Annotated in this window: 99 protein-coding genes (2 of these 99 only partly in view); 35 read left to right on the top strand and 64 right to left on the bottom strand. The window is 63.6% G+C overall.

All coding sequences use genetic code 11. The annotated features are described in order from the left end of the window. From J2Z17_RS19570 to J2Z17_RS19430, 29 genes are all read right to left on the bottom strand, one after another. Window positions 1-928, bottom strand: partial view of a hypothetical protein gene (locus tag J2Z17_RS19570; protein ID WP_209947340.1) — the 5' portion only. The gene continues 95 nt to the left of window position 1, outside the view; the window shows 928 of its 1,023 coding nt (coding positions 1-928); its start codon is at window positions 926-928; its stop codon lies beyond the left edge, outside the window. Window positions 929-931: 3 nt separating this feature from the next. Beyond that, on the bottom strand, window positions 932-1,660 hold the full coding sequence (locus tag J2Z17_RS19565) for a PP2C family protein-serine/threonine phosphatase (protein WP_209947338.1): 729 nt from the start codon (window positions 1,658-1,660) through the stop codon (window positions 932-934). A 4-nt stretch (window positions 1,661-1,664) separates the two neighbouring features. Continuing rightward, window positions 1,665-2,360: a type VI secretion system-associated protein TagF gene (tagF, locus tag J2Z17_RS19560; RefSeq protein ID WP_209947336.1), complete on the bottom strand. Its 696-nt coding sequence runs from the start codon at window positions 2,358-2,360 to the stop codon at window positions 1,665-1,667. Then, on the bottom strand, window positions 2,342-5,938 hold the full coding sequence (gene tssM / locus J2Z17_RS19555; protein WP_209947334.1) for a type VI secretion system membrane subunit TssM: 3,597 nt from the start codon (window positions 5,936-5,938) through the stop codon (window positions 2,342-2,344). The genes tagF and tssM overlap by 19 nt, the downstream gene beginning before the upstream one ends. Before the next feature lie 3 nt (window positions 5,939-5,941). Continuing rightward, window positions 5,942-7,324 carry a type VI secretion system protein TssL, long form gene (gene tssL, locus J2Z17_RS19550; protein ID WP_209947331.1) on the bottom strand — a complete coding sequence of 461 codons (1,383 nt, stop codon included), beginning with the start codon at window positions 7,322-7,324 and terminating at the stop codon, window positions 5,942-5,944. A 25-nt stretch (window positions 7,325-7,349) separates the two neighbouring features. Further along, on the bottom strand, window positions 7,350-8,684 hold the full coding sequence (gene tssK, locus J2Z17_RS19545; protein WP_209947329.1) for a type VI secretion system baseplate subunit TssK: 1,335 nt from the start codon (window positions 8,682-8,684) through the stop codon (window positions 7,350-7,352). A gap of 31 nt (window positions 8,685-8,715) precedes the next feature. Further along, window positions 8,716-9,153 (bottom strand): type VI secretion system lipoprotein TssJ, encoded by a 438-nt coding sequence (gene tssJ / locus J2Z17_RS19540; RefSeq protein WP_209947327.1) that lies wholly within the window; start codon window positions 9,151-9,153, stop codon window positions 8,716-8,718. A 12-nt stretch (window positions 9,154-9,165) separates the two neighbouring features. Then, window positions 9,166-10,791 (bottom strand): type VI secretion system-associated FHA domain protein TagH, encoded by a 1,626-nt coding sequence (gene tagH, locus J2Z17_RS19535; protein ID WP_209947325.1) that lies wholly within the window; start codon window positions 10,789-10,791, stop codon window positions 9,166-9,168. Window positions 10,792-10,796: 5 nt separating this feature from the next. Then, window positions 10,797-11,087, bottom strand: coding sequence for a PAAR domain-containing protein (locus tag J2Z17_RS19530; protein ID WP_209947324.1), 291 nt, complete (start codon window positions 11,085-11,087; stop codon window positions 10,797-10,799). Beyond that, entirely contained in the window at window positions 11,084-11,716 is a 633-nt protein-coding gene (locus J2Z17_RS19525) for a DUF6931 family protein (RefSeq protein ID WP_209947323.1), read from the bottom strand. The genes J2Z17_RS19530 and J2Z17_RS19525 overlap by 4 nt, the downstream gene beginning before the upstream one ends. 11 nt (window positions 11,717-11,727) lie before the next feature. Next, complete coding sequence (locus J2Z17_RS19520; RefSeq protein ID WP_209947322.1) at window positions 11,728-13,854, bottom strand: type VI secretion system Vgr family protein; 2,127 nt, start codon at window positions 13,852-13,854, stop codon at window positions 11,728-11,730. 26 nt (window positions 13,855-13,880) lie between these two features. Continuing rightward, complete coding sequence (locus tag J2Z17_RS19515; RefSeq protein ID WP_209947321.1) at window positions 13,881-14,165, bottom strand: hypothetical protein; 285 nt, start codon at window positions 14,163-14,165, stop codon at window positions 13,881-13,883. Between the two features lie 26 nt (window positions 14,166-14,191). Further along, window positions 14,192-17,968: a type VI secretion system contractile sheath small subunit gene (gene tssB / locus J2Z17_RS25275; RefSeq protein WP_209947320.1), complete on the bottom strand. Its 3,777-nt coding sequence runs from the start codon at window positions 17,966-17,968 to the stop codon at window positions 14,192-14,194. Between the two features lie 263 nt (window positions 17,969-18,231). Further along, window positions 18,232-19,212: a hypothetical protein gene (locus J2Z17_RS19505; protein ID WP_209947319.1), complete on the bottom strand. Its 981-nt coding sequence runs from the start codon at window positions 19,210-19,212 to the stop codon at window positions 18,232-18,234. Between the two features lie 178 nt (window positions 19,213-19,390). Then, window positions 19,391-22,093, bottom strand: coding sequence for a type VI secretion system ATPase TssH (tssH, locus tag J2Z17_RS19500; RefSeq protein WP_209947318.1), 2,703 nt, complete (start codon window positions 22,091-22,093; stop codon window positions 19,391-19,393). Window positions 22,094-22,118: 25 nt separating this feature from the next. After that, window positions 22,119-23,138 carry a type VI secretion system baseplate subunit TssG gene (gene tssG / locus J2Z17_RS19495; RefSeq protein WP_209947317.1) on the bottom strand — a complete coding sequence of 340 codons (1,020 nt, stop codon included), beginning with the start codon at window positions 23,136-23,138 and terminating at the stop codon, window positions 22,119-22,121. Further along, window positions 23,102-24,976 carry a type VI secretion system baseplate subunit TssF gene (tssF, locus tag J2Z17_RS19490; protein ID WP_209947316.1) on the bottom strand — a complete coding sequence of 625 codons (1,875 nt, stop codon included), beginning with the start codon at window positions 24,974-24,976 and terminating at the stop codon, window positions 23,102-23,104. The genes tssG and tssF overlap by 37 nt, the downstream gene beginning before the upstream one ends. 5 nt (window positions 24,977-24,981) lie before the next feature. Continuing rightward, entirely contained in the window at window positions 24,982-25,479 is a 498-nt protein-coding gene (tssE, locus tag J2Z17_RS19485) for a type VI secretion system baseplate subunit TssE (protein ID WP_209947315.1), read from the bottom strand. Continuing rightward, the gene (locus J2Z17_RS19480) at window positions 25,472-26,308 is read right to left on the bottom strand and encodes a type VI secretion system accessory protein TagJ (RefSeq protein ID WP_209947314.1); all 837 of its coding nucleotides are present in this window, start codon (window positions 26,306-26,308) and stop codon (window positions 25,472-25,474) included. The genes tssE and J2Z17_RS19480 overlap by 8 nt, the downstream gene beginning before the upstream one ends. A 77-nt stretch (window positions 26,309-26,385) precedes the next feature. Continuing rightward, window positions 26,386-26,919 (bottom strand): Hcp family type VI secretion system effector, encoded by a 534-nt coding sequence (locus tag J2Z17_RS19475; RefSeq protein ID WP_209947313.1) that lies wholly within the window; start codon window positions 26,917-26,919, stop codon window positions 26,386-26,388. A gap of 78 nt (window positions 26,920-26,997) precedes the next feature. Continuing rightward, window positions 26,998-28,500: a type VI secretion system contractile sheath large subunit gene (tssC, locus tag J2Z17_RS19470; RefSeq protein WP_209947312.1), complete on the bottom strand. Its 1,503-nt coding sequence runs from the start codon at window positions 28,498-28,500 to the stop codon at window positions 26,998-27,000. 3 nt (window positions 28,501-28,503) lie between these two features. Next, complete coding sequence (gene tssB, locus J2Z17_RS19465; RefSeq protein WP_209947311.1) at window positions 28,504-29,022, bottom strand: type VI secretion system contractile sheath small subunit; 519 nt, start codon at window positions 29,020-29,022, stop codon at window positions 28,504-28,506. Window positions 29,023-29,094: 72 nt separating this feature from the next. Next, the gene (tssA, locus tag J2Z17_RS19460) at window positions 29,095-30,144 is read right to left on the bottom strand and encodes a type VI secretion system protein TssA (protein WP_209947310.1); all 1,050 of its coding nucleotides are present in this window, start codon (window positions 30,142-30,144) and stop codon (window positions 29,095-29,097) included. 39 nt (window positions 30,145-30,183) lie between these two features. After that, complete coding sequence (locus tag J2Z17_RS19455) at window positions 30,184-31,545, bottom strand: serine/threonine-protein kinase (RefSeq protein WP_209947309.1); 1,362 nt, start codon at window positions 31,543-31,545, stop codon at window positions 30,184-30,186. Continuing rightward, entirely contained in the window at window positions 31,538-32,410 is an 873-nt protein-coding gene (locus tag J2Z17_RS19450; RefSeq protein ID WP_209947308.1) for a c-type heme family protein, read from the bottom strand. The genes J2Z17_RS19455 and J2Z17_RS19450 overlap by 8 nt, the downstream gene beginning before the upstream one ends. A gap of 69 nt (window positions 32,411-32,479) precedes the next feature. Then, window positions 32,480-33,463 carry a peptidoglycan-binding domain-containing protein gene (locus J2Z17_RS19445; RefSeq protein WP_209947307.1) on the bottom strand — a complete coding sequence of 328 codons (984 nt, stop codon included), beginning with the start codon at window positions 33,461-33,463 and terminating at the stop codon, window positions 32,480-32,482. A 275-nt stretch (window positions 33,464-33,738) separates the two neighbouring features. After that, a complete protein-coding gene (locus J2Z17_RS19440; RefSeq protein WP_209947306.1) occupies window positions 33,739-34,911 on the bottom strand; it encodes a S8 family peptidase in 1,173 nt (390 codons plus the stop codon). Next, window positions 34,908-35,441: a hypothetical protein gene (locus J2Z17_RS19435; RefSeq protein WP_245224214.1), complete on the bottom strand. Its 534-nt coding sequence runs from the start codon at window positions 35,439-35,441 to the stop codon at window positions 34,908-34,910. The genes J2Z17_RS19440 and J2Z17_RS19435 overlap by 4 nt, the downstream gene beginning before the upstream one ends. A 32-nt stretch (window positions 35,442-35,473) precedes the next feature. Beyond that, on the bottom strand, window positions 35,474-36,139 hold the full coding sequence (locus J2Z17_RS19430; protein WP_209947304.1) for an RNA polymerase sigma factor: 666 nt from the start codon (window positions 36,137-36,139) through the stop codon (window positions 35,474-35,476). 1,173 nt (window positions 36,140-37,312) lie between these two features. Between J2Z17_RS19430 and J2Z17_RS19425 the strand changes: the two genes are divergently transcribed. The 3 genes from J2Z17_RS19425 (at window position 37,313) to J2Z17_RS19415 (ending at window position 41,533) form a co-directional block, all read left to right on the top strand. After that, window positions 37,313-37,777, top strand: a complete 465-nt coding sequence (locus J2Z17_RS19425) for a (2Fe-2S)-binding protein (RefSeq protein ID WP_209947303.1) — start codon at window positions 37,313-37,315, stop codon at window positions 37,775-37,777. Window positions 37,778-37,782: 5 nt separating this feature from the next. After that, window positions 37,783-40,041 (top strand): xanthine dehydrogenase family protein molybdopterin-binding subunit, encoded by a 2,259-nt coding sequence (locus tag J2Z17_RS19420; RefSeq protein WP_209947404.1) that lies wholly within the window; start codon window positions 37,783-37,785, stop codon window positions 40,039-40,041. A gap of 154 nt (window positions 40,042-40,195) precedes the next feature. After that, window positions 40,196-41,533, top strand: coding sequence for a c-type cytochrome (locus tag J2Z17_RS19415; RefSeq protein WP_209947302.1), 1,338 nt, complete (start codon window positions 40,196-40,198; stop codon window positions 41,531-41,533). 95 nt (window positions 41,534-41,628) lie between these two features. Here the strand turns inward: J2Z17_RS19415 and J2Z17_RS19410 are convergent, their stop codons facing one another. The 3 genes from J2Z17_RS19410 to J2Z17_RS19400 form a co-directional block, all read right to left on the bottom strand. Continuing rightward, a complete protein-coding gene (locus J2Z17_RS19410) occupies window positions 41,629-42,630 on the bottom strand; it encodes a Gfo/Idh/MocA family protein (protein WP_209947301.1) in 1,002 nt (333 codons plus the stop codon). 157 nt (window positions 42,631-42,787) lie between these two features. Beyond that, window positions 42,788-44,617, bottom strand: coding sequence for an N-acetylglutaminylglutamine synthetase (gene ngg, locus J2Z17_RS19405; RefSeq protein ID WP_209947300.1), 1,830 nt, complete (start codon window positions 44,615-44,617; stop codon window positions 42,788-42,790). A 9-nt stretch (window positions 44,618-44,626) separates the two neighbouring features. Next, entirely contained in the window at window positions 44,627-46,402 is a 1,776-nt protein-coding gene (locus J2Z17_RS19400; RefSeq protein WP_209947299.1) for an N-acetylglutaminylglutamine amidotransferase, read from the bottom strand. Window positions 46,403-46,705: 303 nt separating this feature from the next. Between J2Z17_RS19400 and J2Z17_RS19395 the strand changes: the two genes are divergently transcribed. Together J2Z17_RS19395 and J2Z17_RS19390 are read left to right on the top strand one after the other, a co-directional pair. Continuing rightward, complete coding sequence (locus J2Z17_RS19395) at window positions 46,706-47,407, top strand: flavin reductase family protein (RefSeq protein WP_209947298.1); 702 nt, start codon at window positions 46,706-46,708, stop codon at window positions 47,405-47,407. 57 nt (window positions 47,408-47,464) lie between these two features. Further along, on the top strand, window positions 47,465-48,694 hold the full coding sequence (locus J2Z17_RS19390; RefSeq protein WP_209947297.1) for an amidohydrolase family protein: 1,230 nt from the start codon (window positions 47,465-47,467) through the stop codon (window positions 48,692-48,694). Window positions 48,695-48,718: 24 nt separating this feature from the next. Here J2Z17_RS19390 and J2Z17_RS19385 read toward each other — a convergent pair whose 3' ends face one another. Beyond that, a complete protein-coding gene (locus J2Z17_RS19385) occupies window positions 48,719-48,937 on the bottom strand; it encodes a hypothetical protein (RefSeq protein ID WP_209947296.1) in 219 nt (72 codons plus the stop codon). A 250-nt stretch (window positions 48,938-49,187) separates the two neighbouring features. Here J2Z17_RS19385 and J2Z17_RS19380 point away from each other — a divergent pair, with 250 nt between their 5' ends. Continuing rightward, on the top strand, window positions 49,188-49,958 hold the full coding sequence (locus tag J2Z17_RS19380; protein WP_209947295.1) for an SDR family oxidoreductase: 771 nt from the start codon (window positions 49,188-49,190) through the stop codon (window positions 49,956-49,958). A gap of 57 nt (window positions 49,959-50,015) precedes the next feature. Here the strand turns inward: J2Z17_RS19380 and J2Z17_RS19375 are convergent, their stop codons facing one another. Beyond that, a complete protein-coding gene (locus tag J2Z17_RS19375) occupies window positions 50,016-51,797 on the bottom strand; it encodes an ABC transporter ATP-binding protein (protein WP_245224234.1) in 1,782 nt (593 codons plus the stop codon). Between the two features lie 267 nt (window positions 51,798-52,064). Then, window positions 52,065-52,838: a hypothetical protein gene (locus tag J2Z17_RS19370; RefSeq protein ID WP_209947294.1), complete on the bottom strand. Its 774-nt coding sequence runs from the start codon at window positions 52,836-52,838 to the stop codon at window positions 52,065-52,067. A gap of 300 nt (window positions 52,839-53,138) precedes the next feature. Here J2Z17_RS19370 and J2Z17_RS19365 point away from each other — a divergent pair, with 300 nt between their 5' ends. After that, a complete protein-coding gene (locus J2Z17_RS19365; RefSeq protein WP_209947293.1) occupies window positions 53,139-54,803 on the top strand; it encodes an electron transfer flavoprotein-ubiquinone oxidoreductase in 1,665 nt (554 codons plus the stop codon). A gap of 122 nt (window positions 54,804-54,925) precedes the next feature. Here the strand turns inward: J2Z17_RS19365 and J2Z17_RS19360 are convergent, their stop codons facing one another. Continuing rightward, window positions 54,926-55,999 (bottom strand): heme-binding protein, encoded by a 1,074-nt coding sequence (locus J2Z17_RS19360; RefSeq protein WP_209947292.1) that lies wholly within the window; start codon window positions 55,997-55,999, stop codon window positions 54,926-54,928. A 314-nt stretch (window positions 56,000-56,313) separates the two neighbouring features. Between J2Z17_RS19360 and J2Z17_RS19355 the strand changes: the two genes are divergently transcribed. Then, window positions 56,314-57,417: a branched-chain amino acid aminotransferase gene (locus J2Z17_RS19355; RefSeq protein ID WP_209947291.1), complete on the top strand. Its 1,104-nt coding sequence runs from the start codon at window positions 56,314-56,316 to the stop codon at window positions 57,415-57,417. Between the two features lie 160 nt (window positions 57,418-57,577). Further along, window positions 57,578-58,186: a L,D-transpeptidase gene (locus tag J2Z17_RS19350; protein WP_209947290.1), complete on the top strand. Its 609-nt coding sequence runs from the start codon at window positions 57,578-57,580 to the stop codon at window positions 58,184-58,186. Window positions 58,187-58,261: 75 nt separating this feature from the next. Here the strand turns inward: J2Z17_RS19350 and J2Z17_RS19345 are convergent, their stop codons facing one another. Beyond that, on the bottom strand, window positions 58,262-59,185 hold the full coding sequence (locus J2Z17_RS19345) for a DMT family transporter (RefSeq protein ID WP_209947289.1): 924 nt from the start codon (window positions 59,183-59,185) through the stop codon (window positions 58,262-58,264). A 124-nt stretch (window positions 59,186-59,309) separates the two neighbouring features. Between J2Z17_RS19345 and J2Z17_RS19340 the strand changes: the two genes are divergently transcribed. Next, complete coding sequence (locus J2Z17_RS19340; RefSeq protein WP_209947288.1) at window positions 59,310-59,789, top strand: Lrp/AsnC family transcriptional regulator; 480 nt, start codon at window positions 59,310-59,312, stop codon at window positions 59,787-59,789. A gap of 5 nt (window positions 59,790-59,794) precedes the next feature. Here J2Z17_RS19340 and J2Z17_RS19335 read toward each other — a convergent pair whose 3' ends face one another. Next, window positions 59,795-61,024 carry an MFS transporter gene (locus J2Z17_RS19335; protein ID WP_209947287.1) on the bottom strand — a complete coding sequence of 410 codons (1,230 nt, stop codon included), beginning with the start codon at window positions 61,022-61,024 and terminating at the stop codon, window positions 59,795-59,797. A 261-nt stretch (window positions 61,025-61,285) separates the two neighbouring features. Here J2Z17_RS19335 and J2Z17_RS19330 point away from each other — a divergent pair, with 261 nt between their 5' ends. After that, on the top strand, window positions 61,286-62,239 hold the full coding sequence (locus tag J2Z17_RS19330; RefSeq protein WP_209947286.1) for a diacylglycerol/lipid kinase family protein: 954 nt from the start codon (window positions 61,286-61,288) through the stop codon (window positions 62,237-62,239). 88 nt (window positions 62,240-62,327) lie between these two features. Here the strand turns inward: J2Z17_RS19330 and J2Z17_RS19325 are convergent, their stop codons facing one another. The 4 genes from J2Z17_RS19325 to J2Z17_RS19310 form a co-directional block, all read right to left on the bottom strand. After that, complete coding sequence (locus tag J2Z17_RS19325) at window positions 62,328-63,932, bottom strand: ABC transporter ATP-binding protein (RefSeq protein WP_209947285.1); 1,605 nt, start codon at window positions 63,930-63,932, stop codon at window positions 62,328-62,330. A 3-nt stretch (window positions 63,933-63,935) separates the two neighbouring features. Next, window positions 63,936-65,057 (bottom strand): ABC transporter permease, encoded by a 1,122-nt coding sequence (locus J2Z17_RS19320; protein WP_209947284.1) that lies wholly within the window; start codon window positions 65,055-65,057, stop codon window positions 63,936-63,938. Continuing rightward, window positions 65,050-65,973 carry an oligopeptide ABC transporter permease OppB gene (gene oppB, locus J2Z17_RS19315; RefSeq protein ID WP_209947283.1) on the bottom strand — a complete coding sequence of 308 codons (924 nt, stop codon included), beginning with the start codon at window positions 65,971-65,973 and terminating at the stop codon, window positions 65,050-65,052. Before oppB ends, J2Z17_RS19320 begins: the two co-directional genes overlap by 8 nt. Before the next feature lie 64 nt (window positions 65,974-66,037). Further along, a complete protein-coding gene (locus J2Z17_RS19310; protein ID WP_209947282.1) occupies window positions 66,038-67,633 on the bottom strand; it encodes a peptide ABC transporter substrate-binding protein in 1,596 nt (531 codons plus the stop codon). On the opposite strand from J2Z17_RS19310, the gene J2Z17_RS19305 reads away from it, so the two are divergent. Beyond that, window positions 67,609-67,953, top strand: a complete 345-nt coding sequence (locus J2Z17_RS19305) for a hypothetical protein (RefSeq protein ID WP_209947407.1) — start codon at window positions 67,609-67,611, stop codon at window positions 67,951-67,953. The genes J2Z17_RS19310 and J2Z17_RS19305 overlap by 25 nt on opposite strands. Window positions 67,954-67,980: 27 nt before the next feature. Here J2Z17_RS19305 and J2Z17_RS19300 read toward each other — a convergent pair whose 3' ends face one another. Then, a complete protein-coding gene (locus J2Z17_RS19300; protein ID WP_209947281.1) occupies window positions 67,981-69,234 on the bottom strand; it encodes an ROK family transcriptional regulator in 1,254 nt (417 codons plus the stop codon). Window positions 69,235-69,463: 229 nt separating this feature from the next. On the opposite strand from J2Z17_RS19300, the gene J2Z17_RS19295 reads away from it, so the two are divergent. From J2Z17_RS19295 to J2Z17_RS19280, 4 genes are all read left to right on the top strand, one after another. Further along, complete coding sequence (locus J2Z17_RS19295; protein ID WP_209947280.1) at window positions 69,464-70,489, top strand: sugar ABC transporter substrate-binding protein; 1,026 nt, start codon at window positions 69,464-69,466, stop codon at window positions 70,487-70,489. 101 nt (window positions 70,490-70,590) lie between these two features. Beyond that, a complete protein-coding gene (locus J2Z17_RS19290) occupies window positions 70,591-71,649 on the top strand; it encodes an ABC transporter permease (protein ID WP_209947279.1) in 1,059 nt (352 codons plus the stop codon). Next, complete coding sequence (locus J2Z17_RS19285; protein WP_209947278.1) at window positions 71,646-72,431, top strand: ATP-binding cassette domain-containing protein; 786 nt, start codon at window positions 71,646-71,648, stop codon at window positions 72,429-72,431. The genes J2Z17_RS19290 and J2Z17_RS19285 overlap by 4 nt, the downstream gene beginning before the upstream one ends. Next, window positions 72,428-73,051 (top strand): nucleoside triphosphate hydrolase, encoded by a 624-nt coding sequence (locus J2Z17_RS19280; protein ID WP_209947277.1) that lies wholly within the window; start codon window positions 72,428-72,430, stop codon window positions 73,049-73,051. Before J2Z17_RS19285 ends, J2Z17_RS19280 begins: the two co-directional genes overlap by 4 nt. A 255-nt stretch (window positions 73,052-73,306) precedes the next feature. On the opposite strand, the gene J2Z17_RS19275 is transcribed toward J2Z17_RS19280, so the two are convergent. Further along, complete coding sequence (locus J2Z17_RS19275) at window positions 73,307-74,665, bottom strand: glutamine synthetase family protein (protein ID WP_209947276.1); 1,359 nt, start codon at window positions 74,663-74,665, stop codon at window positions 73,307-73,309. 153 nt (window positions 74,666-74,818) lie between these two features. On the opposite strand from J2Z17_RS19275, the gene J2Z17_RS19270 reads away from it, so the two are divergent. After that, window positions 74,819-76,183: an aspartate aminotransferase family protein gene (locus J2Z17_RS19270; RefSeq protein ID WP_209947275.1), complete on the top strand. Its 1,365-nt coding sequence runs from the start codon at window positions 74,819-74,821 to the stop codon at window positions 76,181-76,183. Between the two features lie 13 nt (window positions 76,184-76,196). Here J2Z17_RS19270 and J2Z17_RS19265 read toward each other — a convergent pair whose 3' ends face one another. The 3 genes from J2Z17_RS19265 to J2Z17_RS19255 form a co-directional block, all read right to left on the bottom strand. Then, window positions 76,197-76,973, bottom strand: coding sequence for an SDR family NAD(P)-dependent oxidoreductase (locus tag J2Z17_RS19265; protein WP_209947274.1), 777 nt, complete (start codon window positions 76,971-76,973; stop codon window positions 76,197-76,199). A 135-nt stretch (window positions 76,974-77,108) separates the two neighbouring features. After that, window positions 77,109-77,405 carry a DUF2218 domain-containing protein gene (locus J2Z17_RS19260; RefSeq protein WP_209947273.1) on the bottom strand — a complete coding sequence of 99 codons (297 nt, stop codon included), beginning with the start codon at window positions 77,403-77,405 and terminating at the stop codon, window positions 77,109-77,111. 2 nt (window positions 77,406-77,407) lie between these two features. After that, window positions 77,408-78,013, bottom strand: a complete 606-nt coding sequence (locus tag J2Z17_RS19255) for a PadR family transcriptional regulator (protein ID WP_209947272.1) — start codon at window positions 78,011-78,013, stop codon at window positions 77,408-77,410. Between the two features lie 158 nt (window positions 78,014-78,171). Between J2Z17_RS19255 and J2Z17_RS19250 the strand changes: the two genes are divergently transcribed. After that, window positions 78,172-78,645, top strand: coding sequence for an OsmC family protein (locus tag J2Z17_RS19250; RefSeq protein WP_209947271.1), 474 nt, complete (start codon window positions 78,172-78,174; stop codon window positions 78,643-78,645). Window positions 78,646-78,674: 29 nt separating this feature from the next. Here the strand turns inward: J2Z17_RS19250 and J2Z17_RS19245 are convergent, their stop codons facing one another. Together J2Z17_RS19245 and J2Z17_RS19240 are read right to left on the bottom strand one after the other, a co-directional pair. Continuing rightward, on the bottom strand, window positions 78,675-80,189 hold the full coding sequence (locus J2Z17_RS19245; RefSeq protein ID WP_209947270.1) for a glycosyltransferase family 39 protein: 1,515 nt from the start codon (window positions 80,187-80,189) through the stop codon (window positions 78,675-78,677). A 1-nt stretch (window position 80,190) separates the two neighbouring features. Continuing rightward, entirely contained in the window at window positions 80,191-81,192 is a 1,002-nt protein-coding gene (locus tag J2Z17_RS19240; protein WP_280923385.1) for a glycosyltransferase family 2 protein, read from the bottom strand. Window positions 81,193-81,279: 87 nt separating this feature from the next. On the opposite strand from J2Z17_RS19240, the gene J2Z17_RS19235 reads away from it, so the two are divergent. Next, on the top strand, window positions 81,280-82,251 hold the full coding sequence (locus tag J2Z17_RS19235) for a lysylphosphatidylglycerol synthase domain-containing protein (RefSeq protein ID WP_209947269.1): 972 nt from the start codon (window positions 81,280-81,282) through the stop codon (window positions 82,249-82,251). A gap of 30 nt (window positions 82,252-82,281) precedes the next feature. On the opposite strand, the gene J2Z17_RS19230 is transcribed toward J2Z17_RS19235, so the two are convergent. After that, complete coding sequence (locus tag J2Z17_RS19230) at window positions 82,282-83,166, bottom strand: LysR family transcriptional regulator (protein ID WP_209947268.1); 885 nt, start codon at window positions 83,164-83,166, stop codon at window positions 82,282-82,284. Between the two features lie 112 nt (window positions 83,167-83,278). Between J2Z17_RS19230 and J2Z17_RS19225 the strand changes: the two genes are divergently transcribed. Next, window positions 83,279-84,382 carry an aldo/keto reductase gene (locus J2Z17_RS19225; protein WP_209947267.1) on the top strand — a complete coding sequence of 368 codons (1,104 nt, stop codon included), beginning with the start codon at window positions 83,279-83,281 and terminating at the stop codon, window positions 84,380-84,382. Window positions 84,383-84,463: 81 nt separating this feature from the next. On the opposite strand, the gene J2Z17_RS19220 is transcribed toward J2Z17_RS19225, so the two are convergent. The 3 genes from J2Z17_RS19220 to J2Z17_RS19210 form a co-directional block, all read right to left on the bottom strand. Further along, window positions 84,464-85,963 (bottom strand): AMP nucleosidase, encoded by a 1,500-nt coding sequence (locus J2Z17_RS19220; RefSeq protein WP_209947266.1) that lies wholly within the window; start codon window positions 85,961-85,963, stop codon window positions 84,464-84,466. Window positions 85,964-86,117: 154 nt separating this feature from the next. Beyond that, complete coding sequence (locus J2Z17_RS19215; protein WP_209947265.1) at window positions 86,118-86,294, bottom strand: hypothetical protein; 177 nt, start codon at window positions 86,292-86,294, stop codon at window positions 86,118-86,120. 41 nt (window positions 86,295-86,335) lie between these two features. Beyond that, window positions 86,336-86,497, bottom strand: a complete 162-nt coding sequence (locus J2Z17_RS19210; RefSeq protein WP_209947264.1) for a hypothetical protein — start codon at window positions 86,495-86,497, stop codon at window positions 86,336-86,338. Between the two features lie 803 nt (window positions 86,498-87,300). Between J2Z17_RS19210 and J2Z17_RS19205 the strand changes: the two genes are divergently transcribed. After that, window positions 87,301-87,456 (top strand): hypothetical protein, encoded by a 156-nt coding sequence (locus tag J2Z17_RS19205; protein ID WP_209947263.1) that lies wholly within the window; start codon window positions 87,301-87,303, stop codon window positions 87,454-87,456. 184 nt (window positions 87,457-87,640) lie between these two features. On the opposite strand, the gene J2Z17_RS19200 is transcribed toward J2Z17_RS19205, so the two are convergent. Both J2Z17_RS19200 and J2Z17_RS19195 read right to left on the bottom strand, forming a co-directional pair. After that, complete coding sequence (locus tag J2Z17_RS19200) at window positions 87,641-88,654, bottom strand: hypothetical protein (protein WP_209947262.1); 1,014 nt, start codon at window positions 88,652-88,654, stop codon at window positions 87,641-87,643. A gap of 37 nt (window positions 88,655-88,691) precedes the next feature. Then, on the bottom strand, window positions 88,692-89,717 hold the full coding sequence (locus J2Z17_RS19195; RefSeq protein ID WP_209947261.1) for a hypothetical protein: 1,026 nt from the start codon (window positions 89,715-89,717) through the stop codon (window positions 88,692-88,694). A 295-nt stretch (window positions 89,718-90,012) separates the two neighbouring features. Here J2Z17_RS19195 and J2Z17_RS19190 point away from each other — a divergent pair, with 295 nt between their 5' ends. Then, entirely contained in the window at window positions 90,013-90,429 is a 417-nt protein-coding gene (locus J2Z17_RS19190; protein ID WP_209947260.1) for a GFA family protein, read from the top strand. Window positions 90,430-90,499: 70 nt separating this feature from the next. Here J2Z17_RS19190 and J2Z17_RS19185 read toward each other — a convergent pair whose 3' ends face one another. Further along, window positions 90,500-91,435 carry a LysR family transcriptional regulator gene (locus J2Z17_RS19185; protein WP_209947397.1) on the bottom strand — a complete coding sequence of 312 codons (936 nt, stop codon included), beginning with the start codon at window positions 91,433-91,435 and terminating at the stop codon, window positions 90,500-90,502. 109 nt (window positions 91,436-91,544) lie between these two features. Here J2Z17_RS19185 and J2Z17_RS19180 point away from each other — a divergent pair, with 109 nt between their 5' ends. From J2Z17_RS19180 to J2Z17_RS19170, 3 genes are read left to right on the top strand one after another with little or no spacing between them, the layout of a single operon-like run. Continuing rightward, window positions 91,545-92,288, top strand: a complete 744-nt coding sequence (locus J2Z17_RS19180) for an SDR family oxidoreductase (RefSeq protein WP_209947259.1) — start codon at window positions 91,545-91,547, stop codon at window positions 92,286-92,288. Between the two features lie 10 nt (window positions 92,289-92,298). Then, window positions 92,299-93,201 carry an SDR family oxidoreductase gene (locus tag J2Z17_RS19175; protein ID WP_209947258.1) on the top strand — a complete coding sequence of 301 codons (903 nt, stop codon included), beginning with the start codon at window positions 92,299-92,301 and terminating at the stop codon, window positions 93,199-93,201. A gap of 24 nt (window positions 93,202-93,225) precedes the next feature. Then, entirely contained in the window at window positions 93,226-93,438 is a 213-nt protein-coding gene (locus J2Z17_RS19170) for a tautomerase family protein (protein ID WP_209947257.1), read from the top strand. 96 nt (window positions 93,439-93,534) lie between these two features. Here J2Z17_RS19170 and J2Z17_RS19165 read toward each other — a convergent pair whose 3' ends face one another. Both J2Z17_RS19165 and J2Z17_RS25550 read right to left on the bottom strand, forming a co-directional pair. After that, window positions 93,535-94,170: a response regulator transcription factor gene (locus J2Z17_RS19165; RefSeq protein ID WP_209947256.1), complete on the bottom strand. Its 636-nt coding sequence runs from the start codon at window positions 94,168-94,170 to the stop codon at window positions 93,535-93,537. Beyond that, window positions 94,167-96,155, bottom strand: a complete 1,989-nt coding sequence (locus J2Z17_RS25550) for a two-component system sensor histidine kinase NtrB (protein ID WP_209947255.1) — start codon at window positions 96,153-96,155, stop codon at window positions 94,167-94,169. Before J2Z17_RS25550 ends, J2Z17_RS19165 begins: the two co-directional genes overlap by 4 nt. 225 nt (window positions 96,156-96,380) lie before the next feature. Here J2Z17_RS25550 and J2Z17_RS19155 point away from each other — a divergent pair, with 225 nt between their 5' ends. The 3 genes from J2Z17_RS19155 to J2Z17_RS19145 all read left to right on the top strand — a co-directional run bounded on the left by J2Z17_RS19155 (window position 96,381) and on the right by J2Z17_RS19145 (window position 99,529). Further along, window positions 96,381-97,400 (top strand): TRAP transporter substrate-binding protein, encoded by a 1,020-nt coding sequence (locus J2Z17_RS19155; protein WP_209947254.1) that lies wholly within the window; start codon window positions 96,381-96,383, stop codon window positions 97,398-97,400. 157 nt (window positions 97,401-97,557) lie between these two features. Next, on the top strand, window positions 97,558-98,199 hold the full coding sequence (locus tag J2Z17_RS19150) for a TRAP transporter small permease (protein ID WP_209947253.1): 642 nt from the start codon (window positions 97,558-97,560) through the stop codon (window positions 98,197-98,199). Window positions 98,200-98,203: 4 nt separating this feature from the next. Continuing rightward, window positions 98,204-99,529, top strand: coding sequence for a TRAP transporter large permease (locus J2Z17_RS19145; protein ID WP_209947252.1), 1,326 nt, complete (start codon window positions 98,204-98,206; stop codon window positions 99,527-99,529). A gap of 87 nt (window positions 99,530-99,616) precedes the next feature. Here J2Z17_RS19145 and J2Z17_RS19140 read toward each other — a convergent pair whose 3' ends face one another. From J2Z17_RS19140 to J2Z17_RS19130, 3 genes are read right to left on the bottom strand one after another with little or no spacing between them, the layout of a single operon-like run. Beyond that, window positions 99,617-100,699, bottom strand: coding sequence for an ABC transporter substrate-binding protein (locus J2Z17_RS19140; protein ID WP_209947251.1), 1,083 nt, complete (start codon window positions 100,697-100,699; stop codon window positions 99,617-99,619). Continuing rightward, window positions 100,696-102,087 (bottom strand): sensor histidine kinase, encoded by a 1,392-nt coding sequence (locus J2Z17_RS19135; protein WP_209947250.1) that lies wholly within the window; start codon window positions 102,085-102,087, stop codon window positions 100,696-100,698. Before J2Z17_RS19135 ends, J2Z17_RS19140 begins: the two co-directional genes overlap by 4 nt. Beyond that, window positions 102,074-102,751: a response regulator transcription factor gene (locus J2Z17_RS19130; RefSeq protein WP_209947249.1), complete on the bottom strand. Its 678-nt coding sequence runs from the start codon at window positions 102,749-102,751 to the stop codon at window positions 102,074-102,076. Before J2Z17_RS19130 ends, J2Z17_RS19135 begins: the two co-directional genes overlap by 14 nt. A 266-nt stretch (window positions 102,752-103,017) precedes the next feature. Here J2Z17_RS19130 and J2Z17_RS19125 point away from each other — a divergent pair, with 266 nt between their 5' ends. The 4 genes from J2Z17_RS19125 to J2Z17_RS19110 all read left to right on the top strand — a co-directional run bounded on the left by J2Z17_RS19125 (window position 103,018) and on the right by J2Z17_RS19110 (window position 106,856). Then, complete coding sequence (locus J2Z17_RS19125) at window positions 103,018-103,992, top strand: Bug family tripartite tricarboxylate transporter substrate binding protein (protein ID WP_209947248.1); 975 nt, start codon at window positions 103,018-103,020, stop codon at window positions 103,990-103,992. A 190-nt stretch (window positions 103,993-104,182) separates the two neighbouring features. Beyond that, the gene (locus J2Z17_RS19120) at window positions 104,183-104,653 is read left to right on the top strand and encodes a tripartite tricarboxylate transporter TctB family protein (RefSeq protein WP_209947247.1); all 471 of its coding nucleotides are present in this window, start codon (window positions 104,183-104,185) and stop codon (window positions 104,651-104,653) included. Window positions 104,654-104,682: 29 nt separating this feature from the next. After that, on the top strand, window positions 104,683-106,200 hold the full coding sequence (locus J2Z17_RS19115) for a tripartite tricarboxylate transporter permease (RefSeq protein WP_209947246.1): 1,518 nt from the start codon (window positions 104,683-104,685) through the stop codon (window positions 106,198-106,200). A 149-nt stretch (window positions 106,201-106,349) separates the two neighbouring features. Continuing rightward, the gene (locus J2Z17_RS19110) at window positions 106,350-106,856 is read left to right on the top strand and encodes a hypothetical protein (RefSeq protein WP_209947245.1); all 507 of its coding nucleotides are present in this window, start codon (window positions 106,350-106,352) and stop codon (window positions 106,854-106,856) included. Window positions 106,857-106,872: 16 nt separating this feature from the next. On the opposite strand, the gene J2Z17_RS19105 is transcribed toward J2Z17_RS19110, so the two are convergent. After that, window positions 106,873-108,138 (bottom strand): AGE family epimerase/isomerase, encoded by a 1,266-nt coding sequence (locus J2Z17_RS19105; protein WP_342454435.1) that lies wholly within the window; start codon window positions 108,136-108,138, stop codon window positions 106,873-106,875. A 167-nt stretch (window positions 108,139-108,305) separates the two neighbouring features. Between J2Z17_RS19105 and metH the strand changes: the two genes are divergently transcribed. Then, complete coding sequence (metH, locus tag J2Z17_RS19100) at window positions 108,306-112,082, top strand: methionine synthase (protein ID WP_209947243.1); 3,777 nt, start codon at window positions 108,306-108,308, stop codon at window positions 112,080-112,082. A gap of 121 nt (window positions 112,083-112,203) precedes the next feature. On the opposite strand, the gene J2Z17_RS19095 is transcribed toward metH, so the two are convergent. Next, window positions 112,204-112,587 carry a DUF7674 family protein gene (locus tag J2Z17_RS19095; protein ID WP_209947242.1) on the bottom strand — a complete coding sequence of 128 codons (384 nt, stop codon included), beginning with the start codon at window positions 112,585-112,587 and terminating at the stop codon, window positions 112,204-112,206. A gap of 268 nt (window positions 112,588-112,855) precedes the next feature. Here J2Z17_RS19095 and J2Z17_RS19090 point away from each other — a divergent pair, with 268 nt between their 5' ends. Both J2Z17_RS19090 and J2Z17_RS19085 read left to right on the top strand, forming a co-directional pair. Next, a complete protein-coding gene (locus J2Z17_RS19090) occupies window positions 112,856-113,410 on the top strand; it encodes an alpha/beta hydrolase (protein ID WP_209947241.1) in 555 nt (184 codons plus the stop codon). A gap of 165 nt (window positions 113,411-113,575) precedes the next feature. Further along, the gene (locus J2Z17_RS19085; protein WP_209947240.1) at window positions 113,576-114,205 is read left to right on the top strand and encodes a LysE family translocator; all 630 of its coding nucleotides are present in this window, start codon (window positions 113,576-113,578) and stop codon (window positions 114,203-114,205) included. Window positions 114,206-114,211: 6 nt separating this feature from the next. On the opposite strand, the gene J2Z17_RS19080 is transcribed toward J2Z17_RS19085, so the two are convergent. Next, window positions 114,212-114,304, bottom strand: partial view of a protein phosphatase 2C domain-containing protein gene (locus J2Z17_RS19080; protein ID WP_209947239.1) — the 3' portion only. It continues 783 nt past the right edge of the window; only the last 93 of its 876 coding nucleotides appear in the window; its start codon lies off the right edge, out of view; it ends in the stop codon at window positions 114,212-114,214.

The following is a 114,304-nucleotide window of genomic DNA, read 5'->3' as shown; positions in this document are numbered from 1 at the left end:
GGGCGATGGCCAGTTTTGGCGGCGAGAAGGTGCTGGCCGCGAAGGCGCTGCTCATCGTGCCGGCAACGCTCTCACCCAACTTGATATCCTCCAGCGGCGGCAGAAGGTCGAGCTTGGCCTTCAGCGCCAGGGCCTGAAGCGGGATCGGGATCGGAAATGTGGACCAGACGCGCATCATCATGCGGATGCGGTCGAGGGTGGTCGGCGACACGCCGTCGGCAAAGGTCTGATGAATGGTCGCGAGCGATTCCAGAACGAGGGCCAGCTTCATCAGCACCGGTATCGGAATGAACAGGCTGGGTGGCGTCAGTTGGGCAAGCCCGTCCAGCCGGTTTTTCAGCGCCGCCACCGAGGTGGGGTCGCCGAGCGGCGGAATGTCCAGGATCGTGTTCAACGCCAGAAGATTCGGCAGCTTTGCGAGCAGCTGGGCCATTTTGAGTTTCGGCAGGGGCAGCTTGAGGTCGAAGCTGTTGATCGTCGGGGCAGGGGGACTGGCGGTAACCAGGAACGGGTCGATGCCGAGTGCCTCCAGATCCAGCAGCAGCCGTGCTATGACGGCGAAATTGATCAGTGGCTGGATCTTCAAATCCAGCAGATCCCTGAATCTCGGCCAGAGAATGGTCTGGATACTTGCGGCCGCCTGCTGCATTTCGAACTCGAGCTGCGGCAGATTGTCGAGGGCGAAGCTGCCCGCCGCCAGATTGAGGGTCATCCCGATTTGCGCCAGCGCGCCGCCGGCGAAATCGAGGTTGGGCAATACGGTCGGGTTGAAACCGGCATCGATCCGCATGTCGAGCCGGCTGTCGGGATCAAGCGCCGGGATGGCCGCTGCAAGCAACAGTTGTGGCGGAGGAGGCGGCGCCACCATGAAGGCGCGGCTGAAGCGGGCATTCGCGACATCGGCGGGAACGGTACAGAAGCAGGGCATGGATCACACGTCCACGACAATGACGGAAATATTGTCCGAGGCTTCACCCGCAAGGGCTACCTGCAACAGGTCATCGGCCACGGTCTCGATCGGGCGCTCGCTCAGCAGCCGATGGAGCACGTCGGCGCCGGCATATCGCGACAGGCCGTCGGAGCAGAGCAGGAAGCGGTCACCCGGCTGGATCGTGCCACGGCGCTTGTCGATCTCGAGGTCGTCGCCGACGCCGACGGCACGGGTGATCTCGTTGGCGCGCGGATGGGTCTCTGCCTCTTCCCAGCTGATATAGCCCTGCTCGACGAGTTCGCCGACCACCGAATGGTCGGTGCTGATCATCTCGATTGCCCCGTCCCGCAAGCGGTAGAGACGGCTGTCGCCCGCCCACAGGCACATGAAATGTTCGTCCGCGAGGACCAGCAGCACGACGGTGGCGCCGATCATGCCGGCGCCCCGCCGGGCGGTTTCGGTGGCGATCTGCAGATGCGCCGCCTGCAGGGCGTTGCGGGCTTCGTGCATCACTTCCGCGGGCTGGAGGTCGGGCGACAGCCTGGCCAGGGCATCGACCACCGCCTGGCTGGCGTAGTCCCCGCCGGCATGTCCGCCCATGCCGTCGGATACGGCCCAGAGGTCGAGTTCGGGACGCACAAGGATCGAATCCTCGTTCATCTTGCGGACCAGGCCGACATGGGTGCAGGCGCTGTGGCGCTTGCGGGCAGTGATGGACGATGGGGTCATCTCTTTACTCTCGATTTTCCTGGGCGTCGGGGCTCCAGAGAGCGGCGTTTGCGTCGAAAAGGGTGCGCGCACCCTCGGATCCACTGGGCATTTGCGGGGTCAGCAGCACGCGGTTGACGCCGTCGAGGGCGGCGACCCAGAGGGTTGCCGGCGCCGCGGCGGCCAGTCCTGCCAGCGCCTGTGCCGGTGTGCCCTCGCCGACCAGGGCCGTCGCCGTGCCCATCCGGGTCATATGCGGCTGGGTGGGGAGGAGCGGCGGCGCGATCTTTGCCAGCGCCCCTTCCAGAAGTGAAAGCGGCGCATCGTCCTCCAGCATTGCCAGCGCCGCTTCCTCGAGTGCGGCAAAGGATGGCTCGACGGCCTGGTAGGCGATCCAGGCAGGCGCATCGACCTCGATCGCGATGCAGAGCGGAAACTGACGGCCGACACGGTCGACGCTCGGCATCATGATGCCGACGGCGGTCCGCGGGCCGCATGTGCCGGCCGAGAGCGCGAAGCGCCAGATCGGCGCTGTCAGGTAACAGTCCCGCCAGCGCTCGCCCTCCGCCTTGCGCCCTGCGACCAGCAGCTCCTGCAGCCACGTGTCCCACGCCCCGATGAAGTGGGGCGAGAGACCCTGGCGGACGAAGTCGCCGACACAGGGCACCTTGCCGTACCAGCCATAGGCGAGGCCGGGTGCCATCATAGCGAACTCGGGCACGAGAAGCTGCCGAGCGCCGAAGCGGTGAACGGGTTCAACGCGGAGCCGGCACGCAGCTGGAAGATGGCGATCCGTCCGCCGAGGTTGAAGATCACCCGGTTGCGGTCCGAGACATTGGTGCGGCGCAGTTCGGCCGTGTCGAGCAGCCGGAACCAGCCCCATGGACCGTCCTTCTGGATGCTGTTCTCGACATCGCCGCGCGGCGGAGAGAAGGCAACCCGCGTGCGCCCGCCCGCCTGGCCAGGCCAGGTCAGCGGCGTGACCTCGGGTGGTCCATGGGCGTAGGTGACGGGCTGGCCCTCGATATCAACGGTCACCTGTTCGACCGAGGGATCGAGTGCCACCGGTGTCACGTCGAAGGTGACCGAGGGCAGGCCGGGCCCGAGAAAGAAGCTGTCGCGGATCTGCGAGGCTTTCTGGAACTGACCGATGACGGCGTCGGATATGCCGATATCGACCCCGTTCACCCGCTTCAGCCGCCATGGATTGGAGGTGGTATCGACGAAGGGGGCGAGGTTCTCGTTGAAGAACTTGTCGATCAGCCCGCTCGGCGCGAAGAGCTTGCCGAAATCCTGCAGCGCGACATCGGACTTGGCCTGACGGCTGAACGGATAGCGACCGTCGATCGCCTGCTTGCAGAAGGGCAGGACCTGCGCCTGCCACTTCGCGTTGAGATCGGCCCGGGCGCCGCCGACGGCAGCCCCCGACGAGCCGGCGACGACCTGCGTCGTCCAGCGCTGCAGCGGGTTGGGCAGCCGCGCGATGCGGGCTTCCAGTTCGCCGACGGCATTGGCCTTCTGTCCGACAATGCCGGCACCGGAGTTCTGGCCGAGCGAGAGGCGGTTGAGTTCGTCGAAGACGTCACCCATGCGCTGGATGAGCTCGTCGAGCCCCGACTGCGCGCCATCGGCCGCATCGGCGAGCTGTTGCAAGGCGGCGAAGCGGTCCTCGACGAACTGGCCGGGGGCGGTCTTGGGCGCACCACCGGCGACATTGGCACCGGAGAAGGCGGAACCCAGCGCCTCGGCGATGGCCCGGCCGTCGGCGTCCAATCGGTCAGTCACCTCATCCTTGGCGAAGTCGGTGGCGGCCGAGGCGGCGCTTCCGGCGACGGCCTTTGCCTGCGGCAATACGGTCAGCTTGGTCTCCGTGGAGACCGCCTTCACGATGTTGCGGATCGGCGAGGTCGGGCCGGATAGGATGTTGATGACCTGGCTTGCCTGGCCCAGGCTCTCCATCGGGATGATGTCGATATCGGCCAGAAGCTGGTCATAGTGGTTGACATAGTCGTTCTCGTAGAGCGCCAGCACGTCCCGGCCGAGCCGGTCGAGTGTTGCCGGCGTCACCTCTTCGGCCCGCGGACCGAGCACCAGGTTTTCCTCCTTGACGCGGTCGGCGACCGTGGCGAGCTGCGGCAGGAAGTAGCTGTGGAAGCCCTTGTAGGTGTAGACGCCTTCGACGCCGGCGCTGAGCGGCTTGCCCGAGGGACGCAGCAGCACGCGCGAGGCGGCGGGACCGCCGGCTTCGGTCACCCGGAATTCGGGCAGGGCGCGGGCCGCCGGCGCCTTGACGATGCTTTGGTAGACCCGTTCGGCAAGCGGCGTTTCGGCCAGCAGCGCCTGGATCTGATCGACCAGCGGGCCGTTCAGCGTGACCCGCCGCATCGGCTGGTTCAGCATTTCGTCGAGATGGCCGAGAAGGTCACTCTGCAACTGGTCCTGACCGGGGAAGGTGAGGGCCCAGTCGACCTGCGCCCATTGCTTGACAGCGGTGGCATCCATCGGTGCCTCCAGGCCGAGCATCAGATAGACCTTGAGAGCCTCGAACAGGAAATCGGGGTTGTTGATATTGGCCTGCATCTGCTCTTCGATGCGAAACAGCATGCGCGGCAGCAGCATGGTGTTGAGCGCGCCGCGATAGGCCTGTGCGGACTCGGTTCCCACGGCATCGCCCTGGTAGAGGCCGAAGGTCAGCTCGACCGGCGGCTCTGGGTCGCTGGCGGCCGGGTTGCCGGGCAGGTCGCGCAGGAGGTTGAGAGCCGGCACGATCGGCGGGAGATTGGCGTCGGCGATCGGGCTGCGCGGGATGTCGTTGGAGACTGTCTTGAACGAGCCGACCTGCGCGCTCGCATTGGAGATGAGGTCGACATTGCCGAGGAAACTGGTCGTCCAGATCGTTGTTGCCGCAGCAAGGCTCAGCACGCCGCAGGCGACCGCACCCCATTTGATCCAGCGATAGCGTTGCTCGACGGCATCGTCGGCCGAGACAAGGCCGGCTTCCGGGAAAATCACGCCGTTCAGCAGGCGGGTCAGGAAGTAGCTGCGTCCCTGGCCGCGGCCGGTGCCGATCGCCTGACGGCCGATGCCGAAGGTGCGGGCCATACCCATCATCAGACGGTCGATCGGGGTGCCTTCCTGAGTGCCGGAGGTGAGGTAGACGCCGCGCAGGAACTGGCTGTCCTCGTAGCGGTTGTCATGGAAGATGTCGCCAAGGAAGCTTTCGGCGACGCCGCGCAGCGAGGCGATCTGCGCGGGGAAACCGGCAATCAGGCTGCGGCGCTGGTAGTCGATCTCGGCCTGCATCCGTTCCAGGCTGCGGTTGGAGAGCTGGGCCAGCAGGGCGTCGAATTCCGCGTTGAAGGCGGCGAGCGGGTTGGCGTCGCGGGAACCCTTCTCGTAAGGCAGGGTGAAGCCCCAGACCTGCTCGCGCTCCTCGGCGCCCAGATTGTCGTAGAATTCCTGGAAGCCGGCGATCAGGTCGGCCTTGGTGAAGAGCACATAGACCGGAAACCGGACACCGAGCCGCTCGCGCAGTTCCTGCAGACGGGTGCGGATGGAGCGGGCATGCGCACGGCGGGTCTGCTCGTCCAGCAGCGACAGGTCCGACAGGCTGATGGCCACCATGGCCCCGTTGACCGGCTGCCGGCGGCGATGCTTCTTCAGCATGTCGAGGAAGCCGGTCCAGGCCTTGGCATCCGCCGTACTGTTGCTGTCCTGGGTCGTGTAGCGGCCGGCGGTATCCAGCAGCACGGCCTCGTTGGTAAACCACCAGTCGCAGTTGCGCGTGCCGCCGACGCCGCCGACGGCGGTCTTGCCCATGTGCTCTGCCAGCGGAAACTGCAGGCCGGAATTGACGATCGCCGTCGTCTTGCCGGATCCCGGCGGTCCGATGATGATGTACCAGGGCAGCTGGTAGAGATAGCGGGAGCCGAAACGGCCGCCGAGCTTGGACTTGCGCAGGAAGGCCAGCGCCTCGGTCATCCGCTTGCGGATTTCGCCGAGTTCGGCTTCCACCGCCTCATCGCCGGTATTGGTGCTGGCGGTGTTCGCCGCCGTGATCGCCTCGGTCATCTGCTTGTCGCGCGAACGGCGGCGCAGCAGCATGACCAGAATGGCGATAGTCGTCAGCGCGGCGATCGCGGCGATGGCGATCAGCCGGTGGCTTTCGCGGTCGAAGGGACGCACATTGCCGATCGCCAGCAGCGGACCGAGAAGCCAGAGCGCTACCGCCAGCATCAGGCTGAACAGGATCAGCACCCCTATGGGGTTCAAGATACGGTTTCGAATGGTGCGGATCATGGCTCAGCCTGCCTTCACTAGAATGACTTCGATGCGGCGGTTCTTGGCGCGCCCCTCGGGCGTGTCGTTGGAGGCGATCGGTTCCTTGTCGGCCCGGCCCTCTGCGGTGATGCGGCTCTTGTCGCTGAGCGAGGCGGAGATGCGGTCCATCACGGATTTCGCCCGGGCCAGCGACAGTGCCAGGTTGGACGGGAAGCGCGCTGTCTGGATCGGGATATTGTCCGAGTGACCGGCAACGATGATGCGCCCGTCCTCGTTGTCGAGCGCCTTGGCAACCCGATCCATGATGTCCTCGAAGCGCGGCTCGAGCTGGTCCGAGGCAGACGGGAACATGCTGTTTCCGGCGATCCGGATGGTCAGCGTGTTGCCAAGGCTGTCGACCGTCACAAGGCCCTCGTCGATCTCCGGCTGGAGGAAGGCGGAGACCGTCTCGACGGTAGACACCTGTTTTGGCGCCGGCGGTGCGGGCGGCGGCGGCGGCGCGGGCCGTGCCAGCTCGATCGGGCCGTTGACGTCGAGCGCCGCGATCTGGCCGCTCAGGCGTTTGGTATCGCCACTGAGGGCAAAGGAGAAGCCGAAGAACAGCAGGCAGATGCCGGCCAGCGCCACGCCGGCAATGATCCATACCGGCGTCCAGACCGACAGCAGCTTGTAGGCGATGCCCGAACCCTTCCAGTGCGGCGAAAGACTGGGATCGACATTGCCGCGATGGGTACGGATCAGGCGGGCCAGGCCGTCCCGGATTTCCAAATGTTTCTCGGATCCGCGCGGCGCCACGCGCAGGCGTCCCTCGAAGCCGAGGCTGAGGCAGACATAGAGGAATTCCAGCAAGTCGAGATTTTGCGACGGCGCCTTTTCAAGCCCGGAAAGCAGATCGAAGAAGCGGTCGCCGCCAAGGGTCTCCTTGTGGAGGGTGCCGACCATGCTGCGCTGCGTCCAGATGCTCTGGCCGCCCCAGGGCGTGTTGAGCACCACATCGTCGATGGTGGCGCAGATCGCATAGCGGGCAGCCCGCACGGTTTGTACCGGAATGCCGGCCTGCTGGGCCGCGTCGCCGAAGGCACGGATCTCGGCGACCACGCTTTCGCGCAGGGCCGCCGGGTCGGAATGCTGTGCCCGGTTGCGAATGCGCGCCACCAGGGAAAACAGCGTCGAAGCGCAGGCATTGAGCGGGTTCATGCCGGTCGCCGCCGAGCCGACCGCCACCACCGGTGCGGCGGCAGCCTGCGCAGCTGCCGATGACGGCGGGGAGGCGGCGGCCTGCGGCTGCATACCAGCTTGCGGCGGTGTCGGCGTTGGGGCCGTGGGACGGCGGCCCGCCGGATTCGGCCGTATGACCGTCTTGTCCGTATCGAACGGTTCGGCAAAGGGATCGTCGCGGTTCATCTGTCGCTCCTAAGCGGGGCCGGGCTCAGCGAATGGCCCAGAGTTCCAGTTCGAGATCAGGGAAATCGCCAGAGACATGCACGGCGAGGCCCCCGGAGGTCGTCATCTGCTTCCAGTACGGACTGGCGCGGTCCAGTTCGAAATAGACGACGCCGGAATGGTAGGGGATCTGCCGCGGCGCCACGGGAAGCGGGCGAAGGGCAATGCCTGGCAGGGCCGAATTGACGAGCTGGCGGATTTCCTCCACCGGGCCGAGCTTGGCCTGGGTCGGAAAGTGACGGCGCACGCTTTCCGGCGGCACGCTGGCCTTGGCGGCCAGCACGAAGGTCGCCGATGTCAGCAGCCGTTTGTCGGTGACCATCGCAACCGACACGCCGTATTTGCGCTGCTCGATCGGGATCGAGACGGCATTCTGCTCCAGCACGGCACTCAGATGCTGGCGCAGGGCGCGAAACACCGGCTGGAAGACATTTGTCAGGTCGTCATGCCGATAGGCCGGGAATTGCGGCGACAATTTTTCCGGCGTCATGAAGGTTGCAAGCTCGCCGGCGAGGCTGACGAGCAGCTGGTAGATGATATGCGGGTGGGCATTCTCGACGGCCAGCAGATGGCGCACCGTCGGCAGCGCCCGGTTGACCGAAATCAGCAGCAGGAAGTCGGAGATTTCCGCCACGCCCTTGGCCGCGCCATTCTGGTTGAGCCGGCCGGCAAGCGCTTCGGCGCGGTGGCTCAGGAGGCCTTCGAGTTCGCGCAGGAAACCGTGTAGCGGCGGTGCAGCGCGGGCATCGGTGCAGGCCGGAATGAAGGCACGGTCGAGCACGATCTCGCGGTCCTGGCGCACTTCGATGATGCGGGCGATTGGAATGACGAGCTGATCGGAGAGGTCGTCGAGATCGAGCGCGAATTGCAGCCGGAGCTTGCCGATCGCCATGCGCACGGCGCGGCCGTCGCGACCCATGGTATCGGTCACTTCGATCTCGGCAGGCCGGAACCGCGCGGCAGACTGCGGTGCGCCGGACATGTCGATCTCGGCCGCGCCCTGGCGACGGATCGGGATCGCCAGGTAGACGACGGTGTTCTTGACGCTTGCAGGCGCGTCCAGCGCGGCAGGGTGATCCTCGGTAAGGGGAATGCGGAAGGTCGCGCCGTCCGGGGTGATCCCGGTGCAGGACTTCACCGCGATCTTGCCGAGTTTGAGGAGTTCGTCGTCGAGCGTCAGCTCGCGAACGCCCCAGGCATAGGGCGCGACACTGGAGGCCACGCCGGCCACCAGCGCCTCGACATAACGATCATGTTGCTGGAGGTGGTGGGGTTGAAGAAACAACCCCTCCTGCCAGACGACCTTGTTTTCCCAGGACACGCTCACATCACTCCTTTTGCCGCACTGCAGTTCATCGGATCGAGACCGACTTGCCCGACACGACCACGCGCACGGTGTTGGCGGTATTGGGCGCCAGCTGGCGGACATCGAGGAACTTGGCGCTGTCGATATCGCGGAAGGCGGCGACGACGCCGATCGCACCCGGTGCTGTCGGGAAGTTGCGGCTGTCGGTCACGGTGCGGCCGGGCGAAAGCTGGAATTCGTCGACGGCGATCAGGTCCGGACCGAGCGTCGCTTCCGGCGTGTTGAAGACCTGGAAGAAGTCCGAGGAGCGGAAGGTGCCGGTGGAGGCAAGGTAGTAGACCTTGATCTTGGCCGGCGCGCCGCCGTTCATGTTGGCGGTACCGGCGATGTCCAGCTTGACGGAGGTCGGGGCAGGGCCCGAAGCCGCGCAACCGGTCAGTGTCAGGGCGCCCAGGGCGGCGAGCATTGCAAGTTTGAAACGCATGGTGTTGTCCTTTCAGAGCTTTTGCAGTTGTTCTTCGTAGGCCCGGGCGAATTCGCGGCCGAAATTCGACTGGAAGTCGTCTTCGGTCTCCTTCGCGATCTGGGCGTACATCTTCTCGTAGGCTTCCCAGTAGCGGGCCTTCTTGCCGCCCAGCAGGCCGCCGAGCGTCGAGCCGGATTCGATCCGGGCCGACAGCTGGTCCGGACCGAGCCGCTTGAGCAGGTTCTTCAGCGCCGCTTCCATGCCGGTCATCATCGCGACCTCGTGCGCGCGGATGTCGGTGAGCGCCTGGGCGGCTGCAGTTTCCGCGTCGAGATAGCCGCGCACGGAGGGCCGGATCATTGCCTCGATCGCCTGTTCCGGGCTGATCGAGAACTTCAGCGGATTGTTGCCGCCGCTGGTGATCATCGTGCGGTTCATCCGCATCTCGCTCTTGATCGAGGCACGGGTCATCAGGATCTCGCGCATGCCGGTGATCATGGCGGCGAAGACACGCCCCATGCGTGCCATGGTCTCCTCCAACTCGGCGGCCGGGACGTCCAGATGGCCGACACCGGCCGCAGCGAAGAAGGCGCGGGCGGCAGCGTCCAGCTGACCGCCCGGCGCAGCGGCAGAGGGCACAGGTGCCACCGGCTGGACCGGAGCAGGGGGCTGTGGGGCAGCTATGATCGGCGCCGGCGCGGGCCGCGCGGGCGCCAAATCCTCGGCCGGTTCCAGCGGATCCAGAGGTTCCAGCGGCTCGAACGGTGCGGGCTGCGCCGGCTGAGGCTGCGGGGCGGCGGCGACAGGCGGAGCCGGGGTGGCGGCAACGGGCTCGGTCGGCATCGGCACGGGATCCGGCGTGGTCGGCTTGAACAGGTCGTCCCAGTCGTCCGGGATTGCCGAGGACTGCACCGAGGGTGCCGAGAAATGATCCTGTGCCGTCGGCGTATGGTCGGAGACGCTGGCGCCGCCGGACGACGCAAGCGGCATGTCGTCGAAGTCGAGGCCGGGTGCCAGCGGCTCTCCTGCAAAGGGATCGGGGGCAAAGGGATCGGCGGCAAAGGCATCGGCGGCGAAGGGATCACCTGCCGAAGGGGCCGCGGCCAGCGGGTCGCCTGCCAGCGGATCTGCGGGAATGCCGGGATTGTTCCAGAGCGCCTGTTCGGTCTGCTGCGTCGAGGCGCCGGGCAGTTCACCGAGGAAATCATCCCAGGGTTCGCCCGGGCCGCTGAGCGGATCGCTGAGCTCCGCCGGGTCGAGCCCGGTCAGCGGACGATCCGGCGAGGCCAGGGTATCTGCAGCCGGCGGCAGCGGTTGGGCGACGCGTGGGTCTGGCGCGCCGGTGTCGATCTCGACGACCAGTTCGAAGGAACCGAGCTGGATCACGTCACCATGATTGAGCGGCGTCGGAATGTTGCCGAGGCGCTCGGCGCCGTAGTTGAGAAACGTGCCGTTGGTGGAAACGTCGACGATGACATAGTCGCCATTGCGTTCCTCGAACACGCAATGGCGCTTGGAAAGCTGGCGGTCCGGGTCGGGCAAAGCGAGATCGTTTTCTTCGCCACGCCCGACCGTCAGGGCACCGTTGACCATCGGAATGACCGTGCGCCCGCCGGGGAGGGTGCCGGAATTCACCATGCGCAAGACAAGGGACATCGCGTTTATCCTCCTACCAGAACCGTGACGCAGCCCATCACGATGGCGCCGCCATGCGAGCAGGTGTCGCCAAGGCGTGCCTGGGGTTTCTTGCCGGTCAGTACTTTGGTCGATCCCTTGGCGATCATGTCCGGGGGCCCGATGCAGGCCGTCATGGCGGTGGCCGCCGCCGCCGGCATCTTGCCGATCAGCACGGTCGGGCAGGGCATCACGATGGGACCGCCGATATGCGGGATGACGCCGGTGATCATCGGGCAGACATGGTTGTCGGCAACACGTGCAGCGGGCAGGGTCATGATCTCGCCTCTTGATCGGAAACAGGAATGGACTGTGAAACAGGGGGGGCGACGTTTCCGCTGCCGCCGCGGGCGATATCGAGCGCCCGGGCCAGAAGCAGAGGGCCACGCGCCGCCACCAGGTCGGAGTCGTGATAGAGCGAGATCAGCGCCATGCCGAACACGGCTCCGCCGACGGCACCGGGAGGCGCATCGTAATCTTCCAGCAAGCCGGGGCCGAGCGTGCCGGCGGCGCAGGAGGCCGCCATGGCGCAGAGCACCGTCTCGTCTTCGTTCTTTGCCTTGTCCAACGCCTCGCGGGCCAGCGTGCGGGTCTCGTTGCCGGGCCTGTGCACCCAGGCCTCTGCAGCCCGCAGCGGCGGCGGCACCGGTGCCCCGTCCGCCAGGATGTCGCGGGCCGAGAGGCAGGCCCACCAAGTCGCTTCGCGCGCCGGCAGCGCATGGGCAAGAAGCTGCAGCATGTCGAGCAGGGCGCCCTTGGCGTCCAGTTCGGTCAGTACTTCGGCCACCGAGGCGCTGGCCGGCGCATCCAGCGGTGTCTGCAGCACGGCATTGCCGGCAGCCAGAAGCCGGACCGTCGGGATGGCCGACAGTTTCCGGAGGTCCGAATATCGGTTGCTCAGGGTCATCGCGGCGCTCCTCAGTTGATCATCGTGAGGGCGCCCTTGGCGATCAGCATGCCCGAGGACGTCAACTGGGTCATACCGCCGCCTTCGAGCTTCAGCATGCCGGCGCCCTTCAGCGAGGCCTGGCCCATGGCTTCCATCTTCAACTGGCCGCCGGCGGTCAGGTTGGCGCCGGCGGAAGCCGCGATGTCGATCTGGGCGGAGGAAATGGTGATCTTGGCCGGCGTCATTTCGATCTTCGAGCCTCCGCAGGTGAGGACGATCCTGGTTCCGGCGGAAATCTCCAGCGCGGCGCCGACATCGATCTTGTAGTCCTTGGCGATGTCGTCGGATTTTCCGGCCTTGACCGACACCTTCTGATCGGCGTCGACGACCAGCAGATCCGAGGCGCCGATGCTCGTGTCACGCGACTTGGCGATCGACAGCTTCTCTTCGCCCTTGGCGACGGTAAAGCTGTGATTGCCCTCCCGGATCGTCTCTGTCTTGTCGCCGTGGATGGTCTGGGTGAAGGTGCCGCCCGACTTGTGCTCGAGGCCGATCGTTACCTCGGCATTGTTCTTGATGATCTGGGTGAAGTCGCGCTCGGACTGCAGGCGGACGAATTCGCCGCCCTTCTTGTCCTCGAACACCAACTCGTTGAAGCCGCCGCCACCCTTGGAACTGTGGGTCTTCAAGCCGCTTTGGGTCTGGTTGCCGGGAAGCCCATAGGGGACCTGTGTCTCGCCGTTATAGACCATGCCGGTGATGATCGGCCGATCCGGGTCGCCGTCCTCGAACTGGACCACGACTTCCTGGCCGATGCGCGGCACGCCCATCATGCCCCAGCCCTTGCCGCTCCAGGGCACGGAAGTGCGGATCCAGCACGAGGAGGTATCGTCGCGGCGGCCGACGCGGTCCCAGTGAAACTGCACCTTCACGCGGCCATACTGGTCGGTCCAAATCTCCTCGCCCGCCTTGCCGACGACCACGGCTGTCTGGACGCCCGGCATCGCCGGACGCGGGGTTATCTGTGGCGCGCGAAAGGCAGCGTCGATCGGCTGGGTCTCGAAAATGCAGCGATAGGTGTCGACGCTGTTGCTGCGGTCGAAAGAAAGCGTCGGGCCAAGTATGGCCTCGACGATTTCGCGCTCGTCGATATCGGCATCGATATGCAGCTGGTGGCGGGCCGAGATGATCAGATATTCCGCGTTCTCGGTCTTTCGCGGATGCTTCTTCATCTTGAACTTGGAGCCGACCGCCATCTGCCGCACATTGGCAACGCCCTGGGAGCGCTGGGCCTGGGCGGCAAATCCCTCGACTTTCACGCGGGCATGGTGTTCGCCCTCGCGGGTGTCTGCGTGACGGCCTGGATATTCGTAGACCTCGTAGGACTTGTAGGCATGCTTGCCCTTGGGCAGCGTCTTGACCGATTTGAGGTCGGATTTCGGCTTCTTGAAATCATAGTCCTGCAGGGTGACCTTGCCGGTCTGGATGCTTTCGCTGCCGCGCCATTCGAAGATGTGGTCTTCGGCTCGGCGAAAATCGGGTTCGCGAAAGAAGAAGTCGATCTCCTTGGCATCCTCGATGTCCTTGTGGGCGCTGGCATCGTCGGCGAGGATCAGCGTTTCCTTGGTCTTCTCGTCGCTGTGGTAATAATAGATGCCTTCCTCTTCCATCAGGCGGGAGATGAAGGCGAAATCGCTTTCGTGGAATTGAACGCAGTAGGTGCGTTTGGGATAGCTGCGCTTGGTGGCGTCCCTGAAGTCGGAGAAGCCGTGCTGGCTGAAGATCTCCTTCATCACGTCGATCACCGACTTGTCCTGGAAGATGCGGCAATTGGTCGTGCGGGTCAGGAACCAGAGCCAGGGCCTGACGCTGGCACGGAAATAGCCACGGCCGGCATGGCAGCCCAGATATTCGGCGGCGACGCAATGGCCCTGAAAATAGCGGATCTTGTCCTTCGGCGCGTCGATTTCCAGGCGAAGGCGTTCGCCCACGATCTTCTCGAGGTCCAGGTCGATGTCAGGCGACATGAATTCGATGGTGGTTTCGGTGATCCGGCTGAGACCCTCTTCGATCTGGGCACGCATCAGGAAGCCCTTCAGCTTGTTGGGCAGTTCCAGCCGGACCTGGCGGCCCTCGAGTACGCTATCGTTTGCCATAGGCAATCCTTTCCATCCGAACGCGCTCAGTCGTCATCGGCGAATTCGACCAGGACCAGTTCGTCATGGCGCTTCAGTCGATCGATGATGGCCGGGTGGACGCCCCATAATGCGCCTTGGGTCTGGCCCTCGGGCAGAACGGCGTTGAGTTCGGCAACGGTCGCGAACTCCAGGCACCGAACCGGCTTCGGGTAGGGCGCCTGGGCAGACAGCATCGCTGTCAGGTAAGGTTCGCCGTCGAGCAGCCAGTAGGACGAGTCCACCCGTGCCAGCAGGATTGCATCTTCCTGGGTCTCATCTTCCATGCTCATCCGGGGCTCCATCTGTTCGTCTTTCATCACAGGCCCTCCAGCAGAGCGGCCAGTTCGGGATCAAGCTCCTCGTCGTCGCCCGATCCATCGCCGGCGTCGTCGTCGAACTGCGAAAGCAGATCGTCGAGGGAGCCGTCGTCGTCGGAGGAGGAGGTGTCGTCGTCGAGGCCGAGAGCGCTCAGATCCAAATCGTCGTCGTCGCCAGCAGAGGCATCGCTGGCTGCGGCGCTGTCCGCCTTCCTGCCGGCAGGGGCCGGCGCGCCGCCGATTGCAACCTCGGTGTTGCCGCCGGCCGCGCCCTGACCGGATGCCTGCGGCCAGGGGCCGGCCAGAAGCCCGGCACCGAGCGCCTGGAACGAACCCTGGCGGACTTCGCTGCGTCCCTTGATCGACAGCACGGGCATGAAGCCGCGGGCAACGACCTCGGCCATGGTGCGGGTGTTCAACAGCCGCTCGGTGCAGGGAAGAGCCACCTGATCGCCATGCGGGTCGATCATGGTGTGCACCGGGATGTCGTCGAGCGTCATGACTTCGCCGAGGCGCATCTTCTTGCCCATGCGGGTGACGGTCGCGGCCATCAGCGTGGCCGACAGGATGACCGGGTTTGCCCAGACCATGCCCTTCAGACCGCTGCGCAGGCTGAACTCCTCGAAGTCGAAGGCATCGGCCGGCTCGGTCTTTTCGCCGTAAGGCAGACGCAGCAGGAAGCGCGGCGCGGCAAGCCCGACATAGGCGGCTTCCGGCAGGGCCCGCAGCGCATCCCAGGCCTTGACCACCAGCGGGTGGCGATCCTGCTTCTTCGTCTCCAGGAACTGGGGTGAGATCGCCGCCAGGAAGGGGGCATTCATCCAGGCGGAGATCTTCGCCATGCGGGCGAGAAGCTCCGCATGGGGTGGTGTTTCCTCGAGCGTATAGAGGGCGAAGACGGCCGAGAGCGGACCTTGTGCGGCATCGAGCCGCGGCTCTTCGGCCAGCATGCGGAAGAGGCCGCTTTCCGACAATTCGTCTTGGGCCGACAGATCAGTGGCCCATTCCTCTGCCGAGACGTCGTAGAGCACGATCTCGAGGCCTGCGCCGGTCTCGATGCGGCGCGCCAGGAATTCCAGGCTGCGCCAGGTGGATTCGACCGCCTGGAAGTCCGGATGATGCAGGATGGTGCGCATGGCGCCCGACAGCGCCTCGTCGATGGCGGCCAGCATGGTGGCCTGGGCCGGATCGGGGGCGGCCTGAACATAGGGGCCGACCAGCCGACCGATCAGTGCGGCGGCCGGGCTTGGCCGTGCCAGCCGTCCCTGCATGTCGCCAATCAGCGTGTGGAACTCGCTGAGCTTGCGATCTGCCGGAACGGTGTTGCCCTTGGAGCGCTTCTGCGAGGCCACGGCGACGTGGGTATGTTCGCCGGCCCAGGCCTGCATCTTGGCGATTGCCGCGGCGTCACCACGCGCGACGCGCTGACGCAGGACCGACAACTCGTCGAAAATCGCGACGTTTTCGTAAAGCGCGTCGGGATGCAGGTCGTCGAGTTCGTCCAGTTTTACTTCGACGCCGGCCCCATCCTCGCCGATCGGCAGGACGAGGGTGGTGGCAAAACGGGCGATGATGGCGTCGATGGTATCGACGTCGAATTTCATCGCCTTGCGGTTGGCAAGCCCATCTCCGATCTCCAGCAAGCCGCGGCTGGCGCGGCCGGAGAAATCGCCGAGCAGCGCGATGCGGAATTTTGCCCGCGGCTGGTCGCGGTCGTCGGGGCGAGGGGTGGCGAGCGTGCCGAAAGGTGTCGTGATCGGCTGTTCGGGCTCTGCGGCCGGTTCATCGGCATCGGAGAGGCCGCTTTCGTCACCATCGAGCCGGACGGAGGCATCATCGTCGGCCAGCAGGCCGTCGAGATCGACACTGTCGCTATCATCGCCAGGCTGTTCCGCGCTGTCGTCTTCGAGCGGGGCATCGTCTTCGGCAGAGAGACTGTCGAGATCGACGGTTGCCGCGTCATCCGTGTCGGCATCGTCAGCCATATCGGCTTCGAGGTCGTCGCCGCCGATCTCGTCGAGCAGAGCATCGAGATCGTCGCCGGAGCCGGCGAGCAATGCATCGAGGTCGGTGTCGTCGGCTTCGGGGGTGCTGTCGTCTTCCTCCGAAGAGGGAGGTGCGTCTTCGTCGGCTGTGTCCCCGTCGGCAAGTTCGACGTCGCCGGCATCGCTGTCGTCGAGGTCGTCACCGCCGATCTCGTCGAGCAGGGCATCGAGATCCTCGTCGGCCTCGCCCAGCAGTGCTTCGAGGTCGGTGTCGTCCTCTTCGGAGGTGCTGTCACCTTCCTCCGAAGAGGGGCGCGCGTCTTCGTCTGCTTCGTCCCCGTCGGAAAATTCAACGTCGCCGGCATCGCTGTCCTCGAGGTCGTCGCCGCCGATCTCGTCGAGCAGGGCATCGAGATCGTCGTCGGACTCCCCCAGCAATGCGTCCAGGTCGGTGTCGTCGGAGGTGCTGTCGTCTTCCTCCGAAGAGGGGCGCGCGTCTTCGTCGGCTGCGTCCCCGTCGGCAAGTTCGGCATCGTCAGCCATATCGGCTTCGAGGTCGTCACCGCCGATATCGTCGAGCAGGGCATCGAGATCGTCGTCGGCCCCGCCCAGCAATGCGTCGAGGTCGGTGTCGTCGTCGGAGGTGCTTCCATCCTCGGTTTGCGCGTCCTCCGCGGCCGGGAGATCGTCTTCGTCATCCGGCGCGCGCGGCTGCGAGTCGGCCATGTTTTGCGAGGCATCCTGGGCCAGAAGAGCGGCAGCGGCGGCAGCTTCAGCTGCGGCCAGACGCTCTGCTGCCAGCCCTTCGGCCGCCTCGGCGGCGGCTATCGCCTGCTCTGCGGCCAGCTGCTCGGCGGCAGCCGTTGCCTTGCGCATCCGGGCCAGCACGTTTTCGCGACCGTCGACCTTTCCGTCCGTCGGCGCCGCCGGGCGGTCGCGTAGCGCACCGAGGATGGCCTGAACGTCGTCGTTGTCCGTGTGGGCGGCATTCGTCTCGACCGGCTGTTCTGCGGAGGCTGCAGCCTCATCCGCCGCTTGGCGCATTGCGGCCAGCGCCGCTGCGGCTTCCTCGGCTTCTGCTGCCTGCTCTGCGGCCAGCTGCTCGGCGGCAGCCGTAGCCTCGCGCATCCGGGCCAGCACGTTTTCGCGATCTTCGTTCGTTTCGTTCGACGCCACCGCCGGGCGATCGCGCAGCGAGCCGAGGATCGCCTGGACATCATCGTCTTCGGCCAGCGGGGCGGCCTGCGGGGCCGCATTGCGCAGGCTTTCCAGCGCCTCGGCACGGTTGTCGCGGGCTGCGTCAGGGTTGGACGGCCGGGCAATGGCTGCCAGAGCGACCGGGTCGGAGATCAGCCTGGAGATCAGATCTTCGGCGCCGGTCTTACCGTCCATATACGTGGTCAGATGGGCAAGCTGGGTGCGGGCCTCCAGCAGCTTGCGCAGCGGCTCGACCTTCCTGGCGATTGCCGCCGGCCCGAAATCCTCCATGCTCTCGAAAGTCAGGTCGACTGACAGGTTGCCGTCGCCGGTCAGCAGGTTGGGGATGCTGAAGGCGGCGCGGGGGCGCATCGCCTTCAGCCGGTCGTCGAAATTGTCGACATCGATCTCCAGGAATTTCCGGTCGGCCACCGAGGGCAAAGGCTCGGCCGAGGCCCCGGAAAGATCGGACATGACCCCCATGACGAACGGCAGCTGGACCGTTTTCTGGGCCCCGTAGACCTCCACATCATATTCGATCTGTACCCGCGGCGCGCGGTTGCGCGCGACGAATTTCTGACCGCTCTTCGACATTCGGAGGCTCCCCAAGCTGGCTACCGGTTAGGCCAGGGCGCGCCCGCCCAAAGCCGTGTTCCTTGGTTAGTGCTTAGAAAGGCGCTGGAGGTTCGCTCCTCTTGCAAAAATATTTGCGAGCGCTTACGCGAAATGAAAAAGCCTTTAAAAACAAAGCGGTCGCTCGCAGGAAGCCGGATATTCTGTTCCGGCACCCGCCCAAAAACATGCTGCAGAGACCTGCGGCGTGATCGCAGGCTCCTGCCGGTCCGCCGCATGCCATGTCAATCTTGCATGTGCTTCATCATGCTGCCCGCAAACTCTCGGGCCATGCCCTGCATGGCGAGGCCCAGGTCCTTGTAGTCGGAGTCGGCCAGGGTGATGCCGGTTTTGTCCTGCACCATTTCCTGCATTTTCTCCCAGGCGTCCGGTTTTTCGGTCGCCATCCGTTCCAGCACGGCGGCATTCGTCTGGTAGACCCGCATCCCCGCATTCTGCTTCACTTGGAGATCGACGATTTTGCCGATCAGTGCATTGGCGGTCCCTTCGAGCTTCGCAAGGCTTTTCGAGACTGCAGGCGACGCCTTTACGTCGCTCTGGCTGGCGAGCTTTTCGATCGACTTCATCACGGCAGCGAGTTCACTCGCCATCCTATGGGCGCTGACGTCCAGTCCCTTGAGCTTTCCGGCATACATCTCGTTGTCGGCGATGATGCTTTCTACCATCCGGCGCAGATTGCTGCCGGCGACATAGCTGACCAGCGTCTGTACCCGCGTACGTTTCTTCGTGTCGTTCTGGTAGCTGCTCCGAAGCTTGGCAATCGATCGGTCGATCCGTGCCTGCAGGGCATCTGCCTGCAGGCTGAGCTTGTGGATCATGGAGCCCATCTTTGCGATGCGCTGGGCGATCGGGAGGAGGGCCTTGGCCAGCGCAAAGCCGTTGATACCGATCGCGCCCACGATCTCTTTGGCCACTTGCAGCCCGTCTTTACCCAGTTCGACCGCAGCCTTGACCTTGTAGCCGCGGTATTCCCGCCGGTTTCTGACGACGTCGTCCCAGGCGCGCTTGGCCGCATCGGCACCATCCGCCGAGAAGTTTGAAAGCATTGTAGCGGCCTGTTTCTCGAAGCGGGCGACGACCCGCTGGCCCTGGCCCTTCTTGCGAAGTACAAGATAGGCCCTGTCGCAATCGCCGAATGCATGCGAGAGAGCCGCGACCAGTTCGTGATATTTGTCCGACGCCGCCTCGGTGACCTTGGCCAGCAAGAGCGGATCGGCATCCAGCGCCTTATACGCATCGGACGAGAGGTCGAGGCAGACGGCGCAGGGCAATCTGCCATGCAGTCTCAACGCCTTTGGATCGGCTTTCCGCTGCACGAGATCTATCAGGTCATGTTCGATCAGTATCGCTTTCGGCATGTCGGCCTACTCCTTACAATCAAGCTTAGTTGAACGCGTATGTGAACTGTCCCTGGTCCACGTCGATGGCGACCCTTACGACCTCGCCGCCTTCCATCATCCGGCGCAGGAATTCGGCCGAGATTTCGGGCAGCATGGTGTTGGTCACGATCGCGTCGATCATCCGGCCGCCGCTTTCGAGCTCCTGGCAGCGTTCGACAATGGTGTCGACGACAGCCTCGGAATAGTCGAACGGCACGCCGTGGGCAGTCGCGACGCGTTTCTTGATCCGGTCCAGCTGCAGCCTGGTGATGGCGGCGATCATCGGCGGGCTGAGCGGATAATAGGGAATGGTTACCAGGCGGCCGAGCAGGGCGGCCGGGAAGACCTTCAGCAGCGGCTCGCGCAGCGCCTTGGCAATACCGTCCGGCTCCGGCATCAGCTCGGGGTCGGCGCAGAGATCCATGATCATTTCCGAGCCGACATTCGAGGTCAGCAGGATCAGCGTGTTCTTGAAGTCGATGACGCGGCCTTCGCCGTCTTCCATCACGCCCTTGTCGAAGACCTGGAAGAAGATTTCGTGCACGTCGGGATGCGCCTTCTCGACCTCGTCGAGCAGCACCACCGAATAGGGCTTCCTGCGCACGGCCTCGGTCAGAACCCCGCCTTCGCCATAGCCGACATAGCCGGGAGGCGCCCCCTTCAGCGAGGAAACTGTATGCGCCTCCTGGTATTCCGACATGTTGATGGTGATCAGGTTCTGCTCGCCGCCATAAAGTGTCTCCGCCAGCGCCAGCGCCGTCTCGGTCTTGCCGACGCCGGAAGTGCCGGCCAGCAGGAAGACCCCTATCGGCTTCGATGGGTTGTCGAGCCCTGCGCGCGAGGTCTGGATGCGCTTGGTGATCATCTCCATCGCGTGATCCTGGCCGATGACCCGCTTCGACAGGTGGTCGGAGAGACCAAGCACGGTGCGGATCTCGTTCTTGACCATCCGCCCAACGGGAATGCCGGTCCAGTCGGCCACCACGGTGGAGATCGCCTGGGCATCGACGATCGGCAGCACCAGCGGGACCTCGCCCTGCAGGTCGCCGAGCTCCGCCTGCTTGCGTCGCAGATCGAGGAGCCTGGCCTGGCGGGCGGCGTCTGCGTCCATGCCTGCCTCGGCCAGCGCAGCGGTCGTGGCGTCGCCGGTGCCGTCTACCGGCTGGCCGTCCTTGCGCAGCTGTTCGCGCAAGTCGAGGATCTGGCCGACCAGTGATTTTTCCAACTCCCAGCGGTCACTCAGGTCGTTCTTGCGTTCGGTCGCTTCCGCCAGTTCCGCGGTGACCCGGGCCCGGCGTTCGGCGACCTCGGTGCCGGCGCTCTCGTCGCGGGCGATGATCTCGAGTTCGGTGTTCAGCGTCTCGATATGGCGCTGGCAATCATCGACGGGGGCAGGGACCGCATGCAGGCTGATCGCCACGCGAGCGCAGGCTGTATCAAGCACGCTGACCGATTTGTCGGGCAATTGCCGGGCTGGAATGTAACGCGCCGAAAGCTTGACCGCCGCCTCCAATGCCTCGTCGAGGATCTGCACCTTGTGATGGCGTTCCAGCATGCCGGCGACGCCGCGCATCATCTGGATCGCGCGGGCTTCGTCGGGTTCGGCGACCTGGACGACCTGGAAGCGGCGCGTCAGGGCCGGGTCTTTCTCGATATGCTTCTTGTACTCGGCCCAGGTGGTGGCGCCGATCGTGCGCAGCGTGCCGCGGGCAAGGGCGGGTTTCAGAAGATTGGCGGCGTCGCCGGTGCCCGCCGCACCGCCGGCGCCGACCAGGGTATGGGTCTCGTCGACAAACATCACGATCGGCACCGGGCTTGCCTGCACCTCCTCGATCACGGTTTTCAGCCGGTTTTCGAACTCGCCCTTCATCGAGGCGCCCGCCTGCAGCAGGCCGACATCGAGCGACAGCAGCCGCGCCTGGCGCAGCGCCGGCGGCACGTCGCCGCGGGCGATCCTGAGGGCAAAGCCCTCGACGACCGCCGTCTTGCCGACGCCGGCCTCGCCGGTCAGGATGGGGTTGTTCTGGCGCCGCCGCATCAGTACGTCGATGACCTGGCGGATTTCCTCGTCGCGTCCGACGATCGGATCGATCTCCCCGAGCCGCGCCTTTTCGGTGAGGTCGGTGCAGAACTGGGCGAGCGCGGCGCCGCCGCCCATCTGCGGCGCCATGGCAGACGAGGCCTCGCCCGGCTGGCCACGGCCGCTGCCGTCCTGCGCCGACAGACCTTCTTCCGGCGAACCGTCGACGATTTCGGCAAAATGCTCCGACAGATCGTCTGCGCCTATCTTGCGGAACTCGGACGAAATTCCGTCCAGCAGATTGCGCAGGCGCGGCGTCTTGACGATTCCGAGGATCAGATGTCCCGTGCGCACCTGATGGGCGGCGAATTGCAACGAGGCATATACCCAGGCGCGCTCGACGGTTTCCTCCAGATGCGGCGACAGATCGGAGATCGCCGTTGCGCCGCGCGGCAGGGCGTCGAGACTGCGCACCATTTCGGCGGCGACCCGCGAAGGTTCCAGTTCGAAGTGGCTGATAATGCGATGCAGGTCGCTGTCCTGACCCTGCAGGATCTGGTGGATCCAGTGCACGAGTTCGACATAGGGATTGCCGCGCATCTTGCAGAAGACGGTGGCACTCTCGATCGACTGGAAGCCCACACGGTTCAGTTTTCCGAACAGGGCAACGCGGCTGATGTCTGACATGGTGTTCTTTCCTGTCCGGTCTGGCTCAGAGCGCGTGTTGCGCGGGAGCCGTGAGATGCAAATTGTCGGCGTCGGTGTCGGATCGCTTGCCGATCCAGGTGGTCAGCCCCAGGGCGCCGGAGGCGCCCAGGACGGTCGGCGGAACCTCGTCCTGTCGCAGGATCAGGTTCGCCTCCCAGTCCAGCGTGTCGCCGACATAGCTGCGGATGATCGCGGCCAGCCGCTTCAGGCTTTCGCCGCCCGGCAGCAGTCGCTTGTATTCTTCGAGCCCGAGCGGGCCGATGCGGATGCGGAACCGCGCCTCGCGGGACCAGACCTTTTCGCCGAGGCTGGCGCTGCCGCCGAGTGTCGCATTGCCCAGCCGCCCACGATCATGCGGTTCGAGATGCAGCCAGCTGCCGATGAAGCTTTCGATCGAAATCTTCGCGCCGAAGAACCGCGTCAGGATGGCCTGCAGGCCCGCCTCGCTGTGCGGCGCAGCGGCCAGAAGGCCGGCGAAATGGCGTCGGGCCAGATCCGGCATGGCGTCGCGGCAGGCGAAGTTCTCGCCCGACACGCCGGCGATCGCATCGAGCTTGGCGCCAAACGGATCATCGTCCGGCCGGTCGAAGGAGGGGGCCGGTTCGCCGGTCGTCCAGGCCCGGTAGAACAGCGACATCATCCGGTGGTGGAACATGTTGGCGAAAGCGACGAGCGTCGGGTCGTGGTGGTTTCGCTGCCGGTCGCGGGCGTATTCGGTGATGTGCAGCGGCAGCGCGCCATGCGGGCCGAACAGGCCGAAGACGCTCTGCGTCAACTGCTGCCGGCCCGTGGTCGGGTGGGGGCCGAAGGCCGAGATCGTCGATGCCGGGAAGGCGAGTTCGGGGTCCTGCGTCAGGCGCACGGCATCCTGCGACGGCCGCCGCGAGCGGCCGAGGCGGGGATGGTCGGCATAGGTGGCCTCGATCAGCCGCAAAGCATGAAATATATGGTGGGAATGCGGGTTCTCCCGGAGCGCCTCGAGGCGGCTCAGATCAGGACCCGTCTCCCGCTCCTGGCCGGCCATCTTGCGATGTCTCCTCGTTGCTGGGAATGGATGACGGTCTCGGTAAAGCTGTTGAGCGTCACATATTTTGCGAAAAAGGCCTCGAGCACGGCGCCCAGCAGGTAGCAGCCGGTGCCCTCGAAATAGCTCTCGTCGAAGCCGATGCGGACCTCCAGCCCGCGCACGGCGGTCGAAAGCACGTCTTCGACCATGCGGCGCACGATCGGACGGGACGAGACCGAGGCGAGGCCCTCCATCTGCTTGGCGAGCGTCAGTTCGCCGGCGGGCGTGTAAAGCCCGATCAGTTCGCGCAGGGCAGCCGCACCCGTGCCCCGGTCGCCGTCCGCGATCGACAGGTAATTGAGGCTCAGATGGCTGACCAGCTGCCAGGCGCGTTCGCCCTCGGCCAGGCTCTGGCGTGGCCGGGTCGGCGCGATGATGGCACGGACTTCCGATATCGGACCACCGTCGGGGAGGGTGAAATCCGTATCCCCGCTGCCGACCGCCGTCAGCATTGGCAGGTCGCGATTTGTGCAGAGCGCGGTGACAGCCAGCTGTTTCAGATTGCCGGGATAGGGGGCCTGGCTGCGGTCGCTGAGCGACAGATAGAGTTCGGAGCCCAGATAGGAGGTTCGCCCGCCCCTCAGCCGCTGGCGCTCGGAGCGCTGCCGCATCCGTCGCTTGACATTGTAGTAGGCGGCGTGCGTCTCCCCGAGCGGTGTGAAGTCCTCGGCGCTGTAGAAGGGGCGGAAGGGAATGTCGTCCGCGCCATCACCGGCGATGCCCACCACGTTTTCCAGCCTGTAGATCTCGTAGTCGAGCGGGGCCATGCGGTCGACGGTCACGTGATGGTCGATCTCGGTACCGGATACAGCCAGCCGGTCGCAACGCTTGTTGAACAGATTGACCGCCGGGACGGCATGCAGGTCGAAGCTGGCCGGCTCGATCGACTTCAGCGCCGGATTGCCCTCCGAGAGCAGGATATAGAGATCGAGATCATTGCCGACCGCGCGGCGGAAGGCCGGCTGCAGGCCACAGAGGTCGATGAAGAAGAAGCGCTGCGGCATGGCGAAATATTCCTGCAGCAGGCGATAGCCGTCGAAGGACTGGCCGGGCACCGGCAGCAGGGCCTCGTCGGCATCGAAGCCGCGGGGCCTGATATCCTTGCCGAGAAACTCGGCCCAGTCTTCGCGCCGGTTCGTCGAGCGACCGGCCAGCCCGACGCCGCGGCTGAGGATCGCCTCATAGAGGCGCCAGGGTTCGGCGCCGGCGCCCGAGAGGAAGAGCGTCAGGCGGTCGAGCGGCAAGTCGCTGATCGCGGTGCCGCCGCTGTGCCTGAGACGCAGGCGCAAGGCTGCCTTGGCGTTGTTGTCCCTGGCAAGCCCTGCCGCGACCAGGTCGCTGCGGCCGTCCACATATTCGACCTCGGAGATTTCGAGCGGCCATAGCGTCGCATCCTGCGAGGTGGTGAACTGGCAGGCGGTCTGCTCGCCTTCAATGACGCGACCGCGCAAGGTCGTGCCGCGCGGCACGACGAAGCCTTCTGCAAGTCCGCCTTGAGCGGTGTCGGGCGCCAGGCGGGCGATCATCATCGATGGAGTCGGCGCGAGGAAGTGCGGGTAGACGATTTCAAGCAGGTTCTGGGTGAAGACCGGATATTGAAGCTCGAGTTCCAGCTGGACGCGGGCGGACAGGAAGGCGAAACCTTCAAGCAGCCGCTCGACATAGGGATCGAGCACTTCGATCTGCTTCATGCCCAGGCGGCCGGCGATTTTCGGATAGGCCTCGGCGAACTCGGCCCCCATCTCGCGGATGTAGCCGAGTTCCTCCTCGTAGTGTTTGAGCAACCGGGTGTCCATGTCTGCTATCCCTGCCTGGTGATGGTGACCTGACCGGACGTCACGTCGAGCGCTGTGCGCAGATAGAGATCGACGGGAACCGGCTCGGCCCAGAGTTCGCCCCGGATTTCCAGCGAGATGATTGCGCGGCTGCCGCTGTCCTGCCGACGCAGGCTGACATCGAGCGTTTCCGGCAGAATGCGCGGTTCGAAGGTCTCGATCGCCAGGCGGATGGCCTGCTGGATCTCAAAGGCCTGGTTGCTTGTATGGGTCAGACCGGAAAGACCGGGAATGCCGTAATTGAGCACGGAGCGCGCGACGTTGGGGCGAAGTTCCAGATCGTGGTCGACCGCGATATTGGCGGTGTTGAGCAGCCAGGCGAGATCGCGCTGGATGATCTCGCGCAGCCGGCCGATATCGATGGCATAGTTCGAGGCCGCTTCCGTCTCATTGCCGGGCGCGTGATCGGTCAGCCGGTCGAGAAGCGAGGGCTGCAGCCGCTCGGCGAGCATCCGGTCAGCCATGATCTGATACCGCAGCTGAGGTGGGCCGGTCGGCGGCGGGCAGGCCGTCGATAGACAGCACACGAAGATCCATCAAGGCGCAGTCGGTCTCGTCGGTTGCCAGCAGACGCTGTCCGAGGCCGGCCGAGACGCGGTCCTCTTCACCGATCCAGTCGGTCTTTCGCGCAAGCTTCAAATCGTTGTCAGGCGCATCTGACGTTCCGGCGTAACGCGTCGGGATCAGCACGACGGCATCGCCGCCATTCGACCAGGTGACCGTAGCCGGCATCCAGACTCGGTCGCGCAGATCTCTTGGCGGCTCGACGACAACGCGGCTGATGGCGCTGAACGGGGCCCAGAAATAGCGGCCGTTGACGATCACTTCGAGCATCGGGCCGAGGCGGGGATCCGCATCGGCAACCCAGGCGAAGGGGGTACCGTTCAGGGTGCCGGATATAGCGGGCGCGGCGTCGAAGGCCTGGGCACGCAGCGCTTCGGCGGCATTTTGCGCGCCGGTCGCCTGCAGCTTCAGGGCTTCGATCATCCAGGCGACCCAGTTCTCGGGTTCGCCGAAGATCAGCGGCTGCTTCTCGCCATGAAACACCTTGTCCCGGTAGATTTCGCAGATGATCGCGGTACGGTACATCTGGGCCATGGCATTGGCCTCAGGATCGAGCGTGACGCAGGTCTTCAGCTGGCCAATCGCGCGCTGCCATTGTCCGAGCACGCACAGCAGCTGGAACAGGAAAACGCGAAGTCGAGGATCTTCCGGCGTCTTGCGGACGCTGTCCTGGACGGCGGAAAGCGTGCCATCGAGATCGCCCTGTCTGAGAAGTTCCTCGGCTGTCATGTGCTGGAGCTTTCGCTGGATCTATAGGGGAGGATGTTCCGGGGCGTCGCCTGACACCCCGGACACAGCGACGGGGATCAGACGTCGTAGATCGCCTTGTTCTTGACGCGGCTCCACTTGACCTCGCCCTGGCCGCCTGAGGCCTTTGTCATCTTGCCGGTCGAATCCTGCTTGTTGTACTCGACCTTGATGGCGCCGTAGACGAGGATGACCTTTTCCTCGCAGACGTCATCGCCGTCGGAGCCGGACCAGGACAGGTCCTTCACCATCACCTGCTTGAAGTAGAACTTCATGAAGGTTCGACCGGATACGCCGATCTGACCGCCCGAGCGACGCAGTTCGATGATGGCTTCGTCGAAATGGGTGCCGCTGCACAGGGTCAAGAACAGGCCGCAGGATGCGGTATCGGTCCTCTTGGTGATTTCGAAATCCTTGAAGATCGCCTTGCCGGCGCCGCCGCCGCCGGAGTCCGAACCGATATTGATCGTATTTTCGGCGCCGAAGCTGAAGTCCTTCAGCTCGAATGCCTTCAGCTTGGACATTTCTTCGTCTTGGGTTTCGCCTGCGACGAGGGATGAACCGGGGAAATAGAGAAACGCGTCAAAGGCCATGATGGTCTCCTTTCATAGAAACGCTTTGTCGATGTGTCGGGGTGTGCGCGCGGGAAGAGATCCCGCGCGTCGTCGGTCTTATGCGCTCTTCTGCGATGGCAACTTGGAGACCAGGCGGAGCGACACGGACAGGCCCTCCAGCTGGTAGTGCGGCCGCAGGAAGAATTTCGAACTGTAGTAGCCGGGGCTGCCTTCGACTTCCTCGACCACGACTTCGGCGGCGGCCAGCGGATGCTGGGCCTTCACCTCCTCGGGCGAGGTCTCGGCATTGAAGTCGACATATTTGTTGATCCAGTTCTGCAGCCAGTCCTGCATGGCGTCGCGCTCGCTGAAGGAGCCGACCTTGTCGCGGACGATGCATTTCAGGTAGTGGGCAAAGCGGCAGGTGGCGAAGAGATAGGGCAGACGCGCAGCCAGCGACGCATTCGCCGTGGCATCCGGATCGTCATATTCGGCAGGCTTCTGCAGGGACTGGGCGCCAATGAACGCGGCCATGTCGGTGTTCTTGCGGTGGATCAGCGGCATCATGCCGTTCTTGGCCAGTTCCGCCTCGCGCCGGTCGGAGATGGCAATCTCGGTCGGGCATTTCATGTCGATGCCGCCGTCGTCGGTCGGGAAGCTGTGGGTCGGCAGATTGTCGACGGTGCCGCCGGATTCCACGCCGCGGATGCGGGTGCACCAGCCATATTGCTTGAACGAACGGGTGATGTTGCGCGCCATGCCGTAGGCGGCGTTCACCCAGCAATACTTGTCGGAGGTCGCTCCGGTCGTGTCTTCCTCGAAGGCGAATTCCTCGACCGGGTCGGTCTTTGCGCCATAGGGATGGCGACCGAGAAAGCGCGGCATGGCAAGGCCCAGATAGCGGCTGTCCTCGCTTTCCCGAAGGGAGCGCCAGGCGGCATATTCCGGCGTCTGGAAGATCTTCGTCAGATCCCGCGGGTTGGCAAGTTCCGACCAGCTGTCCATCTGGAAAAGCGAGGGGTCGGCCCCGGTGATGAACGGCGAGTGGGCGGCAGCTGCCACCTTCGACATCTCGCGCAGAAGCTCGACATCCTGGGCGCTATGGTCGAAATGATAGTCGCCGAGCAGGCAGCCATAGGGCTCGCCGCCGAACTGGCCGTATTCCTCTTCATAGAGCTTCTTGAAGATCGGCGACTGGTCCCAGGCCGTACCCTTGAACTTGCGCAGGGTCTTGGAGAGATCCTTCTTCGAAATGTTGAAGACGCGGATCTTCAGCATTTCGTCCGACTCGGTATTGCTGACCAGGAAGTGCAGCCCGCGCCAGGCGCTTTCGAGTTTCTGGAAATCGCCGTGATGCAGGATCAGGTTCACCTGTTCGGTGAGCTTGCGGTCGATTTCGGCAATGATGCTGTCGATCGAGCGCAGCGCGTCGTCCGATACCAGAGCCTCGTTCTGCAGCACCTGTTCTGCCAGCGTGCGCACGGCCTCTTCGACCGCGACCTTTGCCTGATCGGATTTCGGCCGGAATTCCTTCTGCAGCAGGGAGGCGAACTCGTTGGAGCCGAAACTGGTCTCGGTCGCGAGAGCGGCACCTGCGGACTGGTTGGTCGTCTCTGTCATGGCTTATTCCTCGCTCTCGGAGGTTTGGGACGTGGCGGCTGGTGCCGAGGCCAGGGCCTTCAGCAGGGCCGGATCCTGAATGATCTGCGCCATCAGGTTTTCTGCGCCGGTCTTGCCGTCCATGTAGGTGGTCAGGTTGGCGAGTTGGGTGCGCGCCTCAAGCAGCTTGCGCAACGGCTCGACCTTCTTGGCGATCGCCGCCGGCGAGAAGTCGTTGAGGCTTTCGAAGGTCATCTCAACGGAGAGATTGCCCTCGCCGGTCAGCGTGTTGGGAACGGTGAAGGCGGCGCGCGGCTTCATCGATTTCATCCGGTCGTCGAAATTGTCGACGTCGATCTCCAGGAACTTGCGGTCCGCCACGGCGGGCAGCTGTTCTTCGGACTTGCCGGAGAGGTCCGACATGATGCCCATGACGAAGGGCAGCTGGACGGATTTCTGGGCACCGTAGACTTCCACGTCGTATTCGATCTGGACTCGTGGCGCGCGATTGCGTGCCAAAAATTTCTGACTGCTGTTGGCCATGTTCAGGTTTCCGTGTTTGTCTGGAGGTTAAGTGCCGGGTTCGGGCGCAAAGGTTCATGCGTTCCGCAAAATTCATGAGTCATCGTTTTCAAAGCCCCCGATGAGCGCGACGTTCTCGACCCCCTGGGGGGCCATATCCTTCATGATTTCAAGGAAGTCGGCCGACACGAGCCGGCGGGCGCGCTTCAGCAGGATCGGAACCGGAGAGGACGGTTCCTGCCGTGCGTAATATTCGACGATGCGGTCGATTGCCTTTTTCACGTCGTCCGGGGAGGTGATCGTACCGACGCCCGCCGGCCGCGCCGCAGCGGTTGCGGCTGCGGCGGGGGATGCATCGGAGGCGGCCGGGCGGTCGTCGTCCGACAGCGCACCGGCAACTTCGCCCGTCTCTGCACCCACATGCTGGTCTAGCCGCCGACTGATGTCGTAAAGCATCTTGCGCAGCGGGGTGAAATCGGGTCCGAGCGAGCCGATCCGCTCGTCGAAGGCTGCCGAGAGCGCTTTCACATGCTCGCTGCTTGCGGCCACCGACCTGGCCAGCGCTTCAAGATGGGCAGGATCGGTATCCTGGAAGGCGGCGGAGACCACCTGGTCTGTCGGCGCATTCTGCATTTCGCCAGCCGGGAGCTCCCCTTCCGCTACCAGGAGGTCGCGCAGGCCGAAGCGGCCGAAGGTTCGGCTTTCGGTCAAGGGCGCGGTGCGCAGCGCGCCCAGCACGAGCGCCCGGTCGGTCAGGCCGAGCATGGCGTTGACGCGCATGGTCGGATCGTCATCGTCGTCGGCATCGAGCTGCGGGTGGACGCTGTCCCAGTATTCCTCCAGGCAGCGGCGGATATAGAGCAGCACTTCCTCGAAGGCGAGCAGGCCTTCGCTCTTGAGAGCGGCATTGGCGAGGATCACCGCAATCCTGAGGTCCCGGGTGCGGCCAAGAAGGGCGGTCGCGGCCTTGATCACCGCCGGATAGTCCGGTTCCTCGGCCAGAATGACGGAATCGCCGACCACGCGTTCCTCGCCGGGCGTGCTGGCGATGGTCAGGTCGACGAATTCGGCATCGTATTCGAGGTCGGCACCGCTCGGCGCATCCTCGTCGAAGCTGTTCAGCAGATCATCCAGATTGATCATCGCATATCCTTTCAATTGAGCTATCGCGAGAGGCGGCCGCTAGCGGCTGAGAGCGCTCATGGCGGCCTTGAGGAACCGCTCGCGCTCGGGTCCTTCGGTGACGTTTTCGGCAACCTGTCGGACAAGGTCGTCGAGGGAGGAGGCCTTGCGCGCGACCTGGCGGACAAGCACGCGTGCAATCGGTCCGAGTTGCGGCTTCAGGAGGTCGGTGATGGCGGCCAGACTGTCTTCGGGAAACGCGGTCGGGGTCGAGGATGCCGAGGTCGAGACATCGGACAGCGCCCGCTCGATCATCTTGCGCATGTTCTCGCGCTCGCCTTCATTGGTGAACTCGCGCAGCACGGCCTCCACCATTTCCTCGGTGCTTGTCGCGCTGGCTGCCGCACGGCGGGCGATGATCTTGCCCATCGGCCCGATATTCGAGGTGAGGTGCTGCTCGATCTTGTAGAGGGTCTGGGCGCTCATCCGGCTGAGCATGGTTGCCGTCATCGGGCCACCCTGTGCGACTGCCGAGCGCGGCGCCGGGGCGACGTCGATGAGGCCCGTGTGGTCCGCCCTCGGCAACACCGCCGCCAGCGCCTCGCGCATCTCCCGGGCATCGGCAAAGCGCTTTTCCCGGTCGACATTCATCGCCTTCAGCACGATGTCGTCCAGCGCCGGCGGCAGGGTGGGGACAAGCTCGCTCGGGCAGGTCATCCGGCCATTGCGCACCGCTTCGAACAGCGCCTCGACGCCGCCGCCCTTGTAGGGCTTCTGCCCGGTCAGCAGTTCGTAGAGCACCACGCCGGTGGCGTAGATGTCGGCGCGGGCATCGACTTCGGTGCCCATCAGCTGTTCGGGCGCCATGTAGGAAGGGGTGCCGGCCATGCCGGCGCCGGTCGCTTCCATGGCGGTCAGTCGGGCAATTCCGAAGTCGGTCAGCTTGACCGTGCCGTCATCGGTCAGCATCACGTTGGCGGGCTTGATGTCGCGGTGCACGATGCCGGCGGCATGAATGCATCCGAGGCCGGCGAGGATCTGCGACATGATCGCATGCACCTCCTCCAGCGGCAGCGGTTCGGGCGATGCCCGGCGGTCTTCGAGCGTGATCGAGCGGATGCGCTCCATCACCAGATAGGGAACGCCATCTTCCTGCAGGAAGTCGAAGATGGTCACGAGGTTCTGGTGCAGCACACGGCCGGCGGCGCGGGCTTCGCGGCCGAACCGGTCCAGCCATTCCTGACTGCCGGCTGCGTCTATCAGGTGCTGGTGGATCGTCTTGATCGCGACGGGTCGATCGATGTCGGGGTCCTGGCCCGCATAGACGCGGCCCATGGCCCCTTCGCCGAGAATCCCGTCGATCCGGTATTTGCCGACAAACCTGCGAGGGCCGCCGGGCGCGATGACGGTTGCGTCAGACATCGATCATGCTCATCGCCCGTTCGAGGCTGCGCCGGACCCGGTTGAACGAGGCCGAGAGCGAGCTGATCTCGTCCTTGCCGGGCTTGCTGTATTCGGGGGTGGAGAAATCACCCATGCTGACCTTCTCGGCCATATCAGACATGCGTCGAACCGGGCGCAGCACGATGCGGCCGAGCATCAGGTTCGTCATGATGAAGACGAAGACGAAGACCAGGGCCAGGCCGGCGATCAGGATGATGACGGTCTCCTTGGCGCGCTCGTCGACGATGGACATGGGCGCCGAGATGACCTGCGCGCCGACCGTTTCGCCCAGCTGCCAGTTGAAGCCGTTCTTCGTGCCGTAGAGATCGACCATCGCGGGCGGGGCGGCCTCAGGGGTCGAATGGCAGTGGAGGCAGCCCTCCTGCGTAATGGTGATCGGGAAGGCGACGGTCAGAAACCGCGCACCGTCCTTCTCGACCACGGAGGCCACTTCCTTCAGCGAGGCGTCGCCGCGCAACTGCTCGATCAGCGAGGCCTCCAGCTTGTCGGGGCGGTCCGCCGGATTGGTCGGGTCGAGAACAGCTTCCTTGTAGCCGAATTCCGGAAACTGCTCGTGGAAATTGGCAAACACCGTATGGGTGGCGAATGCGGTCACGGTTTCCGGCAGGAAGAGGATGTCGCTGTCGTCATTCAGAAGCGGACCGACGCTGTTGAGCGTGTAGGAGCGAATGGCATTGGCATTCGCCCGGATCAGGCTGATCGATTGCCGGATGTCGTTGACGGCCGATTTCTGCACGATGAAATAGGAGATCGCCGATGCGGCAGCGATGCCCAGCACGCAGGTCAGGAGAAGAACGATGTTGTATTTGAGGCGAAGGCCCATCGGGTTTGATCCTGGGTTTCGCGCTTCCTTGCGCGGTTGAAATGGGAGCGGGGGACGTCCGTCCGGCGATCAGGCGCTCAGCTCGAGCAACTGCCTGCGGTTCAGCAGGCCTGTCGGTTCAGCCGATCGACCCTTCTGGAACGCCTTGATGGCGTCATGCGTCTGCGGTCCGAACACGCCATCGACCAGGCCCTGGTAGAAGCCGAGATCGCGCAGCTTGCGCTGGATAGCCCGCTTGGCGGCGCGCGACAGCTGCTGCTCGAGAAGGGTCAGTTCTTCCGGCGTTTCGGCGGGTGCGGCGGCCGCCTCCGGCGCTTCGGAGGCTGTCTCCGGCTGCGGCTCAGCCTGCGGGATGGCGACAGGGGCCGGGGCCGCTTCAGCCTGCTGCGGCGGTTCGCGCAGATTGATCGGGTTGGCCGGAAAGCTGGAGATCGACACATTGTCGACCACCGACAGGCGGCGCAGCAGCGCCCCGAGTTCGACCTGCGGCTGGGTTGCGGCGGCCGAGAGGTTGGCGATGACCGGGCCAAAGGCGCTGACATCGGCGACCAGGACCGAGCCGGAGCCCGGCGTGCCTTCGGGCGCGCTTTTCATCACGCTCAGTCCGCTCGCCAGTTCGCTGCGGATATCCACCGCTGTCATCACCACGGCGCCGCCCTGTTCCGCCTGGGCGCTCGAGCGGGAGAAGGCGTTGATCGGGATGCCCTGGGTGAAGATGTCGGTCGAACGGTCGAGCTTGGCGCCGGCCGGGAGGACGAAAGAGCGGCCTTCGAAATTCACGGCCGGTGCGTCGATATAAACGACGGTGGCGCGCGAATTGGCAGCCTCACGGGCGAAGCGGGTGAGGATCGAACGCAGTTCGGAATTGTTGGGATCGACCGATCGGAGCGTCTCGACGCCCATCAACTGGAGCTGCGTCTGGACGGCGTCGGCGCGTGCGGCACCGGTACCAACCGACACCACCAGTGCGACCACCCGGTCAAACTGCTGCGCTGCGGCGGGCAGTGCTCCGAGGATCAGTCCCAAGATCATGAAAACGAGGCGCGCAGTCATCTAGGATCCTTTTGTCTTTCCGCCATTTGCCAAGGCGTGGGCCCGCCCGGACGGGGCGAACGGATATGCGTTCTGCCCCGTAGGTTCCCAAAGGAGCCGATCAGGTTCATGGCCGCGAAAAAAATCCGCGGCAGATGCAAAGGATGTGTCGGTGAGGTGGGGCATCCGGCGCGCAAGAGCGCCTCTCTTGATGGCTAAAAACGCTTACAAGACAGGTGGATACGTCATATTGTGGATTTAAGACGAGAACGTTGTCTCAAGTGGCCACTTGAGGGTCACTGCGTGCAGCTGAAGGGCTTGTCGACCACCGCGTCGAGTGCCTGGCAGGCATCGAGCATCGGCTTGCCGTGACGGGCCTCGACGGCGGCATGGAGGGTCTTCGCAACATCGTTCGCATGCAGGCCAGGATGGGCCGCCAGCAGCAGGGCAACAACGCCCGATACATGAGCGGCTGCGACCGATGAGCCCGAAACATAGTTGTAGTGGTTGTGCGGAGCCGTGCTCAGCACGTCGACCGATGGAGCGGGGATTGCCGTGTCTGCCGAGCGGCCGGCGGCGATGACGCCCGGCACAGAGGCGGGAAAGGCAGCCTTGTCGCCTTCGCCCCAGGCCGCAACGACAACGGCACCGCTGTCGATCGCGGCATGAATGAGTTCGCCCAGCAGCAGGTCCGGTGGGCCGCCAAGGCTCATATTGATCACGTCGAAATGGTTGAGGATGGCGAAGTTCAGCGCGCGTGCGAGCGAAAAACTGTTGCAATGCCCGGCCTTGCCCTTGGCCTGCCAGCAGGCCCTGAGGCCGACCAGTTCGGCATCCGGCGCCACGCCGACCATACCGGTCGCGTTCGTGGCATCGGCACCGATGATCCCGGCAATGGCCGTGCCATGCGCCTCGCCCTTGCCCTGGCGGTCGTCATCGACGAAATCGCGCAGCGCTTCCACGCGACCGGAGAGATCGGGGTGGGTGCCGTCAATGGCGGAATCGACAATGGCGACCTTGACGTTGGCTCCTTTGGAGATGCGCTGGGCCGCGACCGCGTTCAGCTGGACCAGGGCCTGCTGGACCGGAAAATGCCGGGCCGACTTGCTGCTGGCGAAGGTGTTGAAGTCCTGCATCCGCTGAACGGTGCGGATCCGGGCATCGGCCCGCATCCGCTGCACCAGAGCGTCGATGTCCGTCTGCCGGCCGACCTCCACCACGAAGCAGTGGACCGAGATCGACTGGAGCGGCCATTCGGCGGACAGCGTCACGCCGAAGTCGTTGGTGATCGCCGCTGCGGTGGCCGCAAGCGTCTGCGCGTTCGCGAGCGGCACCGTCAGGATCAGGTGCGTTCGGGCCGGCAGCGTATTGGCCGGCACCGGGCGCGGCGGTGGCGTCTGCGCCTTGGCCCCGGTGGACAGGGCAGAGGCGAGCGCCAGACAGAGGAGGAAAGCGACCGCGCGGATCACTGCTGCTCGTCCGGTGCCGCGAAGAGGATTTCCGGGGTTTCCATGAGCGCCTGCGATACGGTCTGAAGATTTGCCGCGTCAGCCTCGGAGATGGATTTTGCGGTGTAGACGCCGGTTTCCGACGGGCCGGAGACGAGAGACAGGCCGTGCCTGGTCAGAATAGCCTTGATCTCATCGACACCAATACCGGGCTTGGTCTGGAATTTGACGGTGTGGAGGTCTTCCGGGATACTGCTGGTCAGCGTGCGGAAATTGTGGTCTGCCGGGCCGAACATGACGACGGCGACGAGACATGCCGCAAGGCTGGCGGCGGCCAGCGTGAAAGAGCCCCGATATCCACCGAACCGGCGCCGAGCGCGGAATTGCGGTCTGGCGATGCGATCATCCGATTCGATCTGCGCGCGTAGTTTTTCCCAACTGCGCGACAGGGGCTGTTCAAAAGGGTCAGCGGTGGCGACGTGCTTGGCAACCTTGTGCTGGCGCGCCACTTCGGCAGCACATTCCGCGCAGGTCACGATATGACGCCGCACGAGTTCTTTCTCTGCAGGGGGCAAAGAGCCATTCACGAACCACGGGATGAGTTCCCAGACGGCATCATGACTGTCTCTTGATCTTGAACTCCGAGTGTCCATGCAACTGCGTTCTCCGAAAATAGTTGCGGATCGTCGGACAGCATAGCCCGCAGGCGTCGCCGTGCCGTCATCATCCGCGTCTTCACAGTGCCCACAGGGCACCCAAGGATTTCGGCTATCTCCGTATAGAGGTAGCCGTTGTAGTACGTCAATTCAACGACCGCCCGTAATTCGGGGGTCAATTGCTGCAGAGCGCCGTCGAGGTCTTTCTGCCTCATGACCGCATCGGCCGTGTCGCTGTTGTCGTCGACGAGGTTTTCGTCGAGCACAACCTCGCCCTTGCGGCGGCCGAGGCTCTGTCGCTGCTTGAGCGACAGCCGGTATGCGATGCCGAAGATCCAGGACGAGGGTTTCGAGCGACCCTCGAAGCGGTCTGCCGTGCGCCAGACGACCATGAGCGTGTCGTTGGCGATTTCCTCGGCGGCTTCGCTGCTTCCCGCGATGCGACGCGCAAAATGCATCAGCTTGGGAAAATACCGGTGGTAGATCTTTTCAAAGGCAACCATGTCCCCCTCGGCGACTGCGGCCAGCAATGCTTCTTCGGTTTGTGGCTTCAACCCCCTGAGGGATGGTCGGATCGATTTAAGTATTCGCATCCTGTTTCACTTTGCTATCTGCAGTGATTGGTGCCGTGCTGCTGACGAAAGGTTCATGTCTCACCTGTCGTTTTTTTTAAGCGGCCTTCACTGGTGACGGTTTTGGTGCTCAAATTTCGTGGCTGGCGCCGGCCGCATCGGGATACGTCCCAGGTCTTCTGCTAGAGGCGCCATGATGTTTATCGCGGCGGCGACCGGTCGGGGATATGGCCCTCGAGCCCGATGAGCACGAGATGCCGGCGCGTGCGTTGCCGGCGCAGGAAGACGCCGGACAAGGCCGACGTCTTGGCAGCATGGGTGGTTGGGCGGTGTCGACCGGGGGTGGGCCGAAAGGGTTCAACCCGGGCATTGCCGGGCGGCCTGACGCCGCGCTGCTGCTCATTGTTTCCATGTGCATTCGAGGCCATGCGCGTATCCCCCTTCTGGTGCCACCCATCGCCGGCGCGTCCCACTCCTATGTTAGGATAAGGGTAAGCGTTGTGCTGAGCGTTGTGCTGAGCGTCAAAACCGTTGGCTTTTCTTGCTCTCATGGCCCTTATTCCGCCGAAAATGCCGGGCAATGCTGCATTTGCCGCCTTGGCGTGGATACGGATGCAGCGGGCCGAAACCGTGTTTTCGGCCCGCTCGGCTCTGTCCCGATAGCTGTCAGTTTCACGTTTCATTTCCCTGCATTCCCGTGCGGCATCTGCCGGCCCACGATATCATGCCGGGAATATCGGAAGTTCAAACGCCGGATGTCACCGGGTGCATTTCTATATCCTCTGGGTGCAAAACGGGGGCTGGCGTTGAGCATTTGCCAAGTGCCGCGGGGCGGTGCCGACCGGTTCGGCCTCCGGATGCCGCGGGCGATGATGGCGGATGCTCGTGCTGTCGAGATCGTCTCTTGCTGCCGCGTCAAATGATAGTTTTTTCGCCACGGCAAAATGCGCCACGCGCTTTGAAATCCTCGTCGAGCGGCCTAATTTGTTAAACAGGGCCGTACCGCGCTCGCGCTGTCTCAACCGGCGGCCAATCGTGCTGGACGCCTGTCTTCGCACCAGATAATGTATTCGGTGAAATTGCTATGCGGAATACCTATCTCGTTTCAGCACGCTTCGCGGCACCGCTTCGGGCAGACTGAAACCAGTCCGCCCGCCGCTCGCCAGCCGCCATATTCAAACTTGGGGAAGAGCCATGAAACTTCAGATCAACGACCAGAGCTATGATGTCTCGTCGGACGGCGACACGCCGCTCCTGTGGGTCATTCGCGATGAACTCGGGATGACCGGAACCAAATACGGCTGCGGCCTTGCCCAGTGCGGGGCCTGTTCGGTGCTCGTCAACGGGGAGATCGTACGTTCCTGCGTCACCCCGCTCGATAGTGTCGAGGGCGCCAAGATCACCACAATCGAGGCGATCGAGGACGACGAGGTCGGCAAGGCCGTTGTCGCCAAGTGGATCGACCATCAGGTGCCGCAATGCGGTTACTGTCAGTCCGGCCAGGTCATGGCCGCCACCGCGCTTCTGAAGCAGACGCCGAACCCGACCGAAGACGACATCGCGGCTGCAATGATCAATCTCTGTCGTTGCGGCACCTATAATGCAATCAAGGCGGCGGTCCAGGACCTCGCCGGGCAGAAGAAGGAGGCAACGCTGTGAACGACATGAAACAGTCTCTCGATATCGCGTCCGAGCTTCCGACCGGCGCGCCGGTCAACCTGTCCCGCCGCGGCTTCCTGCTATCGTCGGCCGGTGTTACGGCCGGCGCGCTGGTGCTCGGCTTCGGCATTCCGGTCAGCCCCGCCCGCGCCCAGCAGGCGGCGGAAAAAGTGGCGCCCGGCACCCGCGTCCCCGCCTTCCTCGAAATTCGCCCCGACAACACGGTTCGACTGCTCAGCCCCTTCGTCGAAGGCGGGCAGGGCGTGTTCACCGCCATGGCGCAAATCGTCGGCGAGGAACTCGACATGGACCCGCAGTCCTTCATCGTCGAGAATGCGCCCGCCGGCCCCGATTATCTGGTGGTCTTCGGCAAGATGCGGATCACCGGCGGCAGCATGTCGGTACGCACAAGCTATGACACGATGCGCAAGCTCGGTGCCTCCGCCCGCCAGATGATCCTGCAGGCGGCTGCCGCCCGTCTCGACGTTCCGGTTGGTGAGCTCGACACCAAGCCGGGCCAGGTGATCCACGCCGCCTCTAACCGGACGATGAATTACGGCGACGTCGCCGGCGACGCGATGGACCTGCCGGTCCCGGCCGCCGACAGCGTCAAGCTGCGCGATCCGAGCCAGTTCCGCTGGATCCGCCAGCCGGTCAAGCGTCTCGACATCGCCGACAAGTCGACCGGCCGGGCGATCTTCGGCATCGACTGCAAGGTCGACGGCATGCTGCATGCCGCCGTCCAGCACGCGCCGCGTCTCGGCATGACGGTTGGCAAGATCCGCAACGCGGATCAGGTCAAGGGCATGACCGGCGTGGAATCCGTCCACACGCTGCCGGGCGCGGTTGCCGTTGTCGCCGAACGCTGGTGGAATGCCAAGCGCGGTGCCGAAGCGCTGCAGGTCGACTGGGTCGAACCCGGCGACGAGCAACTGATGAAGGGCGCCCGCAACATGCCGGCCGACTTCTCGACGGCTGCCTTCAGCGACCGCCTGGCCAATGAGACGGGCCAGGGCAAGGAAGCCGAGAACGAAGGCGACGCCACCGGCGTGCTGAAGGATTCAAAGAGCGTGGTGTCGGCCACCTATCGCAGCCAGTACCTGCACCATGCGCAGCTGGAGCCGCCGTCCACGCTCGCCCGCTTCAACGATGACGGCACGCTCGACGTCTGGATGCCGAACCAGGCGCCGGAGCAGTATCAGGCGGATATCGCCAAGCAGACCGGACTGGATGCCGCCAAAATCAATATCCACAGCCCGCTTCTCGGCGGGTTCTTCGGTCGCCACTTCCTCTATGCGGCGGCCAATCCCTATCCGCAGGCAATCCAGCTCGCCCAGGAGACCAAGCGGCCGATCAAGCTGATCTGGTCCCGTGAGGAAGAGTTCCTGCGCGATCCGCTGCGGCCGATGGCGGCGGTGCGCTTCCGTGGTGCGCTCGATGATGACGGCATGCCGGTTGCGATCGAGGCGATCAGCGCCTGCGAGGGCCCGTCCGAGGCGCTGTCGGGTCATGACGACAACAAGCTAGACCCGATGGCGGTCGAGGGCCTGACCGAGAAGCCCTATGCGATCCCCAATCGACGCATCGCCCAGGTCTTCGTCGAGAACCCGACCCAGCTTGCCTATTGGCGCTCGGTCGGCAATTCGATGAACGACTTTCTCTATGAAAGCTTCCTCGACGAGATGGCCGACAAGGGCGGCAAGGATCCGTACGAGCTGCGGATGAAGCTGCTGGAGGGCAATGACCGGCTGTCGAAGCTGCTGAAGACCGTCGGCGATCTGTCCGGCGGCTGGAAGCGGGGACCGTTCACCGCGCAAGACGGTACGCGCCGTGCCCGCGGCGTGGCCATGGCGTCGCCCTTCGGCAGCCATACGGCCGCGATCGCCGAGGTTTCCATCCGGAACGGGGAAGTGGTGGTGCACGATGTCTGGGAGGTCATCGACCCCGGCAGCATCGTCAATCCGGCGATCATCAAGGCGCAGATCAATTCGGCGACCGCGCTCGGCCTGTCGCAGGTGCTGCTGGAGGAAACCGTCTACGAGAACGGCGAACCGCTCGCCCGCAACTACGATCTCTACCCGATCCTGCCGCCGGACCGCATGCCGCGCGTCCATGTGCAGATCATCGAAAGCGGGGAGAAGATGGGCGGCATCGGGGAACCCGGCCTGCCGGCCATTCCGCCGGCCGTCGCCAATGCGGTCTCGACCCTCACCGGTCAGCGGATCCGCAGCATGCCGCTGAAGAACTATCAATTCGATAGCTGAGGCGCGACACGCTGCGCCCCGGCAGACATCATCCTACACCTCCCGCAACCGGTTTCCGGTCGCGGGAGGTGAAGCGGCTGGAAAACGGTCGATCGTCCGATGTCTGCTCTTCCACCCCTGAATGTGAAAGCATCCCCAAAGAGGCGGGCTTCCCTTGAAAAAGATCCTACTGATCCTCCTGCTGGTCATCATCGTCATCGGCGGTGGCATGACCTGGTTCGTCAACCGCATGCCATCGTCGCCCTTCGACGACACCGCCGCCGCCGCATCGCCGTCCGACGATATCCTGCAGAAGGGCGAATATGTCGCCCGGCTCGCAGACTGCGTGGCCTGCCACAGCACGCCGAAATCGAAGCCTTTCGCCGGCGGCCTTGAAATGGGCACGCCGCTCGGCTCGATCTTCGCCACCAATATCACGCCCGACAAGGATACCGGCATCGGCGCCTATACGCTGGCCGACTTCGATCGCGCGGTGCGCAAGGGCGTCGCGCGCGACGGCCATCGGATTTATCCGGCCATGCCCTATCCGTCCTATGTGAAGATGAGCGACGACGAGATCGAGGCGCTCTACGCCTATTTCATGCATCAGGTCGAACCGGTCCGGCAGGAAGACAAGCCGTCGGACATTCCCGCACCGATGAACATGCGCTGGCCGCTTGCGATGTGGAACGTGGTCTTCACCGATAGCGGTCGCTACCAGCCGAAATCCGACCAGGACGACCTCTGGAACCGCGGCGCCTATCTGGTGCAGGGGCCTGGCCATTGCGGCAGCTGTCATACGCCGCGCGGCATGGCGATGAACGAGAAGGCATTGGATGAAAGCGATCCGCAATATCTCTCGGGCGGCCTGCTCGATGGCTGGTACGCGCCGAGCCTGCGCCAGGACCACAATACCGGTCTCGGCCGCTGGAGCGAGGACGATATCGTCGCCTTCCTGCAGAAGGGCCGCAATGAGCATGCCGTCGTCTTCGGTTCGATGACCGAGGCCTATAACAACTCCACCCAGTTCATGACCGATGACGACCTGAAGGCGATCGGCCACTATCTGAAGTCGCTGCCGGGCGATCCCGACCGTGACGGCAAAAAGTGGGAATATGTCGAGACGGCATCGGCCGGGGAGGTCACGTCGACGCCCGGTGCCCAGACATTCGCCGCCAAGTGCAGCTTCTGTCACGGGCCGGACGGCAGGGGTAAGAACCAGTGGATCCCGCCGCTTGCCGGCGCCACGTCCTCGCTCACCAGCGAGAACGCCTCGCAGATCAATGCGACGCTCAACGGTTCGGGCCGCGTTGTGACGGCCGGCGTGCCGGATGCCTACCGCATGCCCCCCTATCGCGGCCAGCTGGACGACCGGCAGATCGCCGACGTGCTCTCCTATGTCCGTTCGAACTGGGGCAATACCGGTGGGCCGGTCACGGCAGACGAGGTAAAGACGCTGCGCGAAAGCACCGATCCGGCGAGCAGCAACCCGATCGTGCTGCAGATGCGGTAACGCAGCGTTCTGCCGAAAACGCCAATGGCCCGCCGTGACACAGACGCATGGCGGGCCATTTTTCGTTCTGCCGTGTCGAACGGCGGCGCCCGGGCTCAGCGTTTGCCGCTCGCCAGTATGGCGTCGATGAAGGTGTGAGCCCGCAGGGCGTCGTTGCCGGAGACCATCGGCGGGCGCTGCCCGCGCACGGCGGCGAGGAAGTCGGCAATCAGCGCGCGGTGCAGCTCATGACCGAAGGCCATAGGGTCGGCCTTGAAGCCGGCAGAGCCCGTGGCGCTTTCGACGATCGCGCGTCCATCCCGCAGATGCGCCTCCAGACTGTCACCGGTCAGCACGGCCGTGCCCCTGGTGCAGATCAGTTCAATCCGCTCGGGATAGCCCGGATAGGCGCAGGTGGTCGCCATCAGGGTGCCGCTGGCGCCGTTTTCGAACGCGAAGGCCCCGCTGACAAGATCCTCCGTCTCCATCGTGTGGACCGGTGTGGTGCGGGCAAAGGCTGCGATATCCTGCGGTTGTCCCGCCAGATTGAGGAGCAGGTCGATCGTGTGAATGCCCTGCGTCAACAGCACCCCGCCGCCGTCGCGGGCAAGCGTGCCGCGACCCGGCTCGTCGTAATAGCTCTGAGGCCGCCAGTTGCGGATGCTGGCGGAGGCCTCGAGGATGGTGCCGAGCTCGCCCGATCGCAGCAATGCCTCCAGCGTCCTGTAGGACGAGCGGAAGCGGTTCTGGAAGACGATGGACAACAACACGCCGGCTTCGTCGGCCGCCGAGACGATCGCCTTAGCCCGCTCGAGCGACACATCCAGCGGTTTCTCCAGCAGGATATGCTGGCCAACCGCCGCGGCGCGCTCGACCAGTTCGAGATGGGTGTTCGGCGGTGTCAGGATCAGCACGGCATCGACCGTATCGGCGTCGAAGATGTCGTCCACATTGCCGGTGACCGGCAGGCCGTATTGTTCGCAGAAGCGGCTGCGTCGCGCCTCGGTCGGGCTGAAGGCGGCCACGACCTCCACCTCGTCTTTCAGATCGATCAGGCTACGGGCATGATGGCCGGCGGCCATGCCGAGCCCGATGATCCCCACGCGTGTTCTTGCCATCCTCGCTCCCTCCAAAGCTTCGGCTGCGCTGGACGCGACAGCCGTTCCCAAGAGAGCCTTAGCCGGATTCGCCCCCGCGCCGATAGCATCCGGAAGGAGGAGGGCCGTCCGCGCTGTGGCTGACAGCCCTCGAAAACCTCAGGGTGTTCGCCTGCGCTCAGCCCTTGGTCTTTTCACCGGCCCGGCTGCCCTTGCGCAAGGCCTGCCGCGTCGGCTCGGGCATGGAGAGCGGAAACAACAGATCGATGAAGCGTTCGACGGTCGGTTGCGGTTCGTGGTTGGCAAGCCCCGGGCGTTCGTTTGCCTCGATGAAGGCATAGTCCGGCTCGCGCGGCGACTTCGTCATGAAGTCTATGCCGACGACCGGAATGTCGATTGCCCGGGCGGCCTTGGTAGCCGCTTCGACCAGCGCCGGATGCACCTCGCCGGTGACATCGTGAATGGTGCCCCCGGTGTGCAGGTTGGCGGCCTTGCGCACCGTCAGTTCCTCGTTGAGCGCGAGCACGCTGTCGAGGCTCTTGCCGGCCGCGGCGATGGTGCGCTGGGTCTCGCCGTCGATCGGGATCTTCGATTCCCCGCCGGTGGCGGCTTCCCGGCGCCGGCTCTGGGCGGCAATTAGTTCGGCAACCGTGCTCTGGCCGTCGCCGATGATGAAGGGTGGACGGCGGATCGCGGCCGCGACCAGCTTGTAGTTGATGACCACGAGACGCAGGTCATGCCCTTCGACCATGGCCTCGATCAGCACGTCGTTCGAGGTCTGCTTGGCGACCTCGATCGCGTCGGCGATTTCTTCCATGCTGGTCAGGCCGATCGATATGCCGCGGCCCTGTTCGCCCCGTGCAGGCTTGACCACGAGCCGGCCGTGTTCCTCGAGGAACGCGGCGATCCTGTCCTCGTCCGCATCGGCGCTGATCTGCGGCGGGACCTTGACGCCGGCCTGTTCGACCACCCGTCGCGTGGTCGCCTTGTCGTCGCAGATCGACATGGCGACGGCGGAGGTATGCTCGGAGAGGCTTTCGCGGCAGCGTACGGACACGCCGCCCTGGGTCAGCCGGAAAAAGCCGCCGGGTGCATCCAGGATCTCCACCTGAATGCCGCGGCGGCGCGCCTCGCGCACGATGATCGTGGCATAGGGGTTCAGCCCGTCGTCGGTCTCCGGTCCGGTATAGAGCCGCTCGTTGATCGAGTTGCGCCGCTTGACGGAGAAGAACTGCACCCGCTGGAAACCGAGCTTCTCGTAAAGCGCTGTCGCCTGCACATTGTCGTGCAGTACTGAAAGATCGAGAAAGGCAGAGCCCCGTGCCTCGGCATATTCGGCCAGGCGCCGCACCAGGGCTTCGCCGATGCCGGGATGGCGCGCCTGCGGATCGACGGCCAGGCACCAGAGCGAGTAGCCGCGCTCGGGATCGCCGAACGCCTGGGCATGGTCGACCCCGGTCGCCGTGCCCAGGATCTCGCCGGTGCGCTCGTCTTCGGCGACGAAATAGATCATCGAGCGGGCATCACGCTGCGACCAGAAGAAGTCCGGCGGTACCTGCACCATGCCGCGCGAGGCATAGATGCGGTTGATCGCCACCGCGTCCGCGCGGGAGGTCAGCCGGCGGATGAAATAGCCTTTCGGCGTCTTCTTCGACGGTCGGTAGCTCGACAGGTTCAGCCGATAGGTGTGCGAGGGGTCGAGAAAGACTTCCAGCGGGGCGCTGGCCAGCAGCACATGCGGATCGCGCACATAAACCGCGATGTCGCGCCGGTCGGCCTTTTCCTCGCGCAGCGCGCCGGCCACGTCGGAAAGCTGATCGAAGGTCTGGGCGAACACCAGCCGTCCCCAACCGCAATCGAGCGTGAAGTCCGGCTTCCATCCCTCGGACTTCTGGTTGGGCTGGCTGATCGGCGGTTTCGCACCGGTCTCGCGCATGCGCTTCAGGCGCTGGCCATCGACGTCACGACCGCGTGAGGCGGCCGGAGGCTGTTTCTTCGAATCCGACATGGGCAGGCCTCAGATCTGATGCTCTTGCAACCACATTTCGAGAAGCGCGGCCTGCCAGAGTTCGGAGCCACGCAGCGGGGTGATATGGGCAGCCGGATCGGCAAACAGCTGATCGAGCCACTTGGTCTGGAACAGGCCGCGTTCGCGCGCCTTCTGCGAGGTCAGCGCATCGCGGACCATGTCGAGAAAGGGGCCTTGGATATATTTGAGCTGCGGCACCGGGAAATAGCCCTTCTTGCGGTCGATCACCTCGCTCGGCACGACCAGCCGTGCTGCATCCTTCAATACACCCTTGCCGTTGTCGGCAAGCTTGAATTCCGGCGGGATGGTGGCCGCCAGTTCGACCAGTTCGTGGTCGAGGAAGGGCACGCGCGCCTCCAGGCCCCAGGCCATGGTCATGTTGTCGACCCGCTTGACCGGGTCGTCGACCAGCATCACTTCGGAATCGAGCCGCAGCGCGCGGTCGACCGGCGTCTCGGCATTCGGTCCCATCAGGTGGGCCCGCACCAGCTCCAGGCTCTCGTCTTCTTCCGCCATCCATTCCGGCGAAATCTGGGTGGCAAGCGTCGCGTGGCTGCGGTCGAAGAACACCTTGGCATAGTCGCTGACGACGTCGGTCGAGCTCAGCAGCGGCGGATACCAGTGATAGCCGGCAAACACCTCGTCGGCGCCTTGGCCGGACTGCACCACCTTGATGTGCTTGGAGACCTCGCGCGACAGCAGGTAGAAGCCGATATTGTCGTAGGAGACCATCGGCTCGGACTGCGCGCGGATCGTGTCGGGCAGGTGGCTCATCAGGTCGCTCGCCGGCACGAAGATCTTGCGGTGATCGGTCTCGAAGCGCTTGGCGATCAGGTCGGAATAGACGAATTCGTCGCCCTTTTCGCCGTTTGCTTCTTCAAAGCCGATCGAGAAGGTCATCAGGCCCTTCTGGCCTTCTTCGGCGAGCAGGCCGACGATCAGGCTGGAATCGACGCCGCCCGACAGCAGCACGCCGACCGGCACGTCGGCGACCATGCGGCGCCGTACGGCGGTGCGCAGGCTTTCCAGTACCCGGTCGCGCCAGTCGTTGCGGGTGAGACCGGCATCTTCGGCACGCCGCAGATAGGAGGGGTTCCAGTATCGGCGCTCGCGGCTGGTGCCGTCACTCTCGATCCGGCGAATGGTGGCTGGGGGAAGCTTGCGCACGCCCTTCAGGATGGTGCGCGGCGGCGGCACGACGGCGTGGAAGCTCATGTAGTTGTGCAGGGCCGCCTTGTCGACGTCGGTGTCGATGTCGCCGGCGGCGAGCAGGGCCGGCAGGCTGGAGGCGAAGCGCAGGCGCTTGCCGTTTTCGGCGAGATAGAAGGGCTTGATGCCGAACCGGTCGCGGGCGAGCGTCACCGCGCCCGTGTCGCGCTCATGGATGGCAAAGGCGAACATGCCGTGAAAGCGGTTGACGCAATCCTCGCCCCAGGCGTGAAAGGCTTTCAGGATCACCTCGGTGTCGCCATCGGAGAAGAAGGTATAGCCTTTGGCCTGCAGTTCCTGTCGAAGCTCCGGATAGTTGTAGATGCAGCCGTTGAACACGATCGTCAGGCCGAGCGCCGGATCGGCCATCGGCTGGGCAGCGTTTTCGGAGAGGTCGATGATCTTCAGGCGCCGGTGTCCGAAGGCGACCGGCCCGCGTGCCAGAACGCCGCTACCGTCGGGGCCGCGCGGTGCAAGAACACAAGCCATCTTGTCGACAGCAGAGGTATCGGCAAACGAACCATCAAAACGGATCTCTCCGGCAATTCCACACATATCGGTGAGTATATCCTTCTTCTGACCCGGCAATGTTCGACGTACCGGTGAATGCAAATGGAAAAAGGCGTGGAGATGTCCACGCCTCGCTTCAAATTCTATGTAGCCCAGCCAACCGTAGATTTCAAATTCAGGCGGATATTGGATGAGGCTGGCCGGATGTTCATGAGGTCGGCTCCGATATCTGACGAATACAGGATGGCGTTGCGTGGACGCGATATCTTGGGTCCGGGACATTGATTGCACTGCACAATCGCTCCATGATGCGGTTTGTTCCCTCCGCCTCGAAAAAATTGCGAGATCATGTCCGACAGCCAGCCCCCATCCCACCCGTCGGACGACGGGCGCTTCACCCGCTTCGATTTTCGCACGCTCAGCCCTCGCGACTGCTACAAGCTGCTGATCGGCACCGTGGTGCCGCGGCCGATCGCCTGGATCACCACCGTCGACCGCGATGGCCGGGTCAATGCGGCACCTTTCAGCTTCTTCGGCGTGCTGTCGGCCGATCCGCCGCTGCTGGCGGTCGGCGTCGAGAACCATGCCGACCTGACCTTCAAGGACACCGGCCACAACATCCGGGCCACCGGTGAGTTCACGGTCAACATCGTCGGCGCCGACAATCTGGCCGCGATGAACACCACGGCGGTGGCTTTCCCGAGCGATGTCGACGAGCTGGCGGCGGCAGGTCTGACGGCGATCCCGGGTACCCATGTGAAGTCTCCCTATATCGCCGAGGCGCCGGCCGCCTTCGAATGCCGCCGGCATGTGACGCTGGAGGTCGGGGCGTCGCGCGAAATCGTGCTGGGCGAGGTTCTGGCCCTGCATATCCGCTCCGACATCGTCAACGAGCGGCTGCATGTCGACCCCAAGGGACTGAGTGCGCTCGGGCGCATGGGCGGGCAGGGCTATTGTCGCAGCGACGAGACCTTCGACCTTGCGACGCCGTCCGTCGCCGACTGGCAGGCGCTGGCCTCGACGCTGAAAGCCGGGGAGCCGGCCGAATGATGGCCGCAACTGCCGTGCTGCTCGTCCGCTGCCCTAGCGGCAAGGGACGCTAGAGCGATGCGCGCCGATCTGGTGCTCCGCAGTCTGCGTCTGTGCGAAGGCGGGCCCTTGCAGGATATCGCCGTTGCCGATGGCCTGATCGCGGCGATCGGCCCAAGGCTTGTCTGCGAAGCCGTCGAGGAAGTGAACGGGCAGGGCGCCTTTGCCTGCGCCGGTTTCGTCGATACCCATGTGCATCTCGACAAGGCCTGCATTCTCGGCCGCTGCCGGATCTGCGAGGGCACGCTTGCCGAAGCGGTAAAGGAGACGGCTGCGGCAAAGGCCGGTTTCACCGCGGAGGACGTCTATCTGCGCGCCGCCAAGGTGGTGGAAAAGGCAATCGGTCACGGCACCACGCGGATGCGGACATTCGTCGAGATCGATCCGCGGGCCGGCTTCCGGTCATTCGAGGCGATCAAGCGCCTGCGGGCCGACTATGCGTTTGCCATCGACATCGAGATCTGCGCCTTCGCCCAGGAAGGCCTGACGGGGGAGATGGAGACGTTCGCCATGCTCGACCGGGCGCTGGCCGAGGGCGCCGATCTTGTCGGTGGTTGCCCCTATACCGATGCCGACCCGACACGGCATGTCGACCTGATCTTCGAACTTGCGGTTCGGCACGATGTTCCGGTCGACTTCCATCTGGATTTCGACCTCGATCCCGCCCACACCGACCTGCCGGCGGTGATCGCCGCGACCCGCAGGCACGGCTATGCCGGTCGGGTTTCCATCGGCCATGTCACCAATCTCTCTGCGATGACGCCGCAGGCGCTGAACGAGGCCGCCGTGGCGCTTGCCGCGGCAGGCATCGCGCTCACCGTGCTGCCGGCCACCGATCTGTTTCTCAATGGACGCGGCCATGATCGTCTGGTGCCGCGCGGGGTGGCGCCCGCCCATCTTCTGGCGGCTGCCGGCGTTACCGCGACGATCGCCACCAACAACGTCCTCAACCCGTTCACGCCCTTCGGCGATGCGTCGCTGGTGCGCATGGCGAACCTCTATGCGAATGTGGCGCAGCTTTCGCGCGACGCGGATATCGCAGCGGTGTTCGACATGGTGACGGCCGCCGCCGCGCGGCTTGTCGGCGCTCCCCACGGTCTGTCGGTCGGGGCAGCGGCGGATATCGTGCTGCTGGATTGCGAGGGGCCGCTGTCGGCGGTGCGCGAGGTGGCGCCGGTGCTCTGCGGCTTCAAGCGGGGGCGCAAGTCCTTCGACAACGGCCGGCGCACGCTCCTTCACCCTTCGTGAGTCTTACCCGGACGGTCGCTCGCCTCAGGCGACGAGGGCGGTCTTCCTGCGGCGTCTGGCAGGCGGCGCGCGCTTCGCGGCGAGTGTCAAGGCGCGACGGCTTGCCTGCATGTTCAAGGTGAATTCGTCGCGTCGCGCGATTGCTATGCGGTAGACCGCAAGCGCCATGGCGGCGGCCAGCGTCAACAGCGCCACAAGCACCACAAAGGCGCAGATCCATATCCAGGTTTCTATCGTCGTCATGGCTTCCTCCACCACCACCAAGTCTATCCAGTGTCTCCCGGTACAAGATATATCATGAACACCTTAATTAATGTTGATTGCGCAAGGCTGTCTCACGCATCTTTGCGCGGGAAAGCCCCTTCAATCCCTCCGGATTAGAGTTTGAAACCCGCATTGCTTCGGCAATACGCCTGGCACACGCCATTGGAACTGAACGGAAGGCCCGGCTGTTTGGTCTCGGACAATGCAAGTTTCGAGAAGGACAGATGGGATGAAGACTGTTTTGGTAACCGGGGCCGGGTCCGGTATCGGCGAGGCAACGGCGCGGCTTCTGGCCGAGCAAGGCTATGCCGTCGGCGCGCTCGGGCATACGAAATCCGAACTGGACTCCGTGGTCGAGGCGATAGAAAAGGCCGGCGGGCAGGCGCTGGCGCTGGATGCGGACGTTACCGACGAGACGGCGATGCGCGCGGCCTGCGAGACGCTGGCCCGGCAGTTCGGCGGTATCGATGCCGTCGTTGCCAATGCCGGGATCAACGGTGTCTGGGCGCCGATCGACGACCTGAAGCCCGAGAAGTTCGACAAGACTATCGCCGTCAACCTGCGCGGGACCTACCTGACGCTGCATCTCACCGTCCCCTATCTGAAACGCGCCGGCGGCGGGGCGATCGCGGTCGTCGCCTCGATCAACGGCACGCGCACCTTTTCCAATCCGGGGGCGACCGCCTATAGCGCCAGCAAGGCGGCGCAATATGCGTTGGTCCAGCAGCTGGCGGTGGAGCTTGGGCCGTACCATATCCGCATCAATGCGGTCTGCCCCGGTGCCATCGACACCGAAATCGACGACAATACCGACATCCGCAATCGCGAGCAGGCGGAAATTCCGGTGACCTATCCAAAGGGCTCCATTCCCCTGACCGGAAAGCAGCCGGGACGGTCGGTCGACGTGGCAGACGCCATCGCCTTTCTCTTATCCGATCAGGCCCGCCATATCAGCGGCACACCGATCTGGGTCGATGGTGCGCAGGGGCTGATCCGCTAGCAAATCGAGGGCCGGTGAAAAAGGCCCGCGGCGATCATCCGCCGTGGGCCTTTCCGCTTAGATCCGGGCCTGCGCCGCATAGAGTGCGGCATAGGGACCGCCCGCCTGCAGCAGGTCGTCGTGGCGTCCCTCTTCGGCGATGCCGTCGGCCGTCAGCACCACGATCCGATCGGCCCGGCGCACGGTCGACAGGCGGTGGGCGATGACCAGGGTCGTGCGTCCGCTTGCCAGATCGAGCACGGCCGTCTGCACCGCCTCCTCGCTTTCGTTGTCGAGGGCGCTGGTTGCCTCGTCGAAGATCAGGATCGGCGGGTCCTTGAGGAAGGCGCGGGCAATCGTCAGTCGCTGCTTTTGCCCGCCCGAAAGCTTGACGCCGCGTTGTCCGATATCGGTCTCGTAACGATCGGGCAGTCTCATGATGAAGTCGTGGGCGTTGGCAGCCCGGGCCGCTGCGACGACTTCAGCATCCGTGGCCCCCGGACGTCCATAGCGCAGGTTTTCCGCAACCGTGCCGGCAAACAGGTAGACATCCTGCTGAACGATGCCGACCGCCCGGCGCAGCGAGGGCAAGGTCACGTCACGGATATCCCGCCCGTCGATCTCGATTGCCCCTGCGGTGACATCATAGAAGCGCGGCAGAAGGGCCGCGAGCGTGCTTTTGCCGACGCCGGACGCGCCGACAAGTGCCACGAATTCGCCAGGCGCGATGGTCAGGTTCAGCCGGTTAAAGACAGGTGCATGTCCTGCCCCATAGACAAAGCCGACATCGCGAAAGGCGATCGCCCCGCGCTGTACGTCAAGGGCGGTCGCATCCGGTCGCTCGACAATCTCCGGCCTGACGGCCAGAATCTCCTGCGCCCGCACGAAACCGGTCCAGCCCTCCTGGATCACCCGGGTGACATTCGCCATGCGCTTGATCGGGTCGACCAGCACGCCGACGCAGAGCAGGAAGGTCAGCATGTCTGAAAGGGTCAGGGCACCGATGGCGATGCGCCAGGCACCGAGCGAGACGACGGCGATGGTGACGAACTGGGCAAAACCTTCGCTACCGGTGTAGAACAGCATGTCCGCCCAGTAGCCGTCGCGCCGGCTTTGCAGGAACCGGTCGTTCTCGCGCGCGAAGCTGTCCCGCTCCATCGCCTCGGCGGTATAGGACTGGACCACCCGGATGCCGCCCAGCGTGTCCTCCAGCCGTTCGTTCAGTTCGCCTGCCTGCCGCTTGCTCTTCGACAGCGCGCGATGGATCAGGCCGTTGCAATAAAGGGTGTAGGCGATGGCGAAGGGCAGGGTGGCGGTCACCAGAAGGCCGAGCGGCCAGTCGAGATAGATCAGGATGGCGCTTGCCCCGACAAGCTTGAGCGCGATGATCAGCAGGTCTTCCGGTCCGTGGTGGAACAGTTCGCCCAGCCAGAACGTGTCGGTGGTGATGCGGCTCATCAACTGGCCGGTGCGGTTGCGATCGTAGAAACCGAAGGACAGCGACTGGCAATGGTCGAACAGTTCCTGACGCACGCGCGTTTCGAGGCGCGCGCCGAGCCAGTGTCCCTGATAGTCTACCACCATGCCGGCACCGGACTGGACGACGACAAGCCCGAGCATGACGAGCCCGGCGGTGACGATATGGCGGACAAGTTCGGACGACGCCTGCCATTCGCCGAGATGGCTGGTGACGTGATTGACCGTCAACGGCAGGCCGAGCGCCGTCAGTGCGATCAGGATCGCAGCCCCGATATCGGCTGCGACCATCGGCAGGTGAAAGCGGTAATAGCCGAGAAAGGCCCTAAGGTTTGAAAGACGCCGTGCCGGCGCCACGCGTTCGGCGTAGCCGAGCGTCTGCATCTGAATGGACGACATGATGCTTCATATCCATGATTTCAAAGGAGAGGTTTTGCGCGGATATGAAGCTTTTCATCGGTACTCTCCCGTTTTTCGAAATGCTGTCGGGCCAGATTAGCGCATCGGTTGTCCTTGGCAAGAGGCACGGTATTCCGCGCCTCAGGCTATCGAGTATGATGATCTCGGCGGATCGGTCAGGCGTGTCCGTCCGGATCGCGGTGAATGGCGGCCGCCGCTGTCGTGGTGGTGACCGCCATCCTGCAACGCATGTCAGACCTTCGCGGCGATCTTGCTGGCCTGCACCACGAGTTTCTTCAGGTCCGCAAGGGCATTGATGACATTGTCTCCACCGGCGTCGGCGGGCAGCCGCTTGCCGAGATTGGCCCATGGCAGGAGCGGTTCGAGCGCGATGCGTACCGCCTTCCACTGCGGGGACCTGTCAGGAAAGCATTTCTGCAGGTTGGCCAGGTTTTGCGTGATGTCGCGTGCGGCGGTCTCGATGCCCTTGTTGAATTCCGTCACATCGGGTTTGCGCTCCTGGATGGCGACCCACATCAGGGCCTTCTTTGCCGCACCCGGCATATAAGCCTTGTATTGCTTGGGGTCGCTGATCTGCTTCATTCCCTTGGCCATGGTGACGATCCCGTCGTCTCCCGCCAGATCCTTGTTTGCTTCCAGTTGACCCTCGGCGGTCGTGATACAGGCCTCGATGTCCTTCGCCAGGATGTCGAGAAGCGATACCAGTTCCTTCTTGGTGGTTTCTTTTGCCGCCTCGGCCTTGAGCAGCTTGACGTAGTCTGCACCGCTTTTGGTTGCGGCATTGATGGCCGCTTCGAACTCCTTGATGGCCTGGAGCCGCTTGGCGCCCTGTGCGGAGCTTATCTTTGCATAGGCCTTGTCCATCTTGTCGAAGGCGGTGGACACGCCGCTGCCCTTGCGGAAGACGCCATAATATTTTTCAGAGGGCTTCTTCTTGCCGCTCTGCTGTTCGAAATACGTCTTCTTCGATTCCCATTCCGCTTTCCATTGGCCGATCATTGCCATTTGCCATGCTCCTGTCTTGCGTGAATCTGATCGCTTCTGGGGGCCTGCAGCGGACAAAAAGGTTCATCGGCCGCTCGGGAACCCTGCCGTGCCGGCAGGGCGGGCGCGGGACCCGGAGCCCGGATAGCGACTTCGCTGCAAGTCGCATTGACGTGAACGTAAACGGAAAATATTCTCTGCCGGAATAGGTGGCCTTGGAAATTTCAAGACAGCGGGTGTCGCCGTGTGGCTCGACAAGTGGCCCGGGTTTTGCCAAGGAGGGAGCCGACGATTAGGGGTTCGGCCGAGCGGAGAGCGGAAATGACTGAAGACATGGAATTGCCCGAGCGCGAAAGCATGGAATTCGACGTGGTGATCGTCGGTGCGGGACCTGCCGGCCTGTCGGCGGCCATCCGGCTGAAGCAGATCAATCCGGACTTCTCCGTGGTCGTGCTGGAAAAGGGCGCAGAGGTCGGTGCGCACATTCTCTCCGGCGCGGTGGTCGATCCGATCGGGATCGACAAGCTCTTGCCCGACTGGCGTGATGACACCGATCATCCGTTCAAGACGGCGGTCACGGCCGATCATTTCCTGTTCCTCGGCCCGGCCGGGTCGATCCGCCTTCCCAACGCCTTCATGCCGCCCCTGATGAACAATCACGGCAATTACATCGTGTCGCTCGGCAATGTCTGTCGCTGGCTGGCGATCAAGGCGGAGGAACTCGGCGTCGAGATTTATCCGGGCTTTGCCGCAACGGAGCTGCTCTACAACGAGGCCGGTGCCGTCATGGGTGTCGCCACCGGCGACATGGGCATCGAGAAGGACGGCACGCCCGGCCCGAACTTTACCCGCGGCATGGAACTGCACGGCAAGTACACGTTGATCGGCGAGGGCGTGCGCGGCTCGCTGGCCAAGCAGCTGATCGCCCGCTTCGACCTCTCCAAGGACCGCGAGCCGCAGAAATACGGCATCGGCCTGAAGGAACTCTGGGAAGTGAAGCCCGAGCACCACAAGCCGGGCCTGGTACAGCATTCCTTCGGCTGGCCGCTCGACATGAAGACCGGTGGCGGCTCCTTCCTCTATCACCTCGAGGACAATCTCGTCGCCGTCGGCTTCGTCATGCATCTCAACTACAAGAATCCCTATCTCTTCCCGTTCGAGGAGTTCCAGCGGTTCAAGACCCATCCGGCGATTGCGAAGACTTTCGAGGGCGGCAAGCGCATCTCCTATGGCGCCCGCGCGATCACCGAAGGCGGCTACCAGTCGGTGCCGAAGCTGTCCTTCCCGGGCGGCGCGCTGATCGGCTGTTCCGCCGGTTTCGTCAACGTGCCGCGGATCAAGGGCAGCCACAACGCCGTGCTCTCGGGCATGCTGGCGGCCGACAAGCTGGCGGACGCCATCGCCGCCGGCCGCGCCAATGATGAGCCGGTTGCAATCGAGGCCGAATGGCGCGCAACCGCAATCGGCAAGGACCTGAAGCGGGTCCGGAACGTCAAGCCGCTCTGGTCGAAATTCGGCACGGCGATCGGTATCGCTCTCGGCGGCATCGACATGTGGACCAACCAGCTGTTCGGTCTGTCGCTGTTCGGCACGCTCGGCCACGGCAAGACCGATGCGGCGAGCCTGGAACCGGCCGCCAACCACAAGAAGATCGACTATCCCAAGCCCGACGGCGTGCTGACCTTCGACCGCCTGTCCTCGGTGTTCCTGTCGAACACCAATCACGAGGAAAACGAGCCGGTGCACCTGCACGTCAAGGACATGGCGCTGCAGAAGCAGTCGGAACTCGGCGTCTATGCCGGTCCGTCGACGCGCTACTGTCCGGCCGGTGTCTATGAATGGATGGAGAAGGATGGCGAGGAGGTCTACGTGATCAACGCGCAGAACTGCGTCCACTGCAAGACCTGCGACATCAAGGACCCGAACCAGAACATCAACTGGGTGCCGCCGCAGGGCGGCGAGGGGCCGGTCTATCCGAACATGTAACGGCGAATGACCGTCCCGACTGCCGGACCTGTATCGCCGGCGAAGGGCCGTTCTTCCCGAAAAAGCGTTCGAAGGCGGCCCCTGGGGCCGCCTTCCTCGTTATGGTCCGCCATTGGGGGCTGTTACTCGACGCCCTTCATCGAGGCCGCCGGGGTCGTGAGATACTGGTCGTAGCGGGCGATCTCGGCCATCGGGACCGGCTTGTTGATCGTGCGCTGCATGGTGTTGATGCTCACATGCGGCCACTGGATCAGGCCCGGCATCCCATCGCGGCGACGGAAGAAGTCGAGCATCACGACCTGGGCATACTGGATGACCAGCACGGTCTCGCCGTTCTCGTCCTTTTCGTCCAGTTCGTGGATCCAGAAGATCGAGCGCAACTGCGAGGCATTGGCCGTCCTCGTGATGAACGGGATGTTCAACACCCCGCCGCTTTCCAGCGTCGAGTCGAAATCCAGCACCGTCGTCCTCAGGATCGGCAGGGCCGCTGCCGCATCGCGCAGCAGCTTGGTCGGATCGACCGGATCGAACAGCCCTTCGAACAGGTTGTGGTGGAAATGCTTGTAGGGGTCGAGATAGGCGGGGTTGGCCGGATCGACCGGGGTCATGACCTCGTCCTGCGGCCCGAGCCCGATCGGCAGCCCGCCGAAGACCGGAATGTCCGGCGGCCCCTCGATTTTCGAAGTGCGACCGAGTGCCAGCACGGAATCGCCATGCGGAATGGTGCCGAGACGGGCGACCGTCAGGTCGTTGGTCACCATGTTCAGCATGTTGAGAAACAGCCCGGGCTCATGGTGGATCGGTTTCGGCACGGTGCGCGTCAGCCCGGAATTCGGAAAGTCGTCGATGGCGATCTGCGAGATCGCCTGCTCGTAATCGAGCGCCACCAGCGTCTGGTCGCCGTTGACCGGGTCCGGCCTGATGCCGAGACCGCGATTGGGCACGCCCTTGTCGGCAAGGCTGACGGTCAGCGTCTCGTTGTACTGGTTGACCAGCAGGCGATAGGGCGCCGTGCCGGGCGGGCCACCGCTAAAGGGCAGGGCGATCATGTTCCAGCCCCTGCCGGGAAAGCGGCCTTCATTGCTCCACACCCCCGGCAGGTTCATCAGCGGACCGAGCAGTTCGTCCCCGCTCTGGGCCGGTTCGATGCGCCGGGTCATGGTCTGGACTGCAGAAATTCTGTCTTGTCTGAGCATGGTCATTCCCCTTGGTTTATTGATCGCCCATGATAAGACGGCGGGGGATGAGCGGTTAGCGCGCGCCCGTGAAAAAGCCGCAACTTAATAGTGATTTCCGACCGGACGGAGCGCGAGTAATCGTGAATGCAGACCTTAGGCAGTGCTCGCGCCGCGTGACGCTACGGAAAGCAATGTGATCAGAAATCTCCGCCGCTGTACCAAAAACTGCGCGAAAGGCACTTGCCACGCAAGATTTGGAGGTCTAAGCGGTTTCTCTCTATAAAAGGTCAGTAAGGCTGACCGACCGAAACGAGCCGAAAGACGACATTCCCATGCGCACCGAACAGCAGACGCTCACCTTCGATATCACCAGCAATGCCCAGCCCATGGCCGAGGCCGATCGCCTCGAGGCGTTCAAGGCTCTCGGCTTCGGCACGCTGTTTTCGGATCACATGACGGTGGTGCGCTGGAGTGCGGATCGCGGCTGGCATTCTGCGGAAGTGACCGCGCGCGCGCCCTTCCCGATGGATCCGGCCTCGGCGGTGCTGCACTACGCCCAGGAGATCTTCGAGGGGATGAAGGCCTACCGCACGGCGGATGGCCAGGCCGTGCTCTTCCGCCCCGACCAGAATGCCGAGCGCTTCAACCAGTCGGCCAAGCGCATGGGCATGCCTGAAATTCCCGAAGCCCTGTTCGTCGAAGCGGTCCAGAAGCTGGTGGCGACCGATGCGAAGTGGATCCCGGAAGGCGAGGGCAGCCTCTACCTGCGGCCCTTCATGTTCGCCAACGAGCCGTTTCTGGGCGTGCGCCCGTCGCGCGAATTCATCTTCTGCGTCATCGCCTCCTCGGTCGGTCCCTATTTCAAGGGCGGCGCCAAGCCGGTGACGATCTGGACCTCGCAGAATTTCACCCGCGCTGCCAATGGCGGCACCGGTGCGGTCAAATGCGGCGGTAATTATGCCGCAAGCCTGATCGCCCAGGCGGAAGCGGCCGAGCAGGGCTGCGACCAGGTGGTCTTCCTCGATGCTGCCGAACATAAATGGGTCGAGGAACTCGGCGGCATGAACGTCTTCTTCGTCATGCAGGATGGTACGCTCATCACCCCGCCGCTGAACGGCAACATTCTGCCGGGCATCACCCGCAAGTCGCTGATCCAGCTGGCGCGCGACGAGGGCATGACGGTCGAGGAGCGCGCCTATTCCTTCAGCGAGTGGCAGGCCGACGCGGCGAGCGGCAAGCTTAAGGAAGCCTTTGCCTGCGGCACGGCGGCGGTCGTCGCCGCCATCGGCAAGGTCAAGTTCCCGGGCGGCGAGTTCACGATCGCCGATGGCCAGACCGGCCAGACCACGACGCGGCTTCGCGATCTCCTCGTCAATATCCAGCGCGGCCGGTCGAACGATCGCTATGGCTGGGTCCAGCCCGTCCCAGGCCTCTGAAACAGACATTTTTGCGCGCGAACCGACACGCCGTCGGATCGCGCGCAGCATGCTGTCTTTTTTGCCGATACGTCCATCGTATTTGCGTCATTTAACTCCTGGTTAACCATAAAAACATTAGGTTTCCCTTGGGTTTGAATCAATCAAGGGACTTTGGGAAATGACAATTACGCGCCGCGGCTTGCTGATCGGCTTGCCGCTTTTTGTCGCCGGCTGCCAGACGAGCAACGACTTTGCAAACTACGGACCGGTCAAGGATGGCCCGTATGAGCTGAAGCGCATCCCGCTCGACAAGTTCAAGCCGGACCTTCGGCGCCAGGAAGTCGCTTACGAAACGACCGAGAAGCCGGGCACCGTCGTTGTCGATACCCCCGCCAAACGTCTCTACTATGTCCTCGGCAATGGTCGGGCGATCCGCTACGGCGTCGGCGTCGGCAAGGAAGGCCGTCAGCTGCGCGGCAATGCCTATGTCGGTCGCAAGGCCGAATGGCCGACCTGGACCCCGACCCAGAACATGATCAACCGCGACGCCCGCAACCGTCAATATGCCGGTGGCCTGCCGGGTGGCCCGAGCAATCCGCTCGGCGCACGCGCCATGTATCTCTACCGCGACGGTCACGACATCATGTTCCGCATCCACGGCACAAACCAGCCCTGGTCGATCGGGCAGGCCATGTCGTCCGGCTGCATCCGCATGATGAACCACGACGTCATCGACCTCTACAACCGCGTCGATGTCGGCGCCAAGGTGGTCGTCCACCAGGCCTGACAGAGCCTAAGGTCGCCCGTTTTCAAAGCCCCTTTGTCCTGTGGCAGAGGGGCTTTTTGCCGTCCCGCGTGCTGGTCAGGAAGCCGGCAATCGTGACCGGCGCGACAGCAGGCCGGTGGACAGCAGCACCCCAAGCCCGGTCAGGATCGCTGCCGCATAGCTAGTCCAACCGACGGGTTCGCCCAGCAGCATGGCGCCGCCAAGGGCGGCCGCCACCGGCGTGATCGCCGTATAGGCCGCCGCCTGCGTGCCCCCCAGCGTGCGCACCGCAGCCCCGTAAAGCACGGTGGCCAGGAGGCCCGACATCAGCCCCTGGGTGACGACCTGCAGGCCGATTTCCGACAGCGGCGCCTCGGTCATGTGAAAGCCGAGAAAGGGCAGCAGCGCCAGATTGAGCATGGTCGACCAGAAGCACAAAAGCGCGCCGCCCTCGAAGGCGGAAAGCCCGGAATGGCGGAAGGCATGGGTATAGACCGCCCAGAGCGTCGCGCCGATCGGCAGGATGACATAGGACCGCCAGGTAAGGCCCGCATCGCCCAGATTGCCGGCAAGCAGCAGAAGTCCGCCGCCCAGAATGGCGACCATGCCCAGCCGGCGCATGCGGTCCGGCCGCTCGCCCAGCACCGCGATCCCCAAGAGCGCCGTCATCAGCGGCATCGTGCCGGGCAGCAGCACGCCGGCGGCCGAGGCCGGCGTCGAATGCATACCGAAGGCCACGACCTGGAAGAAGGGCGCACCCGATCCGCAGATCATCAGAATCAGCGGCAATTTCTTCACGCCTTTCGGCCAGATGCCGATCTTCAGCAGGACAGGGGAGAGCGCAAGGGCCGGAATGCCGTAGCGCAGAAGGCTGAGGTCGAGCGGATGCAGCGCCGTGCCGACGCTGTGGCGGGTCGAGATCAGCCAGGCAGCCCAGATCAGCACGACGGATAGCGCGGCGGCGGCACCGAGGCCGGGACTGAGGGTCGGGCGGGATGGATTGATGTCGGCAACGGTCATTTCGGCTCTCTTTTGGATTGCCAGGAATTTATCCGAGCCGCCCTGGCATGTCCTTGCTATTTCTGTTGTCTGCGTATCTGTTTTTGGCAGAATGACGCTTTCGATGGGGCATTGAGGAGATAATATGCCAAAACTGGACGAATACGATATCGCCATCCTCGATCTGCTGCAGGCCAATGCACGGGCGACCAATGTCGAGATCGCCGAGAAGGTGAACCTGTCGCAGTCGCCCTGTCTGCGGCGCATCAGGCTGTTGGAAGAGGCTGGCCTGATCCGCGGTTACCGGGCCGAGCTGGACCGTCAGGCGGTCGGGCTGGAACTGACCGTCTTCGTGTCGTTCAGGGTCATCCGCCACAGTCGCGACACGGCGCAGGAATTCCAGGACGCGCTGGCCCGTATTCCCGAGGTCGTCGCCATTCACATGATTTCCGGCGAGGCCGATTTCCTGGCCGAACTGGTGGTCGAGAACCTGGCTGCCTACGAGCACCTTCTGACCGAAAAGCTTCTTGTCCTGCAGCAGGTTACCGACATCCGTTCGAGCTTTGCGATACGCTCGGTGAAGACCGGCGGGGCGCTGAAACTGCCCCGGCCGGCGGCCGGTTGAGCGGCTCAGGCCGCCGCCGTCTCGCGCCGCTCGACCAGGACCGAAATCAGGAAGACGGCCAGGCCGAGGGCCGAGCAGGCGGCACCGACGAACCCGGTTGCGCCATAGCCGTAGCCCCAGGTGATCACCACGCCGCCGAGCCAGGCGCCGAGCGCATTGGCAATGTTGAAGGCCGAATGGTTGGAAGCGGCGGCAAGCGTCTGCGCATCGGCTGCCACATCCATCAGCCGGGTCTGCACGGCCGGGCAGGCGGCAAAGCCGCAGCCGGTCAGAAAGACGCAGATGAACAGCATGACCGGATTGGACGCCGTCAGCGAGAAAATCGTCATCATCACCACGTTAAAGGCGAGCATGGTGCCGATGGTGCCCTTCAGCGAATAATCCGCCATGCGGCTGCCGAGCACATTGCCGACATTCATGCCGACGCCGAACAGCGCCAGCACGATGGCAACGGTGCTTTCCGGCAGACCGGCCGTGTCGGTGGTGGTCTTGGCGATATAGCTGAAGATCGAGAACATGCCGCCAAAGCCGATCGAGGCGACGGCCAGCGTCAGCCAGACTTGCGGACGGCCGAAGGCACCGAGTTCACGACGCACCGATGCGCCTTCTGCCACCCGGTCCCGGGGCAGATACAGTGCGATCAGCAGCACGGTGAGTGCCGCAATCGCACCGACCAGGGTGAAGGCTGCGCGCCAGCTCATCCACTGGCCGAGCAGGGTGGCGAGCGGCGTGCCGACGAGGGTTGCGATGGTGAGACCGAGCATCATGCGGCCGACCGCACGGGCGCGCCGGTTCGGCGGTACCATGGAGGCGACCACCAGGGCTGCCACGCCGAAATAGGCGCCATGCGGCAGGCCGGTGATGAAGCGCAGCGCGGTGAAGGTGGCGAAATCCGGCGCCATGGCGGAGAGAAGATTGCCGCCGGCAAAGGTTCCCATCAGCATCAGCAGCAGCGTCTTGCGGCTGAGCTTGGCGGCCAGCACCGCAATCACCGGCGCGCCGACCACGACACCGATCGCATAGGCCGTGATGACCCAGCCGGCATCCGGCACGCTGACGCGGTAGGTATCGGCGACGTTCGGCAGGAGGCCCATGATTGCAAATTCGCCGGTGCCGATACCGAAACCGCCGGCGGCCAGCGCCAAGGATACCAGAAGCGCGAGCGTTGGGGTGATTTGCGCGCGCGTGTCAGTCTGGGCGATCTCGTTCGCCGGGTCGAATGCGGTGTCGGTCATGAACCTGTCCTGGAAGGTGGGCGGATTACCCTTAGGGATGCCGGAGACGTATCTGATCCGGTGCGTCTGGCGCGGACTTTAGCATGTTATGCTGCGCTGCGTCATCGGCAAACAATTCCCCTTGCGTAATTTCCATGCTCTGATGCAGGCAGGCCGCAACCAACCGGGCGATGAGGCGTTTCATCGAGGGCGTCACCGCCGGTCCGGCGGATCGGTGTGCCCGGGGACACATATCTTAACCGGAGGTCGCAGACAGCCGCCATGAAATTCAAAGCCGTATTCAACCGCGATGGCGGAACCTTCCGGACCACCGACATGGAGGCCTATTGCCAGCGCGTGCATGCGGTCTTCGAGGGCGCCGGGCATCGGCTTGATTGCCATATCGTCGAGGGCAAGGATATCATTTCCGCTCTGGAACAGGCCTTTGCCGACAACAGCATCGAGGGCGTGATTGCCGGCGGCGGAGATGGCACGATTTCGGCCGCTGCCGGTCTTGCCTGGAAGAGCGGCATTCCGCTCGGCGTCGTGCCGGCCGGTACGATGAACCTGTTTGCCCGCGCGCTCGCCCTGCCGCTCGACATCGAGGCGGTGCTGGAGACGCTGGCCGGCAGCCCGGTGCGCAATGTCGATATCGCCACCGCCAATGGCCGCCCCTTCGTCCACCAGTTTTCCGCCGGCATGCATGCCCGCATGGTGCAGACCCGCGACAAGATGGAATTTGCCTCGCGCCTCGGCAAGATGCGCGCCAGCCTGCAGGCCATTCTCGGCGTAATCGCCAATCCGCCGCGGCTGGAAGTGCGTTTCGACGCGCAGATCGCCGGCGATCTAAGTCGCGATGCGCACAAGGTCTCCGCGGTCTCGATCTCCAACAATCCGTTCGGTGAAAACGCGCTGATGTTCACCGACGATCCGGCTGGCGGCCAACTCGGCATCTATATCACCGAGCCCCTGGATACCGCCGGCGCCCTGCATCTGGCCTTTGACCTGATGCGCGGCAAGCTGAAGGAAAACGAGGCGGTGCATCACGGCACGGCAAGCCGGGTGGAGCTTGAATTTCCAAAGCACCGCAAGTCGGTCACCTGCGTTATCGACGGTGAATTGCTCGACATGCCGCCGGAACTCGAAATCCTCCAGCATCCCGGCGAGCTGAAGGTGTTCTCGCCGCAGGTCGCGGTCGGCCAGACCGACGAATTTCCGCGCGCCGCCGGCCTTTGACCTTGGCGACAGTAGCCGCCTGACGGACCTGACCCAAAACGCCCGGGATTGCTCCCGGGCGTTTTGGGTTGGCGCCGTGATCGCGGTCTCAGTTGGTGAACGCGGCGGCGATCAGGTCTCGCGTATAGGCTTCCTGCGGATCGGCGAAGATCTGCTCGGTCGAACCCTGCTCGACGATCTTGCCGTTCTTCATCACGATCACATGGTCGGAAATCGCACGGATCACCGACAGGTCGTGACTGATGAACACATAGGACAGTCCATGTGCGTTCTGCAGGTCGCGCAACAGCTCGATCACCTGGCGCTGCACCGACCGGTCGAGCGCCGAGGTCGGCTCGTCGAGGATCACCACTTCCGGCTTCAGGATCATCGAGCGGGCGATCGCGATGCGCTGCCGCTGGCCGCCGGAGAACTCGTGCGGATAGCGGTTGCGGGCATCGGGATCGAGCCCGACTTCCTTCAGTGCTGCGATGGCGCGGATGTCGCGCTCCCCCTTCGACAGGTCGGGCTCGTGCACATAGAGGCCCTCGGTGATGATCTCGCCGACCGTCTGGCGCGGCGACAGCGAGCCATAGGGATCCTGGAAGACGAGCTGCATCTTGCGGCGGAAGGGGCGCATGGCCGAGCGGTCGAGATTGGTGATCTCGCTGCGGTCGAAGCGGATGTGCCCGTCCGCATCGAGCAGCTTCAGCAGCGCCCGGCCAAGCGTCGACTTGCCCGAGCCGGATTCGCCGACGATGCCGATCGTCTGGCCGCGCCGGAGCGTGACATTGACATGATCGACGGCGCGGAAGGCGCGGGTCGACTTGAAGAAGATGCCGGTGGAGATGTCGAAATCGACCGTCATCTCCCGGCCCTCGAGCACCACCGGTGCGTCGGGCAGGGGCGGGGCCTTGGTGCCGGTCGGCTCGGCCGCCAGCAGCATCTTGGTATAGTCGGCGGTCGGCCGCTCGAAGATGTCGTCGCGGCTGCCCTGTTCGACGATCTCGCCCTTGCGCATCACCACGACGCGGTCGGCCACGTGCTTGACGACGCCGAGGTCGTGGGTGATCAGCACGATCGCCATGCCGAACCGCTTCTGCAGGTCGGCCAGTAGCTCGAGGATCTGCGCCTGGATGGTGACGTCGAGCGCGGTGGTCGGTTCGTCGGCGATCAACAGGTCCGGCTCGTTGGCGAGCGACATGGCGATCATCACGCGCTGGCGCTGGCCGCCGGACATCTCGTGCGGATAGCTGTCGATGCGCCGTTCGGGATCGGGGATGCCGACGAGGTTCAGCAGTTCCAGCACCCGCTCGCGCGCCTTCGCCTTCGACAGGCCACGGTGGTAGATCAGCGGTTCGGAGATCTGCTTGCCGATCGTGTAGAGCGGATCGAGCGAGGTCATCGGCTCCTGGAAGATCATCGTGATGCGCGAGCCGCGCACCCCGTTCAGCGTCGAGAGGCTCGCGCCGACCATTTCCGTCTCGCCGTAGCGCGCCGAGCCGGTGGTCGCGCCGTTCTTGGCCAGCAGGCCCATGATCGCCATCATGGTCTGGCTCTTGCCGGAACCGCTCTCGCCGACGATCGCCAGCGTTTCGCCCTTCTTGACGTCGAAGGAGACGCCCTTGACGGCGTTGACCTCGCCATCCGGGGTTTCGAAATTGACCTTCAGGTCCTGGACCGAAAGCACGGTGTTGTTGTCGTGATTATCCATGGCTTACCGGTCCTTCGGGTCGAGCGCGTCGCGCAGGCCGTCGCCGACGAAGTTCAAGGAGAACAGCGTCAGCACGAAGAAGATCGACGGGAAGATCAACAGCCAGGGCGCGCCCTGGATATTGGCGGCGCCTTCCGAGATCAGCGAACCCCAGCTGGCGAGCGGCGCCTGGACGCCGAGACCGAGGAAGGAGAGAAAGCTCTCCGTCAGGATCACGTGCGGCACCACGACGGTGACGAAGACGATCACCGGGCCGATGGTGTTCGGAATGATGTGCCGGCGGATGATCTGCCAGTCGGTCAGTCCGAGCGCCTGGGCGGCGCCGACGAATTCGCGGCGTTTCAGCGACAGGGTCTGGCCGCGCACGATGCGGGCCATTTCCAGCCATTGCACCGCGCCGATGACAATGAAGATCAGCACGATCGATCGGCCGAAGAAGACCACCATCACCACGACGAGGAAGACGAAGGGCAGCGAATAGAGGATCTCGACGATGCGCATCATGATGTTGTCGACGCGCCCGCCGAGATAGCCCGAGGTCGCGCCGTAGATGACGCCGATGCCGAGCGAGACGAGCGAGGCGGCGATCCCGACGGCGATCGAGATCTGCCCGCCGAGCATGACGCGGACCAGGAGGTCGCGGCCATTGGTGTCGGTGCCGAAGGGGAAATATTCCTGATCGACATGGCCGGTCAGCACCATCGACAGCTGGTCGGGTGCGGTCTCCTTGATCTCGGTATTGCGGAACTCGTTGACCCGGTTGAAATAGCGGATCGTCCGCTCGTCGATCGGCCGCTTCGAGGTGATGGTGGCGGTGAACGCCCCCTTTTCGACCTTGAAGCTTTCGAGATCGACGCGGGCCCGCTTTGCGGCGCTGGTCGCCACGTCTTCCAGGCTTGCCGGATCGGGCCGCGGCGACAGGCTCGGCGGCTCTGTCACGTAGGACGAGAACACCTGGTCGTAATTGTGCGGCACGAAGAACGGGCCGAGATAGGAAAACAGGGCAATCAGCGCCAACATGATGGTGCCGGCCATGGCCGGCCTGTTGCGGCGGAAGCGCAGCCAGGCCAGTTGTCCGAGGCTGCGGCCCTGAACGTCTTTGACGAGGACGGTGGGATTAGTCATGACGGACCCTCGGGTCGAGCAGGCCGTAGGCGATATCGACCAGTAGGTTGAAGACGATCACGAACACGGCAACGAGCACCACCGTCGCCATGACGAGCGGGTAGTCGCGGTTCAATGCGCCGATTACGAAAAACCGGCCGATGCCGGGAATGGTGAAGATGGTCTCGACCACGGCCGAGCCGGTCAGGAGCGCCGCAGCCGCCGGCCCGAGATAGGAGATCACCGGCAGCATGGCGCCGCGCAGCGCATGGGTCAGCACCACGACGCGCGGCGGCAGGCCATAGGCCCTGACCGTGCGGATATGGTCGGTGTTGAGCGATTCGATCATCGAGCCGCGGGTCAGCCGGGCGAACACCGCCAGCTGCGGCAGCGCCAGCACGGTGATCGGCAGAGCCAGATAATAGGGCGAGCCCGTGCCCCAGCCACCGGCCGGCAGCCAGGACAGCATCAGCGCGAAGAGCAGGGTCAGCACCGGACCCATGACGAAATTGGGGATGGTCACGCCGATGGTGGCAAAGCTCATCAGGCCGAAATCGATGGCGCCGTTCTGGCGAAGGGCTGCGATCGTGCCGAGAATGATGCCGCCGATCAGTGCCAGCAGGATGGCGATCGAGCCGACTTCCAGCGAATAGGGCAGGGCCTTGCCGATCAGTTCGGCGACCGTATTGTCCTTGTAGACGAAGCTCGGGCCGAAATCGCCGCGCAGCGCGTTGCCGATATAGCTGACATATTGGCGCCAGAGCGGCTCGTTCAGATGATAGGTCTTGTTGAGAAGTTCCATCGTCTGGGGCGGAAGCGGCCGTTCGAGGTCGAAGGGCCCGCCGGGCGCGACCCGGATCAGGAAGAAGGAGATCGTGATGACGACGAACAATGTCGGAATTGCACTCATCAACCGTCTAAGGACGAAGCTCAGCATGGTCTAACAATGGACGCGCGACCAGCACCGCCACCGCGCGTCCATCTCCCGTTTCTTGGTGTGGTTATTCGGACAGGCTCAGGAACTTCGAGCGGTGGTCGTTCACCGCATTGTCCTGCCAGCCCTTCACACGAGACGAGATCATCCAGAGCTCTGCCTGGTTCATCAGCGGCGCGATCGGCTGATCGTTGACCACCAGCTGTTCGGCTTCGTTCATGGTCTTCATGCGCTCGGCCTGATCCTGCTGCGTGTAGGACTTCTTCATCAGCTCGTCGAACTTCGGGTTGACGTAGTGCGAGTAGTTGAAGGTCTTGTTGAAGGAGAGCAGCAGATAGAGGAAGTTCTCCGGATCGGCGTAGTCCGCCGCCCAGCCGGCACGGGCCACATCATACTTGCCGCCCTGCTTCAGGTAGGCGTAGTGCGAGGCCACGTCGAGGTTCTGCAGCTGCACGTTGACGCCGAGCGTGGTCTTCCACATGTCGGCAACGGCGGTCGCAACACGCTCGTGGTTGGTGTTGGTGTTGTAGCGGATCGTCAGGTTGAGCGGCTTGCCGCCTTCGCCGTAGCCGGCTTCCTTCAGCAGTTCGACGGCCTTGTCCTCGCGGTCGATCTGCGACATGTCGGCCCAGTCCGGCTTGGCCAGCGTGTAGCCTTCCATGCCCGGAGGCACCATCGAATAGGTCGGCAGATAGGCGCCGTTGAAGATTTCGTCGGTCAGGAAGTCGCGGTCGACGGCCATCGACAGGGCGGTGCGCACCTTGACGTCGTCATAGGGCGGGTTCGTCATGTCGAAGGTGTAGTAGTAGGTCGACAGCGACGGGCTGACATGGACCTGGTCCTTGTACTTCTCGCGCAGGCGCTTCAGCTGTTCGGCGGAGAAGTTGTAGACGGTGTCGAGTTCGCCGGCTTCGAAGCGGCGGATCGCAGCCGCGTCATCCTCGATCGGGTAGAAGATCACCTTGTCGAGCTTGACGTTGGCAGCGTCCCAGTAGTTGTCGTTCTTGACGGTCGTCAGGCTGTCGTTCGGCACGTGGGCCTGCAGCGTGAACGCGCCGTTGGACAGCATGTTGCCAGGCTTGACGAAGTCGTTGCCGTATTTCTCGTAGTTGGCCTTGCTGATCGGCAGCGCGGTGTAGTGCGCCATCAGCTGCAGGAAGAAGGGGGTCGACTGCTTGAGGGTGATCTCGAGCGTCTTGTCGTCGATCGCCTTGACGCCGAGCTGGTCGACCGGAGCCTTGCCGGTGTTGACCTCTTCTGCGTTCTTGATCGGGTAGAGCAGGGTCGCGTATTCCGCGGCCGTCTTGGGGTCTTCCTCGCGCTGCATGGCGAAGACGAAGTCTCCTGCCGTCAGCGGCGAGCCGTCGGACCACTTGGCGTTCTCGCGAATGTGGAAGGTGTAGACCGTACCATCTTCCGAAACGTCCCATTTTTCGGCTGCACCCGGCTTGATCGTGCCGTCGGGGCCGAAGATCGTCAGGCCTTCGAGCAGGTCATAGATGATGAAGCCCTCGATGTTGATCGAGATATGGGCCGGATCGAGCGAGGTCGGTTCGCCGGAATTGCCGCGGTGGAGAACGGCTTCTGCAAGGGCCGGGCTGGCGGCGGCCATGAGCGAACCCATGAGCAGGGCGATGCGTGCTATTTTCGTTGATTTGTACATTAGTATCCCCATTATGGCTGGATGACGCGCCGGTAGAGATTGGAAATCCGCGCCAAACTCAAGAGGCGTCCTGTTCTCTTCTTTATATCTTTTTCCGCTTGGATAAGGTGGCCCGGCGCATGGCAGGATGCAATCTATCGCGTTTTCCCGCGCCGTCTTCCCCAAAAAAACAAAACTGGTGGCTTCTGGTGATGTTTTTTGTCGCAGACGGGCTTTTGACGAGCGAATTTGCGGCACTGCACAGGCTGTCGCTCGTCCACAACTTCTTGTGCCGCCTGTGGATAAAATTTGGTCAGCCGGCAAAAATGCTGCGCAATTGAGCAAGACCAGCGCGCCTCGTCAGTGGCTCATACCCGGCGATCCTCGTCGGCGTTGATGTCCTTGAACACCACCGTCTGGTCCGTGTGATAGCGGGCGAAGATCGGCAGGTTGGCGCCGCCGATGGCGCGGGCCTGCGGGCCGACCTTGCCCTCGACGATATAGGGCATGACGATGCCCTGCAGGTCGAGCCGTCCCAGTTCGTTGATCGTGGCGGCCACCAGCCGGCGGCGCACCCATTCGGGAAAGCCGCCATCGATCACGGCTGCGGAAAAGTCGATGATCGCGCAGGCGGCGACAATCGCCTGGGCAAGCGCTGCCGCGCAGTCGGCAATCCAGATGTCGAGCGGTTTGCCGAAATCGATCCATTCGTCTGCCGCATACCACAGCGGCTGAGGATCGATGCCGCGCTCGCGCAGCAGCTTTTCCAGCACGAAGATCGAGGCGATCTCCAGCAGCTGCTTCGTCTCACCATGCTTGTTGCGCACCGGCAGCGGCGCGATCGCGCCGGCCGTCCCGGTGCGGCCGAAAAAGATCGACGAGTTGAGCACGATGCCGCCGCCGATGAACGAGCCGATATAGAAATAGACGAAATCGGAATAGCGGGGCCCGAGCCCGAAAACCAGTTCGGCGCCGCAGGCACTGGTCGCGTCGTTCTGCAGGAAAACCGGGTAGGAGAGCCGGGCCGAGACCTCCGCCTGCAGGTCGAAACTGCGCCACGCATCCATGACGCCATCCGGCGCCCCGACTTCGCCGGCCCAGTTCCACAATTCGAATGGGGCGGCGATCCCGAGGCCGGCAATGGCCGCCTGCTGGCCCGCGTTCAGCTCGGCTTCCAGCGCTGCAATCCCGCCGGTTGCGATCGACAGGATGCGGCGGGGTTCCGGATAGGCATAGGTATAATGCTTGGCGTAGCGGATCTTGCCGATGAAATCCATCAGCACGAGGTCGGCGCTGCGCCGGCCGATCTTCAGGCCAAAGGAAAAGACGGCGTCCGGGTTTAGATACATCGGCACCGACGGCTGGCCGACCCGGCCGCGTAGCGGCTCGCCGCGCAACAGGATGCCGTCCTGCTCCAGAGAGCGCATGATCACCGACACGGTTTGCGCCGATAGCCCGGTGGCGCGCGCGATCTCGGCCTTGGAAATGCCCGGCTGCCGGCGGACCACGGACAATACCAGCCGCTCGTTATAGGCCCGCACACGCACCTGGTTGGCACCGCCGCCGGCACTGACGACGGTTTCCTGATCGTCCGCGGACGACCCGTTCCCGGACTGCGGCATGGCACCCTCCCTCGGGGACGCAAGCGCGGCCCCACACCGGGAGAATGCCACCGGGTAATTAATAATTCAATCGGATTTATTTATTGACTTGGGATTTGACCGGTGTTCAAACTGCAAGCCGGAGGAGGGGCGAATTGAGGAGAAGTTCGCCTGCAGCGGTCGTCGGGCCTGAACAGGGGCCCGTGCGGTCGCGATCCACCAAAGGATCATTGTCTCTCGGGAGGAAATCATGAAGACAACCCTGCTTACCGCATCTCTGGGCGCGCTCGCGCTCGGCTGCGTATTCGCCGCACCCGCCAGTGCCGCCGACACCTCGGCCTGCCTGATCACCAAGACCGACACCAATCCCTTCTTCGTCAAGATGAAGGAAGGTGCGACGGAAAAAGCCAAGGAACTCGGCATTAATCTGAAGACCTATGCGGGCAAGGTCGACGGCGATTCGGAAAGCCAGGTGGCGGCGATCGAATCCTGCATCGCCGACGGCGCCAAGGGGATCCTGATCACCGCCTCCGACACCAAGGCGATCGTGCCGCTGGTGAAGAAGGCACAGGCCGCAGGCATGCTGGTGATCGCGCTCGACACGCCGCTCGATCCGATCGATGCCGCCGACGCCACTTTTGCCACGGACAATCTTCTCGCCGGCAAGCTGATCGGCGAATGGGCGCAGAAGACGCTGGGTGACAAGGCGAAGGACGCCAAGGTCGGCTTCCTCGATCTCACCCCGTCGCAGCCGACCGTCGACGTGTTGCGCGACCAGGGCTTCATGATCGGCTTCGGCATCGACCCGAAGGATCCGGCCAAGATCGGCGACGAGGACGATCCGCGCATCGTCGGCCATGACGTGACCAACGGCAACGAGGAAGGCGGCCGCACGGCGATGGAAAACCTTCTGCAGAAGGATCCCGATATCAACGTCATCCACACCATCAACGAACCGGCAGCCGTCGGTGCCTATCAGGCGCTGAAGGCGGTCGGCAAGGAAGGCGACGTGCTGATCGTCTCGGTCGACGGCGGTTGCCCGGGCGTCAAGGCCGTGGAGGACGGTCAGATCGGCGCGACCTCGCAGCAATATCCGCTGCTGATGGCGTCGAAGGGCATCGAGGCGATTGCCGCCTTTGCCAAGGACGGCACCAAGCCGACGCCGACGGAAGGCAAGAACTTCTTCGACACCGGCGTCAGCCTGGTGACCGACAAGCCGGTCGACGGTCTGGATTCGATCAGCGTCAAGGACGGCCTGGACAAGTGCTGGGGCTGATCGACTTTTGTCGGTGACCTGAACAGGCATCGGGAGGGGCGGCCTGCGCTGCCCCTCCCGATCCGTGGCCAATCCGCAATGCTCGGGAGGAGTTCAATTTCATGGCCAGCATGCAGGAGTTCGAAAAGGATCTCGACAAGAGCGACAGAAATGTCGTGGCTTTCGTGCATCATACCCCGCTGCAGAAACTTCAGCATTTCCTCCACTCCACCCCGGCTGCCGTGCCGGCGATCGTGCTGGTGGCGGCGATCATCATTTTCGGCGTGCTGAAGGGCGACCGCTTCTTCTCCGCCTATACGCTCACCCTCATCCTGCAGCAGATCGCCATTGTCGGCATCCTGGCGACCGGCCAGACGCTGGTCATCCTGGTGGCCGGCATCGACCTGTCGATCGGCGTCGTCATGGTGATCTCGACCGTAGTGATGGGCAATTGCGCCGTGGTCTATGGACTGCCGAGCCCGATCGCCATCCTGATCGGCCTTGGTGTCGGCGCAGTGTGCGGCCTGCTTAACGGATTTCTGGTGGCGATCATGCGATTGCCGCCCTTCATCGTCACGCTCGGGACCTGGTATATCGTGATGGCGACCAATTTCATCTACTCGGACAATGCCACCATCCGCGATGCCGACATCACGGCCAATGCCGAATTCCTGCATTTCTTCGGCATCAGCTTCAAGCTCGGCGGCGCCGTGCTGACCCTTGGAGTCGTGCTGATGGTCGCGCTGGTCTTCGCCCTCTGGTACGCGCTGAACCACACGGCTTGGGGACGGCATCTCTATGCGGTCGGCGATGATCCGGAGGCGGCGCAGCTGTCGGGTATCCGCGTCAACCGCGTGCTCTTGACCACCTATGTGCTGGCCGGCGTCATCGCCGCACTGGCCGCCTGGGTGGCGATCGGCCGCAACGGCTCGATCTCGCCGTCCGCTGCCGTCACCGAATATAATCTGCAGTCGATCACGGCTGCGGTGATCGGCGGCATCTCGCTGTTCGGCGGGCGGGGATCGATCGTCGGCACGCTGATCGGCGCCATGATCGTCGGTGTCGTGTCCATGGGGCTCAACATGCTCGGCGCCGATCCGCAATGGAAGGTCTTCCTGACCGGCGTTCTCATCATCGCGGCGGTCACCGTCGACCAGTGGATCAGAAAGGTATCGGCATGACAGCTCCAGCACCCCTGCTCACCGCGCGCAATCTGGTCAAGCGCTATGGCCGCGTGACCGCTCTGGACCAGGCCGATTTCGACCTCTATCCCGGCGAGATCCTCGCCGTGATCGGCGACAACGGCGCCGGCAAGTCGTCCCTGATCAAGGCGATTTCCGGTGCGGTGGTACCGGATGCCGGCGAGATCCTGCTGGACGGCAAGCCGGTGCGTTTCCATTCGCCGCAGGAGGCGCGGGAAGCCGGCATCGAGACCGTCTACCAGAACCTGGCGCTGTCGCCGGCGCTGTCGATCGCCGACAACATGTTTCTCGGCCGCGAGATCCGCAAGCCCGGGCCACTCGGCTCGATCCTGCGCATGCTCGACCATAAGAAGATGCAACAGATCTCCCGCGACAAGCTCTCCGAGCTCGGCCTGATGACCATCCAGAACATCAATCAGGCGGTGGAAACGCTGTCCGGCGGCCAGCGTCAGGGCGTTGCGGTCGCAAGGGCGGCCGCCTTCGGCTCGAAGATGATCATCCTCGATGAACCGACAGCGGCGCTGGGCGTCAAGGAATCCCGCAAGGTGCTGGAACTGATCCTCGACGTGCGTTCGCGCGGCATGCCGATCGTGCTGATCAGCCACAATATGCCGCATGTCTTCGAAGTCGCCGACCGGATCCACATCCACCGCCTCGGCAAGCGGCTCTGCGTCATCAATCCGAAGGACTACTCGATGTCGGATGCGGTCGCCTTCATGACCGGCGCCCGGCCGGCCCCCGATGCCGCGGAGGCCGCATGACGTCATTCGACGCGATCATCGACGAGATTGCCGGCCGGGCGGCCGGCAATCCGGGCCGCACAATCGTGGCGCTCGCCGGTCCGCCGGGGGCGGGCAAGTCGACCCTGTCCGAGCGGTTGGTCACCGGGATGGCGGGCCGGGGCGAGAAGGCGGCCATTCTGCCGATGGACGGCTACCACCTCGACAACGGCATCCTCGAAGCGCGTGGCCTGCTGCCGCGCAAGGGTGCGCCGGAAACCTTCGACGTTCGTGGGTTCATCGACATTGTGAAAGCGGTGAAGGCGGGCGGCGAGGTGCTGGTGCCGGTCTTCGACCGCGACCGCGAAATTGCCATCAATGCCGCGCGGGTAATTGCGCCCGTGGACCGGATCATCATTGCAGAGGGCAATTATCTTCTGCTCGACCAGGCACCCTGGAACGGGCTTGCGCCGCTGTTCGACTATACGATCCTGATCAATCCCGGCATCGAGGAACTGACCCGCCGGCTCACCGAGCGCTGGACCGGCTACAAGCTCGACGCCGCCGGCATCGACTGGAAGCTCAACGGCAACGACCTGCCGAACGGCCGGCTGGTGATCGAGAACAGCAGAGCCGCAGACATCGTTATCGACACCGTGTGAATTGCCGGCATGGGCAATCGCCCAGGCAAAGTCCCCTCCCAGCCCTCCCCAAAAAAGGGGGAGAGCTTAACCTTGCCTTACCCGTTGATTGAAAACTGCGGCCATGCGCACAATCGCCTGCGTTTCGGACAATTCTATTTATCGTAAAGATCGGTGAGCGGTCGCAACAGGTATTCTCCCCCTTGTGGGGGGAGATGGCCGGCAGGCCAGAGGGGGACTGTTCTGATGGGATACCCCGGCTACCAACTCCACCCATTAGATCCGCGGCAGATACGTCTGGTAGTCGAAGCTCGACACCGTGCGCAGATAGGCGATCGCCTCCTTGCGCTTGGTGTCACCGTAGATCCGGCGATACTCCTCCCCGAACACGTCGGCGATGAAATCCGAGGCGCGGAAGCGGTCGACGGCTGTCAGGAAGTCATGGGTCAACAGCGCCGTGTCGTCCGGTGCGCTTGTCGGCGTCGTCTCCGGGCCGGGGTCGAGCGTCTCGTCGAGGCCGCGCAGCATGCCGCCCAGAATGGCGGCCAGCAGCAGATGCGGATTGGCGTCGGCGCCGGCGACGCGGTGTTCGATCCGGGCGGCCGGACCGTCCTTTTCGGGAATGCGGATCGCGGTGCCGCGATGGCCGCATCCCCAGTCGATCTTGTCGGGGGCAAAGGATCCCGGCTGGAAGCGGCGATAGGAATTGGCAAAGGGGGCGAAGATCAGTTGCGCCTCCTGCATGGTGGAGAGCATGCCGGCAACGACGGATTTCAGTTTTGTTGGCTCGCAGCCGCCGGCATCGAGGATATTGACCCCCTTGGCGTCGAGAATGCTCGCATGCACATGCATGCCGGAGCCGGCATGGTCGCTATAGGGCTTGGCCATGCAGGTGGATTTCAACCCGTGGGTCCTGGCGGCGTGATCGACGACCCGCTTCAGGTAGATGCTGTCGTCGGCGGCAGACAGCGCGTCCGGCTTGTGCAGCAGGTTGACCTCGAACTGTCCCGGCCCGAACTCGGCGGTAACCGCATCGGCCGGCAGGCCCATCGCGTCACAGTAGCGGCGGACGGTCGACAGAAAGGCTGCCAGCGCATCGGTGGCGCGCATGTCGTAGAGCTGGAATCCCTCGACCTCGCCGTCCATCACCAGCCCCTTCGGCGGCATTGGCTTTCCAGTGTCGCGGAAATCCGGCTCGATGACATAGAATTCAAGCTCGGTCGCCACCACCGGGGTCAGTCCACGGTCGGCGTAGCGCTGCAGCACGCTGGCCAGGATCGCGCGCGGACAGATGAAATGCGGTTCGCCCTCCAGCGTATGCATGGTGGCGAGCACCTGCATCGAGCCCTTCGGCCCCCAGGGCATCGGCATCAGGGACTTGCGGTCGGCCATGCAGAGTCCGTCCGGATCGCCAAGCGTCAGCGAAATCCCCGTCAGGTCGTCATTGTCGTCGCCCCAGATGTCGAGCGACTGGGTGGAGGCGGGCAGGCGCACCTGGTTCTTCCACACCTTTTCCTCGGCCTTCAGTGGGATCATCTTGCCGCGCAGGTCGCCGTTCATGCCGACCAGCAGCACCTCGATGCGGGCGGACGGATCGTGTGTCTGCGCGTCTGCAGACTTCTCTGTCTCATTCATGTGAACTGCAGCTCCGGCCTTGAAATTCCTCGGTAATTTGTCGCAACCTGACCCATGCGCGGTCCCTTGCCAAACGCCGATCGGACGGCCATGTTCGTAGCCGATTAAAACCCGCCTTACAATCGGGCGGGGCCTGAGGCTGAAGGAAACGAGATGACCGAATTTGCGCCCTCCAATCTCGCTGCGATCGATGCGGCGCATCACATCCATCCGTTCTCCGACATGCACAAGCTGAACGCGTCGGGCACGCGGTTCATCAGCCGCGGCGAGGGCGTCCATATCTGGGACAGCACGGGCAAGAAATATCTCGACGCCTTTGCCGGTCTCTGGTGCGTCAATGTCGGCTATGGCCGCACCTCGATCGCCGAGGCCGCCTTCCGGCAGATGCAGGAACTGCCCTATTACAACAGCTTTTTCGGCACGACGACGCCGCCGGCGACGCTGCTTGCCCAGAAGATCGCCAGCCATACCGGAGGCAGGCTCAGCCATGTGTTCTTCACCAATTCCGGCTCCGAGGCGACCGACACCTGGTTTCGCATGGCCCGGGTCTACTGGAAGGCGGTCGGCCATCCGCTGAAGACCATGGTGATTGCCCGCACCAATGGCTATCACGGCTCGACGGTCGCCGGCGCCTCGCTTGGCGGCATGAAATGGATGCACGAACAGGGCAACCTGCCGATCGCCGGTGTCCAGCATATCGGCCAGCCCTACTGGTATGCCGAGGGCGGCGACCTCACGCCGGAGGCGTTCGGCCTCAAGGTGGCGCAGGAACTGGAGGCGAAGATCCTCGATCTCGGCGCGGAGAATGTCGCAGCCTTCGTCGCCGAACCGATCCAGGGCGCCGGCGGCGTGATCGTGCCGCCGTCGACCTACTGGCCGGAGATCCGGCGGATCACGGAGAAATACAACATCCTGCTCGTCGCCGACGAGGTGATCACCGGCTTCGGCCGGCTCGGCAGCTGGTTCGGTCATCAGCATTTCGGTTTCGAGCCCGATCTGGCGCCGATCGCCAAGGGCCTGTCGTCAGGCTATCTGCCGATCGGCGGGGTGATGATCTCCGAGCGCGTGGCGAAGGTGCTGATCGAGGAGGTCGGCGACTTCCACCACGGCTTTACCTATTCCGGCCATCCGGCGGCCGCGGTAGCGGCACTCGAAAACCTGCGGATCATCGAGGAGGAGGGACTGGTCGAGCGGGTGCGCGACGATGTCGGTCCTTATCTGGTGCAAGCGCTTGCCTCGCTCCGTGACCACGAACTCGTCGGCGAGACGCCGAGCGTCGGCCTGATGGGCGCCGTGCAGATCACCGCCGACAAGGCGACGCGCCGCCGCTTCGACAAGCCCGACGACATCGGCACGCAGGTGCGCAACCACTGCCTCGACAACGGTCTCATCCTGCGCGCCACCGGCGACCGCATGCTGTTTTCGCCGCCGCTTATCATTTCCCGCAGCGAGATCGACCAGACCGTCGAGACGCTGAGACATGCACTCGACGCCCTGCGCGACAGCCGGACCGTTTGAGCGCTGCCGCGCCTCAGGGCATCAGTTGCCCGCCATTGACGTCGATCGTCTGGCCGGTGATGTAGCCGGACATCGCTTGTGAGGCGAGAAACAGATAGGCGCCGAGGCAGTCCGCCGGCGTGCCGGTGCGCTTCAGCGGCACCGATGCGGCGATCTGGTCGAGCTGGCCGGGCAGCGCATATTTTTCCTGGAACGGCGTTTCGATGACGCCGGGGGCCACCGCGTTGACGCGGATGCCGTATTGGGCGAATTCCAGCGCCATGCCCTTGGTGACGGCGCCGACGAAAGCCTTCGAGGAGCCGTAGAGGCCGGAGCCGGCCGTGCCACCGCTACGGGCCGCGACCGAGGTGGTGTTGATGACGAAGCCGCCCTGCTTCTTCAGATGCGGCAACGCCGCCTGGGTGGTCGAGACCACCGAACGCGCATTGACGTCCATCACCCGGTCATAGTGATCGTCGGTCATCTCCCCGTAAAGCACGCGGGCGATCATGCTGCCGGCATTGTTGATCAGGCCGTCGAGACGGCCGAAAGTCTTTGCGATCTTGTCGACCGCCTGCCGCATCGCGTCCGATTCAGCGGCGTCCGCCTGGACCAGCATCACGCTGCCGCCGGTCTCCTCGATGTCGCGGGCGATCGCATGGGCGGCTTCCGCATTGGCATTATAGTGCAGCCCGACCAGCGCGCCCTGCGCGGCAAAGCCATAGGCGAGCGCCGCGCCGATGCCGCTCGATGCGCCGGTGATCAGCACGGCCTTGCCGGCGAGATCGGGAAATGTGGGATGGTCGGACATTCGAAACTCCTCCTGGGTGTCGCTCTCCAATAGAGGTCGGACCGGCAGGGGTTTCAAGGGGTGGCCGGCAGCTGGCCGGGATTGCCGCAAGGCGGGCGAGGGGGCAGGGTGCCCGCCCGCCTTGCCGGCCGGCCGTCAGGCGACAGCCTTCCAGTCGAAGGGCAGCGGCGCCTCGCGAAAGGCGAAGCGGTCGAGATGGCTCGAAACCACTCCTTTCATCCGCTCCAGAACTTCCTCGGAATTCGCATCCAGCTCCACCGTGAGAGCGTCGGATGTCGAGGTCATCACGGCGGTCGCCTCGGCGAATATCACCACGCCCTTCTGCGCGCTCTCGGTCACGTCGACGTCGAGCTTGTGTGCCCAGTGCTTGCAGAGCTGCTGCACATATTTCCAGCCATTTTCGGTTGGAACCGTTGCGGTTGCCTTCGTCATGCTCAAAGCCTTTCGATCTTGCTGGCGGCTTCGTCGAGCAGGCGGGCGACTTCCAGCTGCACGTCGCGGTCGGCGTTCTTCTGCGACAGCCGGTCCTTCAGCGCCGCCTTCAGATTGCCCATGGCGCGGCGGATCGGGGCGGAATCGGTGCGCTCGCTGACCTCCGCCAAGGCTGCCAGCCGTGCCATGGCGCGGTCGGCCTCTTCGGCGTTCTCGGCCAGATGTTCCTGGCCGGCCTCGGTGATGGCCAGCACCTTGCGGGCACCTTCGCTCTGCTGATCCTCGACCAGGCCCATGTCGCCGAGCAGCGTCAGCGTCGGATAGACGACGCCGGGGCTCGGGGCATAGGCGCCGCCCGACAGATCCTCGATCTCGCGGATCAGGTCATAGCCATGGCGCGGCTTGTCGGCGAGCAGCTTCAGGAGGACGAGCTTGAGCTCGCCGCCCTCGAACATCCGCCGCCGTCCGCCGCGCGGTCCGCGCCCTTCGAAGGCTTCCTCGAGGGGGCCGCCACGAAAGCCGCGGCGCATGGCATGGCGCATCATGTGGCGGGCCCAGCGGCCGCGGTCGTGATGATGGTCTCCATCGTGTTCGTTGCAATGTCTCATCGTTCGCTCCTGTGTGTTTCGAATTGCATCTAAGATATATCTTAGTGCGAACTTCGCAAGAGGGGACTTGCAAAAATTTTGTACCCGCCTTGCTTGGAGGCGGACGGCGCTTCGCCTATGGTCGAAACCCTGCAGTATGCGAAAACCGGGGGATGTCGATGAGCAAGCACCGCCATCAGTATCAGGTGACAGTCCGCTGGACGGGCGATCTGGGGGAGGGCACGTCGAGCTATCGTGCCTATGGGCGCCAATATGTCATGGAGGCCGACGGCAAGCCGGATATACCGGGATCGTCCGATCCGGCCTTTCGCGGCGATGCGGCGCGCTGGAACCCCGAGGACCTGCTGGTCGCGTCGCTATCGGCCTGTCACAAGCTCTGGTACCTGCATTTCTGCTCGGTGTCGGGCGTCATCGTCACGGCTTACGAGGATGCAGCCGAGGGCGTGATGGACATGGACGAGGACGGGATAGGCCGCTTCACCAGCGTCGTGCTGCGCCCGCGCGTCACGATAAAGGCCGGCACCTTTCCCGACGTCGCCCGCGATCTCCACAACGACGCCCACGAAAAATGCTTCATCGCCAATTCGGTCAACTTCCCCGTGACCTGCGAGCCGGAGATCATCGAGGGGTGAGGGCCCCCGGTCGGCGTGGCCCCTGAGCCCTAGCGGCTGCTTTTCGGTGCGATGACGGCATAGGAGAAGCTGTAGAGATCGCCGGATTTGCCGAGGGTGTAAGGCCGCGACACGGTGTCTTCTTCGGCGATGACGAGATCGTCCCGTCCCTTCAGCCACGCCACCATGCTTCCCGGCATGGGCGTTGACGCACCGGCACGGCTCGGCCAGACGGCCAGCAGCGGATGTTCAGCGGTCACTGCGAAGGGCAGCGTGAAGTTCGGCTGGGCAGCACTCAGCACCGGTTTTGCGGGCCTCTGCAGCTTCAGATTTCCGGCATAGTGCCAGTTGGGTGCCAGGATCGCGCTCGGCTGAAGACCGCGCGCCCTGACCTCATCGGCAAAGGCGGCAAACGGGATATTCACCTTGGTGTAGTCGCCGATCACCGGCGCTGCCACCACCCGCGCGATCAGGATCGCGATTGCCACCGGCAGCAGGATCAGCCCCGTCAGGGTGAAGGCGCGATAGGCCCGGACGTTCCCGGCTTCCCCGATCGAGGCTACACGCAGCTTGGCGACGAGGTAGAGCGGGAGCACCAGATAGAAAGGGTCAAGCCAGCGCTCGTGGATATTGGTCGCCTTGGTCCCGAGTATGACGACAACCAGTGCCAGGGTCACGACTATCAGGATGCGGCCGAGAAAGCCGGTCATCCGATCATGCGATCGTGCGATGTCGCGGAGACGGCTGCGGAAGCAGAGTGCGAAGACGATCAGCAGAAGGGCAGCAAAGGCCGCCATGGCGCCGACCAGCGAGCCAAGGCCGCTCGCTGCCTTGGCAAGGGCCGAGCGATTATCGGACAGCGCGCCCATCTTGCTCAGCGTGCCTTCGGTGGCGGCGTCCAGATGGGTGGCGAGCCAGGCCAGATGCGGTGCCACCAGCAACGCCCCGATGACGATGGTGACGATGATGCGCTTGTCGAGGACGCGTTGGCGAAGACTGGCGTCCGGTAGCGCAGCGATGACGGCGGCGACCGGCAGCAGCGCAAAATTGTATTTCGCCAGAAACCCGATGGCGCAGGCAAGCCCGAGCAGCGCATAGCGTGCCAGGCTCGGACGCTCCAGCACCCGCAGAAGGGCATAGTAGAAGAGAGCGGTGGCCGCCAGCAGCAGCACGGTATGGGTCAGATCCTGCAGCGGCATGTAGACGACCTGCGGCAGCAGCATGAGGCCGATCAGCAGGGCGGACTGGTGTATCTGCTGTGCACTGACCTGGCGTGCCGCACCCAGCATGAAGGCGAAGCAGCCAAACAGCAGAATGGCCTTCAACACGACGATACCGGCAAGGGAAGGGCCGCCTGTCAGCAGGAAGATGCCCTGCTGAAGCCAGTTGAACAGCGGCGGCTGCGGCCCATAGCCGAGCCGCAGCCATTGAGAGAAGAAGATCTGCTCTGCCTCGTCCAGCTCCATTGCATGCGGCAGGGCCAGGCGGGCGACGACATAGGCCGCCACCCAGAGGGCCACCACCGCCAGGCCTGTGCTGGAGCGGGTCCGGACAGCCTCGAGCATGTCAGGCATCCCGGGCGTAGGTCTTGCGCACCACGTAGTTCTTGCGCGTATCATCGGCACGGGTCAGCATTTCGGCCAGAATGCCGGTGGTGATCAGCTGGATCGAGGCCAGAAACAGCATGACGCCGACCTGCAGCAGCGGCCGTGTGCCGATATCTTCGCCGCCGATGAATTTCACGCAGAACAGATAGAGCAGGATGAGCGCGCTCAACGCCCCGACGCCGAGGCCGAGCGTGCCGAAGAAATGGCCGGGCCGCTGGCGAAACCGCATGAAGAAGATCATCGACAACAGGTCGAGAAAGACGCGGATGGTGCGGGAAATTCCGTATTTCGATTCCCCGAACTGGCGTGCGTGATGGGTCACCACGCATTCGCCGATCCGCGCGCTGGGCACAACGGAGGCGACCCAGGCGGGGATGAAGCGGTGCATGCCGCCCAGAATGCGCACCTGGCGGATGACGACCGAGCGGTAAAGCTTCAGGCCGCAGCCATTGTCGTGGATATGCACGCCGGTCGCCTTGCCGATCAGCCAGTTGGCGCACCAGGACGGGATCTTGCGCAGCACCAGCGCGTCCTGTCTTGCCTTGCGCCAGCCGCACAAGAGGTCGAGATCGCGGGCGTCCAGTTCCTCGACCATTTTCGGAATGTCGTAGGGGTCGTTCTGAAGGTCGCCGTCGAGCGTCGCGATCAGTCGGCCGCGGGCGGCATCGAAGCCGGCCTGCAGGCCCGACGCCTTGCCGAAATTGCGCTGGAATTCGATGATCCGGAGATCGAGGCCTTCGCGGTCGAGATAGTTGCGGGCATAGGCAAGGGTGCGGTCGGTCGAACCGTCGTCGATCAGGATCAGCTCCCAGCGCTTCGGAAAGGCGGCCATGGCGTCGCAGATGCGGTCCATAAGCGGCCCGAGGCTCTCTTCCTCGTTCATGATCGGGATGACGAGCGACAGATCGATTTCGTAAGTCCGATCCGTCTCGATGGGGGAAGAAAGGTGCTCGAACGACAAGCTGGTGTACTCCGAAATCTCTGGCCTTGAATGGCGCGGTTGTTATAGGAACCAGACATCAAGCGCAATTCGGAACTCTTGCACACGATGTCGCTCGCTCAGAATAACCAGAGGGCTGCGGCTTTCCGGCGTCACCGCCTGTCGCTGATCGCCGCCCTCGTCATCATCGCCTATGCCGTCTTCGTCCAATATGTCTGGGGATGGGGCAGCATCGTCTCCGAATGGGAGGCGATCGGCCTGCCGACCGTGCTGGCCGCGCTGGCCCTGCTTGTGGCCACCTATTTCGTTCGCACATGGCGGCTTTATCACTATTTTCCAAGGGAAACGCGCGGGCGCTTCATCGCGCTGTTTCATCTGGCGCAGGTCCATAATGTGCTGAACATCATGCTGCCGTTTCGAAGCGGCGAGACCAGTTTTCCGCTGTTGATGCGCTCGGAATTCGGCGTGCCGTTGCTGCACGGGACGTCGGCGCTGCTGGTCATGCGGTTGCTCGACCTGCATGCGCTGCTGGCCGCCGGCGGCCTCGGCCTCGTCGCGCAGGCCGATCTGGCACCTTGGGCCGTCGCCCTCTGGCTGCTGTTTCTCGTCGCTCCGATCCCGGCCTTTCTGGCCAAGGAGCCCGTTCTGGGGCTTCTGCGGCCCCGATTGTCCGGCAAGCTCGGGCGCATCCTGGCGGGCATCGAGGATGGTCTGCCGAAAAGCCTTGGCGGCCTGGTGGCGGCCTGGCTGGTGACGGTGGTCAACTGGGGCACCAAGATGCTCGTCTTTGCCTGGGTGCTCGGGCTGATGGGTGTGGCGCCACTGTCGGCAACCTTCGGCGGCGCGATCGGCGGCGAACTTGCCTCCGTCCTGCCGTTCCACGCGCCGGGCGGGGTCGGCACCTATCCGGCCGGCATCGTTGCCGGTGCCGTGGCACTCGGCGCCGAGCGCGGACAGGCGGCAATGGCAAGCCTTGCCAGGGCCAGCATCAACCTGCATCTGCTGATCGTGCTTTCGGCGCTGCTGGGGGCGGGGCTGTCGCTGGGACTGAACGAAATCCGCAGGCTGGCCAAGGGCTGAGCGCTCGCCGGAGCGCTCTTCTGGCCGAGCCTAGACGCGCAATGCTGCGATCAAGGCGCGCAGGGCCGGTGGCGACTGGCGGCGGCTCGAATGGTAGAGATGACATCCGGGAAACGGCAGGCACCAGTCGTCGAGCACCTGAATCAGTCGTCCCGCAGCGAGATCGTCCGCCACATCCTGCTCCATGATGAAGCCGAGCCCGGCGCCGGCCCGGACCGCGGCGGCCATCAAGTTCCCGTCATTGGCGATGAACTGCCCGCCGGTGCGGACGGCGAATTCCCGCTCATCGTGATCGAATTCCCAGGCCATCACCGCGCCGCTCTTCATCCGGTAGTTGATGCAGAGGTGGTTCTTCAGATCGTCCGGCGTTTCGGGACGCGGATACCGCGCGAAATAGGCCGGCGTTCCAACCACGACGGTGCGCAAGGGCGGCCCGACCGGTATCGCGATCATGTCCTTTTCGACCGAGACATGAAAGCGGATGCCGGCATCGAAGCCCTCGGCGACGATGTCCGTCAGGCGGTCCTCGACATTGACCTCGACCCGCACATGCGGATGGTCGAGCAGGAAGGCCGGCAGCTTTTCCGACAGCACCGTCTGCGCGGCATAGGAGGAGGCGGTGATCCTCACCGTGCCGGACAGGCTGTCGCGCCATTGCGCCAGGGCGTCCAGTCCCTGCTCGATCTGCGCGAGCGCCGGCGTGAGGGACAATAAGAGCTGCTCGCCCGCCACAGTTGGGGCGACGCTGCGGGTCGTGCGGGCCAGCAGGCGCACGTCGAGGCGCGCCTCCAGACCGCGCATCGCGTGGCTGAGTGCAGACGGCGAAATGCCGAGCCGGGCGGCGGCGCGGGTAAAGCTCCGCTCCGCCGCCGCCGTCGCGAATGCCATGAGATCGTTGAGTTCGCTGCGTTCCATTCCTGCAAAATACTCACAAGCTCTTGCGGGCGACAAGCGCTAATCCGGGGGCGCCGGACCGCCTATCCTGCTTCGACATGTTCGGACAAAGGATCGATGGAGCCAAGATATCATGACCCTGAACGATTATCGCACACTCGGAAACTCGGGGCTGATCGTCAGCCCGCTGGCGCTGGGGACGATGACCTTCGGCGCGGCCGGCTGGGGCGCCGATGAACAGACATCGCGCGCGCTGTTTGATGCCTATACCGATGCAGGCGGCAATTTCCTCGATACGGCGGACCTCTATTCCGCGGGGCGCAGCGAGGGGATGCTCGGCACGTTCCTTGCCGAAAGCGGGCTGCGGGACCGGCTGGTGGTGGCGACCAAATCAGGGTTCGCCCGCGGCCAGGGCACGCCGCATCTGGGTGGCAATGGCGCCAAGAATATCCGCGTTTCGATGGAGCAGTCGCTGAAGCGGCTGCGCACCGATTACATCGACATGTACTGGATGCATGTCTGGGACAGGACGACACCGGCGGAAGAGGTGTTGCAGACGCTTGCCGATGCCGTGCGGTCGGGCAAGATCCTGCATTACGGCTTTTCCAACACGCCGGCCTGGTATGTGGCGAAGATCGCGACGCTGGCAAAGGCCCATGGACTGCCAAGGCCGATCGGGCTGCAATACGCCTATTCACTGATCGATCGCGGCGTCGAACTCGAACTGCTGCCGGCCGGCGATGCGCTGGGCCTTGGCCTGGTTCCGTGGAGCCCGCTCGCAGCTGGATTGCTGACCGGTAAATACGCCCGGGACAAGATCGCCGATGCCGGCCGGCCCTCCGGCCTACCCGGCACGGCGGCGGATGAGGGCGAAAAGCGGCAGGAGGGCCGGTTGAACGGCGACAATCCGTTTGGCGGCATGCTGTTTACCGAGCAGAATTTCGACATCGTCGACGTGGTCCGCACCGTCGCGGCGGAGGCCGGGCGGTCGATGGCGGAGGTCGCGCTGGCATGGGTCGCCTCGAGACCGGGCATCTCCTCCGTCCTGATCGGCGCCAGCCGGCCGGAGCAACTGGCGCAGAACCTGGCGTCACTCGATCTGGTCCTGTCGGATGACCAGCAGGCGCGGCTGGAGGCTGCCAGCCGGCCGCCGGTGATCAATCCCTATTTCATCTTCACGCTGCCGGCGCAGATCCGGTTCGGCAGCCCCAGCGTCACGGCCTGGCACGACCGCTGACCGCGCGGCGGTGACGGTTCGTCGCCAGCGCCGAACGGGAAGGGGCCGGCGAGCGCCGGCTTCTTCGATGCTGCCGCCTCCTTACTGGAATGCCGTCTCGTAGAAGCTTCTGAGCTTGCGGGAATGCAAGGTTTCCTTCGGCATGGCGCCGAGCTTTTGCAGGGCGCGGATGCCGATCTGCAGGTGCTGGTTGACCTGGGTGCGATAAAAGGCGGTCGCCATGCCCGGCAGTTTCAGCTCGCCATGCAGCGGCTTGTCGGAGACGCAGAGCAGGGTGCCGTAGGGCACCCGGAAGCGGAAGCCGTTGGCGGCAATCGTGGCCGATTCCATGTCGAGCGCGATGGCGCGCGCCTGGGAGAGACGCTTGACCGGGCCGCGCATGTCGCGCAGTTCCCAGTTGCGGTTGTCGATCGTGGCAACGGTGCCGGTGCGCATGATCCGCTTCAGCTCGAAACCTTCGTAACCGGTGATCTCCTCGACAGCGTCTTCGAGCGCCAGCTGCACTTCGGCGAGCGCCGGGATCGGCACCCAGACCGGCAGGTCGTCGTCGAGCACATGGTCCTCGCGCATATAGGCATGGGCCAGCACATAGTCGCCGAGGCGCTGGCTGTTGCGAAGCCCGGCGCAGTGGCCGAGCATCAGCCAGGCATGCGGGCGCAGCACCGCGATATGGTCGGTGATGGTCTTGGCATTGGACGGGCCGACGCCGATATTGACCATGGTGATCCCGGCATTGCCGGGCATCTTCAGGTGATAGGCCGGCATCTGCGGCAGGCGGGGCGGATCGCCGCGCTCGGGGGCTGCAGCGCCGGCAGGCGTGACGATATTGCCGGGCTCGACGAATTCCTCGTAGCCGCCGCCGCCATCGGCCATCAGCTTGCGGGCATATTGGCAGAATTCGTCGACGTAGAACTGGTAGTTGGTGAACAGCACGAAGTTCTGGAAATGCTCGGCCCCGGTCGCGGTGTAATGCGACAGGCGGGCCAGCGAATAGTCGATGCGCTGGGCGGTGAACGGTGCGAGCGGCAGCGGCTGGCCCGGATCCGGCTCGAACTCGCCATTGGCGATCTGGTCGTCGGTATTGGTCAGATCCGGCGTGTCGAAGATATCGCGCAGCTGCAGGTCGGACAGGGTTGCGGCGGACGCCTCCACATGGGCGCCTTCGCCGAAGGCGAAATGCAACGGGATCGGCGTCTCCGACTGGGAGACGGTGACCGGCACCTGGTGATGGCGCATCAGAAGCTGCAGTTGCTCGATGAGATAGTCGCGGAAGAGGGCGGGCCGGGTGATCGTCGTGGTATAGACGCCGGGCGCCGTCACATGGCCGTAGGAGAGGCGGCTGTCGATATGGCCGAAGCTCGTCGTCTCGAGGCTCACCTGCGGGTAGAAGGCGCGGCAGCGACCGGTGACCGGCCCGCCGGCGGCCAGCGCCTCGAAGGTGTCGACGATGAAGCCGCTATTGCGATCGTAGAGCGCCGTCAGCGCATCGACGGCCTCCACCGCATCGTTGAAAACGCGTGGCGCATAGGGCTCGGGCGAGAGGAAGGCGAGCGGCGAAAGCGGAGAGATTCGTGTGTTCATGCGCCATTATATCGAAAGCTGTCTGACGGGCAAATGACACAGGGATAAAGCATGCCGGCAGTGCGGCGCTTTTCCCCATGCGCGCCTGTCGCAGACCCCGTAGCCAAGGGCGCAACCGCATGGCGCGCGGCGGGGGCGGCGGGCCGCCTACCGGTCAGCTCATCGACGCGCGCTGCAGGCTGACGAAGAGCACGAAGCCCGCGCCCTGCTTTCCGACGGCCGGGTGCTCGGCCTTGGCGACGCCCAAGGCTGCCAGCGGGCCGATCAGCAGCGTCGCCAGGATGGCGAGGCGCAGGGTGAGGCGGGCGCTTGTGGAAATCGTCCGGGTCATGTCTCGTTCTCCTTTCCGGTGTTTCAGATCGGGTTGCGGGGCTACAGTATGCGGGTGCAGGGCCAGGTGGCCGTCGTCGGGCAGGTCAGGCTCGCGCCCATCAAGCCCGGCCGGCGCGGATGGTTGACGAGCCCGACGACGGCCAGGGCGAAGATGACGATCATCAGCGTCAGAATGACAAAGCGACGCGCCAGCTTGCCCATATTGTTTATCCCCCAAAACCCGTGCTGCGGTTATGGGACCTGTTCTAGCCGTGCCTGCCTGAATGTCCTCTGAGCCCCCGGTTCATCTGCCGTTCATGTGGCCCCGGCGTGTCATGCCTGTGTCGCGAGCCGGGCCGGACCATGACGGGGGCGGCCGACAATGGGGGACGGACAGCGGGCGGCGTTCGCACGGCCGGTTTTTCTGCCGGTCCGCGGCGTCTGGTCTTTCCGGCAATGTCCGCCCGGCTGACCGGACGGGAAGTGGAGGACCACGCGAAAGCGCAACCTCACAATGATAATAAAGACATGGCTCCGCCTTCGCGTGGCCTTCGGCGATTTCTGCCGGGCGTTCCAGACCCGACGGACGCAATGCCTCGCCCCACTGCGCAAGAGGTATTTGCCGGACCCGCCGCGAAAACCGGTTCATGTTTTCGAGGGAAAATCCGGCACCCCCTGCCTGCACGGCTCAACCGAACCGGGCCTGGCGGCCCGGGGAGGGCTTTTGCCGTCGCGCGCCCGGGAAGTCCGGGCCCACGGCGTCAGAGCATGCATCCCCCGACACCTTGCCCGCACGTTACGGACCAGGCGCCGGGCGCCGGTCTCCCTCTGCCCGCGACCGTCTCGCGAAACACTCCGGCGAGGGAGACGCCGACAAGGATAAGGGCAGGGGAAATGGGGGTGGAAAATTTTTCGGAGAATTTTTTCGGGGGAGGGCGGCGACGGGATATTGGCGCGGGGTCGGCTGATGAGGATCATCAGCGTGAGGGGGCCATTACCAGACCTCGATCGACTATGTCGAACAAGTGCTGAAGGAGCTGAAATCGCGCGGCGTAAATCTGGACAACGTGATCAAGCACTGGATCGGCGATACGGCCTCGCAGACGGCAAACGGCCTCAATGCCGTCGGCGACAACCGCCAGCGGATCGGCGAGCGCGGGTTCGAGGATGTGAAGTTTTAGAAAGAAGAACGACATCAAGCTGGCTGGCTTACTCGATGATATTAATCGCAACTTCCTTGCGAATCTTTGTGCCGAAACATAGAATTATCGTTGCGGATATAGCGTATAACAATAAATTTGTTGTAAAATATTCTTATATTTATTTAATTATCGTATAAAATATATTTTTTTATTTTAATATATATCATTCTGTGTCTTTTGGCGGATTTATCCCGCGATATTCAGCAAGCTTTCGAAGCAATTTCTTTTTTGCCGGTGGCTTTATAACGAAATTAGGTGTGTCGCCAAGATTTTTTTGGCAATCCCTTCGCCTTGAAATAAATCTAAGAATTTTTTCTTCTGCTTTTTCTTGGATTTCGCCTAGATTATCGGAATAAATCTTATCATATATAGATAGTAGAATTAAATTAATTCCGGGAATTCTCGATATTTGTGTTATGGGTGAATTTGAGGTTATTAGCCTTCTTATAATATAAGGTGCTCTTATCCACTTGTTACCCTCTGCGTATATGCCGCTGTAACTAGAGGATCTCACAGCATTTACTAGCAGTGGTATAAATTTTAGCGCTATATCATCGGAATTTATCGTGGAGATGCTCGTGTAGAATAATATTCTATCTAGGAGCCTTTGTTGTCCTTCCCATTCGGCACAGTGCTCTCCGTTTTCTGAAACCTCAAAAATAGAAAAGTTAAAGTCAATAAAGGCAACGGGAACAAATTTACCTCCCTGTTTCTGCATATAGAAGTTTAATATTGTATTAGATGGCTTTTCTTCACTAGATTTTCCAAATTCTTCTATAGTGCAGCCAATGCCTCTGAGTCTCGCCTCCGCTCTGTATGCTTTCGACGATTGATCTGAGAAATTTATCGACAAAAATGCGGGCGCTGCTAGGTCGATTGGGCCGCCCTGGGGCTCAAGTATCGGGCCAATTTTTCCGGGCATATAGGAGCACTTAAAAAAAACTCCTTTGTCGAATAAAAAATTTCTGACTCTTCTGTAGTAAGGATAAAATTCATCTTTATCTATATTTTCGTAAAATGCGCCGTCACTTGCCGCTATGCATGTTCCATTTTTATAATATTCGAAATTATCATGAAGTGAGCTGTGAAAATAATCCATATGTTCGCGCAATTCATCTATTGCATGGTCTGCTAGCGCCTTGGTTCCGAGTATATCTATGTACCCACAATAACTCATGACGACCTCGTTTATCTTGTGCGGAAATTTTAATCCGCTAGGACGTTATCTGAATCTCTTGCGCAAAAATATGACCACTGCTGATTAAATCACGTATTACATGCCTTTCTGCAGAATATGCGTCAATGGGACGTATTATGAATTTGTTTCTTTTGGCATTTTTTCCGAAAATAAATTCTATTTTATTTCTGATTTTTGGGTTTGTTCTTATAGCGCCCGCTCTAACCAATAACAAAAATACATATTTACCTTCGGGTAGCCCCTTTGTGGCATTTTTTATTTTATTTATAGATAGTTGACCACCAATGCCGGGGATGGACTTAAGCATCTCAATGTTACTTAAGTAAGTTTGGCCATTTTCATATCTGAGTATATCGGAATATGTTAGTGATTCTTGAAATTCAGACCAGATCTTAATTGCGGAATCAGCCCGTCCTTCCTTGTCCTCGTGGGGGTATTTGTTTAGTGCGGAAATTGGCGCATAGCCGGCATCTTTCGCGACGTTGGAGATGTAGCTTCTATTGGCGTTTTTGAGAAAAAATCCCTTCTCCTCGCCGAATAAGTTGGCTAGTCCTTGCCTTTCTGTCATCAGTGCCGATATTGCGTCAGAATTCTGTATGGATAGATATAATAGGTAAATATCAATAAATATATCTTCAATTATTCTTTTCGAATCCTCTTTTTGAACAAATATTTTACATCCTGTTGCGTTTTCAACCGGCGTTATTGTCGTGTATGTGTCGACTTCTTGTATAATTGTTATCAATGTGTTATTTGAAAAATATAGAGATATGGAATTGTTGTCTATTTCTTTATCGCTATAGATAAGCTTTATCGATTCGTTCGTGTCTCCTTCGAGTAAGGATTGCAATACGCGGCTATTTGGTCTATTTTTATTCGAGTGTGAACTCAGTTTTATTGTAAATTGCTTGTCGGGCTTTCTTGTTTTTCGCTCAATTTCGCTTATTATTTCCTTTATGTTGCTCTCTATCGCTGTTAACTTCATCTCGGCGATTAGTTCGTGTCCCAAAGGTACAAAAGCCAATCCTTTTTTTGCAGCCATGTTTTTTCTCCAGCGATCTTTTAACTAGTCCAGCGGCTTGGGATACGGTCTCTCTTATGTTCGACACTGTGTTCTTCAATGTCACATTATTGAGCTTTATGTGTAAGGCAATTAAAATAAATCATCCAGTGAATTAAATAAGTAAATGTACGTAATTTTAGCATGCTGTCGGGGGTTGTAATTATATAATCATCGTTCGTCTTCGCGATATCTTCAACGGATGGGTGTCAAAGGCATTTGATTGAAGGGCTAAGATGTTGCTAGCCTTGCCGCACCCACCACGAGGAGACATCACATGACCACGGATCCACACAACGGCGCGTGTCATTGCGGGGCTATCCGGTTTCGGGTGCGGCTGGCGGACGGGTTCAATACCATTCGCCGCTGCACCTGTTCCTATTGCCGCATGCGCGGCGCGATCGCGGTGTCGGCGCGGCTTGAGGATTTCGAGATCGTCGAGGGTAAGGAGCACCTGACGCTCTACCAGTTCAATACCGGCACGGCGAAGCACTATTTCTGCTCGGTCTGCGGCATCTATACCCACCACCAGCGGCGCTCCGATCCGAGCCAGTTCGGCATCAACGTGGCCTGCCTTGCAGGCGTCAGCCCCTTCGACTTTCAAGCCGTCGAGGTGACCGACGGGGTGGCGCATCCGAACGACACCGGACGCTCGCGGATCGCCGGCATTCTGCGGTTCGAACCGGCCGACTGAGGCGGCGGTTTTTCGCGGGGGCGCACGGGGGGCGGGCCTCGCGGGACCGGGCCGAAAGCTTGCCCGGGCTTCAGATCGCGGCGTTGGCAAAAATGCCGGCGGCCCAGTCGAGGAAGACGCGCACGCGGGCGGCGGTGTGGCGGTTCTGCGGGTAGAGCGCCGAGAGCGGGGTGGGCGAGGGCGGATGCCGGGGCAGCACCTCGACGAGGCGGCCCGCCTTCAGGTGTTCGTCCAGCCGGTAGCGCGGCGCCTGGAAAAGGCCGAAGCCGAGCAGCGCCAGATCCGTCATCGTGTCGGAATTGTTGACGCTGACCCGGCTTGGCAAGCGCACATCACGGATTTTTCCCGCATAGGCCGGGGCGGGCGACGGTGTCCGGGCGTTCTGCGGCATTTCCAGGAATTCGAGCGGCAGGATCTCGCCGGTGCGCGAGGACTGGAAGCCGACGCAGAGATGGCCCTCCAGGTCCTTCAGGCTCTCGGGCGTGCCGTGGCGGGCGAGATAATCGGGGCTGGCGCAGGTGACCTCGGTGATCGTTGCAAGACGCCTTGCGATCAGGCCGCTGTCGGTGAGTTCGCCGGCGCGCAGCACGCAGTCGACGCCTTCGCGCACCAGATCGACCAGCCGGTCACCCTGGCCGATATGCAGGTCGAGGTCGGGATAGCGGGCGAGGAAGCTGCCGAGCTCCGGCAACAGGAAGGTGCGGGTCAGGAGCGGATGGGCGTCGATGCGCAGCAGGCCGCGGGGCTTTGCATCGCGAAAGGCGCTGTCGGCATCCTCGATGTCGGCCAGGATCTGCAGGCAGCGGCGGTAATAGGCCTCGCCGTCGAGCGTCGGCGTGACATGGCGGGTGGTGCGCTCCAGCAGGCGCACGCCGATATCGGCCTCCAGCTGCTTGATCGCCTCGGTGGCGGTGGAGCGGGCAAGCGAAAGGTCTGCGGCCGCGGCGGAAAAGCTGCGGCGTTCGACGACGCGGGTGAAGAGCTGCATGCGGTCGAGACGGTCCATCCCGATATTGTTCGCCACAGACGAATTCATATGTCAATTGCCGGGTGATTGTTTTTGATCTCCGGTGGAATATCTCTGTTGCCAGACACCAAGCACAGGAGATTTTTCCATGACCGAGACAGTTCACCCCACCACCGCCATCGTCACCGGTTCGTCCAAGGGGATCGGTGCTGCGATCGCCAGGCGTCTCGCCAGGGACGGCCATGCGGTTGTCGTCAACTATGCCCGCGGTGCGGAAGAAGCGGCGGGCGTCGTGGCCGAGATCGAGGCTGCCGGCGGCCGGGCGGTTGCGGTTCAAGCCGATATCGGCGTTGCCGACGGGATCACGCGCCTGTTCGACGCGGCCGAAAAGGCTTTCGGCCCGGTCGGCATCCTCGTCAACAATGCCGGCATCATGAAGCTTTCGCCGCTCGCAAACGTCAGCGACGCCGATTTCGAGCAGCACATGGCAATCAATGTCGGCGGCGTGTTCCGCGGCATGCGCGAGGCGGCGAACCGGCTTGCCGACGGCGGCCGGATCATCAGTTTTTCGACCTCGGTCGTCGGCATGAAGCTGCCGGGCTACGGCGTCTATGCCGCGACCAAGGCGGCGGTCGAGACGATGACGCATATCCTCGCCAAGGAACTCGGCGGGCGGAAGATCACGGTGAATGCCGTGGCGCCGGGGCCGGTCGAGACCGAGCTCTTCCTCAACGGCAAGTCGGAGGAACTGCTGGCGCAGCTGCGCGGCCAGAACCCGCAGAAGCGCTTCGGCCAGCCGGACGACATCGCCCGCGTGGTCTCGTTCCTCGCCGGTCCCGACGGCCAGTGGGTGAGCGGCCAGGTGATCCGCGCCAATGGCGGCGTGGTCTGAGGGGGGCGTCATGACGGACAGCAAGACCATCCTCGTGACCGGCGCGTCGAGCGGCTTCGGCGCGATGATCGCCCGGGCGCTGGCCAGGGCCGGCCATACCGTGTTCGCCTCGATGCGCGATCTCGATGCGCATGAGGGCCGGCCGGTCGCCGAGATCGACGCGCTGAACGCGGCCGAGGGGCTTTCGATCGTGCCGGTGGCGCTCGACATCACCTCCGAGACGTCGGTCTCGGCCGCCGTCGAGTTCATCGCCAACCGCACGCCGCGGCTGGACGTGGTGATCCACAATGCCGGCCATATGGGTTTCGGCCCGGCCGAGGCGTTCTCGCCCGAGCAGCTGCTGCAGCTCTATGACGTCAATGTCGTGGGTGCCCACCGGCTGAACCGCGCGCTGCTGCCCTGGATGCGCGAGACCGGCGAGGGGCTGATGGTGTGGATCGGCTCGTCGAGCACAAGGGGCGGCACGCCGCCCTTCCTCGCGCCCTATTTCGCCGCCAAGGCGGGCATGGACGCGCTGGCGCAGTCCTCTGCGCTCGAGCTTGCCCGCTTCGACATCGAAACGGTGATCGTGGTGCCCGGTGCCTTCACGCAAGGCACGCAGCATTTCGCCCATGCCATGCAGCCGGCAGACGCGGCTGTGGCTGCGGCCTACTTCGATGGTCCCTATGCCGGCACCGACACGGTGGCGCTGGAGGGGCTGGCGAAGCTCGAGCCCGCGGATGCCGACCCGCAAGAGGTGGCCCGGGCGGTGGCCGCCGTCGTCGCCCTGCCGCATGGGAAAAGGCCGTTTCGCGTCCATGTCGATCCGTCCGAAGACGGGGCGGACGTGGTCAATGCGGTCGCCGACCGCATGCGTGCGCAATTGCAGGAACGGATCGGCCTTGCCGACCTCCTCCATCCCTCGAAACCCTGAAAGAACAGACAAAGGAGACATCACATGCCATTCGTCAATATCAAGACGCCGGAAGGCGCGCTGAGCCAAGGCCAGAAGGCCGAGATCGCCCATCGCACGACCGAGATGCTGGTCGAGTATTTCACCGAGGCTGCCCGGCCGCACACCATGGTGCTGATCGAGGAGGTGAAGGACGGCGGCTACACCCGCGCCGACGAAGTGTTCACCATCCCGCAAGAGTATCGGGCGAAGGACTGAACCGCAGTCTGCGGCAATGACGGCATCCCCGTGCGACGGCGTCGTGCGGGGATGTCTGTGTTTAGGAGACGGGGGCAGCGGCGTGCTGCCGCTTGCCTAACCGACCGTGATGCCGTGGGAGGCCAAGGTGGCGGCGAGTTCGATGGCGTTGCGCACGCCCATCTTGGCGAGGATCCGCGCGCGGTGGACCTCGACGGTGCGCATCGAGATCGCCAGTTCGTCGGCGATCTGCTTGTTCAGCCGGCCGGCCAGTAGCAGGCGCAAAACGTCGAGTTCGCGGGCAGACAGTTCGCGGTACTGCTTCTCGATCGCGGCCTTGTCGCGGGAGACGTCGAGTTCGCTGTCACGCAGTTCGAGGCATTTCAGAACGGTATTGACCAACTGGTTGTCGTTGAACGGTTTTTCGATGAAGTCGGTGGCGCCGGATTTCAATGCCTCGACGGCGATCGGCACGTCGCCATGGCCCGTCAGGAAGATTACCGGCACCTCGGTTTCCGTCGATTTCAGCCGGTAGAAGGTCTCCAGCCCCGAAAGCCCCTCCATGCGCATGTCGAGAATGACGCAGGCGAGCGGATCGAGCGGCACGGCGTCGAGCAGGGCCTCGCCGCTGTCGAGCGCCGTCACCTTCAGGCCGCGCGACATGAACAGGAAGCTCAAGGCGTCGCGGATCACCGGTTCGTCGTCGACGAGATAGACGGTGGCCTTCTTCAGGAAGTCGGGTCTTTCGCTCATTCGGCTGCCGGCCTTTCCGCCTCGGGTTCGGGAAGGATGACCGAGAAGATCGTGCCGCCGCCCGGATTGGGCCGGTGCTCCAGCCGCCCGCGATGCAGTTCGACGATGGTGCGGCAGATGGAGAGACCCATGCCCATGCCCTCGGCCTTGCTGGTGACGAAGGGCTGGAACAGCCGCTCGGCCACGGTGTCGGAAATGCCGGTGCCGCGATCCCGGATTTCGATCACCTGAACGCCGGGCAGGCTGCGCAGTTCCACCTCCAGCTGCGGCTGGCCGGTACCGGTACCCGTCATCGCCTCGATGCCGTTGCGCATCAGATTGAGCATCAACTGCTCCAGCAGGATGCGGTCGGCGCGCACCGGGGCCATCTCGCCGCCGGCATCGACCGTGACCAGCGCCTTGGCCGCGCTGGTGTCGGTGGCCAGAAAGGCGGCCGTTTCGGCGATCACGCTTGCCAGATCGACCTCCTCGAATTTCGGATCGCGCTTGCGGACGAAATCCTGGATGCGGCGGATGATCTGGCCGGCGCGTTCGGTCTGCGCCGACAGCTTCTCGATCGCCGGGATCACGGTTGCCGGGTTGCCGTCATTGCGCAGGATGTTGAGCGACCCGGCGGCATAGCTGGCAATGGCGGCAAGCGGCTGGTTCAGCTCGTGGGCGAGCGATGAGGCCATTTCGCCGAGCGTGATCAGGCGTCCGGTGCGCTGCATGTGCTGGGCCTGCAGGCGCGACAGCTCGGCCGCCTTCTTCTGGTCGGAGATGTCGATCACCGAGCCCATCCAGCCGCGATGGCGGCCATGGGCATCGATCAGCGGCGCCTCGAACACCTGCACGTCGAGTTCGCTGCCGTCGCTGCGACGAAAGCTGGTCTCGAAGCTCTGGACGGTCAGCCCGCTCCTGTTCAGGGCATCGTGGCGGGCGAGCGTCTCGGCGATCCGGTCCTCGCGCCAATAGGGCATGGGCGGCATGTGGCCGGTCAGGTGGTCGGCTTTAAAGCCGGTCATCTGGCAGAAGGCATTGTTGACGTAGAGGATGCGGCCCTCGTGGTCGCGGGCGCGCAGGCCCACCGTCAGGCTTTCCTCCATCGCCCGGCGAAAGGCCATCTCGCCCCGCAGGCGCGTTTCCGCCGTCTGGCGCTTCAGCCCGTTGCGGTAGAGAACCAGTAGCGAGAAGACGGCAAAGAGCGCCAGCCCAAAGACGCCGCCCATCAGGAGGTTGTTGGAGAAATCGCTGCTCAGGCGGTAGCGCGAGATCAGCAGCCAGGCACCGCTCAGCGGCGGATCGAAGCTGATCTTGTGGGTGAGCTCGGCATCCGGCGGTTCGACGCGCGCCTTTTCCGCCATCACGTGATTGTCGAGATCGACCAGCTGGACGGCGTATTTCTCGGTGATCCACCAGGGGATCTGGCGGGCGATCAGCGTGCGGATCGACACGGTGGCAAGCAATACGCCGCCATTGGTGGTGCTGATCGCAAGGTCGGTCAACAGGTCGCCGCTGGGCGACGTATAGAGCGGCGAATAGACCGGGCGCACGGTGGCCGCGGCAGCGGCAAGGCTGCGACTGCGGCTGGCATATTCGCTTTGCAGTTCCAGGCTGTGCGGCACGGAGAACACCGGCTCGCCACGGGCGTCGAACAGGATGATGCGCAGCACTTCCGGGTTGTTCTGCAGATGCAGGCGGGCCCGGTCGCCGAGCGCGCTGCGGTCGATCCCGTGCTGGCCGTCATCGAGGGCGAGCCGGACGATCGCGTCCTCGTCGATCGACAGCTGGAAGCGCAGCGTCTGCTCGACCCAGAGCGCGTCGGAGATCAGCGTGGTGCGCAGGCGTTCCTTCTCGTTGCGGTCGAGCAGCCACAGCAGCAGCGACACCATGATGGTGAGCACCAGGATGGCGACCAGCGGCACGATGGCAAGCAGGTCGCGGCCGCGCTCGACCTCGCCGCCCGGCGCGGTCCCCGATGGTTGCTGTCGACGCCACGTTCGCACGGCTGTCCGCTCTCCTCCCTGCTCCTCGATTGCCCGCTATCCTTGATCAGGGCGCAGACATTTCTCCTCGGCACCACTCTTAACGGGCGAATGCGCCGCGCGCCACGCAAGGCGGCGAAAATGTGGAAATCCACAATAGCGCCATATTTTTCGAGGGCCTATCACCGTAGCCATCCGGCTGTCAGGGGAGGGATTCCGGCAGCCATCAACAGGAGGAGACAATCCATGTTCGACCGCCGTCATTTTCTCGGCAGCGTTGCCGCGTGCGCGCTTGCCTTTTCGGCTCTTGCCGGATCGCCGGCCGCTGCCGCCGACCCGATCCTGATCCGCTTCAGCCATGTGGTCGCGCCCGACACGCCGAAGGGCAAGGGTGCCGACAAGTTCAAGGAACTTGCCGAAAAATACACCAATGGCGCGGTCAAGGTCGACGTCTACCCGAACTCGCAGCTCTACAAGGACAAGGAAGAGCTGGAAGCGCTGCAGCTCGGCGCGGTGCAGATGCTGGCCCCGTCGCTCGCCAAGTTCGGCCCGCTCGGCATCAAGGATTTCGAGGTCTTCGACCTGCCCTTCATGTTCCCGAGCTATGATGCCCTGCACAAGGTGACCTACGGCCCGATCGGCAAGGAACTGCTCGACAAGCTCGGCTCCAAGGGCATCCAGGGCCTGGCTTTCTGGGACAACGGCTTCAAGATCATGAGCGCCAACAGCAAGCTCTACACGCCGGACGATTTCCTCGGCCTGAAGATGCGCATCCAGTCGTCCAAGGTGCTGGAAGCCGAAATGAACGCGCTTGGCGCGGTGCCGCAGGTCATGGCCTTCTCGGAAGTCTACCAGGGCCTGCAGACCGGCGTCGTCGACGGCACCGAGAACCCGCCGTCCAACATGTATACCCAGAAGATGCACGAGGTGCAGAAGTTCGCCACGCTCTCCAACCACGGCTATCTCGGCTATGCGGTGATCGTGAACAAGAAGTTCTGGGACGAACTGCCCGACGACGTGCGCGGCAATCTCGACAAGGCGATGAAGGAATCGACCGAATACGCCAACTCGATCGCCAAGGAAGAGAACGAGAAGGCGCTGCAGGCGATGAAGGATGCCGGCACCACCGAGTTCCACGAGCTGACCGACGACGAGCGGGCCCAGTGGAAGAAGGTTCTGCTGCCGGTGCACGAAGAGATGGCAAGCCGCATCGGCGAAGACCTGATCAAGCAGGTGCAGGCAGAAACCGGCGCGGCCTCCAACTGAGCCGTCCCGCCTTTCGCTGACACCCATACCGCCGCATCGTCCTTCCCGGCGATGCGGCGCCTCTGCCGGCATGCCCCTGATCGCGACACCACCCCCCGCATGCCCGCGCGACCCGTGACCCCGACTGACTGAACGTGACCAGGGGAGGTCCCATTTCATGCTCCGCATTCTCGACCGCCTGGAAGAGATCCTGATCGCCACGCTGATAGCGGCGGCCACCGTGATCATCTTCGTGGCCGTCATCCAGCGCTACAGTCTCGGACTGTTCGCCGGGATGATCGGCTTTTCGCGGGCCCATGACTTGCCCTGGCTGATGCCGATCGCGCGCAGCGCCTATTTCGGCCTCCGATCGGTCAATCTCGTCTGGGCGCAGGAACTCTGCATCATCCTGTTCGTCTGGATGGCCAAGTTCGGTGCCGCCTATGGCGTGCGCACCGGCATCCATGTCGGCATCGACGTGCTGATCAACCGGCTGCAGCCGAAGAACCGCAAGCTGATGGTGCTGTTCGGGCTCGGCTGCGGCGCGCTGTTTACCGGCATCATCGCCGTGCTCGGCGCCAATTTCGTCCTCCACATGTACCGCACGAGCTCGATTTCGCCGGATCTCGAACTTCCGATGTGGATCGTCTACCTGGCGGTGCCGCTCGGCTCCGGCCTGATGTGCTTCCGCTTCCTGCAGGTCGCCTTCAGCTTCTCCAGGACCGGCGAGCTTCCGCATATCGACCACGGCCATGTCGAGGGCATGGACGAAGAGGCCGAGGCGATCGCCGACAGCCCGCTGACGCCGAAGGAGCGCTGATACCATGAATGCAACGCTTATCTTCGGCGGGCTGATCGCCCTGATGCTGACCGGCATGCCGATCTCGATCGCGCTGGGTCTTACCGTTCTCGTCTTCCTGTTCACCATGACCTCGGTGCCGATCGACACGGTGGCGCTGAAACTGTTCACCGGCATCGAGAAGTTCGAGATCATGGCGATCCCGTTCTTCATCCTGGCCGGCAATTTCCTTACCCATGGCGGGGTCGCCAAGCGGATGATCAAGTTCGCGACCTCGATGGTCGGGCACCTGCATGGCGGGCTTGGTCTTGCCGGCGTGGTTGCCTGCGCGCTCTTTGCCGCCGTGTCCGGCTCGTCGCCGGCGACCGTCGTCGCGATCGGCTCGGTCATCCTGCCGGCCATGGTGGCGCAGGGCTTTCCCAAGCAGTTCGGGGCGGGCGTCATCACCACCTCCGGCGCGCTCGGCATCCTGATCCCGCCGTCGATCGTCATGGTGATGTATTCGGTCGCGACATCCGGCATGCAGGCGGTCGGTCCGGACGGCAATATCGTCGATGCGGCCTCGGTCGGCGAACTGTTCATCGCCGGCGTGATCCCGGGCATCATCCTGGCGACGCTGCTCGGCGTCACCACCTGGTACCGCGCCTGGAAGAACAACTATCCGCGGCTGCCAAAGGCAGGCTGGGGCGAGCGCTGGCGCTCGTTCCGCGAGGCGATCTGGGGCCTGCTGCTGATCATCATCGTCATCGGCGGTATCTACACCGGCACCTTCACGCCGACGGAGGCTGCAGCGATGAGCGCGGTCTATGCCTTCATCATCGCCACCTTCGTCTACAAGGATCTGCGGCTGAAGGACCTGCCGCGGGTGCTGCTGGCCTCTGCCAACATGTCGGCGATGCTGCTCTACATCATCACCAATGCGGTGCTGTTCTCCTTCCTGATGACGCACGAGAACATTCCGCAGGCGCTCGGTCAGTGGATGGTCGATTCGGGGCTGAACTGGTGGATGTTCCTGGTCGCCGTCAACATCATGCTGCTGGCTGCCGGCAACTTCATGGAACCGTCGTCGATCGTGCTGATCATGGCGCCGATCCTGTTCCCGGTCGCTGTCCGGCTCGGCATCGATCCGGTGCATTTCGGCATCATGATCGTCGTCAACATGGAGGTCGGCATGTGCCATCCCCCGGTCGGCCTCAATCTCTATGTGGCCTCGGGAATCACCAAGATGGGGATCACCGAACTGACGGTGGCGGTGCTGCCATGGCTTTTGACCATGCTCGCCTTCCTGGTGGCGATCACCTATATCCCGGAAATTTCGCTGTTCCTGCCGCATTTCCTCGGCATGAACTGAGGCGAACGGGCCGCAATCACGGCACATAAGAGGAGGGCGGCGCTGCGGCGCTGCCCTCTTTTGCGTTGCGGGGTTTGGCCGCCCCCGTCAATGCAGCGACAGCAGTTCCTTCCAGTCGGAGATGAAGGTCTGGCGCTGCATGGTGTCCTGGGCCGCCAGCAGCGCCGGGCCGATGCGGATCGGGCGGCCGATGCCCGACACCATCAGGTCGGGCGGGCCTTCGACACCCTCGGGCAGGGGGCCGTTTTCGGAGAAGAAGAAGGATTTCTGCCGCGCCACCTCGCGCCCGCGCGGCGACAGCAGATAGTCGATGAACCGCTTGGCGAGCGCCGGATGTTGGGCGGTGGACGGCACCATGGCGCCGCGCGACAGCACCAGGGTGTAATCGTTCGGCAGCACGATGCCGAGATTGGGATTGGTGCGGGCGGCGGCATAGGCGTAGGAGCCCAGCACATTATAGGCGAGCCGCACATTGCCCCTGGCGATCTCGCCCAGCACCTCGTTGTTGCAGCAGCGGATCACGGTCCTGGTGCGGCTCAAGCTTTCGACGATCCGGCCATAGGTGGTCGGTGCCTGGCGGGAATCGTTATAGGCGAGCAGGTAGCCGACGCCCGAGGCCTCGATGTCATAGGTACCGATGCGGCCGGAATAGACGTCGGCCTTGCGCCGCAACAGGTCGGCCAGCGCGTCATGGCTGCGCGGCACGTCTTCGGGCGGCACCTTGCTCTTGTCGTAGACGAAGACCACCGGCTCGAAGGTGAAGCCGAAGATCTCTTCGCGCCAGTTGGCCCAGGCAGGGATAGCTTCGGTCATCCGTGAACTGTAGGACTGGGCGCAGCCGTCATTGGCAAGCCGCACCAGCTGGTCGACCGACGACGACAGCAGCAGGTCGCCGCCGTTGCCAATGTCCTTGCCGCTGCAGGCGTCCACCGCCTCGCGAAAGAGATCGTTGGTCACGTAGTCGACGAATTCGACCGCGGTATTCGGTGCCTGCTTCTGGAAGTCGAGGATCAGCGGCCGCATGGCGGCAAGGTCGGTCGCGCCGTGGATCGACAGCCGCTCGGTCTCCTGGCTGACGGCCGGAAACAGCGCCCGTTCGCCCTCGACGGCGAAAGCAAGGTGCGGCATCAGGCCAAGAGCGAGGGCGAGAAGGGCAAGGCGGGCTTTCATACGGGTCTCTCCCGGCAGAGAGGAAGCTCGATATAGACCGAGAAGGGGGAGGTCTGCGTCTTGCGGCGGAACTGCAGCCGGCCGCGCAGCGCGCTTGCGACCTCCGAGGCGATGGCAAAGCCGAGGCCGGACGCCTCGCCGTCGGTGCGGCTGGAATAGAAGCGGCGGATGACGTTGTCCCACTCGGCCGGCGGGATGCCCGGGCCGTCGTCGGAGACCTCGACCAGGCCGAGATCGCCCTGGCGGTTGACCTTGACCTCGAGCCTGGAGACGGCGCCGTGGCGCAGCGCATTGTCGATCAGGTTGATGATGGCCTCGCGCAGGCTGAGCGCATCGCCGAGCACGAAGAGCTCTTCCTCCGCCGCCTCGAAGGAGACGACCATGTCGGGGTCGATGGTGATCGGGATCGCGGCGCGGAAGGCCTTGCGGGCGACCTCGTTCAGGCCGACGGGCTGCAACTGCGTGGAATCGAAGCGGTGGATCACCATGGCATGATTGAGCAGCTGGTTGGTCAGCCGGGCGAGTTCGCCGGTGCGGTTGCGCACGCGTTCCAGATGGCGGCGGTCTTCCGGCCGCATGGCGTCGTCGTTGATCAGGCTGACCTGGGCGGTCAGCGCGGTCAGCGGCGTACGGATCTGGTGGGCGCTATCGGCGATATAGCGCTGCAACAGCACCACGCGTTCGTCGAGCCTGGTGATGAATGAATTGATCGAGGTGACGAAGGGATAGAGCTCGCGCGGCACGGCCACGGTCATCGGCGTCAGGTCCTTGGGATCGCGCTGCAACAGCGCATCGCCGAGATCGGCGACCGGACGCAGGGAATAGCGCACGGCCAGTGCGATGCCGAGGATGGCGAGCAGGCTCATCATAGCCACGAGCAAGGTAGCGCGGGTGGTCAGTTCCGAGGCCAGCGACCGGCGCGCCTCGGTCGTCTGGGCAATGACGACATAGGCAAAGCCCGGCGTGCCGGCGAGACTGAGCGCATGGCTGACGGTGACCGTGCGCACCGGCGTCTTGCGGTAGACGGCATTGGCAAAGACGGGGCCCTTGCGGCTGGCGCGCAGATTGCCGGGCGGCTCGAGATCGCCGTAGCCGGTGACCGTCTGGCCGTCGGTATCGACGATGCGGTAGAAGATCCGGTCGCGTTGCGCCAGTCCCAGAAGCTCGAAGGCCGACGGGGGGAGGGTGAAGTGCAAGGCGCCGTCGGTGATCACAAGGCTTTCCGACATCTGGATCGCCGCGCCGAGCAGCAGCCGGTCATAGGCGACATCGGCCGCCGCCCGGGCGTAGAACCAGGCGCCGGTAATCATGATGCCGGCGCCGAGGCACAGCACGAAGGCCATGCGCCGCATCAGCCGGGCAAAGAGCGAGCTTCTATGCGTCGTCATCGGACACCAGCTGATAACCGACGCCGCGCAGCGTGACGATCCGGGCCTTGGCGCCCTCCAGTTTCTTGCGCAGGCGCCCGACATACAGTTCGATCGCATTCGGGCCCGCCGCCTCGTCGAAGCCGAACAGCTGGTCGAGCAGCTCTTCCTTGCTGAACACCTTGCCGGGGCGTGTGGCGAGGATTTCGAGCAGTGTCATCTCGCGGCGCTTCAGCTGCACCTCGCGCTTGCCGACGGTGACGCTGCGATTGGTCCGGTCGAGGCTGACATCGCCGCAGACGATGACATTGGTGGATTCGCCGCCGCTGCGCCGGCGCAGCAGCACGCGGGCGCGGGCCTCGAGTTCGCGAAAGTCGAAGGGCTTGACGAGATAGTCGTCGGCACCGAGATCGAGCGCGCTCACGCGGTCGTCGACTTCCGAGCGCGCCGTCAGCACCAGCACCGGAACACCGTTCTTCGATTGCCGCAGACGGCGCAGGATCGAGAAGCCGTCGAGGCCGGGCAGCATGACGTCGAGGATGACCAGATCATATTCGGTGAAGGACATGATGTCGGACGCGACGGCGCCATCCGTCTCCCAGTCGACCATATGGCCGGTTTGCTGGAAGCGCCGGCAGATTGCCTCGCCCACATCGAGAGTGTCTTCAACCAAGAGAATACGCACGGCACTTCTTGGCATGGCTCCCGAAAGGGTTCAAGCTGTTCGCGCGGCACGGGTTAAGGATGCGTTAGGGCCTGTGGTCGTGGTTTGACAGGATGGTGACAGGATTGCGCCCTAGAGTTCGCCGACCGTCCCCGTGGGAGAACGAGAGGACGGACCGGGAGGTAGCCTGCCATGGACGCCCGTCCAGAGGATCGCGGTCGCTGATATCAGCGTCTGTCGCTTCGGCACCTGTCATCCGGATTTCAACAGGTTTGATGGGAGACATCATGTTTAACAATTTCAGCAAGACTCTGGCCGGTGCCGCATTCGCGGTATTCGCCGTCGCAGCAGCCGCACAGGCCGAGCCGACGAAGCCGGAATGCATTGCCGGCGCCAAGCCTGGCGGCGGCTTCGACCTGACCTGCCGACTGGCCGCCAATGGCCTGCTTGCGGCTAAGCAGATCAAGGAGCCGATGGCTGTCACCTACATGGAAGGTGGCGTCGGTGCGGTTGCCTATAACCACGTTATCGCCAAGCGCGCCAAGGACGGCAACGTCATCACGGCCGCTTCGTCCGGTTCGGCGCTCCTGCTGGCCCAGGGCAAGTTCGGCAAATACGACGAAACCGCCGTTCACTGGCTCGGCGCCATCGGTGCCGACTACGGCGTTCTCGTCGTTTCCGCCGATTCCCCCTACAAGACCCTCAAGGATCTGGTCGCGGCCTACAAGGAAGACCCGACCAAGTTCCCGATCGGTGGCGGTGGTGCCGTCGGTTCGCAGGATTGGATGAAGGGTTCGCTGCTGGCCAAGGCTGCCGACCAGGATCCGAAGAAGATGCGCTACGTCGCGCTTGAAGGCGGCGGTGCCGTTCTGACCGCTCTCGAAGGCGGCCACATCCAGGTCGGCGCCGGTGACGCTGCCGAAATGGTCAAGCATTACGAAGCCGGCAAGGTCCGCATTCTCGCCGTCATGTCGCCCGAGCGTCTGCCCGGCGCCCTGAAGGACGTACCGACGGCCCGTGAACAGGGCTTCGACATCGACTGGCCGATCTGGCGCGGTTTCTACGTTGGCAAGGACGTTTCCGAGGAAGACTACAACTGGTGGGTCAACGCCTTCAAGACGGCCATGGCGACACCGGAATTCCAGAAGGAACGCGAAGAGCGCGGCCTGTTCGAATTCTCGCTGTTCGGCAAGGATTTCCAGGATCGCGTCGACTCCGACGTGGCTCGCTTCAAGGTTCTCGCCAAAGAAGCCGGCATGTAATCTCCGAGGCCCCTCGCGCAAAAAAGTCCTCCCAAGACTCGAGGTGGACCACCTTTCGCCGCTGGTCATGCTGGCGGCGAAAGGCCGGGGGCTTTCATGAAACCCGGCCGGCAGGCACCCTGCCGGCTCCAGTCAGAAATAAGAACAGGCGTCGCTCGCACGGCGCTCCCATTTGGGTTGGGGAGGCATCATGTCCGAACAACACGCACCTTCGGCAAGGACGCAGGCTCTTATCGGCCGCGTCTTTGCCGCCATTCTTTTCGTCTTCGCCGTCATCTACGGCATCGGCGGCACGCAGATCGAATATTCGTTCTCGTCCGACCCGCTCGGCCCGACGGTGTTTCCGATCGCGCTGGCGATCGCGCTCTGCCTGTTCTGCGCCTGGTATTTCTTCTCGCCGGGTTCGGCCGAAGGTTTCCCGACCGGCCGACTGCTGCTGCGCGTGCTGTCCATCCCGGTGATCATGATCGTCGCCGTCCTGCTGCTGGAACCGGCCGGCTTCGCCGCCTCGATCTTCGTGCTGACGCTGGGTTGCGGCATCGTCTTCGGTGCATCGCCCATCAAGGCTGCTATCGGCGCCGTCTGCCATGCCGCCCTCTGGTGGTTCATCTTCTCCTATCTTCTGGAAGTTTATCTGCCCGTCGGCGACATGTTCGGCTGAAGGCTTTAGGCACCGGAAAGGCTTAATCCATGGATTTCCATTATCTCTGGCAGGGTTTTGAGGTCGCGCTGACCTGGCAGAACCTGCTTATCGGCTTCATCGGCTGTTTCATCGGCACACTTGTCGGTGCACTGCCCGCCATCGGCCCGATCAACGGCATCGCCCTGCTGCTGCCCATCGCCTATACGATGGGCCTTCCGGCCGAGAGCACGATGATCCTGCTGGCCGCGATCTATTGCGGCGCCGAATATGGCGGCCGTATCTCCTCGATCCTGCTCAACGTTCCCGGCGATGCCGGTGCGGTGATGACGGCGATGGACGGTTATCCCATGGCCCAGCAGGGCCGGGCGGGTGAGGCGCTGGCACTTTCGGGTCTTTCGTCCTTCCTTGGCGGTATTCTCGGGTCGATAGGGCTTGCCCTGTTCGCGCCGATCCTGTCGTCGCTGACCACCGGTTTCGGTCCGGCCGAATATTTCGTGCTGATGGTGTTTGCCTTTGCAACGCTCGGCTCGATGGTCGGCAGCCAGCCGGTCAAGACGCTGATGGGCTGTACGCTTGGCCTGATGCTGGCAACCGTCGGTCTGGACGCCACCTCGGGCGCCTATCGCTTCACCTTCGATCAGCCGGAACTTGGCGACGGCATCGAGTTCGTCACCCTGGTCATCGGCCTGTTCTCGATCTCGGAAGCGCTGATCATCCTCGAAAACCAGGGCCGCGGCATGACCATCATCCGCGAACTCGGCCGGATGACCGCACGCTGGAGCGATATCGTGAAGTGCTGGGGCACGGCGCTGCGCAGTGCCGTGATCGGCTTCGTCGTCGGCGTTCTGCCGGGCACCGGCGCATCGGTCTCGAGCGCCATCGCCTACACCACCGCCAAGCGCATCTCCGATACCGACGACACGTTCGGCAAGGGCGATGTACGCGGTCTGGCAGCCCCCGAGGCGGCCAACAATGCGACCGCATGCGGCGCCTTCGTGCCGATGCTGACGCTCGGCGTTCCGGGTTCGGGCACCACCGCCGTCATGCTCGGCGCGCTGATGCTCTACAACATCCAGCCCGGCCCGATGCTTCTGACGGAACGTCCGGAGATCGTCGGCGGTCTCGTGGCCTCGCTGTTCGTCGGCAATGTGATCCTGCTGCTGCTCAACCTGCCGCTGGTGCACATCTTTGCCCGCGTGCTGACCGTGCCGAACTGGCTGCTGGTTCCCGGCATCCTGGTGCTGTCGATCATCGGCGTCTATTCCACGCATGCTTCGGTCTTCGCCGTCTTCCTGATGCTCGGCATCGGCATGATCGGCTGGCTGCTCAGAAAGGCCGGCTTCGACATGGCGCCGATCATTCTCGGCTTCGTGCTTGGACGGGTGATGGAAGTGAACCTGCGCAATGCGCTGGCGATCAGTGGCGGCGACCCGCAGATCCTGTTCTCCAGCACGATCTGCAACGTGCTCTGGGTCATGGCGATCCTGGTGGCGATCCTGCCGGTCTGGCTGATGCGCCGGTCGCGCAAGCGGGCAGCCCTGGCGGCCCACGCGGCATCGCAATAACCGCGAAGTCTCAAGCTTCGCACCAAGCACAGCGCTTAAACAGGCGGCCGGGCATTCAGCCCGGCCGTTTGCGTTCCGGCCATGGCTGCCTGCTTTCCCGGGACCGGCTGATCGGCCCGCGATTCGACCAAAAGCATGAGGGTAAAGCCATGATCGCCAAGACCTTTCTCCTTCTGACGGCCGGGGCCTGCCTTGCCGCCGGCGCGGCCCATGCCGCAGCGGCCACGAAGAGCGCGGAGGTTCCGGACATCGAATTGCTCGCGGGGAAATGCCTGTCGGTCCAGGTCTCCGGCGAGGACATGACCTCGGCCTGCACCGGGGTGCTTGGCATCACCGAATATGTGGATGGCCGGCAGGGCTTCTATTTCATGATGGCGTCGAAGCATGTGCTGACGCTGAGCGGCCTGCCGAAGAACAAGAACCAGAAGCGGGCCAAGGGCTTTGCCATCGACCGGATGATCTTCAACACCGGCTCCGAGACCGCAGCGCCCAAGGTGATCAGCGCCACCGGCCATTGCGCGTATCGCGCCTTCGGCAAGAAATCCGTCACCGTGCGCTGCAGCGGCAAGCTGCCCGACAGTTCCGATTTCGTCGCGGCCTTTCTGACCGATAGCAGCGAGGAGAAGGACAAGGCCGCCGACGATAGCGCCGATTGAGCGGAAAGCCGCCCCCTCAGGGACGGTCGCCGTTTGTCCTGATCATCTCCAGAACACTGCCATCGGCCGGAAAGAGCGGAATCAGGCAGGCCTGCAGCGCATGGTAGATGTCGTCACGGGTCGGGAAGAGTTCGGCTTCGGGCTGCATGGTCTGCGAAAGCTGCTGATGCCAGCCGCCGTTCTTGCGGTCGAGGAAATGGCGCGAGATGGTGCCCCAGATGCGCCGATAGCTGTCCTCGTGAAAGTCGCTCGGCTGGTGCTGGTTGAGGAAATGCGCTGCACCGGCGCCTTCGGCCATCGGCCACCAGAGCTTGAAGGGGCGGCTGACGATATTGTCCCAGCCGATGGTATAGACGAAGCCGCCATTGTCGCGGTCCCAGCCGAGCGCCATGGCCTGGAAGAACAGGCCCTTGGCCGCCTCCGGCATCCAGTCGTGCGTCTTTCCGCCGAGTGTCCAGAGCTGCAGCACCAGACGGGCCCATTCCAGCCAGTGGCCGGGCGTGGAACCGGAGGGACGGAACATCTGGTCGCCGTCATAGGCCTGGTCGACGGTCCAGCCGGTGTCGAAATGTTCGGGCACGCGCCAGTTCAGCTCGGCCGATTTGCGGCGGATGAGAAGGTCGGCGATCCGCTCGGCCTTGGAGAGATAGGCCTGGTCGCCGGTCGCCTCGAAGGCTGCCATCAGCGCTTCGGTCAGGTGCATGTTGCAGTTCTGTCCGCGATAGTTGCCGCCGTCCTTGGCCGACCAGTCGCGTTCGAATTCCTCGGCGATGGCGCCATGCGCCTCGTCCCAGAAGCGGGTGTTGATCACATCCGTGATGTCGGCCAGCATGGCATCTGCCAGCGGATGGCCGACGGCCCTTGCCGAGGAGGCGGCGAGCAGCACGAAGGCATGGCCGTATCCCTGCTTGGAGGCATCGACCGGACCGTTGTCGTCGACCTGCCAGAAATAGCCGCCATGCTCGGTGTCGCGGTGGCGATTCCACAGGAAGTCCATACCATGCTCGACAATCGCCATGGCACCGGGGCGGCCGAGCAAATGGGCGATGGCAAAGCAGTGGATCATGCGGCATGTCACGTGGATGCCGCGCACCGGATTGGTTTTGCCCGGCACCGTGCCGTCGAGGTTGAGCTCGAAGAAGCCGCCCTTCGGGTTGATGATGTCGGCCTCGAAGAAATCGAAGAGGTCGTCGGCGCGCTGCAGCAGCCAGTGCCGGTGATAGGGACGGTCGCTCCAGTGCTCGGCCAGCGTCTCGGTCTCAAGGGCAGGGTTGGCGTTCACGGGCATCCTCCTCTAAAAGGCTGTGGTCATCTGCGCCGTCTATATCGTCCCATTGGGGCGATGTCACGAAGGGTGCGGGGGCGCCAAACATTTGATCGCATATTGACATAAACATATCTTTATGTGATCTCCTGCGCATGTCGCACCAAGGACAAAGGAGTTTTCCCATGCTTGACGATCTGTTCGGACCGGAAGGTGAAACGCGGGATGGCGCCGAAATCGCAGCCGCCTTGGCGAAGGCCGCGCGCGAACGCATCCTGGTGCTTGACGGCGCCATGGGCACCCAGATCCAGGGGCTCGGCCTCGACGAGGACGCCTTTCGTGGCGACCGCTTCCTGGGCTGCGCCTGCCATCAGAAGGGCAATAACGACCTGCTGATCCTCAGCCAGCCGCAGGCGATCGAGGACATCCATTTCAAGTATGCGATGGCCGGTGCCGATATTCTGGAGACCAATACCTTCTCCGCCACCCGCATCGCCCAGGCCGACTATCAGATGGAAGAGGCGGTCTACGATCTCAACCGCGATGGTGCGCGGCTGGTGCGGCGCGCCGCGATCCGCGCCGAGCGCGAGGACGGCCGCCGCCGTTTCGTTGCCGGCGCCATCGGGCCGACCAACCGCACGGCCTCGATCTCGCCTGATGTCAACAATCCCGGTTACCGCGCGGTCTCCTTCGACGATCTCAGGAAGGCCTATGCCGAGCAGATCGACGGGCTGGTCGATGGCGGCTCCGACCTGATCCTGATCGAAACGATCTTCGACACGCTGAACGCCAAGGCGGCGATCTTCGCCTGCGAGGAAGAGTTCGCCCGCAAGGGCATCCGCCTGCCGGTGATGATCTCCGGCACGATCACCGATCTGTCGGGCCGCACCCTGTCGGGCCAGACGCCCTCGGCCTTCTGGAATTCGGTGCGCCATTCCAACCCGTTCACCATCGGCCTCAACTGCGCGCTCGGCGCCGACGCCATGCGCCCGCATCTGCAGGAGCTGTCGGGTGTCGCCGACACCTTCGTCTGCGCCTATCCGAATGCCGGCCTGCCGAACGAGTTCGGCCAGTATGACGAGACGCCCGAGATGATGGCCAAGCAGATCGCCGGCTTTGCCCGGGAAGGGCTCGTCAACATCGTCGGCGGCTGCTGCGGCTCGACGCCGGAGCATATCAAGGCGATTGCCGAGGCGGTGGCCGAATTCCAGCCGCGCGAGGTGCCGGAGCACAGACCGTTCATGTCGCTGTCGGGGCTGGAGCCCTTCGTGCTGACCAAGGACATTCCCTTCGTCAATGTTGGCGAGCGCACCAATGTCACGGGCTCTGCCAAGTTCCGCAAGCTGATCACCGCCGGCGACTATGCCGCAGCCCTGGTCGTTGCCCGCGACCAGGTTGAGAACGGTGCCCAGATCATCGACATCAACATGGACGAGGGCCTGATCGATTCGGAAAAGGCGATGGTCGAGTTCCTCAACCTGATCGCCGCCGAGCCGGACATCGCCCGCGTGCCGGTGATGATCGACAGCTCGAAATTCTCGATCATCGAAGCCGGCCTGAAATGCGTGCAGGGCAAGGCGGTGGTGAATTCCATCTCGATGAAGGAAGGCGAGGAGGCCTTTATCGAGCATGCCAAGCTGATCCGCAATTACGGCGCCGCCGTCGTCGTCATGGCCTTCGACGAGCAGGGCCAGGCCGACACCTATGCGCGCAAGGTGGAGATCTGCCGGCGCGCCTACAAGATCCTGACCGAAGTCGCCGGCTTCCCGCCGGAGGATATCATCTTCGACCCGAACGTCTTCGCCATCGCGACCGGGATCGAGGAGCACGACAATTACGGCGTCGACTTCATCGAGGCGACGCGCACGATCCGCACGGAAATGCCGCTGGTGCACATCTCCGGCGGTGTGTCCAACCTGTCCTTCTCGTTCCGCGGCAACGAGCCGGTGCGCGAGGCGATGCATGCCGTCTTCCTCTACCACGCCATCCAGGCGGGCATGGACATGGGCATCGTCAATGCCGGCCAGCTGGCGGTCTACGAGAGCATCGAGCCGGATCTGCGCGAGGCCTGCGAGGACGTGGTGCTGAACCGCCGCGACGACGGCACCGAGCGCCTGCTCGAAATCGCCGAGCGTTTTCGCGGCACGGCCGGCAAGGAGGCGCGCAAGCAGGATCTCACCTGGCGCGAATGGTCGGTGGAAAAGCGGCTCGAACACGCGCTGGTCAACGGCATCACCGAATATATCGACGCCGACACCGAGGAAGCGCGGCAGAACGCCGAGCGGCCGCTGCATGTCATCGAGGGCCCGCTGATGGCCGGGATGAACGTCGTCGGCGACCTGTTCGGCTCCGGCAAGATGTTCCTGCCGCAGGTGGTGAAATCCGCCCGCGTGATGAAGCAGGCGGTCGCCGTGCTGCTGCCCTACATGGAAGCCGAGAAGCTCGCCAACGGCGGCAATGGCGAGCGCGAGAGCGCCGGCAAGGTGCTGATGGCGACCGTCAAGGGCGACGTCCACGACATCGGCAAGAACATTGTCGGCGTCGTGCTCGCCTGCAACAATTACGACATCATCGATCTCGGCGTCATGGTGCCGGCCACCAAGATCTTCGAGACGGCGATCAAGGAGAAGGTCGACATCATCGGTCTCTCCGGCCTGATCACCCCCTCGCTCGACGAGATGGTGCATGTGGCAGCCGAGATGGAGCGCCAGGGCTTCGACATCCCGCTGCTGATCGGCGGGGCGACGACGAGCCGGGTGCATACGGCGGTGAAGATCTCGCCGCAATATGCCCGTTCCCAGGCGATCTACGTTACCGATGCCAGCCGCGCCGTCGGCGTCGTCTCGGCGCTGCTGTCGAAGGAGCAGAAGCCGGCCTATGTTTCCAATATCCGCGCCGAATACGAAAAGGTCGCCGAAGCCCATGCCAAGGCCGAGCGCGCCAAGCAGCGGCTGCCGCTGGCGGCTGCCCGCGACAATGCCTTCAAGATCGACTGGTCGGGCTACACGCCGGCCAAGCCGAGCTTCCTCGGGACCAAGACCTTCGAGGATTTCGACCTCGCCGAGCTTGCCGGCTTTATCGACTGGACGCCGTTCTTCCAGACCTGGGAGCTGAAGGGACGCTATCCGGCGATCCTAGAAGACGAGAAACAGGGGGAGGCGGCGCGCCAGCTGTTTGCCGATGCGCAGGCGATGCTGAAGCAGATCATCGACGAAAAGTGGTTCCGCCCGCGCGCCGTGATCGGCTTCTGGCCGGCCAATGCCGTCGGCGACGACATTCAGCTCTATGCCGATGACGACAGGGCCAAGGAAGGCGAAACTTTCCATACCCTGCGCCAGCAGCTGACCAAGCGCGAGGGCCGGCCGAATGTCGCCCTGTCGGACTTCGTCGCGCCGCAGGAGAGCGGCATCGCGGATTATGTCGGCGGCTTCGTGGTGACGGCCGGTTTCGAGGAAATCGCCATTGCCGAGCGCTTCGAGCGGGCGAACGACGACTATTCGTCGATCCTGGTCAAGGCGCTGGCCGACCGCTTTGCCGAGGCCTTTGCCGAGCGCATGCACCAGCTGGTGCGGCAGGAATACTGGGGCTATGCCAGGGACGAGGCGCTGTCGCCCGACGATCTGATCGGCGAGAGCTATGCCGGCATCCGTCCGGCCCCCGGCTATCCGGCCCAGCCCGACCACACGGAGAAGCTGACGCTGTTCAAGCTGCTCGACGCGGAAAAGCAGACCGGCGTGACGCTGACCGAAAGCATGGCCATGTGGCCCGGCTCTTCGGTCTCCGGCCTCTATATCGGTCATCCCGAGAGCTATTATTTCGGTGTTGCCAAGATCGAGCGCGATCAGGTGGACGACTATGCCCGGCGCAAGGGCATGGCGGTCGAGGATGTCGAGCGCTGGCTGGGTCCGGTGCTGAACTATATCGCGACACCGGCAGCCGAGAAGGTCGACGACGCGGCGTGAGCGGGCCGCTTTGCCCGACCGTTTCGCTGCCTTCTGCGCCGCACCGCTCGGCTCCGGTCAAACAGCATGACGCACGTACGTGGCCGGTTTCGGGACATAGACATGTAGATCGCGACGTGCCTCAGCGCCTCTTGCGCTGCAGCCGGCAATCCCGCTCGAGCCTGTCGATCAGCTCGGCATCGGCGTGGTAGCGCATCAAGGGACGCCATGCGGCAATATCGCCGGCCGTCACCAGGCCGGGCAGGACATACCGCACCGCCGGGTTGTCGACAAGATGCTCGATGAAGCCGCATACAGCGGCGGTGCGCACGTCACCGCTCGATGCCGTCAGGCAGTCGCGGCAATAGGCCAGAATCCGCCTGGCCTCTTCGATCCGACAGGCAGCTGCTGCGTCTGAAAAGGCGTGTCGTAGCGCGATCCACAGCGCCATGGGAGACCATGCATCCGCGATCATGCGCCCATGCTCCGGCAGGATCTCCAGGGCCCTCCTGCGCCATTCGCTCATTGCTCGTCCATCCGTGTCGGCCTATCGCGCGTCTCAGTCCTGTCTGTCCGGCAGGGCATCTCCCGCTTTCGGAAATCCTAGGAGGTGACCGGTGCTAGAATATGGCGCAGCGCCGGTCCCGCGGTGTTCTTGCGATGGACCCGACGATATTGCCCGGACACCGTCACATCGGGGTCGCGTGGCGGGCAGGACAGTCCCGTGCTAGGCTCCGCGCGTCAGTCGGAGGAATAGCATGGGGGGTGGCAAAGACATCGGAAACGGAACCCGCGTGCAGGCATGCATCCTCTTCGTGCAGGGTGCCGGGGAGGGCACATATGCCGATTGGGACGACAAGCTCGTTGCCAGCCTGAGGCGAGAGCTCGGCCCGAGCCTGGAGGTGCGCTATCCGCCCATGCCCGGCGAGGACGATCCGGACTTTGCCGCCTGGAGCGCGGCGCTGGCGGCCGAAATCCGTCGTCTCGGCAGACCGTGCGTCGTGGTCGGCCATTCGATCGGCGGGACGGTTGCCGTGCACGCGCTTGCGGCCAGACCGGAGCTGCTGGAAGGCATCGGCGCACTGTTCCTGATTGCCGCGCCCTATGTCGGCGACGGCGGCTGGCCGAGCGACGATATCACGGTCGAGATAGGCTGGGCGGAGCCGCTCCGGCATTTGCCGGTCTTTCTCTACCACGGGGATGCCGACGACACCGTGCCGGCGGAGCATCTCGACCTCTACTTGGCCGACATTCCTCATGCCGCAATCCGCCGTCTGCCGGGGCGTGATCACCAGCTGTCGAACGATCTGGCGGAGGTGGCTTCGGAAATCCTTGGTCTCGAGGCGTAAGCGGCCGTGCCTACCACATCGTCTGCTGACGCAAATCGGCCTCAAGGGCATTACTGTTGAACGGCTGCCCTCAGTCAGGATATGCGACTGCTGCCGAATGGCGGCCCGCACAGTCCTGGGCCAAGGGCTGCATAACCGGGCCCCTTTTTCGCAGGAGTTGCAATCGTGATTGCCGAATATCTGCCAAAACTCCTGCTTGCCTGGTCGATCCAGCTGGGCGGCATCCTGTCGCCGGGACCGAGCGTGATGCTGATCCTCGGTATTGCCACCACGCGTGGCCGGTTGCCGGCGGTGACCACGTCCCTCGGGGTGGCCTGCGGGTCGATCGTCCTTTCCACGGCAACCGTGGTCGGCCTTGCCGTGGTGCTGGCGGATCTTGCCCATGCGATGACGGTGGTGCGGATCGTCGGCGCCCTTTATCTCGTCTGGCTCTCGTACAAGGCCTTCAAACGTGCAGTCCAGCCTTTCCCGCAGATGGCGGCAGGGCAGAGCGAGGGGGCGCTGTGGCGCACGGCGCTCGGTGGCTTCTTCCTGCAGGTCACCAACCCGAAGGCGATCTTCTTCTGGCTGGCCATTGCCGGTGTCGGCGGGATCGGTGACGCGCCGCTCCTCGTGACGCTCCTGTTCATCGCCGGCGCCTTCCTCAATTCGCTGATGGGCCATGCGGCCTATGCGTTGCTGCTGTCGGCCGTGCCGGTGCGGGCACTGTTCATCCGGTTCCACAAATGGGTGGATGGCGCGCTCGGCTGCTTCTTCGCCTTTGCCGGCTATACCCTGCTGATGTCGCGCAGCTGAGCGCGATCAGGAACGTTCGATCCTGACAAGCAGGGCCGTCGTGTCGTCGCTCTGCTTGTAGCGTGGGTATTGCAGGCCGTCCGGATCGATCTTGCGCTC

The sequence above is a fragment of the Heterorhizobium halophytocola genome, assembly GCF_017873095.1.
Taxonomy (GTDB): Bacteria; Pseudomonadota; Alphaproteobacteria; order Rhizobiales; family Rhizobiaceae; genus Allorhizobium; species Allorhizobium halophytocola.
Note: the sequence above shows the minus strand (reverse complement) of the source record. Positions and strands in the feature narration are given on the sequence as shown.

Excerpts from the sequence above, each read along its gene's own strand:
- J2Z17_RS19345 (WP_209947289.1), bottom strand. The coding sequence starts at position 59,185 with ATGACCGTTGCCGACATCAATCCATCCCGCCCGACCCTCAGTCCCGGC.
- tssL (WP_209947331.1), bottom strand. The coding sequence starts at position 7,324 with ATGAACCGCGACGATCCCTTTGCCGAACCGTTCGATACGGACAAGACG.
- J2Z17_RS19290 (WP_209947279.1), top strand. The coding sequence starts at position 70,591 with ATGGCCAGCATGCAGGAGTTCGAAAAGGATCTCGACAAGAGCGACAGA.
- oppB (WP_209947283.1), bottom strand. The coding sequence starts at position 65,973 with ATGCTGAGCTTCGTCCTTAGACGGTTGATGAGTGCAATTCCGACATTG.
- J2Z17_RS19170 (WP_209947257.1), top strand. The coding sequence starts at position 93,226 with ATGCCATTCGTCAATATCAAGACGCCGGAAGGCGCGCTGAGCCAAGGC.
- tssB (WP_209947320.1), bottom strand. The coding sequence starts at position 17,968 with ATGTCGAAGAGCGGTCAGAAATTCGTCGCGCGCAACCGCGCGCCGCGG.
- J2Z17_RS19125 (WP_209947248.1), top strand. The coding sequence starts at position 103,018 with ATGTTTAACAATTTCAGCAAGACTCTGGCCGGTGCCGCATTCGCGGTA.
- J2Z17_RS19245 (WP_209947270.1), bottom strand. The coding sequence starts at position 80,189 with ATGCTCGAGGCTGTCCGGACCCGCTCCAGCACAGGCCTGGCGGTGGTG.
- J2Z17_RS19180 (WP_209947259.1), top strand. The coding sequence starts at position 91,545 with ATGACCGAGACAGTTCACCCCACCACCGCCATCGTCACCGGTTCGTCC.
- J2Z17_RS19380 (WP_209947295.1), top strand. The coding sequence starts at position 49,188 with ATGAAGACTGTTTTGGTAACCGGGGCCGGGTCCGGTATCGGCGAGGCA.
- J2Z17_RS19420 (WP_209947404.1), top strand. The coding sequence starts at position 37,783 with ATGAAACAGTCTCTCGATATCGCGTCCGAGCTTCCGACCGGCGCGCCG.
- J2Z17_RS19220 (WP_209947266.1), bottom strand. The coding sequence starts at position 85,963 with ATGAACACACGAATCTCTCCGCTTTCGCCGCTCGCCTTCCTCTCGCCC.
- J2Z17_RS19385 (WP_209947296.1), bottom strand. The coding sequence starts at position 48,937 with ATGACGACGATAGAAACCTGGATATGGATCTGCGCCTTTGTGGTGCTT.
- J2Z17_RS19410 (WP_209947301.1), bottom strand. The coding sequence starts at position 42,630 with ATGGCAAGAACACGCGTGGGGATCATCGGGCTCGGCATGGCCGCCGGC.
- J2Z17_RS19395 (WP_209947298.1), top strand. The coding sequence starts at position 46,706 with ATGTCCGACAGCCAGCCCCCATCCCACCCGTCGGACGACGGGCGCTTC.
- J2Z17_RS19355 (WP_209947291.1), top strand. The coding sequence starts at position 56,314 with ATGCGCACCGAACAGCAGACGCTCACCTTCGATATCACCAGCAATGCC.
- J2Z17_RS19225 (WP_209947267.1), top strand. The coding sequence starts at position 83,279 with ATGACCCTGAACGATTATCGCACACTCGGAAACTCGGGGCTGATCGTC.
- J2Z17_RS19365 (WP_209947293.1), top strand. The coding sequence starts at position 53,139 with ATGACTGAAGACATGGAATTGCCCGAGCGCGAAAGCATGGAATTCGAC.
- J2Z17_RS19390 (WP_209947297.1), top strand. The coding sequence starts at position 47,465 with ATGCGCGCCGATCTGGTGCTCCGCAGTCTGCGTCTGTGCGAAGGCGGG.
- J2Z17_RS19350 (WP_209947290.1), top strand. The coding sequence starts at position 57,578 with ATGACAATTACGCGCCGCGGCTTGCTGATCGGCTTGCCGCTTTTTGTC.
- J2Z17_RS19300 (WP_209947281.1), bottom strand. The coding sequence starts at position 69,234 with ATGCCGCAGTCCGGGAACGGGTCGTCCGCGGACGATCAGGAAACCGTC.
- J2Z17_RS19210 (WP_209947264.1), bottom strand. The coding sequence starts at position 86,497 with ATGGGCAAGCTGGCGCGTCGCTTTGTCATTCTGACGCTGATGATCGTC.
- J2Z17_RS19330 (WP_209947286.1), top strand. The coding sequence starts at position 61,286 with ATGAAATTCAAAGCCGTATTCAACCGCGATGGCGGAACCTTCCGGACC.
- J2Z17_RS19520 (WP_209947322.1), bottom strand. The coding sequence starts at position 13,854 with ATGGCAAACGATAGCGTACTCGAGGGCCGCCAGGTCCGGCTGGAACTG.
- J2Z17_RS19230 (WP_209947268.1), bottom strand. The coding sequence starts at position 83,166 with ATGGAACGCAGCGAACTCAACGATCTCATGGCATTCGCGACGGCGGCG.
- J2Z17_RS19190 (WP_209947260.1), top strand. The coding sequence starts at position 90,013 with ATGACCACGGATCCACACAACGGCGCGTGTCATTGCGGGGCTATCCGG.
- J2Z17_RS19325 (WP_209947285.1), bottom strand. The coding sequence starts at position 63,932 with ATGGATAATCACGACAACAACACCGTGCTTTCGGTCCAGGACCTGAAG.
- J2Z17_RS19120 (WP_209947247.1), top strand. The coding sequence starts at position 104,183 with ATGTCCGAACAACACGCACCTTCGGCAAGGACGCAGGCTCTTATCGGC.
- tssJ (WP_209947327.1), bottom strand. The coding sequence starts at position 9,153 with ATGCGTTTCAAACTTGCAATGCTCGCCGCCCTGGGCGCCCTGACACTG.
- J2Z17_RS19235 (WP_209947269.1), top strand. The coding sequence starts at position 81,280 with ATGTCGCTCGCTCAGAATAACCAGAGGGCTGCGGCTTTCCGGCGTCAC.
- J2Z17_RS19335 (WP_209947287.1), bottom strand. The coding sequence starts at position 61,024 with ATGACCGACACCGCATTCGACCCGGCGAACGAGATCGCCCAGACTGAC.
- J2Z17_RS19310 (WP_209947282.1), bottom strand. The coding sequence starts at position 67,633 with ATGTACAAATCAACGAAAATAGCACGCATCGCCCTGCTCATGGGTTCG.
- J2Z17_RS19515 (WP_209947321.1), bottom strand. The coding sequence starts at position 14,165 with ATGAGCATGGAAGATGAGACCCAGGAAGATGCAATCCTGCTGGCACGG.
- J2Z17_RS19110 (WP_209947245.1), top strand. The coding sequence starts at position 106,350 with ATGATCGCCAAGACCTTTCTCCTTCTGACGGCCGGGGCCTGCCTTGCC.
- J2Z17_RS19095 (WP_209947242.1), bottom strand. The coding sequence starts at position 112,587 with ATGAGCGAATGGCGCAGGAGGGCCCTGGAGATCCTGCCGGAGCATGGG.
- J2Z17_RS19140 (WP_209947251.1), bottom strand. The coding sequence starts at position 100,699 with ATGAAAGCCCGCCTTGCCCTTCTCGCCCTCGCTCTTGGCCTGATGCCG.
- J2Z17_RS19270 (WP_209947275.1), top strand. The coding sequence starts at position 74,819 with ATGACCGAATTTGCGCCCTCCAATCTCGCTGCGATCGATGCGGCGCAT.
- J2Z17_RS19565 (WP_209947338.1), bottom strand. The coding sequence starts at position 1,660 with ATGACCCCATCGTCCATCACTGCCCGCAAGCGCCACAGCGCCTGCACC.
- J2Z17_RS19200 (WP_209947262.1), bottom strand. The coding sequence starts at position 88,654 with ATGAGTTATTGTGGGTACATAGATATACTCGGAACCAAGGCGCTAGCA.
- J2Z17_RS19115 (WP_209947246.1), top strand. The coding sequence starts at position 104,683 with ATGGATTTCCATTATCTCTGGCAGGGTTTTGAGGTCGCGCTGACCTGG.
- tssA (WP_209947310.1), bottom strand. The coding sequence starts at position 30,144 with ATGATCAATCTGGATGATCTGCTGAACAGCTTCGACGAGGATGCGCCG.
- J2Z17_RS19250 (WP_209947271.1), top strand. The coding sequence starts at position 78,172 with ATGAGCAAGCACCGCCATCAGTATCAGGTGACAGTCCGCTGGACGGGC.
- J2Z17_RS19425 (WP_209947303.1), top strand. The coding sequence starts at position 37,313 with ATGAAACTTCAGATCAACGACCAGAGCTATGATGTCTCGTCGGACGGC.
- tssB (WP_209947311.1), bottom strand. The coding sequence starts at position 29,022 with ATGGCCAACAGCAGTCAGAAATTTTTGGCACGCAATCGCGCGCCACGA.
- tagH (WP_209947325.1), bottom strand. The coding sequence starts at position 10,791 with ATGTCCCTTGTCTTGCGCATGGTGAATTCCGGCACCCTCCCCGGCGGG.
- tssC (WP_209947312.1), bottom strand. The coding sequence starts at position 28,500 with ATGACAGAGACGACCAACCAGTCCGCAGGTGCCGCTCTCGCGACCGAG.
- J2Z17_RS19370 (WP_209947294.1), bottom strand. The coding sequence starts at position 52,838 with ATGGCAATGATCGGCCAATGGAAAGCGGAATGGGAATCGAAGAAGACG.
- metH (WP_209947243.1), top strand. The coding sequence starts at position 108,306 with ATGCTTGACGATCTGTTCGGACCGGAAGGTGAAACGCGGGATGGCGCC.
- J2Z17_RS19280 (WP_209947277.1), top strand. The coding sequence starts at position 72,428 with ATGACGTCATTCGACGCGATCATCGACGAGATTGCCGGCCGGGCGGCC.
- J2Z17_RS19360 (WP_209947292.1), bottom strand. The coding sequence starts at position 55,999 with ATGCTCAGACAAGACAGAATTTCTGCAGTCCAGACCATGACCCGGCGC.
- J2Z17_RS19195 (WP_209947261.1), bottom strand. The coding sequence starts at position 89,717 with ATGGCTGCAAAAAAAGGATTGGCTTTTGTACCTTTGGGACACGAACTA.
- J2Z17_RS19450 (WP_209947308.1), bottom strand. The coding sequence starts at position 32,410 with ATGGGCCTTCGCCTCAAATACAACATCGTTCTTCTCCTGACCTGCGTG.
- ngg (WP_209947300.1), bottom strand. The coding sequence starts at position 44,617 with ATGTCGGATTCGAAGAAACAGCCTCCGGCCGCCTCACGCGGTCGTGAC.
- J2Z17_RS19265 (WP_209947274.1), bottom strand. The coding sequence starts at position 76,973 with ATGTCCGACCATCCCACATTTCCCGATCTCGCCGGCAAGGCCGTGCTG.
- J2Z17_RS19455 (WP_209947309.1), bottom strand. The coding sequence starts at position 31,545 with ATGTCTGACGCAACCGTCATCGCGCCCGGCGGCCCTCGCAGGTTTGTC.
- J2Z17_RS19320 (WP_209947284.1), bottom strand. The coding sequence starts at position 65,057 with ATGACTAATCCCACCGTCCTCGTCAAAGACGTTCAGGGCCGCAGCCTC.
- J2Z17_RS19475 (WP_209947313.1), bottom strand. The coding sequence starts at position 26,919 with ATGGCCTTTGACGCGTTTCTCTATTTCCCCGGTTCATCCCTCGTCGCA.
- J2Z17_RS19400 (WP_209947299.1), bottom strand. The coding sequence starts at position 46,402 with ATGTGTGGAATTGCCGGAGAGATCCGTTTTGATGGTTCGTTTGCCGAT.
- J2Z17_RS19215 (WP_209947265.1), bottom strand. The coding sequence starts at position 86,294 with ATGACCCGGACGATTTCCACAAGCGCCCGCCTCACCCTGCGCCTCGCC.
- J2Z17_RS19480 (WP_209947314.1), bottom strand. The coding sequence starts at position 26,308 with ATGACAGCCGAGGAACTTCTCAGACAGGGCGATCTCGATGGCACGCTT.
- tssM (WP_209947334.1), bottom strand. The coding sequence starts at position 5,938 with ATGATCCGCACCATTCGAAACCGTATCTTGAACCCCATAGGGGTGCTG.
- tssF (WP_209947316.1), bottom strand. The coding sequence starts at position 24,976 with ATGGACACCCGGTTGCTCAAACACTACGAGGAGGAACTCGGCTACATC.
- J2Z17_RS19525 (WP_209947323.1), bottom strand. The coding sequence starts at position 11,716 with ATGACCCTGAGCAACCGATATTCGGACCTCCGGAAACTGTCGGCCATC.
- J2Z17_RS19445 (WP_209947307.1), bottom strand. The coding sequence starts at position 33,463 with ATGACTGCGCGCCTCGTTTTCATGATCTTGGGACTGATCCTCGGAGCA.
- tssH (WP_209947318.1), bottom strand. The coding sequence starts at position 22,093 with ATGTCAGACATCAGCCGCGTTGCCCTGTTCGGAAAACTGAACCGTGTG.
- J2Z17_RS19285 (WP_209947278.1), top strand. The coding sequence starts at position 71,646 with ATGACAGCTCCAGCACCCCTGCTCACCGCGCGCAATCTGGTCAAGCGC.
- J2Z17_RS19155 (WP_209947254.1), top strand. The coding sequence starts at position 96,381 with ATGTTCGACCGCCGTCATTTTCTCGGCAGCGTTGCCGCGTGCGCGCTT.
- J2Z17_RS19145 (WP_209947252.1), top strand. The coding sequence starts at position 98,204 with ATGAATGCAACGCTTATCTTCGGCGGGCTGATCGCCCTGATGCTGACC.
- J2Z17_RS19175 (WP_209947258.1), top strand. The coding sequence starts at position 92,299 with ATGACGGACAGCAAGACCATCCTCGTGACCGGCGCGTCGAGCGGCTTC.
- J2Z17_RS19275 (WP_209947276.1), bottom strand. The coding sequence starts at position 74,665 with ATGAATGAGACAGAGAAGTCTGCAGACGCGCAGACACACGATCCGTCC.
- J2Z17_RS19295 (WP_209947280.1), top strand. The coding sequence starts at position 69,464 with ATGAAGACAACCCTGCTTACCGCATCTCTGGGCGCGCTCGCGCTCGGC.
- tssG (WP_209947317.1), bottom strand. The coding sequence starts at position 23,138 with ATGGCCGGCCAGGAGCGGGAGACGGGTCCTGATCTGAGCCGCCTCGAG.
- J2Z17_RS19150 (WP_209947253.1), top strand. The coding sequence starts at position 97,558 with ATGCTCCGCATTCTCGACCGCCTGGAAGAGATCCTGATCGCCACGCTG.
- J2Z17_RS19430 (WP_209947304.1), bottom strand. The coding sequence starts at position 36,139 with ATGCGAATACTTAAATCGATCCGACCATCCCTCAGGGGGTTGAAGCCA.
- J2Z17_RS19340 (WP_209947288.1), top strand. The coding sequence starts at position 59,310 with ATGCCAAAACTGGACGAATACGATATCGCCATCCTCGATCTGCTGCAG.
- tssE (WP_209947315.1), bottom strand. The coding sequence starts at position 25,479 with ATGGCTGACCGGATGCTCGCCGAGCGGCTGCAGCCCTCGCTTCTCGAC.
- J2Z17_RS19135 (WP_209947250.1), bottom strand. The coding sequence starts at position 102,087 with ATGACGACGCATAGAAGCTCGCTCTTTGCCCGGCTGATGCGGCGCATG.
- J2Z17_RS19165 (WP_209947256.1), bottom strand. The coding sequence starts at position 94,170 with ATGAGCGAAAGACCCGACTTCCTGAAGAAGGCCACCGTCTATCTCGTC.
- J2Z17_RS19375 (WP_245224234.1), bottom strand. The coding sequence starts at position 51,797 with ATGCAGACGCTCGGCTACGCCGAACGCGTGGCGCCGGCACGGCGTCTT.
- J2Z17_RS19185 (WP_209947397.1), bottom strand. The coding sequence starts at position 91,435 with ATGGACCGTCTCGACCGCATGCAGCTCTTCACCCGCGTCGTCGAACGC.
- J2Z17_RS19255 (WP_209947272.1), bottom strand. The coding sequence starts at position 78,013 with ATGAGACATTGCAACGAACACGATGGAGACCATCATCACGACCGCGGC.
- J2Z17_RS19530 (WP_209947324.1), bottom strand. The coding sequence starts at position 11,087 with ATGACCCTGCCCGCTGCACGTGTTGCCGACAACCATGTCTGCCCGATG.
- J2Z17_RS19260 (WP_209947273.1), bottom strand. The coding sequence starts at position 77,405 with ATGACGAAGGCAACCGCAACGGTTCCAACCGAAAATGGCTGGAAATAT.